At 52.3% G+C, this 102,827-nt stretch carries 101 protein-coding genes and 3 tRNA genes (1 of these 104 only partly in view); 56 read left to right on the forward strand and 48 right to left on the reverse strand.

All coding sequences use genetic code 11. The features are described 5' to 3' along the window. On the forward strand, positions 1–1,398 hold the 3' portion of the coding sequence (arcB, locus tag DW47_RS0109925; protein WP_029686284.1) for an aerobic respiration two-component sensor histidine kinase ArcB. It extends 948 nt beyond the left edge of the window; the window shows 1,398 of its 2,346 coding nt (coding positions 949–2,346); its start codon lies off the left edge, out of view; it ends in the stop codon at positions 1,396–1,398. A gap of 825 nt (positions 1,399–2,223) precedes the next feature. Next, positions 2,224–2,946, forward strand: coding sequence for a monofunctional biosynthetic peptidoglycan transglycosylase (gene mtgA, locus DW47_RS0109930; RefSeq protein WP_029686285.1), 723 nt, complete (start codon positions 2,224–2,226; stop codon positions 2,944–2,946). 7 nt (positions 2,947–2,953) lie between these two features. Here the strand turns inward: mtgA and npr are convergent, their stop codons facing one another. From npr to DW47_RS0109985, 11 genes are all read right to left on the reverse strand, one after another. Then, positions 2,954–3,226, reverse strand: a complete 273-nt coding sequence (npr, locus tag DW47_RS0109935; RefSeq protein WP_029686286.1) for a PTS phosphocarrier protein NPr — start codon at positions 3,224–3,226, stop codon at positions 2,954–2,956. After that, positions 3,223–4,077, reverse strand: coding sequence for an RNase adapter RapZ (gene rapZ, locus DW47_RS0109940; RefSeq protein WP_029686287.1), 855 nt, complete (start codon positions 4,075–4,077; stop codon positions 3,223–3,225). The genes npr and rapZ overlap by 4 nt, the downstream gene beginning before the upstream one ends. A 48-nt stretch (positions 4,078–4,125) precedes the next feature. Further along, positions 4,126–4,611 (reverse strand): PTS IIA-like nitrogen regulatory protein PtsN, encoded by a 486-nt coding sequence (gene ptsN, locus DW47_RS0109945; protein WP_029686288.1) that lies wholly within the window; start codon positions 4,609–4,611, stop codon positions 4,126–4,128. 167 nt (positions 4,612–4,778) lie between these two features. Then, on the reverse strand, positions 4,779–5,066 hold the full coding sequence (gene hpf / locus DW47_RS0109950) for a ribosome hibernation promoting factor (protein ID WP_029686289.1): 288 nt from the start codon (positions 5,064–5,066) through the stop codon (positions 4,779–4,781). Between the two features lie 20 nt (positions 5,067–5,086). Then, positions 5,087–6,520, reverse strand: coding sequence for an RNA polymerase factor sigma-54 (gene rpoN, locus DW47_RS0109955; RefSeq protein WP_029686290.1), 1,434 nt, complete (start codon positions 6,518–6,520; stop codon positions 5,087–5,089). A gap of 50 nt (positions 6,521–6,570) precedes the next feature. After that, a complete protein-coding gene (gene lptB, locus DW47_RS0109960; RefSeq protein WP_029686291.1) occupies positions 6,571–7,296 on the reverse strand; it encodes an LPS export ABC transporter ATP-binding protein in 726 nt (241 codons plus the stop codon). Positions 7,297–7,301: 5 nt separating this feature from the next. Further along, a complete protein-coding gene (gene lptA / locus DW47_RS0109965; RefSeq protein WP_029686292.1) occupies positions 7,302–7,850 on the reverse strand; it encodes a lipopolysaccharide ABC transporter substrate-binding protein LptA in 549 nt (182 codons plus the stop codon). Beyond that, on the reverse strand, positions 7,828–8,397 hold the full coding sequence (gene lptC, locus DW47_RS0109970) for an LPS export ABC transporter periplasmic protein LptC (RefSeq protein WP_029686293.1): 570 nt from the start codon (positions 8,395–8,397) through the stop codon (positions 7,828–7,830). The genes lptA and lptC overlap by 23 nt, the downstream gene beginning before the upstream one ends. Beyond that, positions 8,394–8,957 (reverse strand): 3-deoxy-manno-octulosonate-8-phosphatase KdsC, encoded by a 564-nt coding sequence (kdsC, locus tag DW47_RS0109975; protein WP_029686294.1) that lies wholly within the window; start codon positions 8,955–8,957, stop codon positions 8,394–8,396. The genes lptC and kdsC overlap by 4 nt, the downstream gene beginning before the upstream one ends. Positions 8,958–8,971: 14 nt before the next feature. Beyond that, positions 8,972–9,958, reverse strand: coding sequence for an arabinose-5-phosphate isomerase KdsD (kdsD, locus tag DW47_RS0109980; RefSeq protein WP_029686295.1), 987 nt, complete (start codon positions 9,956–9,958; stop codon positions 8,972–8,974). A gap of 13 nt (positions 9,959–9,971) precedes the next feature. Next, positions 9,972–10,952 carry a calcium/sodium antiporter gene (locus tag DW47_RS0109985; RefSeq protein WP_029686296.1) on the reverse strand — a complete coding sequence of 327 codons (981 nt, stop codon included), beginning with the start codon at positions 10,950–10,952 and terminating at the stop codon, positions 9,972–9,974. Between the two features lie 225 nt (positions 10,953–11,177). Here DW47_RS0109985 and mlaF point away from each other — a divergent pair, with 225 nt between their 5' ends. The 7 genes from mlaF to murA all read left to right on the forward strand — a co-directional run bounded on the left by mlaF (position 11,178) and on the right by murA (position 16,031). Then, complete coding sequence (gene mlaF / locus DW47_RS0109990) at positions 11,178–11,993, forward strand: phospholipid ABC transporter ATP-binding protein MlaF (protein WP_029686297.1); 816 nt, start codon at positions 11,178–11,180, stop codon at positions 11,991–11,993. A gap of 4 nt (positions 11,994–11,997) precedes the next feature. Next, positions 11,998–12,780, forward strand: coding sequence for a lipid asymmetry maintenance ABC transporter permease subunit MlaE (mlaE, locus tag DW47_RS0109995; protein WP_029686298.1), 783 nt, complete (start codon positions 11,998–12,000; stop codon positions 12,778–12,780). A gap of 4 nt (positions 12,781–12,784) precedes the next feature. Next, positions 12,785–13,324 carry an outer membrane lipid asymmetry maintenance protein MlaD gene (mlaD, locus tag DW47_RS0110000; protein WP_029686299.1) on the forward strand — a complete coding sequence of 180 codons (540 nt, stop codon included), beginning with the start codon at positions 12,785–12,787 and terminating at the stop codon, positions 13,322–13,324. Positions 13,325–13,336: 12 nt separating this feature from the next. Beyond that, entirely contained in the window at positions 13,337–14,017 is a 681-nt protein-coding gene (gene mlaC, locus DW47_RS0110005) for a phospholipid-binding protein MlaC (protein WP_029686300.1), read from the forward strand. Further along, positions 14,014–14,319, forward strand: coding sequence for a lipid asymmetry maintenance protein MlaB (gene mlaB, locus DW47_RS0110010; RefSeq protein ID WP_029686301.1), 306 nt, complete (start codon positions 14,014–14,016; stop codon positions 14,317–14,319). The genes mlaC and mlaB overlap by 4 nt, the downstream gene beginning before the upstream one ends. A gap of 114 nt (positions 14,320–14,433) precedes the next feature. Further along, on the forward strand, positions 14,434–14,688 hold the full coding sequence (ibaG, locus tag DW47_RS0110015; RefSeq protein ID WP_029686302.1) for a BolA family iron metabolism protein IbaG: 255 nt from the start codon (positions 14,434–14,436) through the stop codon (positions 14,686–14,688). Between the two features lie 65 nt (positions 14,689–14,753). Then, on the forward strand, positions 14,754–16,031 hold the full coding sequence (gene murA / locus DW47_RS0110020; RefSeq protein ID WP_029686303.1) for a UDP-N-acetylglucosamine 1-carboxyvinyltransferase: 1,278 nt from the start codon (positions 14,754–14,756) through the stop codon (positions 16,029–16,031). A 93-nt stretch (positions 16,032–16,124) separates the two neighbouring features. Here murA and DW47_RS0110025 read toward each other — a convergent pair whose 3' ends face one another. Together DW47_RS0110025 and ispB are read right to left on the reverse strand one after the other, a co-directional pair. Beyond that, positions 16,125–16,424, reverse strand: coding sequence for a helix-turn-helix domain-containing protein (locus tag DW47_RS0110025; RefSeq protein ID WP_029686304.1), 300 nt, complete (start codon positions 16,422–16,424; stop codon positions 16,125–16,127). Between the two features lie 293 nt (positions 16,425–16,717). Further along, positions 16,718–17,689 (reverse strand): octaprenyl diphosphate synthase, encoded by a 972-nt coding sequence (gene ispB / locus DW47_RS0110030; protein ID WP_029686305.1) that lies wholly within the window; start codon positions 17,687–17,689, stop codon positions 16,718–16,720. A gap of 328 nt (positions 17,690–18,017) precedes the next feature. Here ispB and rplU point away from each other — a divergent pair, with 328 nt between their 5' ends. From rplU to cgtA, 3 genes are all read left to right on the forward strand, one after another. Further along, positions 18,018–18,329 (forward strand): 50S ribosomal protein L21, encoded by a 312-nt coding sequence (rplU, locus tag DW47_RS0110035; RefSeq protein ID WP_029686306.1) that lies wholly within the window; start codon positions 18,018–18,020, stop codon positions 18,327–18,329. Between the two features lie 15 nt (positions 18,330–18,344). Beyond that, entirely contained in the window at positions 18,345–18,602 is a 258-nt protein-coding gene (rpmA, locus tag DW47_RS0110040; protein ID WP_029686307.1) for a 50S ribosomal protein L27, read from the forward strand. 263 nt (positions 18,603–18,865) lie between these two features. Continuing rightward, a complete protein-coding gene (gene cgtA, locus DW47_RS0110045) occupies positions 18,866–20,044 on the forward strand; it encodes an Obg family GTPase CgtA (RefSeq protein ID WP_029686308.1) in 1,179 nt (392 codons plus the stop codon). A gap of 71 nt (positions 20,045–20,115) precedes the next feature. Here the strand turns inward: cgtA and DW47_RS0110050 are convergent, their stop codons facing one another. Genes DW47_RS0110050 through DW47_RS0110070 form a run of 5 tightly spaced genes read right to left on the reverse strand, consistent with a single transcriptional unit; the run spans position 20,116 to position 24,977 of the window. Then, the gene (locus DW47_RS0110050) at positions 20,116–20,535 is read right to left on the reverse strand and encodes a hotdog fold thioesterase (protein ID WP_029686309.1); all 420 of its coding nucleotides are present in this window, start codon (positions 20,533–20,535) and stop codon (positions 20,116–20,118) included. 2 nt (positions 20,536–20,537) lie between these two features. Next, positions 20,538–21,296 (reverse strand): 2,3-dihydro-2,3-dihydroxybenzoate dehydrogenase, encoded by a 759-nt coding sequence (gene dhbA / locus DW47_RS0110055; protein WP_038027506.1) that lies wholly within the window; start codon positions 21,294–21,296, stop codon positions 20,538–20,540. Further along, a complete protein-coding gene (locus DW47_RS0110060; RefSeq protein ID WP_029686311.1) occupies positions 21,293–22,147 on the reverse strand; it encodes an isochorismatase family protein in 855 nt (284 codons plus the stop codon). The genes dhbA and DW47_RS0110060 overlap by 4 nt, the downstream gene beginning before the upstream one ends. An 11-nt stretch (positions 22,148–22,158) precedes the next feature. Beyond that, entirely contained in the window at positions 22,159–23,787 is a 1,629-nt protein-coding gene (locus tag DW47_RS0110065; protein WP_029686312.1) for a (2,3-dihydroxybenzoyl)adenylate synthase, read from the reverse strand. Continuing rightward, positions 23,784–24,977: an isochorismate synthase gene (locus DW47_RS0110070; protein ID WP_029686313.1), complete on the reverse strand. Its 1,194-nt coding sequence runs from the start codon at positions 24,975–24,977 to the stop codon at positions 23,784–23,786. Before DW47_RS0110070 ends, DW47_RS0110065 begins: the two co-directional genes overlap by 4 nt. 153 nt (positions 24,978–25,130) lie before the next feature. On the opposite strand from DW47_RS0110070, the gene fepB reads away from it, so the two are divergent. The 4 genes from fepB to DW47_RS0110090 are packed head-to-tail and all read left to right on the forward strand — an operon-like array spanning position 25,131 to position 28,874. Continuing rightward, positions 25,131–26,093: a Fe2+-enterobactin ABC transporter substrate-binding protein gene (gene fepB, locus DW47_RS0110075; protein WP_029686314.1), complete on the forward strand. Its 963-nt coding sequence runs from the start codon at positions 25,131–25,133 to the stop codon at positions 26,091–26,093. Between the two features lie 32 nt (positions 26,094–26,125). Next, positions 26,126–27,118, forward strand: a complete 993-nt coding sequence (locus DW47_RS0110080) for a Fe(3+)-siderophore ABC transporter permease (RefSeq protein WP_029686315.1) — start codon at positions 26,126–26,128, stop codon at positions 27,116–27,118. After that, the gene (gene fepG, locus DW47_RS0110085; RefSeq protein ID WP_029686316.1) at positions 27,115–28,086 is read left to right on the forward strand and encodes an iron-enterobactin ABC transporter permease; all 972 of its coding nucleotides are present in this window, start codon (positions 27,115–27,117) and stop codon (positions 28,084–28,086) included. The genes DW47_RS0110080 and fepG overlap by 4 nt, the downstream gene beginning before the upstream one ends. Beyond that, entirely contained in the window at positions 28,083–28,874 is a 792-nt protein-coding gene (locus DW47_RS0110090) for an ABC transporter ATP-binding protein (RefSeq protein WP_029686317.1), read from the forward strand. The genes fepG and DW47_RS0110090 overlap by 4 nt, the downstream gene beginning before the upstream one ends. 42 nt (positions 28,875–28,916) lie before the next feature. Here the strand turns inward: DW47_RS0110090 and DW47_RS0110095 are convergent, their stop codons facing one another. From DW47_RS0110095 to fes, 3 genes are read right to left on the reverse strand one after another with little or no spacing between them, the layout of a single operon-like run. Further along, complete coding sequence (locus DW47_RS0110095) at positions 28,917–32,831, reverse strand: non-ribosomal peptide synthetase (protein WP_029686318.1); 3,915 nt, start codon at positions 32,829–32,831, stop codon at positions 28,917–28,919. Between the two features lie 16 nt (positions 32,832–32,847). Beyond that, positions 32,848–33,045, reverse strand: a complete 198-nt coding sequence (locus DW47_RS0110100) for an MbtH family protein (RefSeq protein WP_029686319.1) — start codon at positions 33,043–33,045, stop codon at positions 32,848–32,850. 1 nt (position 33,046) lies between these two features. Further along, positions 33,047–34,303: an enterochelin esterase gene (gene fes / locus DW47_RS0110105; protein ID WP_029686320.1), complete on the reverse strand. Its 1,257-nt coding sequence runs from the start codon at positions 34,301–34,303 to the stop codon at positions 33,047–33,049. Positions 34,304–34,548: 245 nt separating this feature from the next. On the opposite strand from fes, the gene DW47_RS0110110 reads away from it, so the two are divergent. Continuing rightward, complete coding sequence (locus DW47_RS0110110) at positions 34,549–36,858, forward strand: TonB-dependent siderophore receptor (RefSeq protein WP_071846637.1); 2,310 nt, start codon at positions 34,549–34,551, stop codon at positions 36,856–36,858. A 71-nt stretch (positions 36,859–36,929) separates the two neighbouring features. Here the strand turns inward: DW47_RS0110110 and dacB are convergent, their stop codons facing one another. Beyond that, complete coding sequence (gene dacB / locus DW47_RS0110115; RefSeq protein ID WP_029686322.1) at positions 36,930–38,366, reverse strand: serine-type D-Ala-D-Ala carboxypeptidase; 1,437 nt, start codon at positions 38,364–38,366, stop codon at positions 36,930–36,932. A 242-nt stretch (positions 38,367–38,608) separates the two neighbouring features. Here dacB and greA point away from each other — a divergent pair, with 242 nt between their 5' ends. Next, positions 38,609–39,085, forward strand: coding sequence for a transcription elongation factor GreA (gene greA / locus DW47_RS0110120; protein ID WP_029686323.1), 477 nt, complete (start codon positions 38,609–38,611; stop codon positions 39,083–39,085). A 203-nt stretch (positions 39,086–39,288) separates the two neighbouring features. Here the strand turns inward: greA and yhbY are convergent, their stop codons facing one another. Further along, positions 39,289–39,582: a ribosome assembly RNA-binding protein YhbY gene (yhbY, locus tag DW47_RS0110125; RefSeq protein ID WP_029686324.1), complete on the reverse strand. Its 294-nt coding sequence runs from the start codon at positions 39,580–39,582 to the stop codon at positions 39,289–39,291. Positions 39,583–39,707: 125 nt separating this feature from the next. On the opposite strand from yhbY, the gene rlmE reads away from it, so the two are divergent. From rlmE to DW47_RS17690, 19 genes are all read left to right on the forward strand, one after another. Further along, the gene (gene rlmE, locus DW47_RS0110130) at positions 39,708–40,337 is read left to right on the forward strand and encodes a 23S rRNA (uridine(2552)-2'-O)-methyltransferase RlmE (RefSeq protein ID WP_029686325.1); all 630 of its coding nucleotides are present in this window, start codon (positions 39,708–39,710) and stop codon (positions 40,335–40,337) included. 55 nt (positions 40,338–40,392) lie between these two features. After that, entirely contained in the window at positions 40,393–42,315 is a 1,923-nt protein-coding gene (ftsH, locus tag DW47_RS0110135) for an ATP-dependent zinc metalloprotease FtsH (RefSeq protein WP_029686326.1), read from the forward strand. A 103-nt stretch (positions 42,316–42,418) separates the two neighbouring features. After that, positions 42,419–43,252 carry a dihydropteroate synthase gene (gene folP, locus DW47_RS0110140; protein ID WP_029686327.1) on the forward strand — a complete coding sequence of 278 codons (834 nt, stop codon included), beginning with the start codon at positions 42,419–42,421 and terminating at the stop codon, positions 43,250–43,252. A 4-nt stretch (positions 43,253–43,256) separates the two neighbouring features. Further along, positions 43,257–44,591 carry a phosphoglucosamine mutase gene (gene glmM, locus DW47_RS0110145; protein ID WP_029686328.1) on the forward strand — a complete coding sequence of 445 codons (1,335 nt, stop codon included), beginning with the start codon at positions 43,257–43,259 and terminating at the stop codon, positions 44,589–44,591. Positions 44,592–44,828: 237 nt separating this feature from the next. Further along, positions 44,829–45,164, forward strand: a complete 336-nt coding sequence (secG, locus tag DW47_RS0110150; RefSeq protein WP_029686329.1) for a preprotein translocase subunit SecG — start codon at positions 44,829–44,831, stop codon at positions 45,162–45,164. Between the two features lie 59 nt (positions 45,165–45,223). Then, positions 45,224–45,310 (forward strand) — tRNA-Leu (locus DW47_RS0110155). Between the two features lie 57 nt (positions 45,311–45,367). Next, positions 45,368–45,444, forward strand: a tRNA-Met gene (locus DW47_RS0110160). Between the two features lie 200 nt (positions 45,445–45,644). After that, a complete protein-coding gene (gene rimP / locus DW47_RS0110165; protein ID WP_029686330.1) occupies positions 45,645–46,097 on the forward strand; it encodes a ribosome maturation factor RimP in 453 nt (150 codons plus the stop codon). Between the two features lie 24 nt (positions 46,098–46,121). Next, a complete protein-coding gene (nusA, locus tag DW47_RS0110170; protein ID WP_029686331.1) occupies positions 46,122–47,627 on the forward strand; it encodes a transcription termination factor NusA in 1,506 nt (501 codons plus the stop codon). Between the two features lie 18 nt (positions 47,628–47,645). Further along, a complete protein-coding gene (infB, locus tag DW47_RS0110175; RefSeq protein ID WP_029686332.1) occupies positions 47,646–50,342 on the forward strand; it encodes a translation initiation factor IF-2 in 2,697 nt (898 codons plus the stop codon). Positions 50,343–50,407: 65 nt separating this feature from the next. After that, entirely contained in the window at positions 50,408–50,812 is a 405-nt protein-coding gene (gene rbfA, locus DW47_RS0110180) for a 30S ribosome-binding factor RbfA (RefSeq protein WP_029686333.1), read from the forward strand. Then, complete coding sequence (gene truB / locus DW47_RS0110185; protein WP_029686334.1) at positions 50,812–51,753, forward strand: tRNA pseudouridine(55) synthase TruB; 942 nt, start codon at positions 50,812–50,814, stop codon at positions 51,751–51,753. The genes rbfA and truB overlap by 1 nt, the downstream gene beginning before the upstream one ends. A gap of 105 nt (positions 51,754–51,858) precedes the next feature. Further along, the gene (gene rpsO / locus DW47_RS0110190) at positions 51,859–52,128 is read left to right on the forward strand and encodes a 30S ribosomal protein S15 (RefSeq protein ID WP_029686335.1); all 270 of its coding nucleotides are present in this window, start codon (positions 51,859–51,861) and stop codon (positions 52,126–52,128) included. Positions 52,129–52,441: 313 nt separating this feature from the next. Further along, positions 52,442–54,574 (forward strand): polyribonucleotide nucleotidyltransferase, encoded by a 2,133-nt coding sequence (gene pnp / locus DW47_RS0110200; protein WP_029686336.1) that lies wholly within the window; start codon positions 52,442–52,444, stop codon positions 54,572–54,574. Positions 54,575–54,691: 117 nt separating this feature from the next. Then, the gene (gene nlpI, locus DW47_RS0110205; protein WP_029686337.1) at positions 54,692–55,579 is read left to right on the forward strand and encodes a lipoprotein NlpI; all 888 of its coding nucleotides are present in this window, start codon (positions 54,692–54,694) and stop codon (positions 55,577–55,579) included. A gap of 102 nt (positions 55,580–55,681) precedes the next feature. After that, complete coding sequence (gene yrbN / locus DW47_RS17885) at positions 55,682–55,738, forward strand: protein YrbN (RefSeq protein ID WP_111678723.1); 57 nt, start codon at positions 55,682–55,684, stop codon at positions 55,736–55,738. Positions 55,739–55,754: 16 nt separating this feature from the next. Further along, a complete protein-coding gene (locus tag DW47_RS0110210) occupies positions 55,755–57,602 on the forward strand; it encodes a DEAD/DEAH family ATP-dependent RNA helicase (protein ID WP_029686338.1) in 1,848 nt (615 codons plus the stop codon). A gap of 579 nt (positions 57,603–58,181) precedes the next feature. After that, positions 58,182–58,382: a hypothetical protein gene (locus DW47_RS17685; protein ID WP_051150899.1), complete on the forward strand. Its 201-nt coding sequence runs from the start codon at positions 58,182–58,184 to the stop codon at positions 58,380–58,382. Continuing rightward, the gene (locus tag DW47_RS17690; protein WP_241430724.1) at positions 58,367–58,501 is read left to right on the forward strand and encodes a hypothetical protein; all 135 of its coding nucleotides are present in this window, start codon (positions 58,367–58,369) and stop codon (positions 58,499–58,501) included. Before DW47_RS17685 ends, DW47_RS17690 begins: the two co-directional genes overlap by 16 nt. Positions 58,502–58,514: 13 nt before the next feature. Here the strand turns inward: DW47_RS17690 and DW47_RS0110220 are convergent, their stop codons facing one another. Continuing rightward, complete coding sequence (locus DW47_RS0110220) at positions 58,515–59,549, reverse strand: luciferase-like monooxygenase (protein ID WP_029686339.1); 1,035 nt, start codon at positions 59,547–59,549, stop codon at positions 58,515–58,517. A gap of 244 nt (positions 59,550–59,793) precedes the next feature. On the opposite strand from DW47_RS0110220, the gene ubiT reads away from it, so the two are divergent. Both ubiT and DW47_RS0110230 read left to right on the forward strand, forming a co-directional pair. After that, positions 59,794–60,186 (forward strand): ubiquinone anaerobic biosynthesis accessory factor UbiT, encoded by a 393-nt coding sequence (gene ubiT, locus DW47_RS17890; RefSeq protein ID WP_152473162.1) that lies wholly within the window; start codon positions 59,794–59,796, stop codon positions 60,184–60,186. Then, a complete protein-coding gene (locus DW47_RS0110230; protein WP_029686341.1) occupies positions 60,180–60,680 on the forward strand; it encodes a GNAT family N-acetyltransferase in 501 nt (166 codons plus the stop codon). The genes ubiT and DW47_RS0110230 overlap by 7 nt, the downstream gene beginning before the upstream one ends. Here the strand turns inward: DW47_RS0110230 and DW47_RS0110235 are convergent. After that, positions 60,671–60,958, reverse strand: coding sequence for a GIY-YIG nuclease family protein (locus DW47_RS0110235; protein WP_029686342.1), 288 nt, complete (start codon positions 60,956–60,958; stop codon positions 60,671–60,673). The genes DW47_RS0110230 and DW47_RS0110235 overlap by 10 nt on opposite strands. Before the next feature lie 85 nt (positions 60,959–61,043). Between DW47_RS0110235 and DW47_RS0110240 the strand changes: the two genes are divergently transcribed. Continuing rightward, positions 61,044–61,475, forward strand: coding sequence for a YhbP family protein (locus DW47_RS0110240; RefSeq protein WP_029686343.1), 432 nt, complete (start codon positions 61,044–61,046; stop codon positions 61,473–61,475). 366 nt (positions 61,476–61,841) lie between these two features. Further along, a complete protein-coding gene (locus DW47_RS0110245; RefSeq protein ID WP_051150900.1) occupies positions 61,842–63,044 on the forward strand; it encodes an acyltransferase family protein in 1,203 nt (400 codons plus the stop codon). Positions 63,045–63,088: 44 nt separating this feature from the next. Here the strand turns inward: DW47_RS0110245 and nrdG are convergent, their stop codons facing one another. The 6 genes from nrdG to argF all read right to left on the reverse strand — a co-directional run bounded on the left by nrdG (position 63,089) and on the right by argF (position 69,055). After that, positions 63,089–63,553 carry an anaerobic ribonucleoside-triphosphate reductase-activating protein gene (nrdG, locus tag DW47_RS0110250; protein WP_029686345.1) on the reverse strand — a complete coding sequence of 155 codons (465 nt, stop codon included), beginning with the start codon at positions 63,551–63,553 and terminating at the stop codon, positions 63,089–63,091. Next, positions 63,550–65,700, reverse strand: coding sequence for an anaerobic ribonucleoside-triphosphate reductase (nrdD, locus tag DW47_RS0110255; protein WP_420911401.1), 2,151 nt, complete (start codon positions 65,698–65,700; stop codon positions 63,550–63,552). The genes nrdG and nrdD overlap by 4 nt, the downstream gene beginning before the upstream one ends. Before the next feature lie 151 nt (positions 65,701–65,851). Continuing rightward, positions 65,852–66,238, reverse strand: a complete 387-nt coding sequence (ridA, locus tag DW47_RS0110260) for a 2-iminobutanoate/2-iminopropanoate deaminase (RefSeq protein ID WP_029686347.1) — start codon at positions 66,236–66,238, stop codon at positions 65,852–65,854. A 79-nt stretch (positions 66,239–66,317) separates the two neighbouring features. After that, positions 66,318–66,782, reverse strand: a complete 465-nt coding sequence (gene pyrI / locus DW47_RS0110265; protein WP_029686348.1) for an aspartate carbamoyltransferase regulatory subunit — start codon at positions 66,780–66,782, stop codon at positions 66,318–66,320. Positions 66,783–66,796: 14 nt separating this feature from the next. Continuing rightward, a complete protein-coding gene (pyrB, locus tag DW47_RS0110270) occupies positions 66,797–67,732 on the reverse strand; it encodes an aspartate carbamoyltransferase (protein ID WP_029686349.1) in 936 nt (311 codons plus the stop codon). Positions 67,733–68,047: 315 nt separating this feature from the next. Beyond that, a complete protein-coding gene (gene argF, locus DW47_RS0110280) occupies positions 68,048–69,055 on the reverse strand; it encodes an ornithine carbamoyltransferase (RefSeq protein ID WP_029686351.1) in 1,008 nt (335 codons plus the stop codon). 177 nt (positions 69,056–69,232) lie between these two features. Here argF and rraB point away from each other — a divergent pair, with 177 nt between their 5' ends. The 3 genes from rraB (at position 69,233) to DW47_RS0110300 (ending at position 70,999) form a co-directional block, all read left to right on the forward strand. After that, positions 69,233–69,658 carry a ribonuclease E inhibitor RraB gene (rraB, locus tag DW47_RS0110285; protein ID WP_029686352.1) on the forward strand — a complete coding sequence of 142 codons (426 nt, stop codon included), beginning with the start codon at positions 69,233–69,235 and terminating at the stop codon, positions 69,656–69,658. Positions 69,659–69,742: 84 nt separating this feature from the next. Next, on the forward strand, positions 69,743–70,516 hold the full coding sequence (gene miaE, locus DW47_RS0110290; RefSeq protein ID WP_029686353.1) for a tRNA isopentenyl-2-thiomethyl-A-37 hydroxylase MiaE: 774 nt from the start codon (positions 69,743–69,745) through the stop codon (positions 70,514–70,516). Positions 70,517–70,789: 273 nt separating this feature from the next. Further along, positions 70,790–70,999: a YdgH/BhsA/McbA family protein gene (locus DW47_RS0110300; protein WP_029686354.1), complete on the forward strand. Its 210-nt coding sequence runs from the start codon at positions 70,790–70,792 to the stop codon at positions 70,997–70,999. Between the two features lie 96 nt (positions 71,000–71,095). Here DW47_RS0110300 and DW47_RS0110305 read toward each other — a convergent pair whose 3' ends face one another. The 7 genes from DW47_RS0110305 to DW47_RS0110335 all read right to left on the reverse strand — a co-directional run bounded on the left by DW47_RS0110305 (position 71,096) and on the right by DW47_RS0110335 (position 77,488). Beyond that, positions 71,096–72,130, reverse strand: coding sequence for an acyl-CoA--6-aminopenicillanic acid acyl-transferase (locus tag DW47_RS0110305; protein ID WP_029686355.1), 1,035 nt, complete (start codon positions 72,128–72,130; stop codon positions 71,096–71,098). A 23-nt stretch (positions 72,131–72,153) separates the two neighbouring features. Continuing rightward, complete coding sequence (gene glnQ / locus DW47_RS0110310; RefSeq protein ID WP_029686356.1) at positions 72,154–72,879, reverse strand: glutamine ABC transporter ATP-binding protein GlnQ; 726 nt, start codon at positions 72,877–72,879, stop codon at positions 72,154–72,156. Positions 72,880–72,881: 2 nt separating this feature from the next. Further along, positions 72,882–73,538 (reverse strand): glutamine ABC transporter permease GlnP, encoded by a 657-nt coding sequence (gene glnP / locus DW47_RS0110315; RefSeq protein WP_029686357.1) that lies wholly within the window; start codon positions 73,536–73,538, stop codon positions 72,882–72,884. A 53-nt stretch (positions 73,539–73,591) separates the two neighbouring features. Continuing rightward, a complete protein-coding gene (glnH, locus tag DW47_RS0110320) occupies positions 73,592–74,344 on the reverse strand; it encodes a glutamine ABC transporter substrate-binding protein GlnH (RefSeq protein ID WP_029686358.1) in 753 nt (250 codons plus the stop codon). Between the two features lie 279 nt (positions 74,345–74,623). Then, positions 74,624–75,172 (reverse strand): carboxymuconolactone decarboxylase family protein, encoded by a 549-nt coding sequence (locus DW47_RS0110325; protein WP_029686359.1) that lies wholly within the window; start codon positions 75,170–75,172, stop codon positions 74,624–74,626. After that, positions 75,169–76,512, reverse strand: a complete 1,344-nt coding sequence (locus tag DW47_RS0110330; protein WP_029686360.1) for an aspartate aminotransferase family protein — start codon at positions 76,510–76,512, stop codon at positions 75,169–75,171. The genes DW47_RS0110325 and DW47_RS0110330 overlap by 4 nt, the downstream gene beginning before the upstream one ends. Before the next feature lie 121 nt (positions 76,513–76,633). After that, a complete protein-coding gene (locus tag DW47_RS0110335; protein WP_029686361.1) occupies positions 76,634–77,488 on the reverse strand; it encodes a MurR/RpiR family transcriptional regulator in 855 nt (284 codons plus the stop codon). A gap of 267 nt (positions 77,489–77,755) precedes the next feature. Between DW47_RS0110335 and DW47_RS0110345 the strand changes: the two genes are divergently transcribed. After that, complete coding sequence (locus DW47_RS0110345) at positions 77,756–78,310, forward strand: cytochrome b (RefSeq protein ID WP_029686362.1); 555 nt, start codon at positions 77,756–77,758, stop codon at positions 78,308–78,310. A gap of 61 nt (positions 78,311–78,371) precedes the next feature. On the opposite strand, the gene DW47_RS0110350 is transcribed toward DW47_RS0110345, so the two are convergent. The 3 genes from DW47_RS0110350 to pepA form a co-directional block, all read right to left on the reverse strand. Next, positions 78,372–81,227, reverse strand: a complete 2,856-nt coding sequence (locus DW47_RS0110350; protein WP_029686363.1) for a valine--tRNA ligase — start codon at positions 81,225–81,227, stop codon at positions 78,372–78,374. 5 nt (positions 81,228–81,232) lie between these two features. Beyond that, positions 81,233–81,691 (reverse strand): DNA polymerase III subunit chi, encoded by a 459-nt coding sequence (locus DW47_RS0110355; protein WP_029686364.1) that lies wholly within the window; start codon positions 81,689–81,691, stop codon positions 81,233–81,235. Between the two features lie 119 nt (positions 81,692–81,810). Next, positions 81,811–83,322: a leucyl aminopeptidase gene (gene pepA, locus DW47_RS0110360; RefSeq protein WP_029686365.1), complete on the reverse strand. Its 1,512-nt coding sequence runs from the start codon at positions 83,320–83,322 to the stop codon at positions 81,811–81,813. Positions 83,323–83,586: 264 nt separating this feature from the next. Here pepA and lptF point away from each other — a divergent pair, with 264 nt between their 5' ends. Both lptF and lptG read left to right on the forward strand, forming a co-directional pair. After that, positions 83,587–84,687 (forward strand): LPS export ABC transporter permease LptF, encoded by a 1,101-nt coding sequence (gene lptF, locus DW47_RS0110365; protein WP_029686366.1) that lies wholly within the window; start codon positions 83,587–83,589, stop codon positions 84,685–84,687. Beyond that, entirely contained in the window at positions 84,687–85,763 is a 1,077-nt protein-coding gene (lptG, locus tag DW47_RS0110370) for an LPS export ABC transporter permease LptG (protein WP_029686367.1), read from the forward strand. The genes lptF and lptG overlap by 1 nt, the downstream gene beginning before the upstream one ends. 61 nt (positions 85,764–85,824) lie before the next feature. Here lptG and DW47_RS0110375 read toward each other — a convergent pair whose 3' ends face one another. Then, positions 85,825–87,099 carry a DUF445 domain-containing protein gene (locus DW47_RS0110375; RefSeq protein ID WP_029686368.1) on the reverse strand — a complete coding sequence of 425 codons (1,275 nt, stop codon included), beginning with the start codon at positions 87,097–87,099 and terminating at the stop codon, positions 85,825–85,827. Between the two features lie 98 nt (positions 87,100–87,197). Next, the gene (locus DW47_RS0110380) at positions 87,198–88,121 is read right to left on the reverse strand and encodes a LysR family transcriptional regulator (protein ID WP_029686369.1); all 924 of its coding nucleotides are present in this window, start codon (positions 88,119–88,121) and stop codon (positions 87,198–87,200) included. Positions 88,122–88,278: 157 nt separating this feature from the next. Between DW47_RS0110380 and DW47_RS0110385 the strand changes: the two genes are divergently transcribed. Both DW47_RS0110385 and DW47_RS0110390 read left to right on the forward strand, forming a co-directional pair. Further along, positions 88,279–89,703, forward strand: coding sequence for a M20 family metallopeptidase (locus DW47_RS0110385; RefSeq protein WP_029686370.1), 1,425 nt, complete (start codon positions 88,279–88,281; stop codon positions 89,701–89,703). Beyond that, entirely contained in the window at positions 89,703–90,965 is a 1,263-nt protein-coding gene (locus tag DW47_RS0110390; RefSeq protein ID WP_029686371.1) for an MFS transporter, read from the forward strand. Before DW47_RS0110385 ends, DW47_RS0110390 begins: the two co-directional genes overlap by 1 nt. Before the next feature lie 52 nt (positions 90,966–91,017). On the opposite strand, the gene DW47_RS0110395 is transcribed toward DW47_RS0110390, so the two are convergent. Continuing rightward, entirely contained in the window at positions 91,018–92,520 is a 1,503-nt protein-coding gene (locus DW47_RS0110395; RefSeq protein WP_029686372.1) for a helicase HerA-like C-terminal domain-containing protein, read from the reverse strand. A 409-nt stretch (positions 92,521–92,929) separates the two neighbouring features. Between DW47_RS0110395 and DW47_RS0110400 the strand changes: the two genes are divergently transcribed. Genes DW47_RS0110400 through DW47_RS0110410 form a run of 3 tightly spaced genes read left to right on the forward strand, consistent with a single transcriptional unit; the run spans position 92,930 to position 96,740 of the window. Continuing rightward, a complete protein-coding gene (locus DW47_RS0110400; protein WP_029686373.1) occupies positions 92,930–93,658 on the forward strand; it encodes a gluconate 2-dehydrogenase subunit 3 family protein in 729 nt (242 codons plus the stop codon). A 30-nt stretch (positions 93,659–93,688) separates the two neighbouring features. Beyond that, positions 93,689–95,458, forward strand: coding sequence for a GMC family oxidoreductase (locus DW47_RS0110405; RefSeq protein WP_029686374.1), 1,770 nt, complete (start codon positions 93,689–93,691; stop codon positions 95,456–95,458). 13 nt (positions 95,459–95,471) lie between these two features. Next, complete coding sequence (locus tag DW47_RS0110410; protein ID WP_152473164.1) at positions 95,472–96,740, forward strand: c-type cytochrome; 1,269 nt, start codon at positions 95,472–95,474, stop codon at positions 96,738–96,740. Positions 96,741–96,806: 66 nt separating this feature from the next. Here the strand turns inward: DW47_RS0110410 and DW47_RS0110415 are convergent, their stop codons facing one another. Continuing rightward, entirely contained in the window at positions 96,807–97,481 is a 675-nt protein-coding gene (locus DW47_RS0110415; protein WP_029686376.1) for a MarC family NAAT transporter, read from the reverse strand. A 415-nt stretch (positions 97,482–97,896) separates the two neighbouring features. Then, positions 97,897–98,535, reverse strand: a complete 639-nt coding sequence (locus DW47_RS0110420) for a TetR/AcrR family transcriptional regulator (protein WP_206537848.1) — start codon at positions 98,533–98,535, stop codon at positions 97,897–97,899. 54 nt (positions 98,536–98,589) lie between these two features. On the opposite strand from DW47_RS0110420, the gene DW47_RS0110425 reads away from it, so the two are divergent. Then, a complete protein-coding gene (locus tag DW47_RS0110425; protein WP_029686378.1) occupies positions 98,590–99,387 on the forward strand; it encodes an SDR family NAD(P)-dependent oxidoreductase in 798 nt (265 codons plus the stop codon). Between the two features lie 334 nt (positions 99,388–99,721). On the opposite strand, the gene DW47_RS0110430 is transcribed toward DW47_RS0110425, so the two are convergent. Continuing rightward, positions 99,722–100,249 (reverse strand): DUF2501 domain-containing protein, encoded by a 528-nt coding sequence (locus DW47_RS0110430; RefSeq protein ID WP_029686379.1) that lies wholly within the window; start codon positions 100,247–100,249, stop codon positions 99,722–99,724. A 266-nt stretch (positions 100,250–100,515) separates the two neighbouring features. On the opposite strand from DW47_RS0110430, the gene DW47_RS0110435 reads away from it, so the two are divergent. The 3 genes from DW47_RS0110435 to DW47_RS0110445 all read left to right on the forward strand — a co-directional run bounded on the left by DW47_RS0110435 (position 100,516) and on the right by DW47_RS0110445 (position 101,675). Beyond that, positions 100,516–100,600: transfer RNA gene (locus DW47_RS0110435), tRNA-Leu, on the forward strand. A 408-nt stretch (positions 100,601–101,008) separates the two neighbouring features. Further along, a complete protein-coding gene (locus DW47_RS0110440) occupies positions 101,009–101,368 on the forward strand; it encodes a type II toxin-antitoxin system RelE/ParE family toxin (RefSeq protein WP_029686380.1) in 360 nt (119 codons plus the stop codon). Beyond that, positions 101,352–101,675 carry a helix-turn-helix domain-containing protein gene (locus tag DW47_RS0110445; protein ID WP_029686381.1) on the forward strand — a complete coding sequence of 108 codons (324 nt, stop codon included), beginning with the start codon at positions 101,352–101,354 and terminating at the stop codon, positions 101,673–101,675. Before DW47_RS0110440 ends, DW47_RS0110445 begins: the two co-directional genes overlap by 17 nt. Positions 101,676–101,952: 277 nt before the next feature. Here DW47_RS0110445 and DW47_RS0110450 read toward each other — a convergent pair. After that, positions 101,953–102,827: hypothetical protein (locus DW47_RS0110450; RefSeq protein WP_206537849.1), on the reverse strand; the 875-nt coding region annotated here is incomplete at its 5' end.

Genomic DNA, 102,827 nt, shown 5'->3' on the forward strand with positions numbered 1-102,827 from the left:
CAGCAGAATTACCTGAAAACCATCCATGTCTCAGCGATCACCCTCGGTAATATTTTTAACGATGTTATTGAAATGGATAAAATCGAGCGACGTAAAGTTCGTCTTGATAACCAGCCGATAGATTTTACTGGGTTCTTGGCCGATCTTGAAAACCTCTCCGGACTGCTGGTCCAGCCAAAAGGGCTAAAATTTGTGATGTCGGCACAGCTGCCGTTGCCGCAGAGTATTATTGCTGACGGTACCCGGCTGCGTCAGATCCTCTGGAATCTGATTGGTAATGCTGTGAAATTCACCCGTGAGGGTGAAATTGTCGTCACGGTGCGTTATGAGCAAAGCAGCGAAACCTTAAGCTTTGAGGTACAGGACTCCGGTATCGGTATTCCACAAAGCGAACAGGACAAGATTTTCGCCATGTATTATCAAGTAAAGGATCAGCATGGTGGTAAACCGGCCACTGGCACCGGCATCGGGCTGGCTATTTCTCATCGACTGGCCCAAGCAATGGGGGGAGGTATCCGCGTCCACAGTGTTCCAGGGGAGGGAGCCTGTTTTACCCTACAGGTCCATGCTCCAGAGCGGGTGATCGGTGCACCGCAGCCGGAGCAGGAAGAGGATTTACCCCTGCCAGCTCTGCATATCTTGTTGGTAGAGGATATCGAACTCAATGTTATCGTCGCTCGATCGGTTCTGGATAAGCTCGGCTGTACCACCGAAGTCGCCATGACTGGCGCCGAAGCGCTGGAACTGTTTGATCCGGAAGAGTTTGATATGGTGCTGCTCGATATTCAGCTACCAGACATGACCGGCCTGGATGTGGCGAGAAGTCTGCATCAACGTTTTTCCGGTCAGCAATTACCGCCTCTTGTCGCGTTAACGGCCAATGTGCTCAAGGATAAGAAAGAGTATCTAGATGCTGGAATGGATGATGTGCTGAGTAAGCCACTGGCGGTACCCGCCCTGACGGCAGTTATCAGTAAATACTGGAATCCACATAAGGAGGAGGTTGAACCGCTGTCCACATTACCCGTTCCCGAAGTCTGTAAACACTTCGATGTAGAAATGCTAGAGCAGTACCTTGAACTGGTCGGCCCACAGCTGATTTATGACAGCTTAACGATGTTCGAAAAAATGATGCCGGGTTATTTAGATGTGTTGGATTCCAACATGATGGCCAGAGACCAGAAAGGGATCGCTGAGGAAGGGCATAAAATTAAAGGGGCTGCAGGGTCGGTGGGGCTGAAGTACCTGCAGGAGATTGCTCGTCAGATCCAGGCACCCGAGCTGCCTGCTTGGTGGGATAACGTGCAAGAGTGGATCGACGAACTGCGGCATGAATGGCGTCAGGAAGCTGACTCTCTGAGACGCTGGGTCAAGGCTCGTGAAAAAGAAAAACGCTAACAGGGACGGGAGCAAAAAATGACCCCGGTCAAACCGGGGTGCGCGAAGAATTGCGCCAACACCAGGGAAAAGGATTTTCTGCAGCATTAGAAGGAACGTTCTACGGGATGAGCCGTGCTGCAGAGAGTATCGGTTACCGGCGGAATTACCTTAACAAAATTCGCAGTTACTTTGCCATAACTCATTAAGTTTTGTGAAGTTGAAATGCCAAGGGGATCTCATTATTAATTCTGTTTATCCATCCAATTGTTGGGGTTCTATGCCTTTCCACTCAGATGGACATACACCCTGTATAAAAAGTAAATCGCCTTATTTTTCCTCAGCTTAAAAAATAGTAACCGGATTTTAATAGTCTCTTTATTTATATAATTCATAAACAAAACAACAGTTAACAAGCTTACATTTAGTAACACTCTGAGGGGGTAAGCCGAAACCATAAAATGGAACCGATACCTCCCTAAGCCGCATTCTCTGGGATATTGAATAGTTTTGATTACCTTTTCGTTTTGCAGATCCAGCAATATGCTTACTGACGGAGAGCAAGTCGGCTTACGGATCGCCGAGCAGATCCCAATGGCAGTGGCCGGTGATGTGTTTCGGCAAAAGTATGCGAATTAATGATTAGCAAATATTATTATTAACCTATAGGTATTTTTTGTTACCTGAGGATTTTGTGACGCGATAGCAGCATCTGAAGAGTAAGTGGCGCTGTGATACTCCAGCAGAGCGTTACCGCTTAGGGTAGACAGCCCTGAAGAAAATAGCCTGTGGGTAGTGAATCTGTCATTATTCTTCGTAGACGAACAGCAAAGCAGGGACCGGCTGATGGCAAAGAAAACGAATAGCTTTTGGGCAACACTGAAAAAGCGCCTGTTAATCATTACAGGAGGAATAGTGTTGTGGTTCTTTGCATTGATTTTACTGTTTTCGCTGCTGCCAGTTCCCTTTTCAGCGGTGATGGCTGAGCGACAGGCCAGCGCCTTTTTTAGAGGTGACTGGCACTACCGTGCTCATTCTCGCTGGGTGAGTATGTCAGACATTTCTCCTTGGATGCCGCTGGCTGTCATGGCCGGCGAAGATCAAAAATTTCCCCAGCATCATGGCTTTGATATACAGGCAATTCAGTCGGTATTGGACAGTCAGAATGCTAGCATGATGCGAGGAGCTTCCACGCTGTCTCAACAGACTGCTAAGAATATGTTTCTGTGGGATGGCCGCAGTTGGGCAAGGAAAGGTCTAGAGGCAGTGTTGACCGTAGGTTTGGAGACGGTATGGGGTAAAAAGCGCATCCTTACTGTCTATCTAAATATTGCTGAGTTTGGCCCAGGAATTTTTGGGGTTGAAACGGCGTCGCAGACCTACTTCCATAAGCCAGCTCGCCAGCTCACCCGTCAAGAAGCGGCTTTACTGGCAGCAGTACTGCCTAACCCCATCATTTATCATGCTAACCGGCCATCAGCGTATACCCGAGAGCGTCAGCAATGGATCCTACAGCAGATGGGGCAATTAGGCGGCACTGACTTCTTGCGTAAATACCGGCTTTACTAACCACTATTTAGTCTTCGTCAAAGCCGGCATTAAACAGACTGATAACCGCCTGTAGCGCGGCCTGTTCTTCAGGACCATTGGCTTCGACCTCGATACGACCACCTTGGGCTGAATCTAGCATTAGTAGTGCTATCACACTGCTGGCATCCGCTTCGGTGCCCGCTTCATTACGCAGTGTCACTTCAGCATCAAAACTCTGCACCAGTTCGAACAGCTTCATGGCCGGACGGGCGTGCATCCCCAGCTTGTTTCTGATTTCAACGGACTGTTTAACGGTCATGATTTTTTCTTTTCCAGTGTACGATGGCGTGACTGAACATTTTTACCGCGGGAGCGGAAATAGTCAGCAAGTTGCTCGGCAATATAGACGGAACGGTGTTTTCCACCGGTACATCCGATAGCCACCGTCAAATAACTGCGGTTATTGGTCTCTAGCATCGGTAGCCAGAGCTCCAGATAGGTGCGGGTCTGATAAATGAAATTATGCACTTCAGTGTGCCGATCAAGAAATGCGGCAACCGGACGGTCAAGCCCGGTGAGCGGCCGGAGCTTTGGGTCCCAGTGCGGATTAGGCAAAAATCGCACATCAAACACATAGTCAGCATCGATAGGGATACCGTATTTAAAACCAAAGGATTCTATCACAATGGTCAGCTCGCGCTCACGTTTACCCAGCAACCGTGCGCGCAGCATTTCTGCCAGCTCATGGACGGACATTTCCGAGGTATCGATAATCAGGTCAGCCCGTGAGCGCAATGGCTCCAATAAATCGCTCTCTTCATCAATCGCGCTCTCTAGCGACAGATTGCGGGCAGAGAGCGGATGCAGACGGCGGGTATCACTATAGCGGCGGATCAGAGTATTACGGTCGGCATCGAGAAACAGTAACTGTGGGGAAAATTTTTCCGATAACCGCTCGAAGGTAGTTTCAAAGAGCTCCGGAGACTCCGGCATATTCCGAACATCGACACTGACAGCCGCCGAGATATTACGCTTTTCCAGTGACTGGGCCAGCTCAGGTAACAGATCGACAGGTAAATTATCGACACAGTAGAAGCCCATATCTTCCAACGCACGCAGAGCCACAGACTTCCCTGATCCTGAACGACCACTGACGATCATTAATACCATGATCTTTCTCCCGTAATGACTGCCAATCGTCTGAAAGACTCTCTGGCCTTATTCTTCGGTGGTTCGCGGAACATCCATAATAATTTCATAGAGTTCCTGATCACTCCGCGCCGCCCGCAGCCGGCGGCATATGGTTTTATCTGCCAAACGTTTGGCAACCTGCGATAAGGTATGCAGGTGCGTTTTGCATTGATCCGCCGGCACCAACAGAGCAAACAGCAGATCTACCGGCTGATTATCGACGGCATCAAATGCGATAGGGTGCTCCAAACGGATAAATACCCCGATAGTACGCAGAGTATCTTCCTCTAGCTTACCGTGGGGGATGGCGATCCCGCCACCGATACCGGTACTCCCCATCCGCTCCCGGTTCAGGATAGTTTCAAAAATCACTTGATGAGGCAGGTTGAGCTGAGTAGCAGCCAGTTCGCTGATAATCTCTAGTGCCCGCTTCTTACTCTGACAAGGTACATTGTTGCGTGTACAGTCGGCACTTAGGACATGGCTCAGTTCGAGTGTCAGTTCACTATTCATAAGTTTTCACTTGCAGATTCATCTGACCCCTTACTGGCGGTCTGTGGTTGTGATTCATACCGCGGCATCAGCAGACTGAGACCTGCTAAAGGCGGGAACAGAATACAAAACAGCCCCGACAGTAGCCGGTGGCTGTTTTTTCTCTGCCGGAACAGGCAGCGCTGCGACTAATGCTGTTTCAGCTTCTCTTTATGGCGGGTCAGCTGCCGTGAAAGTTTATCTACCAACCCGTCAATGGCGGAATACATATCTTCCGTCACCGCGGTGGCATGGATCTCTCCGCCGTTGATATGCAAGGTTGCCTCTGCAATTTGTTGAACCTTTTCAACCTTCAGGATGATGTATACCTGATTGATATGTTCGAAAAACTGGACCAGCTTAGCAAATTTTTCTTCGGTAAACTGACGCAGGCCTGCAGTTATTTCAACATGCTGTCCGGTAATATTCAGTTGCATAGGCTTTCCTCATGGTAATGTCACAGCAGCTGTTTACGCTGATTTGACGGCGGAATAGATAGCGATTCGCGATATTTAGCTACAGTGCGTCTGGCAACCATAATGCCCTGTTCAGATAACATAGTGGTCAGTTTGCTATCACTCAAGGGTTTTACCGGGTTTTCAGTAGAGATTAATTTTTTAACCAAAGCACGGATCGCTGTCGAAGAAGCTTCACCTCCGCCTTCGGTATTTACATGGCTTGAGAAGAAATATTTCAGCTCAAAAATGCCACGTGGGCTGTGCAGGTACTTCTGTGTGGTGACACGAGAAATCGTCGATTCGTGCATATCTACCGCCTGGGCGATATCTGCCAAGACCATTGGGCGCATATGTTCTTCACCATGCTCAAAGAACGCCTGCTGTTGCTCAACGATACAGCGGGACACTTTTAATAGCGTATCATTACGGCTTTCTAGGCTCTTAATGAGCCAGCGGGCTTCTTGGAGGTTATTACGGATAAACTGGTTATCGCTGTCATTACGCGCACCACCACTCATTGCCGCATACTGCTGATTAATACGTAGCCGGGGCAGGCTGTCAGTGTTCAGTTCAACTGTCCAAGTTGTTCCGGCTTTACGTACGAGTACGTCAGGGATCACATACTCTGACTCACCGGTGTTGATCGATTGGCCTGGACGCGGGTCGAGGGACTGGATCAACAGCATGGCCCCTTTCAGTACCTCTTCTTTCAGCCGAGTCACTCGCATCAGGCTACGGAAATCGTGGTTTGCCAGTAAATCGAGATGTTCACGCACAATCAGGCGTGCTTCTTCCAGCATCGGCATCTCTGCGGCAAACTGTGATAATTGGATCAGCAGACACTCTTTTAAATCCCGAGCGCCTACGCCAATCGGATCAAAATGCTGGACCCGTTTTAAGACTGCTTCCACCTCGTCCAGCGTCAGTTCGTCATCGCCGATACTCTCGAGAATATCTTCCAGTGGTACTGTCAGATACCCAGTGGTATCAATGGCATCGACGATGGACGTCGCAATCGCCCGGTCAGTATCACTGAACGGTGTCAGTTCCATCTGCCAGATCAAATAATCCTGCAAGGACTGAGTGGTTTCTCCCTGATACAGGGGTAATTCATCATCCTGATAATCAGTACCGGTACCGGATGGCGTGCCTGCGGTATAAATCTCATCCCAAGTGGCATCCAGTGGTAGCTCTTCTGGCATATCCTTTTGCTCAAGCGCCTCCCGCGTATCGAGAGAGGCGGTTTCACCTGACTCTTCAGCATCCACTTCATTTAGGATGTCGGTCTGTTCCAGCAGCGGGTTACTTTCCAGAGCTAACTGCAGTTCCTGTTGTAACTCGAGCGTAGAGAGTTGCAACAGTCGTATCGCCTGCTGCAACTGGGGAGTCATCGCCAGTTGTTGGCTGAGTCTGAATTGCAAGCTTTGCTTCATAGTGTGGAACGGATTTCCTGAGAAGATTCAATAAGCACAGGTTAACAGAATCACAGACGGAACTCTTCACCGAGATACACGCGTTTCACGTGCTCATCAGCGAGGATCTCATCAGGGGTTCCGTGGGCGATCAGTTTTCCTTGACTAACAATATAGGCGCGTTCACAGACCGCTAATGTCTCACGGACATTGTGGTCGGTGATCAATACACCCAGACCACTGTCGCGCAAGTGTTCGATGATCCTTTTGATATCGATAACCGAAATCGGATCGACCCCGGCAAACGGCTCATCCAGTAGGATGAACTTTGGATTAGCGGCCAAGGCACGGGCGATCTCTACGCGACGACGTTCGCCACCGGACAGAGCCTGACCCAGGCTATCGCGCAAATGTTCAATATGAAACTCTTCCATCAGTTCATTGGCGCGATCGGCGCGTTGCTCTGCAGTCAGGTCTTTACGTACCTGCAGGACCGCCATCAGGTTATCGTACACGCTCAGGCGACGGAAGATGGAGGCTTCCTGCGGCAGATAGCCTATTCCGCGACGAGCACGAGCATGTAATGGCAACAGGCTGATATCTTCGCTATCAATCACGATACGTCCGGCATCACGGGGAACAATGCCGACCACCATATAAAAGGTGGTGGTTTTCCCGGCGCCGTTGGGCCCAAGTAGGCCGACGATTTCACCGGAGTTTACTTTCAGACTGACATCCTCAACTACGCGCCGGCCTTTATAAGCTTTTGCCAGATTTTCTGCTAGTAGTGTTGCCATAACGATTATTGACTCTGTTTATGTGATTTTGAGGGGGTATTCTGCAACTGAGACGGTACCAGCGTTGTGGTGACTCGCTGTTTCTGCCCTTGGCTATACGCCTGCATTTTTTGTTGTTTCACCAGATAGGTGATGCGATCTCCACTGATATTACTGTTCAGCTGCTCAATATAAGCCTTACCGGTCAATTCCACCGAATCATTGGCCAGATCGTAATGCAGTTTGGAGGCGTGGCCCTGAACCGGTTTACCACTGTCTTGCATCTGGTAGAAAGTGGCCGGATTACCGTAAGCATCCACCAAGGTCTTTTTACTGTCACCCCCTGGGCGGGTGACAACCACTTTATCGGCGGTGATCTTGATGGTGCCCTGAGTGATCACGACATTACCGGTAAAAGTCGCCACGTTGCCCTGCATGTCCATAGACTGGTTTTCAGAGGTCACGTTCACCGGCTTATCGGAATCTCCGGTCACCGCTAGGGCGGGCAGGCTGCAACTCAGCAGGGTACCGATCAGCAATAACTGGAAACCCTTAATGTTGGTTTTGAATTTCATAGTAGGTTTTGACCTTTTCAAGTAATTCGGCATTTTTAGCCCGTAAGTTGCCGCGCATTTTCATCCCTGTCGAGCTGAAGCCCTGGCCATAGAGAGTGACCTGGTCATCGGAGGAAACATCCTGGGTAACAAGATTGACCTGCGCATTATCGGTGGTCATCCGTTCAATTCTGGCATCCTGACTGAGCGCTCGGACTTCGACATGACCGTAAAGATACAGCATGCGGTCTTTTGTCAGTTTTGCTTTATCTGCTTTTACCGACCAAGCCGGTGCTTTTTGCTGATCGTAGGTGATCATCACGGGATTATCGAACCAAGTAACTTGGGTATTATCAAAGTAATTCACTTTTTGTGAATCAAGTTTATAAGCAAGCCCCCCTTCGGGGTTGTAGACCACGCTGTGGGTCGTGGCGGAAGTATAGGTCGGACTCTGATCATCCTGTATCACCACCGGGGCTGGACTATCCTGATTTTTCAGGTTCCAGCCGATCAGCACTAGGGCAATCACTGCCAATAACAGGGTTATCCAGCGTCTGCTTTTACTCATATCGAAAGCCCTTTGGCATCCTCAAACTTATGTTGTGCCATCAAAATGACATCACAGATTTCACGGACCGCACCGCGACCTCCGGCAATACGGGTGACATACTCCGCACGTTCGATCAATAACGGATGGGCATCGGCCACGGAGACGCTCAGCCCGACTTCGGCCATTACTGGCCAGTCAATCAGATCATCACCGATATAGGCGATCTGATCCGCTGTCAGCGATAGTTTATCCAGAAGATCGCCAAAGGCCAAAAGCTTATCCGATTGTCCCTGATAAAGATGGCGGATCCCTAGTGTCCGGCAACGGTCTTCCAACAGAGGCGCATTGCGACCAGTAATGATTGCTACCTCAATATCGTTGGTTAGCAGGCAACGGATGCCATAACCATCCCGCACATTGAACGCTTTCAGCTCTTCGCCGTTATTACCCATATAAATCAGGCCATCGGACATCACGCCATCGACATCACAGATCAGCAGTTTGATTTTCTCAGCGCGGGTCATCACGCTCTGGCTGACCGGACCGTAACAGGTAGACACGGGTAATTCAGTTTTCATTTCTCTATCCTGACTCAGACTACACCAGCACGTAGCATATCGTGCATATGTACCACACCCACCAGACGATTGTTATCGGCAACCAGCAGCGAGGTGATATTTTTACTTTGCATAATATTCAGGGCATCTACCGCGAGAATATTTGGCGCGACGCGAATACCCCCGGGGGTCATCACCTGTTGGATTGAGGTTTTCCGGAAATTAACGTCCATATCAATCACCCGCCGTAAATCCCCGTCGGTAAACAGGCCAGCAATCTGCATATCGTCACCGACCACTACCGTCATCCCCATTTTCTTGCGGGTAATTTCCAGTAAGGCATCTTTTAGTGAGGCCTGAGGAGAGACACAAGGCATCTCACTGCCGGCATGCATCACATCGCTGACGTGTAGCAGCAACTTTCTGCCGAGGGCCCCGCCAGGATGAGACAGGGCAAAATCCTGGGCAGTAAAACCTCGAGCTTCCAGTAGGGCCACAGCCAGGGCATCGCCCATCACCAAGGTGGCGGTGGTACTACTGGTGGGAGCCAGCCCAAGTGGGCAGGCTTCCTGTGGAACTTTTACGGTTAGATGCAGATCTGCCGCATGTGCCATCGCACTATCCGGACGGCTACTCAGGCAGATAAGCGTAATATTCAGCCGTTTTATTACCGGGATCAGGGCCAGGATCTCGTGAGATTCACCACTGTTGGAAATGGCGAGCACCACATCGTCACGGCCTACCATGCCTAAATCACCATGGCTGGCTTCCGCCGGATGGACAAAAAAGGAAGGGGTACCGGTGCTGGCAAAGGTCGCGGCCATTTTACGTGCAATATGACCAGACTTGCCCATGCCCATGACTACCACTTTCCCACGACAGTGATAGAGTATTTCACAGGTACGGGAAAAGTCTGCATTAATATACTGATCCAGTTGTTCAAGACCTTCACGTTCGATGCGCAGGACGTTTTTACCCGCTTTCCTGAAATCAAAACCTGGGTATAAAGGTTGTTCAGACATTCAGAGAGTCCTTTTATTGATCACTTATCATCGGATAACCCCAAAGGATGGCTACCCAGGCCAAAAATCCACACAGCAGTAAGGCACCGGTAATGCGGCCAATCCGCCGGTTTCTCTTCAGGCAAATGACGGTAAACAGGGTACTGATCCCCAGCATGACCCAGTAATCGCGATTGAACGCATTACTGTCGATCTCTCCGGGGCTGACCAAGGCCGGAAGTCCGAGAACAATCGAGGTGTTGTAGATGTTAGCACCTAACAGGTTGCCAACGGCAATATCCCCTTCACCTTTCAGAGTACCGGCAATCACCGTTGCCAGTTCCGGCAGACTGGTACCGATGGATAAAAACAGCAGTGACATCATTAAATCACTGATACCAAAATAATCCGCGACCACGGTGGCATTATCCAATATCATGCCGGTGGCTACCGGTAAAAGGATCAGCGCAACGCCTAGCCATAGGCAGGCCACGGTATTTCCGGCATCTTCTCCTGGTAACTCTGCCAACTGCTCCCGAGTCAGTGTATCGACAGTGGCCTCCCGATTTGTTTTTGCCATCCAGATAATCCCGCACAGATAGAGCGCAGCGATCGCCAGTAGACAGCCGCCGCCGACCCGAGAGAGATGATTGTCCATCAGCAACGGACCGCACAGTAGGGCGACCAGTAGCATCAGTGGCAGCTCACGTCGCAGCAAGGCGGAATTAATCTTCAGTGGATGAAGCAGGGCAGCACCGCCTAGGATCAGCAGAATATTGGTGATATTCGATCCTAGGGCAATCCCCACCGAAAAATCCCGTTGTCCGTGTTGGGCGGCGGACAGAGACAAAATAATCTCCGGTAATGAGGTACCGATACCGACCACTGTCATACCGATAATCAGCGGGGGTATGCCGAGGGTTCGACATAAAATGGACGCACTGAATACCAGGCGATCCGCGCCATAGGCCAGTAATATCAGGCCGAGTATCAGCAGGACAACAGCGACGAGCATGGGAATTCCTTTGCCAAAGTCACGACGATATCCGCTGTGGATACCCTCGTATCAATCAGAGATGAACTACACTGGCGCTGATTTTGACTGTCAGAACGGCAAAAGTAAATTTTATGACGGAATTACACAAAACTGGCGGGTAATTTTCTGTAAAAATGACAAGGTACTTTCTTCAGAACTGGCATCATATTACATTGGCGACCCGAAGACCTTTGAGGGATAAGTATGCTTAAGCAGCAAAAAGGTTTAGTAGAAGTCCATGGCGTCAGCTTCTCCCGTGGCAGCCGCAAAATCTTTGACGATATATCACTGACCGTACCTGAAGGTAAAATTACGGCCATTATGGGGCCTTCGGGGATCGGCAAGACCACCTTACTGCGTCTTATCGGCGGACAACTTGCACCGGATCAAGGCGATATCTTTTTCCGCGGTGACAACATCCCGAAATTGTCGCGCGGCAAACTCTATGACGTGCGTAAGAAGATGGGCATGTTGTTTCAGTCAGGAGCGTTATTCACCGACCTGACCGTGTATGAAAATGTTGCTTGGCCGCTGCGCGAACATACTCAGTTGCCGGCAGAATTACTGCATACCACAGTGATGATGAAGTTAGAGGCGGTGGGTCTGCGCGGGGCAGAAGACCTCACCCCGGCGGAACTGTCCGGCGGGATGGCGCGGCGTGTGGCATTGGCGCGGGCGATTGCCTTAGATCCTGAACTGATCATGTTCGATGAACCCTTTGTCGGGCAGGATCCTATTACTATGGGGGTGCTGGTCAAGCTGATTGATGAGCTAAACCATGCACTGGGATTGACCTGTATTGTGGTCTCCCACGATGTACCTGAAGTCCTCAGCATCGCCGACTATGCTTATATTGTGGCGGGTCAGCAGATCATTGCACAGGGCAGCGCAGCAACCTTAAGGGAAACCCCGGATCCCCGCGTCCGGCAGTTTATAGATGGCCATGCAGATGGCCCGGTACCTTTCCGGTATCCGGCCGGTGACTACCGCACCGATCTGCTTAGCCCCGGGAGGCATTAATTTTATGTTGTTACAGGCAGTTGCGTCCTTAGGACGTTGGGGCATTGGGCGTTGTAGTGCCTTTGGCCGTGCAGGACTGATGCTGTTTCATGCGCTAGTGGGTAAACCGGCTCCGCTGAAACATGGTCGCCTGGTGTGGCGCCAAATGTACAGTGTTGGGGTGTTATCGCTGCTGATTATTCTGGTCTCCGGGTTGTTTATCGGCATGGTGCTGGGCCTACAGGGATATCTGGTCCTGAAAACCTATGGGGCGGAAACCAGCCTCGGCATGCTGGTGGCGCTTTCACTGTTACGAGAACTGGGGCCGGTGGTCACCGCACTCTTGTTCGCCGGACGTGCAGGTTCAGCACTGACCGCTGAAGTCGGGCTAATGAAGGCGACCGAGCAGCTTTCAAGTATGGAGATGATGGCGGTAGACCCGTTACGACGGGTGGTCGCACCACGTTTCTGGGCCGGGGTGATCAGTATGCCATTGCTGGCCATCATGTTTACGGCGGTAGGTATCGCGGGTGGCGCGCTGGTCGGAGTGGAATGGAAAGGGATCGATGCCGGCTTCTACTGGTCAGCGATGCAGAGTGCAGTGGATTTCCGCACCGACGTGGTGAATTGCGTGGTGAAAAGCCTAGTGTTCGCGGTGGCGGTCACTTGGATTGCGCTGTTTAACGGCTATGACGCCGTGCCGACTTCAGAAGGTATCAGCCGCGCCACTACCCGCACGGTAGTTCATTCGTCTCTGGCCATTCTTGGCTTGGATTTTGTGCTGACTGCACTGATGTTTGGGAATTAACGTAATGCAAAGTAAAAAAAGTGAAATTTGGGTAGGGATTTTCTTGTTATTGGCACTGATTGCTGCGCTGTTTCTCTGTCTGCGGGTGGCGAATCTGAAATCTTTTGGTACAGAACCGACCTGGAAACTCTACGCAACCTTCGACAATATCGGCGGTCTGAAAGTCAATTCACCGGTGGAGATCGGCGGGGTCGTCATTGGCCGCGTGACGGATATTTCACTGGATGACAGTACCTTATCGCCGAAAGTCACTATGGCTATTGATGACAGCTATGCCGGTAAAATCCCGGATACCAGCTCTCTGGCAGTACGCACCCAAGGATTACTCGGCGAACAGTTCTTAGCATTGAACCTGGGGTTCAATGACCCAGATTTAGGTTCTGCTATCCTTAAGAATGGCGATACGTTGCGCGATACTAAATCCGCCATCGTACTGGAAGACCTGATTGGTCAGTTCCTGTATAAAAACGGTGACAGTAACAAAGGCCAGAATGCATCCTCTGATGCCAATGAGCCGGCAGCTGCTCCTGCGCCAACACACTAATGAGGAAAGTTTATGCTGTTTAAACGTTTAGCGCTGGCTACTCTGCTGGCTACGGCATTACCGGTCGTCGCTCAAGCGGCTGAAGCACCTGCTACGACTTCGGTCGATCAGAGTAACCCTTATACTTTGATGAATGAAGCGGCCCAGAAAACCTTCAGCCGTCTAAAAAACGATCAGGCGAAGATTAAGCAGAACCCAGACTACCTGCGTCAGGTGGTGCATGAAGAGTTGATGCCTTACGTACAGGTCAAATATGCCGGTGCGCTGGTATTGGGACGTTTCTATAACCAAGCCACGCCAGCACAACGTGATGCCTATTATAAAGCTTTCGGCGATTACCTGGAGCAGGCTTATGGTCAGGCTTTGGCGTTATATCACGGGCAGACCTACCAGATTGAACCAGCACGTCCATTAGGCAACGCGGACCTAGTAGCCATCCGTGTCACTATTATCGACCCAAATGGGCGTCCGCCAGTGCGTCTTGATTTCCAATGGCGTAAAAACAGCCGTACCGGTGCTTGGCAGGCTTATGACATGGTGGCAGAAGGCATCAGTATGATCACCACCAAGCAGAGCCAATGGGGTGATCTGCTGCGGACTCAGGGTATCGATGCATTGACGGCCCAGTTGAAACAGTATGCGGCGCAGCCGATCTCCCTGGATCAGCAGCAGCCACAACAGTCCGGCTCATGAGTGACGCACTGCACTGGCAGAGCCGTGATGCGGTACTGCACCTGAACGGTAAGCTGGATCATGAGACCCTACAGCCACTCTGGACAGCGCGCGACAGCGCCGCACAGGGGATCAGTATCATCGATGTCAGCGGGCTGAGCCGTGTCGATTCTGCCGGGCTGGCCCTGCTGGTCCATCTGCAGGATGCGGCTACCCGACAAGGTAGCAGTGTAAGCTTTGTCGGCATCTCTGATAAATTACAGTCGTTGATCACCCTGTATAATCTGCAACAGATAATTGTTTCTTCAGTAGAAAGCTGCTGAATTAAGCCCCTGTCAGGTTAAGCCCCCGCTTCCGGCAGGGGCTTTTGTGTATTTAAGATAACGCCGGTTTCTACTAAGATATTGGCTGATTATGATAAGCGGAAGCTGAAAGCAATGGAAAATAACGAGATTCAGGCAGTATTGATGCAGGCGTTATCGCTGGAAGAAGTCCATGTGAGCGGTGACGGAAGCCATTTCCAGGTGATTGCCGTAGGTGACATTTTTGAACCCATGAGTCGGGTTAAAAAACAACAGACTGTCTATGCACCGCTGATGGAATACATTGCGGATAACCGTATCCACGCATTGTCTATCAAAACTTATACGCCGGCTGAATGGGCCCGTGATCGTAAACTGAATGGTTTCTGAATCTGACGGCATGATTTTGCCGGCAGGCTGTAGCCTTTGATGAATGTTAATTGAGAGCCGTGTTAATGGATAAATTTCGAGTGCAGGGTCCGACCCGCTTAAGTGGTGAAGTTACCATTTCCGGGGCAAAAAATGCCGCACTACCTATTCTGTTCGCTGCATTATTGGCAGAAGAACCGGTAGTCATCAAAAATGTTCCTGCCTTGCGCGACATTGATACCACGATGAAGCTGCTGAGCCAGCTGGGGGCTAAGGTTGAGCGTCGTGGTGACATTCACCTTGATGCCAGCGGTGTGAATATCTTCTGTGCGCCCTACGACTTGGTGAAAACCATGCGTGCGTCAATTTGGGCGTTAGGTCCTCTGGTTGCCCGCTTTGGTCAAGGCCAAGTATCGCTGCCAGGGGGGTGTGCGATTGGTGCCCGTCCGGTTGACCTGCACATTACGGGTCTGGAGCAACTGGGGGCCAGTATCACCCTTGAAGAAGGTTATGTAAAAGCCTCCGTTGAGGGGCGTCTGAAAGGAGCCCATATTGTGATGGACAAAGTCAGCGTAGGGGCGACAGTCACCATCATGAGTGCAGCCACTTTGGCGGAAGGGACCACGGTCATTGAGAATGCTGCCCGTGAACCCGAAATTACCGACACAGCTGAGTTTTTGAATACGCTGGGTGCCCGTATCAGCGGTGCAGGGACCGACAGAATTACTATCGAGGGTGTTGCCCGTCTTGGTGGGGGGACCTACGAGGTCGTTCCTGATCGTATCGAAACGGGGACGTTCTTGGTCGCAGCTGCCATTTCTGGCGGCAAAGTGGTATGCCGGAAAACCCGCCCTGACACCATGGATGCGGTATTGGCGAAATTGCGTGAGGCCGGTGCACAGGTTGAAACTGGGGAAGACTGGATCAGCTTGGATATGCAGGAGCGTCGTCCGAAAGCCGTCAATATCCGCACTGCGCCACATCCGGGCTTCCCGACGGATATGCAGGCACAGTTCACATTGCTGAACTTGGTCGCGGAAGGGACCGGTGTGATCACTGAAACTATTTTCGAAAACCGTTTTATGCACATCCCGGAGCTGATCCGTATGGGCGCACACGCAGAAATCGAAAGTAATACTGCTATCTGCCACGGTGTAGAGAAGCTGTCCGGTGCTCAGGTCATGGCGACCGACCTACGCGCGTCTGCTAGCTTAGTACTGGCCGGATGTATCGCCAATGGTGAGACCTTGGTAGACCGTATTTACCACATTGACCGTGGTTATGAGCGTATCGAAGATAAACTGCGTGGGTTAGGTGCGCATATCGAACGTATCCATGGTGAAGAGGAACATCCCCACGACTAATAGTGGCGGAGCGACCGAATCATCACCCAGCCCGAGCACCTGCTCGGGTTTTTTATTGCCTACGAATTGTCTCTACCGTTAACCGGGTCAGCATTACTTTTGAGGGGGCTTTCCGAGAGCTGTATCACGTGGCAGGTGGCGCATCAGTTTTTCGCGATCCATTAACTCGTCGGTGAGCGGATCGTAGTAGCGGCTTGGCCAGATTTCTGCGGGATGAATATTGATAGCGCGGGCGATTAGCCACTCGCCCTTCGGCCATGGGCGGGAAAGTGCATTAGCCAGCGTTGATGAGCTCAAGCCTGCATTGCGTGAGACTTCCGCAAGTGAAGTGCCTTTTTTCCTAAGTGCTGCAATGATATCTGCCGTATGCCAGTCCGTGTGTGGTCGGGTCATCTTATTCTCCTTTTCAGATGGCGGGATCCTTTCCCGAAATATCACTTCGTTTTATAGGTTAAAATTACACCTTTTTAAACGGCAGGTATATTAAAAAGAGACCAAATATTTCCTAAAAACACCTAAAGATTACAGATATCCGCGGTCTGTCCCAGTTTTATTGGAAAATGAATTGGAACATCAGACGTTATTAAGAAGGCTGTCACACACCGACCACAGGCACGGGGTCGGTGAGTCTTCCGGATGGAGCCTGGGATCTTTATTGATCCTGCTCAGGGCGAGCAGGATCCTGATTAATGATCGCGCTGAACTGACATATGGGCCAGGGATTCCAGCGCGTCACGCCACGGAGACTCCGGTAGGCACTGCAGTGCAGCAATCGCCTTATCCGCTTCCTCTTCGGCACGCTGACGGGTCCATTCCAATGAGCCGCATTGGCTCATGGTTTCCTGAACCTGCTCCAGCAGATGACGTCCGTTACCTTGTTCAATGGCCTGACGGATCATTGCTGACTGCTCAGGTGTTCCGTGACGCATCGCGTGCAGCAGGGGCAGGGTCGGTTTACCTTCACTCAGGTCATCACCGGTATTTTTACCCAAAGAATCGCTGCCAGCGCTGTAGTCCAGCAGATCATCGATCAACTGGAAAGCAGTCCCGATATAACGTCCGTAATCACGTAACGCCTGCTCCTGAGCCTCATCGGCCTGTGAGAGGATGGCTGACGTCTGAGCTGCGGCTTCAAATAGACGGGCGGTTTTGCTGTAGATCACCCGCATATAGCTCTCTTCGGTAATATCCGGGTCATTACAGTTCATCAACTGTAATACTTCCCCTTCGGAAATCACGTTTACCGCTTCTGACATCAGCGCGAGGATCTTTAAGGATCCTAGGGCAGTCATCATCTGGAAAGCACGGGTGTAGATAAAGTCACCGACCAGCACGCTGGCCGCATTACCGAATGCCGCATTGGCTGTCGCTTTACCACGACGCATATCGGACTCATCGACCACATCATCATGCAGCAGTGTCGCGGTATGGATAAATTCGATCAGGGCAGCGTTGAGAACATGCTGATCACCTTGGTAGCCGAGTGCTCTCGCAGACAGTACCGCAATCATCGGACGAATACGTTTACCACCACCGCTGACAATGTAATGTCCCAGTTGACTGATCAGTGCCACATCGGAATCGAGTTGGTCGAGGATCGTCTGGTTGACGGCCGCCATATCGGCAGAGGTGAGTTCTGTGATTTGTTCTAAGTTCATACGTCTGTTCAGTTTTGACCCGGTTTTAGCCATCATAGGGCGTTTTAAACAAGAGTGCTCAGATATTCTGTATCGGGCTGTATCTGAATAAATTTCACTGTAGGCCGTCATGGCAGCTGCGGGCAGGATGCACAATACGCCAGTGCTCCATTGTACTTGAAAAACCTTAGCAGGAAACACCCAGCTGTGCCCTGTGTTTTTTTTCTGCAATACAGCGCAAAGTGGGCTTGTCTTCTGTCGGATATTTGCGTAGAATTCGCGCCCTATTGTGAATATTTATAGCGCCGCCTGATTTTATCTTAAGGGCTAGCGCAGAAGCGGAGTTTATATGTACGCGGTTTTCCAAAGTGGTGGTAAACAACACCGAGTAAGCGAAGGTCAGACCGTTCGCCTGGAAAAGCTTGACATCGCAACCGGTGAAACTGTTGAGTTTGACCAGGTTCTGATGATTGCAAACGGCGAAGAAGTTACCATTGGTGCGCCACTGGTTTCTGGTGGTGTTATCAAAGCTGAAGTCGTTGCTCACGGTCGTGGCGAGAAAATTAAGATTGTTAAGTTTCGTCGTCGTAAACACCACCGTAAGCAGCAGGGTCACCGTCAGTGGTTCACTGATGTGAAGATCACTGGCATCAGCGCTTAATAGGAGATTTGACAAATGGCTCATAAAAAGGCTGGCGGCTCCACACGTAACGGTCGCGATTCCAACGCAAAACGTCTGGGCGTAAAACGCTTTGGCGGCGAAACTGTACTGGCGGGTAGCATCATCGTTCGTCAGCGCGGAACTAAGTTCCACGCTGGTGCTAACGTAGGTTGTGGTCGTGACCACACCCTGTTTGCCACTGCAGACGGTCAGATCAAATTCGAAGTTAAAGGTCCTGATAACCGTAAATACGTCAGCATCGTTGCTGAGTAATTAGGGCAAGACCCGGGCCGTCTTCTGGCAGCCTGACTTACCGAATTAAAGCCCCGCAGCTTGTGCGGGGCTTTTTACATTCTGCGGTATGCACCAGAAACCCCGCATCCCTGGGCAGAATGCTGTAAACTGAGAAATACCCAAGAATTCAAAATGACCGACGATATTGCCGGTCTTATCCGCCGCAGGTCAGCAGAGCCGACCCTGGCGGGCCCGTTTGCAGAGCGATAACGCTGCAGGCGCAAGAGTGACGGAGAAGAAAGATGAAGTTTGTTGATGAAGCGACAATCCTGGTGGTAGCCGGCGACGGCGGTAATGGTTGCGTCAGCTTCCGTCGGGAAAAATATATCCCTAAAGGTGGCCCGGATGGTGGCGACGGCGGTGATGGTGGTGACGTTTGGCTGGTGGCCGACGAGAACCTGAATACCCTGATTGACTATCGCTTTGAAAAAGCCTTCCGTGCAGAGCGTGGCCAGAACGGCCAGAGTCGTGACTGCACCGGTAAGCGCGGTAAAGATGTGGTCGTCAAAGTACCGGTCGGTACCCGTATCATCGATCAAGATACCGGTGAAACCATGGGCGATATGACTCGTCACGAACAACGTCTGATGGTGGCGAAAGGTGGCTGGCACGGTTTGGGGAATACCCGCTTTAAATCCTCTGTGAACCGTACTCCACGCCAGAAAACCATGGGCACCCCAGGTGAGAAACGTGACCTGCAGCTGGAGCTGATGCTGCTGGCAGACGTTGGTATGCTGGGCCTACCGAATGCCGGTAAATCAACCTTTATCCGTTCTGTCTCCGCCGCAAAACCGAAAGTGGCCGATTATCCATTTACCACTCTGGTACCGAGCCTAGGCGTAGTCCGTATGGACCATGAGCAGAGCTTTGTGGTGGCAGATATCCCAGGGCTTATCGAAGGCGCTGCTGACGGTGCCGGTTTAGGGATCCGCTTCCTGAAACACCTGGAGCGTTGCCGCGTTCTGTTACACTTGATCGACATTGCGCCTATCGATGAGTCTGACCCAGTAGAGAACGCACGGATTATTCTCGGTGAGCTGGAAAAATACAGCGATAAGCTGTACCAGAAGCCGCGCTGGTTGGTATTCAATAAAACTGACCTGCTGGATAAAGAAGAAGCCGAAAGCCGTGCCAAAGCGATTGCAGAAGCGCTGGGCTGGGAAGATAAGTACTACTTGATCTCTGCTGCCAGCCGTGACGGTGTAAATGCCCTGTGCTGGGACGTGATGAGCTTTATTAATGCGAATCCGAAGGAAGCAGAGCTCGAAGAGAAACAGCCTGAAAAAGTCGAATTCATGTGGGACGACTACCATCGTGAGACGCTGGAGAACAGCGCGGCAGTGGAAGAAGAAGATGATGAAGACTGGGATGACTGGGACGAAGACGATGATGAAGGTGTGGAAATCATCTATCAGCGTTGATCGTCAAGGATCCTTCGTGTGATAGCGAAACCAGAACCGGGCTTATTGCCCGGTTTTTTTATGGCTAACGATCATCCCTGTATCGATAGGGTCAGGCGAGCGGTACAGCATAACTTACCACGCGGGTTACGGATCTCCGTCTGCCAGACCTGGAGCTGGGACCCGAGATGTAACGGATAGCACCTACCTGTCACTTCCCCGCCGGTGACTGCCCGGTGATGACTGGCACTGACCTCGATCCCCACAACCGCATAGCCTTCCTCACAGGTCAGCCAACCGGCCAAGGATCCCATCGATTCCGCTAGCACCACTGAGGCTCCGCCATGTAATAGGCCAAAGGGCTGTCGGGTACGTTCATCCACCGGCATCATTGCCAACAGGTGCTGATCGCCCACCTCGGTAAAGCGGATCCCTAAATGACTGACCAAGCACTGTTGCCCTAAGGCGTTGAGGGCATCTAGGCTGATAGGGCGTTTCCATAACACCGTCATGATCAGGCTCCCAAGGTCGCACCGCCATCGACCACGATATCTTGCAAGACAATGTGGCTCGCTTGGTCAGAGGCGAGGAACAGGATGGTATTGGCAATCTCCTGCGGCTGCGCAATCTTCTTTAGTGGTATGCCGAGCTTAAATTGTTCTGGAAAACCCTCAATCGTCTGCTGCTCCGCCTGCGGTGTGTGCCACAGACTCCGCTGCATATCGGTATCCGTGGAGCCAGGCGAGACGATATTACAGCGTACCCCGTGCGGTGCCATTTCCAACCCCACCGTTAAACAGAGGCTGCGTAATGCGGCTTTCGAGGCCCCGTAGGCTGACATCCCCAGACGTGGCGCATGGGCGGCATTTGAGGCGACGGTCACAATTGCCCCCTGTTGCTGCGCCCGGAATTGGGGCAGGGTTTGCTGAAACAGGTTAAAGGCACCGCCAGCATTGACGTTCAGGCAGGCCTGCCAGTCGGCAAAACTGAGCTGATCGGTATCACCGATCCGCAGGATCCCGGCGGCATTCACCAGCACGTCGAGACGCGGGATCTCCGCCAACACCTTCTGGCAGCAAGTCCGCACCTGCTGCGGCTCGGCGACATCCAAGATTTCACAGCGAAACGGCATCTTCGGTTGCGGAAAACGCAGATCAAACCCGATGACCTCAGCGCCAGCATTATGGAAGGCCAGCGCCGTATGATAGCCAATTCCTTGGCCGGCGCCGGTCACCCAGACAATCTTGCCGCTAAAATCCTGACCTGGGATCATCGCTGGTCTCCCTGTGACAGTAGCGCCCACCAGCCATCAATTGAAGGCTGTTTTGCTAACGTCATAAAATCCATCGTCGGGATTGCCTGACGCCAGCGTGCGGCCAATGCCATCACCCGTACTGAATCTAGGCCATAATCGATTAGGTTATCATCGTCTTGGGGATGATCATCATCTTCCAGTAATGGCAGTACTAATTCCCTGAGGGCCGATTTACTGCTTGGTAACAGCAGTAATTCCTCGCAAAACACCACCTTACCACAGCGGCCAGCGGTGTATTTTAGCGCCATCAGATGATCGTCCCGGCTAAAATCCGCCAGTGCATCCGCTACCATAAAGGGCTTAATGTCGCGCATAAAGGCATCGGTGGCCGTCGTCAAGCAGCCGATATGCGCATACACGCCGGTGATCAATAACTGGTCGCGGCCCAACTCTTTTAGTTGCTGTTCCAGCGAAGAGCGCTGAAAAGCACTGTAGCGCCATTTGGTCAGTACCTTGTCCTCTGGTCGTGGCATTAGTTCGGCCACTACCTGCTGCTCCTGCGGGTGACGATTCAAACCCGGTCCCCACATATCGTTGAGCAGTGCGCGGTCTTCTGCACTCTGTTGGGCTGGCTGGGCGGTATAAAATACAGGGATACCCAGTGCATCACATTGCTGGCGCAGGCGAGCGATATTAGCGACAACCTGACTCACCAACGAGCTATCGGAACCCCAAAATTTCAGGAAATAGTTCTGCATATCGTGGATCAATAAAGCTGCCCGTCCAGGCTCGAAAGGCCAATTGACTTTATTCGCTATCAGTTCGTCTGCCTGTGGCAGTGGGTAAGATTCAGCGTTCGGGATACTCATAAAAACTCCGTTTACCGGGCCTGTTCCGGTTGCGTTTGTTGTTGTGCCAGCCAGTGGCGTAGGGCTTTCTTATCGACTTTACCTACCGGTGTCAGAGGCAGGGATTGCTGCTGAACCACCCGATCAGGAAGTTTGAATTCCGCGACTCCTTGTTCGCGTAAATAGCGGCGCAACTGAGCCGGTTTAAGTGGCATCGTGGCGACGATAAAGGCGCAACTCTTTTCACCCATCAGTTCATCGCTCATGGAGACCAGCGCGGTATGGATGATCTGCGGATGGCGTTGCAGCAGATTTTCTATCTCCTCGGCGGCAATTTTTTCACCGCCGCGGTTAATCTGATCTTTCTCACGCCCCTGTACGCAAATATTGCCGTCAGGAGTCAAGGACACCAGATCGCCGGAGCAGTAAAAGCCGTGCTCATCAAAACAGCGATTGTTGTATTCCGGCTGACAGTAATATCCGCGGAAGGTATAGGGACCACGGGTCATGAGTCGTCCGGTTTCGCCTAGCGGCACCGGCATACCCTGTTCATCGACGATACAGATCTCATCATCCTGTGAAATTGGTCGTCCTTGGGTGGTGAGGATCACCGACAGCGGATCATCAAGGCGGGTATAGTTCACCAGACCTTCTGCCATGCCGAACACCTGCTGTAACTGACAGCCGATATCGTTCACCACCCGAGTGGCCAGAGCTTCGCTGAGGCGCTGGCCTCCGACCTGTAGGAGTTTTAGCGATGCCAAGGGGCGCGCGTGACCGAGTTCGGCCACCGATTGTAGCCAAAGGCTAACTGCCGGGGGGACTAACGCCGTGACTGTAATCGCATGCTGTTCAATCAGTGGGAAACAGATCGTAGCGCTTGGGTCATTGGCCATCACTGCTAGCCCTCCGGCATAAAATACCCCTAAGCAGCCGGGGGAACTCATCGGATAGTTATGGGCAACAGGCAAGGCACAGAGGTAACGGGTATCACGGTCAAAGCCACAGATCTCAACGCTACCACGGATGCTGTAGTAATAATCGTTATGGGTGCGTGGGATCAGTTTTGGTGTGCCGGTACTGCCGCCGGACAACTGGAAAAACGCGACCTCATCCGCGGCTGACGGGTCAGCCCTGAAATTTTCAGCCGGACACTGGCTGGCATCAGCCAGACTTTGGTCGCCAGGAAGGGCGTGGTGCATAAAAACCTGACGTAGAGAGGGCACCTGTTGTGTAAACTGCGTCAGAAATTGTTCATCCTGAAATAGCGGATGCTGTCGGTCGGCAATCAGTAATACTGGGTCTATCTGTTGCGCATAAGCGAGCAGTTCGCTGCGCTGATGGCTGAACAGGGCATTCACCGGGGCTACCCCTAGTTTCAGTAGCGCGAAAAACACCACATAAAATTCACACTGATTGGCTAATTGTACTAAGGCAGTATCCCCTTTTTTCAGGCCGGCACGTTGCAGGCAGGCAGCCAGCTGATCACTGTTCGTCGCCAACTGCTGATAAGTCAATACCGTCTGCTGATCGCGGATGGCTACAGCCGGATTATTACGCTGCCGGTCGCTGATATCGGTCAGTGGCAGATCGAGCCAGTAACCCTTACGGCGATAGCAGGTGGCCAGATCGTCGGGCCAACGGGTATAAGGAACAATCATTGGGTTATCTCCTGGTTACAGCCTACAGCCCGTAGCATGGTGCTGAGTTTAATACCGGTTTCGTGCCATTCAGATAAAGGGTCAGAGGCCGGAATGATGCCTGCGCCGGCAAATAGAGTCAGACGCTGTGCCTGCACCGTGGCGCAACGGATAGTGACGACCCATTCCCCATTCCCTTGGTCATCACACCAGCCGACAATGCCACCAAACATCCCACGGTTGAAAGGTTCTAGCGAGTGGATCAATGCTAGGGCTTGCTGATGCGGGAAACCGCTCAGGGCCGGGGTGGGATGCAGTAACAGTGCCAGTGATAGCGCCGTCTGTTGGGGGGATTTCAGGGTTCCTTCGATGTCGGTGGCCAGATGCCAAAGACTGGCGGTACTCGCCAAGCGTGGTGTTGAGGGAACGCTCAGGCTGTCGCTGATCGGTTGCAATGTCTGGCGCATAGCATCAGTGACCAACTGATGTTCACGGCGATCTTTTTCTGAGTGCAGCAGTTGCTGGCCGGTCTCTTTATCCTGTAGTGGGTTAGGGTGACGTCCCGCAGACCCCGCCAGCGGACAGGAGCTAAACTGTCTACCATGCTTGCTGATTAACAATTCCGGGCTAGCCCCAGCCAGTACAGCGCCACTGCTCAGCGGTACATGAAAATGGTAATTGTGTGGATTCTGACGTACCAACTGTGACATCAATACGTCACTGTCCACAGTCTCTGTACAGTCGATTTCCCGCAGTCGCGACAGCACCACTTTTTCTGCCTCGCCCCGTTCCATCGCGGCGACAGCCTCACTGACCATCGCCATAAACTCGGGTTGTGCGGGGATCAGACGTGAGGCCGCAGCCGTTGGTCCCTTGGCGGTATTGCTATTCTCTGCCACGGCCACCAGCTGTGTGCGTTCAATATAGCGGGTATGTTGAGGAATAAATAACTCCGCAGGTTGCTGCGGGTCAAAGGGGATCGCCCCAACCACTACTGGATGGCCGATCCCCGATGCCCGTGCCTGGTGTAACGCATCAGCTATCTCTGGAGGAAAGCCATCAGACGCCTGATAGCCGGCCAGTGGTTGCGGCAATCTTCGGAAACACCCGTCGGTTAACAAGCTTCTGTGTGGCGAGGTAAACAGAAAACGCCCACCGAGGGAGGGAAATTCATGAAAACAGGGATTTTCAATCCGATCCTTTTCTACCATAATAAAATCCTGAATGATAAGGTGATTAAGAATGATTATCATTTGTATTATTGGGTAAACTAACCGGAACGCAGCAAACTGTCAATCGGAGAGTCTGCCACCTTTTTCCGGTTGTAGAGAAAACCGAAGGCGCAAAGAAACGGAGAAATCATCATGTTGTCAGGACAGAAAGCGCGGTGGATAGGGCTGCTATGGCTATTATTTAGCGTAATGGGACAGGCCAGCGCAGCACAAGGCTGGCCCAGGGCAGTCAGTAATGACGGTGAAACCCTCACCCTGAACCAGCCCCCGCAGCGAATTGTCTCGACCAGTGTCACCCTGACCGGGAGCTTACTGGCTATCGATGCCCCGGTGGTGGCCAGTGGGGCCACCGCTCCGGATAGCCGCTTTGCCGATAATCAGGGTTTTTTGCGTCAGTGGGGGGATATTGCACGCCAGCGTGATGTCCAGCGTCTATACATTGGTGAAGTCAGTGCCGAGAGTGTGGCCGCCGCGGCTCCAGATTTAATCATTGTCAGCAGCAGCGGCTATGACAGCGCGATACGGCAGCTCAGTCAGCTGCAGGCGATTGCGCCGGTGCTGGTAGTTAACTACGCGGATAAAAGCTGGCAGCAGATCATCACTTTGCTTGGGCAGGCAACCGGCCATGAACAGCAGGCGACTGAGAGAATTTCCGGTTTTGAACAGCGTGTCAGTTCGCTTAAGCCACGGTTAGCCCTGCCACCACAGCCGGTCTCGGCAATGGTGTGGAACGGTGAGGGCCGTGAGGTCAATCTCTGGACGGCGGCGTCAGCCCAAGGAAAATTGCTACAGGAACTGGGGTTCAGCCTAGCGGTGCCGCCGGAGACGGTGCGCGGTAACACCAGTATGGGCCAGCGCGAGGATATTATTCAGCTGAGTGGTGAGCAGGTCGCTGAAGGGCTGAACGGAAAAAGTTGGTTGTTGTTTGCCAGCGGGGAACAAGCCGTGCAGCAAGTACAGAATAACCGCTTTCTGATGCAGGCGGCAGCCGTGCGGGATAAACAGGTCTATTCGTTGGGTAATGATAACTTCCGTATGGATTATTACAGTGCCAGTCACCTGCTGGACACCTTACAGCGTCTATTCAGCCACTGACCTGCAGAGACTGTCTTGAGGCCTGTTACGTTATGCGTCTATCTCTTTTAATCGGTGTACTCACACTTCTACTCGCCGGACTGATGGTGATCAGCCTGCTGGTGGGGGCAAAATCTATTCCCTTTGGCGATAGCTGGCAGGCGCTGTTCGGCGGAGCTGACTGTCTATCACAAAATTGTACCTTAATACGTTATTCCCGTTTGCCCCGCACCTTGGCGGGCCTGGTCGCTGGGGTTGCCCTAGGGCTTTCCGGCAGCTTACTGCAAACCCTCACCCGTAACCCCCTAGCAGATAGCGGAATTTTAGGGATCAACGCCGGGGCCTCTTTCGCCATTGTTCTCGGACTGCTCTTGACCGGCGCCGCCTCACCGTTGGTCTGGTTGGGCTTTGCTTTCAGCGGAGCACTGATAGCTCTGCTTATTATCAGCGTAACTGGTGCGGCGGCGGGCAGCCATGCTTCACCCCTTAGACTCACTCTGGCCGGTGTAGCACTAGCGGCAGTACTGGAAGGACTGACCAATGGACTGTCCCTGATGAACCCTGATATTTATGATCATCTCCGTTTCTGGCTAAGTGGCTCATTGGATATTCGTGGCTTTAGCACCTTACAGATACTGACCCCCGCGGTGGTTGCTGGCAGTCTGATCACCTTATCCATGGGCACGGCCCTCAATAATTTGAGTATGGGGGATGAACTGGCGACCAGCCTCGGAACCCGGGTGACCCGTACCCGGATGTTGGGGCTAGGGGCCGTCGCACTGCTGTCTGGTGCGGCAACCGCCCTAACTGGCCCTATCACGTTTATTGGTCTGATGGCGCCGCATCTGGCCCGCTTTCTTATCGGTGCTGACCATCGGCGGATGCTGCCGGTCACCCTACTGGTGACCCCCTGTCTGCTACTGACCGCGGATATTCTCGGCCGCTTTTTGGTGGTGGGGGAGTTACGGGTATCGGTAGTGGCTGGGCTTATCGGCGCACCAGTATTGATATTACTGGCCCGACGTCTGTCACGGGAGACAGTATGACCCGCAACCTTGTGATGCTGCTAGTGGTGATAGGGGCAATCTGTTTTCTGACCCTCACCCGGGGCACGCTCTCTCTGAGCGCAGCACAATTATGGCAGGTAGTCACTGGTGAAGCGCCGAAAGGCATTATGCTGGTGGTCAGTGAGTGGCGTCTGCCACGCTTGTTAGCAGCCCTGATGACCGGGGCGGCACTGGCTGTGAGCGGTGCCTTGTTTCAGTCGTTATTACGAAATCCGCTGGGAAGCCCAGATATCCTCGGTTTTAACACCGGCGCATTCTCCGCGGTGTTACTGGTGATGGTATGGCTACCGGGCCAACCGTCACTGTTAGCCCTGGCGGCTCTGGTCGGGGGGCTGATGACCGCTGTTGTGGTCTTTCTATTTTCTTGGCGGCAGGGGATCACCACCTTCCGCTTGATCCTGATTGGTATCGGTATCCGTGCGTTGTTGATGTCCTTAAACAGCTGGCTGATGACCAATACCAGCTTGGAAACTGCGCTATCGGCAGGATTGTGGAGTGCCGGTTCACTGAACGGTATCAGTTGGAAGATGCTGCCTGCGGTGGCTATGATTATCCTGCTGACGCTACTGGTGACCGCCAGCCTGGTCAGACGTTTACGATTACTGGAGATGGGGGACGATATGGCCGTCGCGCTAGGGGTCCCTGCCCATCGTAGCCGACTGACGTTAATGGCCTGCGGGGTCATACTCACCGCAGTGTCTACCGCGCTGATCGGGCCGGTCTCTTTTGTGGCGCTGATCGCGCCACGGATTGCCGAACGGTTGGGCGGCGGGCGACCCCATTCACTCCTCCTTAGCGCTCTGTGCGGCGCAGTGCTGCTAAGCGCCGCGGATTATCTGGCCAGCCATCTGTTTATCCCCTACCAACTGCCAGTAGGGGTGGTTACCGTCAGTGTAGGAGGAGTGTATTTAATGGGATTACTGTTCAAGGAGGCGCGTCGAAAATGACCGACAGCTTATCGCCACTGGCAACAGAACATCTGACGCTGGGATACGATCAAAAAATTATTATTGACGACCTATCGGTACAGATCCCGGCCGGTGAAATCACCGTGATTATCGGTCCTAATGCCTGTGGTAAATCAACACTGTTACGCACTCTGAGCCGTCTTATAACGCCACAGTCCGGACGGGTACTGCTGAATGACCGAGATATAAAGGAATACGCGACCAAAGCCATTGCTCGACAACTGGGATTACTGCCACAGTCCCCGACGACGCCGGCTGGCATTACTGTCCGCGAGCTGGTGTCTCGCGGGCGCTATCCGTGGCAGAGCCTGTTCAGCCGTCCTTCTATCGCTGACCAGCAGGCGGTCGAGCAGGCCATGAAAGCGACCCGTATTGAGTCTTTGGCGGATCAAAGCGTAGAGACCTTATCTGGCGGCCAGCGGCAGCGGGCATGGATTGCCATGGTGTTGGCGCAGCAGACGCCGTTACTGTTACTGGATGAACCTACTACCTGGTTGGATATCAGTCATCAGATAGAACTGATGGAATTGATGCGCGATCTCAACCGACAGCATGGCCGTACACTGGTGGTGGTGCTACACGAACTGAATCATGCCTGCCGTTATGCCGGTCATCTGATCGCCATGCGTGACGGGAAAATTGTAGCGCAGGGGAAACCGCAGGAGATTGTGACGGCGGAACTGATAGAGCAGGTCTACGGTCTTAAGTCGGTGATTATCAGCGACCCCGTCGCGGGCACGCCGCTGGTGATCCCGGTCGGTCGCTGATAATTCCCCCCGCGGCATCGTACCGCTGGGGGAAATTACGGCTTAGGGCAGCAGTACTGACAAGCGACGGGCCAGTTGCGGGCCAATCTCATCGAAGACGGCTGGCGCAAAGATCTCCGCGTGACAACAATTCACCGGAATCACCTCAGTGTCAGGTAGGAAAGGAGCCCAGCTTATTGCAGCGTTCATTTCTGGCTGGCGGGTTTTTTCTGCCACAAACAGCGTTGCCTTGCCATGAAACACGGCGCTGCGTGCTGTGGCCAATAAGCGCACCGCATTGGCGTAATTGGCACTGATGGTGTCGAACATTTCCGCCATCTCTTCTCCCGCTTGGGTACGCTGGCTGGCCATAAAGGCCTGCCGTTCCCGCTCCACCTCTTCTAACACCTGTGGATCGGTCTGAGCCTCTCCCTGACGCTCCTGCCAGCGCTGAGATTCCGGTGGCCAGGTATCCAGTAACCCGAGGAAAGCCACCGTTTCACCGGCTGCTTCCAGACGTGCGGCGATCCCCTGAGCCAGGGTGCCTCCCAAGGAATACCCGATAAAATAATAAGGGCCGTGGGGTTGCTGCGCCCGGACCTGTTGCAGATGGGCATCACAGAGTTGCTCAATATTCTGACTGCGACCCAGGGCACCTTGAGCAGTGGGAGATTGAATGCCGGTTATTGACCAACGGCGATCAAGATAGCGATTAAGGATGCTGAACTGCCAAGCAAAGCCCGAGGCTGGGTGGAAGCAGAACAGCGTCGGTCCTTCTCCCTGACGCAGGGGTAGCAATTCACCCCGTCCGCTGTGCCGACTATCCATACTGTCCGGTGCGGTCAGTACCGCTGCCAGTTTCTCTACCGTTGAGGCCACCATAATCTGTCCGACAGTCACCGGCTGTGCGACCTGTTGACGCAACTGTGCTGCCAGGCGCATGGCAAGCAATGAGTGACCGCCGAGGGCAAAGAAGTCACTGTCTGCGGAAATATCGTCACGCTGTAGCAGTGCGGCGAAGGCTTGGGCAATCTGAGTCTCGAGGCCAGGTGCCGGTGCCCGCTGCGGGGTGTCACTGCTAAGGGTGGGCAGTGGCAAGGCATTGCGATCCAACTTACCGTTGGGGCTCAGCGGGAATGTCTCCATTTCAACGATAGCGACCGGTACCATCGGCGGCGGTAAGATTTTTTCTAACGTGGCGCGTAACTGTTGGCTATCTGGCAGATTATCACCGATCACATAGGCCACTAACTGACGAGCGTCTTCAAATGTCTGAGTTGTTTTACCCAATGTACGAGCCAGAGTCACTGCCTGGGTTACCCCAGGCAGTGCCAGTAGCTGGTGATCGATCTCGGTCAACTCAATACGCTGTCCACGGATCTTTAGCTGATCATCATTACGTCCCAGATATTCAATGGCACCATTCTCGAGACGACGGACAATATCGCCGGTACGGTACATCCGTTCGCCATTGCCGCCGGGGAGGGCGACGAACCGCGAGGCCGTCAGCGAGGGGCGGCCGAGATAGCCGATGGCCAGCTGAACTCCGCTCAGCCACAGCTCTCCAGCGACACCGATCGGCAGGGGCTGTAAGCGATTATCGAGAATATGCAAAGCGGTATTCCACACCGGATAGCCAATCGGTACGGTATTACCGGTCACTGCCGTCAAGGCTGGACCATAAGCTGGATAACTACTGACATCCACCGCCGCTTCTGTCGGTCCGTACAGATTGTGGAGCGGTACCGAGCAGAGAGCCTGCCAGTGACGGGCCAGGGAAGTAGGCAGGGCTTCACCGCTGCAGAACACCTGTTTCAACTGATGCTGCAGTCGCTCGGCACTGTCTGTGCAAAGGGCACTGACGAAAGCCGATAGCATTGAAGGGACAAAATGCAGGGTACTGATGCGGTAATCCAGGATCAGTTGTAGCAGGATTTCTGGGTCACGGTGTGCCTCCGGCGGTGCCATCATCAGTTGTGCACCGGTGATCAGCGGCCAGAAAAATTCCCACACCGACACATCAAAACCCGATGGTGTTTTTTGTAGCACCACATCATGGGCGTTGAGTGGATAGCTGTCTTGCATCCATAACAGCCGGTTAACGATGGCTTGATGACTGACTAGCACGCCCTTTGGACGGCCAGTAGAGCCGGAGGTGTAGATCAAGTAGGCACCGTCTTCGGGGCGCGGTGATGTAAACGTCTGCGGGGCCGTACAGGCTGGCAGCAGCCCAGCATAGTGCAGACACGGCACGGCACTCAGTTGCGCAAAACGTTCCTCCAGTTCGGGTTCGGTGACCACTAGCACTGGGGCCGCATCCTCCAGCATCATTTGCAGGCGCTGGTCGGGATAACCGGTATCCAACGGTAGCCAGATTGCACCAATGGCGACGATAGCTTGTAAGGTCAGTGATAACCGCACCGAACGCGGTAGAGCCACTGCAATAATATCGCCACGACCGGCTCCGGCGTCTGACAGGTGTTGCGCCAAGGTTAATACTTGCTGATGCATCTGTTGGTAGGTCAGGCGACAGTCCCTATCATAGAGTGCGAGGGCCAGTGGGGTTGCCTGCGCCTGCTGCTGTAACAGACTGAATAAGGTTGCCGGTGGCAGGGGATGAATAGTCTGATTGAGAGCGCTTATCTGTTGCCGCTCTGATTCGGTAACAATCTCAACTTCTCCGCATTTTTGTGCCGGCTGTCGGCCAAATTGCGTGATCAGTGGCGGCAACCGCTGCAGATGCGCATCCAGTTGCACAGCAGTATAACGCTGCGGATTTGCCAGCAGTTCAAGGGTCAGAGCGCCATTCTGCTCAGGGAACAGTGCGATTTCCAGATCGCGTACCGGTCCTGAGGCCAGGTGCTCGGTTTCAGCACAGATCCCAGCAAACGTGGCCTGATAATCAAACATTTTGACGTTTATCACTGGCCCATACAGCGGTGCGCTGTCGCCGTGGCGGCCAGCCTCGCGCATTAACTGCTCGGAATTAAAACGCTGATGGCGGCGGTTGGTTTTAATCTCCCGCGCCAGCCGAGTGGCCAATTCTGCCAGAGTAATGTCCGGGTGGTAGTCCACCGCCATGGGTAACACATTGATCACCGGACCGCTGGCAGTGAGGGCAGCGGAGCCGAGACGGCGCATAAAAATAAATCCGGCGCAGTAGGGTAAGCCACCGCTCAGACGTGCCAGCCACAGCGCGACCAGTGCCACGGCAGTTTCGGTCTCTGTCAGTTGCTGTGCTGCCGTCGCGTGGTATAACGGTGCCAGCTCAGCTGCAGACAGTGTCAGCGTGCAGCGAAGCGGTCCGCTGGCAGGGGCCTGCCCGGCCAGCGGCAGTTCTGACAGACTGTTCGCCGCCGGTAAGGTTGCGACTTTCTCTTGCCAGTATTGGCTGTCCCGCTGATAAGCCGCTGACTGCTGGTAGTCCAGATATTCAGTGACCACAGCGCTGAATGGCGTAAAAGGCGAAGGGCCGGGATCACTGCCTTGGACGTTTGCACTGTAAATATCGGCAATTCGCCGAGTCAGAGCGGCAAAGCTGAAACCATCGATATCGATATGGTGATAACGCTGATACCACAGCCACTGGTTGTCGGCGGTACGCATCAGCATCTGGCGATAGCGGGGTTTACCCTTTTTCAGCCGTAAATCATTGTTTAAATCTTCTTCAATCAGCGCAGTAGCTGCCTGCTGGGGAAAGCTGGCGAGACGTAAATCTAAGACTTCAGTCTCTGGCACGGCTGCGCCGCCCAGCGACTGGGTCACCTCGCCGTCGGTTTCGGCATACTGCATATGCAAGGTATCGGCTTCTGCCAGACCTGCGGTGATAGCGTTCAGCATTTCCGGCAGTTGCAACGCCCCTGGGATCTTAATCAGATGGGCCACCGCGTAGGCATTAGCATGGGGAGAAAGCTGATCGGCCAGCCAGATACCCGGCTGGGCGGCGACCAATGGCAGCGGAGAGAGATGTTCAGTCATGATGTGTTCCCAAGGATTATGTAGCAGCGGGTCGGATATCCGGCCAGTGTCTTTCCAGCCACTCCAGACAGTCAGTATTGGATTGCGGCCCGAAAACCGGTTGCCAACCCATAGGCAGGGCAACGTTTTCCGGCCATAGGCTGTAATGGCCCTGTGGATTTTGCAGCACGTAACCGGTCATCTGTGGTTGATCGAAAGGATGGAGCAGCTCCATATCAGTCTCCGTCACCTGTAGCGGATAGCAAAGAGGAAGAAATCGGCGTGGTCAGTAGATCACGCAGTCCGTTGAGTAAACCGCCGCGCCAGCACAGCGCATCGTGACCGCCTTCTGTCAAAGTCAGACAGCTGTTGATCTGATGTTGTTGCAGGGCCTGATACAGCATTTGATTGGCCTGACAGACCGCCGGCTCCCGTTTACCCGCCTCCAGCCACAGGCGTCGTGGTGCGGCGGGGAACCTCTGTCGTATTACTTGGGAGATCAGTTGTCCGTGCGTTTCTCCCCGTGATGGCCACCAGAAAGATCCAGACAGGCTAACGGCCTGACCAAAGCATTGTGGCCAGTTCAGGGTGGCGTACACCGCCGACAGCCCGCCAAAGCTTTGGCCAACGACTAGGGTGCGTTCAGCCGCCGCCAGCCAGCCAGTATGTGCGCTGACCAAGGGCAGTAATTCATCCTGTACCGCTTCCCAGAAAGCCGGATAACAGGGCAGTTCCAGACTACGATGGGTGCGGTCAATGGCGTCGATAAACAGATAAATGGCGGACGGCAGTTGCTGTTGCGTGGTCAGTGTCTGCAGCGGTGCTGCCAGCGGCATTGAGGTCAGCCAAAACTCGCCATCGAGTAATAGCACCAGTGGCCGTTGCGCAGATCGGCACTCTCCGGTTTCCAGTAGGCTTACGGTGCGGCGGTTGGCCAGTCGTGAACTCTCCCATAATAGGGATCTCGTCCTGACGGGCGGTTGCTGATGCTGATCGGTCGCTTGCCACTCCGGTTGTGGAGGAGCATCTGGCAGATGCAATGCTGATACCTCCATACCCCGTCCTCCCCGCCAGGAACGTAGCGGATTCAGTGGATCGGCAATGGCATGATGGAATTGTTCCCGCCACCACATCCGACGCTGTTCGCCAGGGCTAGCGGCATCCGGCCCCTGCGGTGACGTGGACGGGATCAGGCAGTAACTGCCACGCCAGTCGGACGGGAGAAGGGTCTGCCAGAACCATAGATCGCTGCCGGGCAGACGCTCCAATGAACAGGGAGGGGCAGGCTGGTGGTGGTCGGTGACACCGGTAATATTGATCCACACCCGCTGGCAGTCAGAAGTCTTTTCGGTCCCGGCCGGATCACGCCACAGAAAAGTGATACGGCACTGGTGGTTTTCCAACGGCTCGATGCGCGGGAGGGAATATTTTTGCTGTTCAGACCACCACCCGGGGCTGCCGGCGGAGGGACCAAACCATTCAGGCAGAGTCATCAGACAGATCATCAATTAACCAAAGAAATTGTAATTAATAATACTATTGATAATCATTTCCATTTGCAATAGTCTATTTCCTGTCTGTGGTGACCGATTTTCTAGTTGCCCTCAGCCCACGAACATACCGTGCTGTGACCGGCGCAGCGTTGACTCTCCGGCAATCCACAGACCCTGAACCTCTGGTGGCTTAACAAACGACCCCTCTTTCCGGGCATCCAATGAGAGAGGGCAGGATCATGATAATGAAAAAACTTTCCCGTCTTTCTGCAGCGATTTGTCTTGAATTATTCTTCCTCTCCGCGCAGGCAGGTGCCGCCGGCACCACCTCCACGGACAATACTGCCAGTGATCAGCCGCAGGTCAGTGGTGAGCAAAAAGCCAGTGCCGCCGACACTGACAGTGGGACTCTGGTGGTGACCGCTCGTCAGCAAAACTTGCAGGCACCCGGTGTCTCGACCATTACCGCTGATGAGATCCGTAAAAATCCCCCCGCCCGTGATGTCTCTGAGGTGATCCGTAAGATGCCTGGCGTCAACCTAACCGGTAACTCGACCAGTGGTCAGCGCGGCAATAACCGTCAGGTGGATATCCGAGGAATGGGGCCGGAAAATACCCTGATCCTTATCGACGGCAAACCGGTCTCCAGCCGTAACTCGGTTCGTTTTGGCTGGCGTGGTGAGCGGGATACCCGTGGCGACACCAACTGGGTGCCACCGGAGATGATTGAGCGTATTGAAGTGATCCGCGGCCCGGCGGCGGTCCGTTATGGTAACGGTGCGATGGGCGGAGTGGTAAATATTGTCACTAAACAGGCGACCAATCAGTGGCACGGTTCTTGGAACACCTATTTGAATGCGCCGCAGCATAAATCTGAAGGTTCAACCAAGCGAACCAACTTTAGCCTGATGGGACCGGTCGCCGATAACCTGACCCTCAGCCTGTGGGGGAATTTGGATAAAACCCAAGCCGATGCGTGGGACATTAACAAAGACCATGCCGCGGATCGTACTGGCAGTTATGCTGGCAGTTTTCCCGCCGGTCGGGAAGGGGTGATCAATAAGGATCTACACGGCAAACTGAACTGGGAATTTGCACACAACCAGCATTTGGAGTTTGAGGCGGGCACGAGTCGTCAGGGCAACCTCTATGCCGGTGACACGCAAAATACCAATACCTCTTCCTATGTCAAAGAGATGTACGGCAAGGAGACCAATCGCATCTATCGTCAGGATTATGCGCTGACCTGGACCGGGGTCTGGGATAACGGCATCAGCACTAACACCTATGCGCAGTATGAGCGTACCCGTAACTCACGGATCACCGAAGGACTGGCCGGTGGAACCGAGGGGATCTTTAATACCAATGCAGGTTTCTCGGATATCGATCTCAGTGATGTACTGCTGCACAGTGAAGTCAGTATTCCGTTTACCCTTGGAGTGGAGCAGAACCTGACGCTGGGCACGGAATGGAATCAGCAGAAGATGAAAGACGGGGTCTCTATCGGTCAGTCCCTGACTGGCAGCAATACTGGTGGAGCGATCGACGGTACCAGCAGCAGCGGGCGCGACCCTTATAGCAGTGCGGAGATTTTCTCACTGTTTGCCGAAGATAATATCGACTTGACTGACAGTACTGTGCTGACCCCGGCGCTACGTTTTGATCATCACTCCATTGCCGGTAATAACTGGAGCCCATCACTGAATCTGTCACAGCACCTGACCGATACGCTAACCTTAAAGATGGGGATTGGCCGAGCCTACAAAGCGCCGAATCTTTATCAGACCAACCCGAACTATATCCTCTATAGCAAGGGACAAGGCTGCTACGGTTCGACCTCAACTGGGTGTTATTTAATGGGGAATGATAACCTCAGTGCCGAAACGAGCGTCAATAAAGAGATCGGTCTTGAGTATAAAAATGATAGTGGATTGCAAGCCGGTGTGACCTGGTTCCGTAATGACTATCGTAATAAAATTGAGGCCGGTTACACCGCGCTAAGCACTAATGCTTCGGGTACCCGCATCTACCAATGGGAGAACGTGCCGAAAGCCGTAGTCGAAGGGCTGGAAGGCACACTGAATATTCCAATTACTGACACGGTGAACTGGAATAACAACATGACTTGGATGTTGCAGAGTAAAAACAAAACCACCGGTGATCGTCTGTCGATTATTCCGCAGTTCACCCTCAACTCCGGCGTCAGCTGGCAGGCCCGTGAGGACCTCTCTCTGCAAACGACCTTAACCTGGTATGGCCGCCAGAAACCAAAGCGTCTTGACTACCAGGGCAATGTAGTCAGTTATCCGGACACCCGCGAAGTCAGTCCGTACAGTATTATCGGTGCTAGCGCCACCTGGGATGCGACCAAAAATGTCAGTATCACTGCCGGCATCGATAACCTGTTTGATAAGCGCCACTTCCGTGAAGGTAACTCGCAGACCACTGGGACAATTAACGGTGCTGGTGTCAGTAGCTATCTGTATGGTGCTGGGGCAAATACCTACAATGAGTCGGGTCGCACCTTCTATATGAGCCTCAATACTCGCTTCTAATTCACGTATTGTGGGTATAAAAAAAGCCGCCCGCGGAGAATGACCGGGGGCGGCTGTATCACGCTCAGTATTTAGTACTGCTGATAGAGATCGCGGTAGACGCGGCTCTCATAACGAACCAGCGGTACACGGCGGGTACGCATATCCTGCGGCGGTACTGCGTAACCGGACAGGTACTGCACAAAGGCGACTCGGCTGCCACTGGCGGTAGTCAGGAAACCGGCTAGGTTATACACGCCTTGCAGAGACCCGGTTTTGGCCGACAGCTTGCCGTCTACGCCAGCTTCATGCAGACCGCCACGGTATTGCAGGGTGCCGTCATGGCCGGACAGCGGTAACATACTGATAAAATCCAAGGTACTGTCGTTTTTACCGATGTACTGTAGGGCCTGCATCATGGTCGCTGGAGAGACCAGGTCATGACGTGACAGACCGGAGCCGTCCATCTGCACGCTATTGCCGAGGTCGATACCGGCTTTCTCTTTCAGGATCCGACGTACCGCATCGGAGCCCGCACGATAGGTACCTGGTACGTTAAAATAGTGGTGGCCAATGGTGCGGAAAATAGTATCTGCATACATGTTGTCAGACACTTTCAGCATATGGTGCAGCAGATCGTGAAGCACCGCCGAATCATGGCTGGCCAGTACCGTCCCGGCAGGAGTAGGCTGGGTCTGGCGCAACAGATGTCCACTGTAATCAATGTCTGCCTGTTTTAGCTCATCACGTAGGATCTCTCCGGCCCATGCAGCACCGTTCTGCACGGCAAATGCCAGTGGCAGTGGATCTTTACGCTGACGCAGACAACCGGTCAGGGTATAGCGGTTCAGTTCACCAGGCACGACGTCCAGCTCACAGTACTGTCCTTCGCCGGAATTCGGCGCAATAGTTTTGACTTCGCTGAACATATGCGCCGGATAATACGAGGCGATACGGATATAGGCATTCTTGCCTGGGGTATCGGCACTGTACAGGGCGATCGAGAAACAGTTCTTATCGATAATTGCGGCCCCTGGCGGGGCATCAAAACATTCGGTCAGATCATTCCACGGCCATCCCGGGGCGGCATCATGGCTGGCAAATACCGAGGTATCGATCACCAAGTTACCGTCGATGTGAGTGATCCCCTGACGCTTCAGGCTGGCGACCATAGTCCGCAAGTCCTGGCGAGTGAAGCTTGGATCACCGGCAAAGCGGGCGATCAAATCCCCCTGTAACACACCGTTACTGATCTTGCCGTTGGTTTCAAGGGTGGTATGAAAACGGAAATCTTTGCCCAGCTCGAGCAGGGCGGCCAGTGAGGTGAAAATTTTCATGGTACTGGCTGGCAGCGCCATCTGGTCACCGTGATAATCTACCAAAGGTTGCTGCGAGCCGACTTTTTGTGCCAGAAATGCCACACTGGCCCCGGTTGGCAGATATTGTGTATATTGCTCGATGGGAATGGCAGCTTGGGCTTGTAAAGCAACAGCGAAAGTCAATCCTGATATAAGTCGTAAAAATCGCATAATCTCGGGCTAAGTGACGGAGGAAGTCGCAATACTACGTCCCCTTATAGGTCAAAGTAAACGATGACCCATAGGGAACTCCGGGGTAAAATACGTATCAAAATGAAAAATTAAGCCATGCCTGTGGCCATTTGTGCCCCGGGCAGGGTTGTTTTATTCTGAAAATAACCTGTTGCAGACGTTATCCTCTGCAGAGAGTCGTCAGGATGACACTTCCACACCTAACAGAATGAGGAGTTAAAATGAGCCAGGTTCCTATGACGCTGCGTGGCGCTGAAAAACTGCGCGTTGAGCTGGAAGAACTGAAAACCGTGAAACGCCCGCGCATCATTGCCTCAATCGCGGAAGCCCGTGAACACGGGGATTTAAAAGAAAATGCTGAGTACCATGCGGCCCGCGAAGAGCAAGGTTTCTGTGAAGGCCGTATTCAGGAAATTGAAGCCAAATTGTCCAATGCACAGATCATTGATGTCACTAAAATGCCGGCCACTGGGCGGGTGATTTTTGGCTCCACAGTGACGGTCTACAACACGGCGACTGATGAAGAATCGACTTACCGTATCGTCGGTGATGATGAGGCCGATTTTAAGCAAAATCTGATTTCTGTAAATTCACCGATGGCACGCGGATTAATCGCAAAACAGGCCGATGATGTTGCGATCATTAAAACCCCAGGTGGGGACGTAGAATATGAGATCCTTAAGGTGGAATACCTGTAATCTCTTGCTACGCTTAAATTACTTTCTGTAATCCTGATGGGAAATGTGCGGCAGGGCGAGGCGTAAAAACCGCCTGTCGCCGCGACATCCGTCTGCCGGACATGCTAACATAAGAACAAATGCAGGATTGCTAGGCACAAAAAAGGCCGCAACGCGGCCTTTTCACCCACACCGGAGCATGGCAACTTGACTGACGCTGACAGTTAGCGTGGCAGTGAAATTTTGTTCTCTTTAGAGCGACGATACAGCACTAGGACTTTGCCGATCACCTGCACTTCGCAGGCCTTGGTTTCACGAACAATAGCGTTAACGATCAGCGCTTTAGTTTCGCGATCTTCACCGGCAATTTTCACCTTGATCAGTTCATGGTGTTCCAATGCGTTTTCGATTTCCGCCAGAACACCTTCAGTCAGGCCGTTGTTGCCCAGCATGACAACCGGTTTCAGGGGATGGGCCAGACCTTTTAGGTGCTGTTTTTGTTTGGTACTCAGATTCATCGTATTATTTACTTCGTCAGGGATTGAAAACGGGTCATTCTACCGCCATCTCTGGTATATCGCCAAATCAACACGACACTTTCGTGATGATTTCTCGCGACGTTGTGGAATTCATTGGAAAAATTATGACCGGTAAAAAGCGTTCGGCCAGTTCAAGTCGCTGGCTTCAGGAACACTTTAGCGATAAGTATGTGCAACAGGCACAAAAAAAAGGGCTGCGTTCCCGCGCCTGGTTTAAGCTGGATGAAATTCAGCAGGGCGACAGACTTTTCAAGCCCGGTATGACCGTGGTGGATCTCGGGGCAGCTCCCGGAGGCTGGTCACAGTATGCGGTACAGCAAATCGGGGCGAAAGGGCGCATTATTGCTTGCGACCTGCTACCGATGGACCCTATTGTAGGCGTGGACTTCCTCCAAGGCGACTTCCGTGATGAGGCAGTACTGGCTGCGTTAATGGAACGGGTTGGTGATAATAAAGTTCAGGTCGTCATGTCTGATATGGCACCGAATATGAGCGGTACTCCGGCAGTGGACATTCCACGTTCGATGTATCTGGTAGAACTGGCGTTAGATATGTGTCGGGATATCCTTGCGCCGGGCGGTAGTTTTGTAGTGAAAGTGTTTCAGGGAGATGGCTTCGAGGAATACCTGCGGGAAATTCGCTCCCTGTTTACGAAAGTGAAAATCAGGAAGCCTGACGCTTCACGTTCACGTTCACGTGAAGTGTACATTGTAGCGACTGGGCGCAAACTATAGTACCCTACGCTGTCTGTTAACATCGTTGTAATATGAGGTTAATCCCTTGAGTGACATGGCGAAAAACCTGATCCTCTGGCTAGTCATCGCAGTTGTGCTGATGTCAGTATTCCAGAGCTTTGGGCCCAGCGAGTCGAATGGCAAGAGGGTTGATTATTCAACTTTCCTGTCGGAAGTGAACCAGGATCAGGTCCGCGAGGCACGTATTAACGGGCGTGAAATTGACGTAATCAAAAAAGACAGTGGTAAATATACGACTTATATCCCTGTCAACGATCCCAAGTTGCTCGACAACCTGCTGACCAAAAACGTGAAAGTTGTGGGTGAACCACCTGAAGAGCCAAGTCTGCTGACTTCAATCTTCATCTCTTGGTTCCCGATGCTATTACTGATTGGTGTGTGGATCTTCTTTATGCGCCAGATGCAAGGCGGTGGCGGTAAAGGCGCAATGTCGTTCGGTAAGAGCAAAGCACGTATGCTCACCGAAGACCAGATCAAAACGACCTTTGCTGACGTTGCTGGCTGTGACGAAGCGAAGGAAGAAGTCAGTGAACTGGTTGAATACCTGCGTGAGCCGAGCCGTTTCCAGAAACTGGGCGGTAAAATTCCAAAAGGCGTACTGATGGTAGGCCCTCCGGGGACCGGTAAAACTCTACTGGCAAAAGCGATTGCCGGTGAAGCCAAAGTACCGTTCTTTACCATTTCCGGTTCTGACTTCGTTGAAATGTTTGTCGGTGTGGGGGCTTCCCGTGTCCGTGACATGTTTGAACAGGCGAAGAAATCGGCACCGTGCATCATCTTTATTGATGAGATCGATGCGGTCGGCCGTCAGCGTGGTGCGGGTCTGGGCGGTGGTCACGATGAACGTGAACAGACGCTGAACCAGATGTTGGTTGAGATGGATGGTTTTGAAGGTAACGAAGGTATTATCGTTATCGCTGCGACAAACCGTCCGGATGTCCTGGACCCTGCATTACTGCGTCCGGGCCGTTTCGACCGTCAAGTGGTGGTTGGTTTGCCGGATGTTCGTGGTCGTGAGCAGATCCTCAAAGTCCATATGCGTCGTGTGCCATTAGCGACCGATATTAATGCAGCCATCATCGCCCGTGGGACGCCTGGCTTCTCCGGTGCAGATTTAGCTAACCTGGTCAACGAAGCAGCCCTGTTTGCTGCGCGTAGCAACAAGCGTGTGGTGTCGATGGTTGAGTTCGAGAAAGCCAAAGACAAGATCATGATGGGTGCTGAGCGCCGTTCTATGGTGATGACCGAAGCTCAGAAAGAGTCAACGGCTTACCACGAAGCAGGCCATGCCATCATTGGTCGCCTGGTTCCGGAACATGATCCGGTGCATAAAGTCACCATCATTCCACGTGGACGTGCGCTGGGTGTGACCTTCTTCCTGCCGGAAGGAGACGCGATCAGTGCCAGCCGTCAGAAACTGGAAAGTCAAATTTCCACCCTGTACGGTGGCCGTTTGGCGGAAGAGATCATCTACGGTGTAGAACATGTTTCAACGGGGGCTTCTAACGACATTAAAGTCGCGACTAACCTGGCACGTAACATGGTCACCCAGTGGGGCTTCTCGGAGAAATTAGGTCCACTGCTGTATGCAGAGGAAGAAGGCGAAGTGTTCCTGGGTCGTTCTGTGGCCAAAGCGAAACACATGTCAGATGAAACGGCACGCATTATCGACCAGGAAATCAAACACCTGATCGACAGCAACTATCAACGGGCTCGTACACTGCTGAATGAAAACATGGATATTCTCCATGCGATGAAAGATGCACTGATGAAGTACGAAACTATTGATGCGCCGCAGATTGATGACCTGATGGCTCGCCGCGAAGTGCGTGCACCGGCAGGCTGGGAAGAGCCAAAAAATACCGGTTCTTCTGACAGCAGCAACGGTACGCCACCTCCTGAAGCGCCGCGTCCTGTTGATGATCCGCGCTCTGAGGAGCCAGGCAGCACAATGTAATGTGTGAATCATTCGATAAATAAGATGATTTCGCGTTAAAATGAAACCCCGGCCTGTCCGGGGTTTTTTTTATTGTTTTTTTGCCGCAGGGAGACGCTGTCTGATGAAGCTGTACGCCAGGGAAACCGAACTGGATCTTTCCTTCCCGCACGTAATGGGTATCCTTAATGTGACGCCGGACTCGTTCTCCGATGGCGGCAGCCACACTTCACTCACCGAGGCGATCACTCATACCAATGAGATGGTGATGGCCGGTGCGACCATTATTGATGTTGGGGGCGAATCGACCCGGCCAGGTGCTGCCGAGGTCAGCGTCGAAGAAGAACTGTCACGGGTGATCCCGGTGGTACGCGAAATTGCTCGCCGCTTCGAGGTCTGGATTTCCGTGGATACTTCCCGTCCAGAAGTGATGCGCGAAGCGGCCGCGGCGGGAGCACACTTGATCAATGATGTTCGTGCACTGCAACTACCCGGTGCTGTGGAGGCTGCCGCAGAGACAAGGTTACCGGTGTGTCTGATGCATATGCAGGGTGAACCGGAAACCATGCAGAATGCCCCGGGGTATCAAGACCTGATTGCGGACATTGACCAGTTTTTTACCCAGCATATTGAGCGCTGCCTGGCTGCGGGCATTAAAAGAGAAAATCTATTACTCGACCCCGGCTTCGGATTCGGTAAAGCCCTTGCGCACAACTATCAGTTACTGGCCCATCTGGCCCATTTCCACCATTTCGACCTGCCGTTGCTGGTCGGGATGTCCCGTAAATCGATGATTGGACAACTGCTTAATGTCGGGCCTTCACAGCGTCTGAGTGGTAGCCTGGCCTGTGCGGTAATCGCCGCCATGCAGGGTGCGCAGATCGTCCGTGTCCACGATGTTAAAGAAACCGTTGAGGCGATGCGGATTGCAGAAGCCACTTTAAGAGCGAAAGGATAAGATTATGAGTGAGCGTAAATATTTCGGCACCGATGGTATTCGCGGCAAAGTCGGTGAAGCGCCGATTACGCCGGACTTTGTATTACGCCTTGGCTGGGCGGCCGGTAAGGTGTTGGCCCGCCACGGTTCCAAGCAGATCATTATCGGTAAAGATACTCGTATTTCCGGTTATATGCTGGAGTCAGCCTTAGAAGCCGGACTGGCTGCCGCAGGATTGTCGGCTGCCTTCACTGGCCCGATGCCGACCCCTGCGATTGCGTACCTGACCCGAGCTTTCCGCGCCGAGGCCGGAATTGTCATCTCAGCCTCCCACAACCCGTTTGATGATAACGGCATCAAGTTTTTCTCCACCGAAGGCACTAAACTGCCGGATGACGTTGAAGCGGCTATCGAACAGGAGATGGATAAAACCATCACCTGTGTCCCTTCTGCGGAATTAGGGCGTGCCAGTCGCATTGTTGATGCTGCTGGCCGCTATATTGAGTTCTGTAAAAGCACTTTCCCTAGTGAATTGAACCTGAATGGTCTGAAAATCGTGGTAGATTGTGCCAACGGTGCCACCTATCACATCGCTCCGAACGTACTGCGTGAACTTGGCGCCGAAGTGATCACCATCGCTGCTCAGCCAGACGGTATGAACATCAACAAAGAGTGTGGCGCGACCGACCTGCGTCTGTTGCAAAAGCGGGTGCTGGACGAAAAAGCACAGCTTGGGATTGCTTATGACGGTGATGGCGACCGTATCATGATGGTCGACCACGAAGGCAACAAGGTTGATGGTGATCAGATCCTCTATATCATCGCTCGTGAAAAACTGCGTCAGGGTAAACTGCGCGGCGGGGTAGTGGGCACCTTGATGAGCAATATCGGTTTGGAACTGGCTCTAAAGCAACTGAGTATCCCGTTTGCCCGTGCCAAAGTAGGTGACCGCTATGTACTGGAAAAACTGCAAGAAAAAGGTTGGCAATTGGGGGCCGAGAATTCTGGCCACATTATTTTGCTGGATAAAACCACCACCGGTGACGGCATCGTCGCGGGATTACAGGTATTGACCGCCATGGTGCGTAATCATATGTCACTGCATGATCTGTGTAGCGGCATGAAATTACTGCCACAAGTACTGGTCAATGTCCGCTTTAGCGGTGAGTCCGATCCGTTAGTATCAGATCAGGTCAAAGCGGTGACGGCGGAAGTCGAAGCTGAACTGGGCAGTCGTGGTCGTGTACTGCTGCGTAAATCGGGGACAGAGCCGTTAATCCGCGTGATGGTGGAAGGGGAAGATCATACTCAGGTTACCGCGTTGGCTAACCGTATTGCCGAGGTGGTGAAAGCCGTCTAAGCCAGCATTGAGAGCGGTGAAATGACGTCACGGCTCCCAATGTGCAGTTCGGGTGGTGGCGATAAAAACGGCGGAGTGCTGCTTTTATCGCCAAACGCAATGGGTGAAGAAAAATGCTCTTGCAGAGCGTGTCGCCTTTGGTTAGTATTCAGACCCGCTTCTGATGGGGAATGTTTTTCTCATTGGCGCAAGGTGAAGTTTTAACTGTACGGTCGCGTACAAGGAAACAGGTCTATTATGTACGATGCTCTCTTAGTTGTTTTCATTCTGATTGCGATTGCCCTTATTGCTATGGTTATGCTGCAGCAAGGCAAAGGCGCTGATATGGGAGCATCTTTCGGTGCAGGTGCGTCTGGTACACTGTTTGGTTCTACTGGGTCAGGTAACTTTATGACTCGGACAACCGGCATCCTGGCTGCATTATTTTTCGTCATGAGCCTGATCCTTGGCAACCTGAACACCAATAAAACCGCCAAAGGAAGCGAGTGGGAAAATCTGAGTGCCCCTGCACAGTCTCAACAGACTCAGCAGCCGGCCAAGCCAGCAGCACCAGGTAACGATATCCCGCAGTAAGGCAGTACCCAGCAGTAACCAAACTTTCGACAAAGGATCTCTCCGGCGTCTTAAGCAGTACCGAGGTGGTGGAATTGGTAGACACGCTACCTTGAGGTGGTAGTGCCCGATTGGGCTTACGGGTTCAAGTCCCGTCCTCGGTACCAGTTCATTATAACTTGCATTTTCTGCATGTTCGGCGTAAAATTCGCCACGTTTTCGGACGCGGGGTGGAGCAGCCTGGTAGCTCGTCGGGCTCATAACCCGAAGGTCGTCGGTTCAAATCCGGCCCCCGCAACCACTTTCCCTTAGAGTTCTTTTCAAAAGTTCAGCAGGTTCCTGTTTTCACCTGGTTTTGAAAAAAATTCTTTTGGTATGTGTTTGTCGCGTTGCGGCAACACAGGGTCCAGTGATAAAAAGCCCCGAATTTTCGGGGTTTTTTGTTATCAGGTAATCGTGATTTTGGGCTATAGGCCCTTTTTTTATGTCTTGGGGGTGGGCTTGTCCACATTAGAGCAAAAATTAACAGATTTAATCACCGCTCCGGTAGAAGCGCTGGGCTACGAACTGGTCGGTATCGAGTTCGTTCGGGGTCGTACATCCACCCTGCGTATCTACATCGACAGTGAAGATGGCATCAATGTTGATGATTGTGCTGATGTCAGCCGCCAGGTAAGCGCAGTGATGGATGTCGAAGATCCCATTACTGTGGCTTACAACCTTGAAGTTTCATCACCGGGTCTAGAAAGACCACTGTTTACTGTTGAGCATTATCAGCGTTTTATGGGTGATGAAGTCAGTCTGGTATTAAGGATTGCGGTTCAAAACCGCCGTAAATGGCAGGGCATCATTAAAGCCGTGGAAGGTGAAATGGTGACCGTTACCGTCGAAGGTCATGATGAAGTGTTCGCACTGAGTAATATTCAGAAAGCGAATCTGGTCCCCCATTTTTAAACGTCCGGATTGAGGCTAACCAGGATGAACAAAGAAATCTTAGCGGTTGTAGAGGCCGTTTCTAACGAGAAATCACTGCCGCGCGAAAAAATTTTTGAAGCGCTGGAAACTGCGCTGGCGACCGCCACCAAGAAAAAATACGAGCAAGAAATTGATGTTCGTGTCTGTATCGACCGTAAAAGCGGTGACTTCGATACCTTCCGTCGCTGGATGGTGGTTGAGGAAGTGACTCAGCCGACCCGCGAAATTACACTGGACGCGGCGAAGTTCGAAGATGAAAACCTCAATCTGGGCGATTTTGTTGAAGACCAGATTGAATCTGTTACCTTCGACCGTATCACTACCCAAACGGCAAAACAGGTTATCGTCCAGAAAGTTCGTGAAGCTGAACGCGCCATGGTGGTTGATCAGTTCCGCGAGCAGGAAGGCGAAATTATCACCGGTGTAGTCAAGAAAGTTAACCGTGATAACATTTCACTGGAAGTGCGTCCGACGGACGGTTCTGCCACCAGTGCAGAAGCGGTAATTATCCGTGAAGATATGCTGCCACGTGAAAACTTCCGTCCCGGTGACCGTATCCGCGGTATCCTGTACGCAGTGCGTCCAGAAGCCCGTGGTGCGCAGCTGTTTGTCAGCCGTTCCAAGCCTGAAATGCTGAAAGAACTGTTCCGCATTGAAGTGCCGGAAATTGGCGAAGAAGTGATTGAAATTAAAGGTGCGGCCCGTGATCCGGGTTCTCGTGCCAAAATTGCAGTAAAAACCAATGACAAACGTATCGACCCGGTAGGGGCCTGTGTAGGGATGCGCGGCGCTCGTGTGCAGGCCGTTTCCAGCGAGCTGGGCGGTGAGCGTATCGATATCGTGCTGTGGGATGATAATCCAGCACAGTTTGTGATTAATGCCATGGCCCCTGCTGATGTTGCGTCTATCGTCGTTGATGAAGACAATCACACCATGGATATCGCTGTTGAAGCCGGTAACTTGGCTCAGGCGATTGGCCGTAATGGCCAGAACGTACGTTTAGCCTCACAGTTGAGTGGCTGGGAACTAAACGTGATGACCGTTGATGATCTGCAGGCTAAGCATCAGGCAGAAGCGCATGCAGCCATCGATACGTTCACCAAACACCTCGATATTGACGAGGAGTTTGCAACGGTACTGGTAGAAGAAGGGTTCTCTACTCTGGAAGAACTGGCTTATGTGCCGGTCAACGAGCTGCTGGAAATTGACGGGCTCGACGAAGAAATGGTAGAGGCTCTGCGTGAACGAGCTAAAAATGCGTTGACCACCCTGGCGTTGGCGAAAGAAGAGAGCCTAGGTAACCAGAAACCTGCGGATGACCTACTGGCGCTGCAAGGTGTGGATAAAGACCTGGCCTATCGTCTGGCAGCCAAAGGCGTCTGCACTCTGGAAGATCTGGCTGAACAGGGTATCGACGACCTGGTAGATATTGAAGGGCTCTCTGCGGAGAAGGCCGGTGAGCTGATTATGGCTGCACGTAATATCTGCTGGTTTGGCGGCGACGCATAACTAACAGGAAGGAACAGCATGACTGATGTAACTGTAAAATCGTTAGCTGCAGAAATTGAGACTTCGGTTGATCGTCTGGTACAGCAACTGGCTGATGCAGGGATCACGAAATCTGAAAATGATTCTGTGACAGAAAAGGAAAAACAGGCCTTACTGTCTCACTTGAATCGTGGTCACGGTAACCAGGATTCAGGTAAACTGACCCTGCAACGTAAAACCCGTAGCACCTTGAATATTCCGAGTACCGGCGGTAAAAGTAAATCGGTGCAAATTGAAGTCCGCAAAAAGCGTACCTATGTGAAAGACGATGCCGAGGCTCAGCGCCAGGCAGAGGCGGAAGCGCAGGCACAGCGTGAAGCGGAAGAGGCGGCCCGTCGTGAGGCTGAAGAAGTAGCCAAGCGCGCGGCCGAAGAAAAAGCGAAGCGTGAAGCCGAAGAAAAAGCGAAGCGTGAGGCGGATGAGAAAGCCAAACGTGAAGCTGCGGAAACAAAAACAGTGACAAACCAACAAAAGAACGATATGACCCAGGCAGCGCCATCAGAGAAAGCCCGTCGCGAAGCAGAAGCCGCTGAGCTGAAGCGTAAGACGGAAGAAGAAGCGCGTCGTAAGCTGGAAGAAGACGCCAAGCGTGTCGCCGAAGAAGCCCGTCGTTTGGCGGAAGAGAAAGGCGAAGAGTGGCAGAAACCAGCCGAAAGCGAAGATTCTTCTGACTATCACGTGACCACCTCTCAGCATGCCCGTCAGGCTGAAGATGAGAATGACCGTGAAGTTGAAGGCGGCCGTGGTCGTACCCGTACCGCTACCAAGAGCCCGAGAGCCAAAAAAGGCAACAAGCACTCTGAAGCGAAAACTGACCGTGAAGAAGCCCGCGCGGCAATCCGCGGCGGTAAAGGCGGTAAACATCGTAGAGGTAGCACCCTGCAGCAAGGCTTTAACAAGCCAGCACAGGTGGTTAACCGTGATGTGGTGATCGGCGAAACCGTCACCGTCGCGGAACTGGCCAACAAAATGGCGGTTAAAGGTTCTCAGGTTATCAAAGCGATGATGAAGATGGGTGCCATGGCGACCATTAACCAAGTCATCGATCAGGAAACTGCACAGCTAGTTGCCGAAGAAATGGGCCACAAAGTCATTCTGCGTCGTGAGAACGAGCTAGAAGAAGCGGTAATGAGCGATCGTGATACCGGTGGCCATAACGAAGCGGAATCCCGTGCGCCGGTAGTGACCATTATGGGTCACGTTGACCACGGTAAAACCTCTCTGCTGGATTACATCCGTTCTGCGAAAATCGCTTCTGGCGAAGCAGGCGGCATTACTCAGCACATCGGTGCTTACCACGTCGAAACAGACACCGGTATGATCACCTTCCTGGATACCCCAGGCCACGCCGCGTTTACCGCTATGCGTGCCCGTGGTGCTCAGGCAACGGATATCGTTATCCTGGTGGTGGCAGCGGACGATGGTGTGATGCCTCAGACTATCGAAGCTATCCAGCACGCCAAAGCGGCGAATGTGCCAGTGGTTGTAGCGGTCAACAAAATCGATAAACCCGAAGCTGATCCAGATCGTGTTAAAAACGAACTCACTCAGTACGGCATCATTCCAGAAGAATGGGGTGGCGAAAACATGTTCGTCAATGTTTCTGCGAAAGCCGGTACCGGTGTTGACGATCTGCTGCAGGCTATCCTGCTGCAAGCGGAAGTCCTGGAGCTGTCTGCGGTACGTAGTGGCATGGCGAGTGGTGTGGTTATCGAATCTTTCCTCGACAAAGGCCGTGGTCCAGTTGCCACCATCTTGGTACGTGAAGGGACTCTGAACAAGGGCGATATCGTTCTCTGTGGCTTTGAGTATGGCCGTGTTCGTGCAATGCGTAACGAACTTGGTCAGGAAGTCACCGAAGCGGGTCCATCAATCCCTGTAGAAATCCTGGGGCTGTCAGGTGTTCCTGCCGCCGGTGATGAAGCTACAGTGGTCCGTGACGAGAAGAAAGCCCGTGAAGTGGCACTTTACCGTCAGGGTAAATTCCGCGAAGTGAAACTGGCGCGTCAGCAGAAATCGAAACTGGAGAACATGTTCGCGAACATGAGCGAAGGTGATGTTTCTGAACTGAACATCGTACTGAAAGCAGATGTTCAGGGTTCTGTGGAAGCGATCAGCGATTCATTACTGAAGCTGTCTACCGACGAAGTGAAAGTCAAAATTGTCGGTTCTGGCGTCGGTGGGATCACCGAGACCGATGCGACCCTGGCAGCAGCGTCTAATGCTATCGTTCTTGGTTTTAACGTCCGTGCGGATGCTTCTGCCCGTCGTGTTATCGACGCAGAAAGCCTGGACCTGCGTTACTACTCCGTCATCTATAACTTGATTGATGAAGTCAAAGCAGCGATGAGCGGTATGCTGGCACCTGAGTACAAACAGCAGATCATCGGTCTGGCTGAAGTGCGTGATGTGTTCAAATCACCGAAATTCGGCGCGATTGCAGGCTGTATGGTGACCGAAGGTGTAGTTAAACGTCACAACCCAATCCGTGTTCTGCGTGACAACGTGGTGATCTACGAAGGCGAGCTGGAATCCCTGCGTCGCTTTAAAGATGACGTTAACGAAGTCCGTAACGGCATGGAATGTGGTATCGGTGTGAAGAACTATAATGATGTTCGCACCGGCGATAATATCGAAGTGTTTGAAATCATTGAGATCAAACGGACTATCGATTAATCGGTACCAGGTGACAAAGTTTGGGAGGCCGTTGGCCTCCCGAATTATTTGAGAGGAGCAAAAAAATGGCTAAAGAATTCGGTCGTTCCCAGCGCGTTGCTCAGGAGCTGCAAAAAGAGATTGCCCTGATCATTCAGCGCGAAATCAAAGATCCACGCGTCGGAATGATGGTCACTGTTTCAAGCGTTGAGGTCTCCCGTGACTTGGCTTACGCCAAAGTGTTCGTGACCTTCCTCAATGACAAAGACGAAGATGCGGTAAAAGGCGGCGTAAAAGCCCTGCAGGATGCCTCAGGATTTATCCGTACTCTGCTGGGGAAAGCGATGCGTCTGCGTATCGTGCCGGAGCTGACCTTCTTCTACGACAACTCCCTGGTTGAAGGGATGCGCATGTCTAACTTGGTCTCCAGTGTCGTGAAACACGACAACGAACGTCGCGGTGAAGCGGCGGATGAGAGCAAGGAGGACTGATGGGACGTCCCCGTCGGCGTGGTCGTGATATTCATGGGGTGCTGTTGTTGGATAAACCCACCGGCATCTCCTCTAACGACCTGCTACAAAAAGTGAAGCGTCTGTATAACGCTAATAGGGCCGGACACACCGGTGCCCTTGATCCGTTGGCGACCGGCATGCTCCCAATCTGTTTGGGGGAGGCCACCAAGTTCTCCCGCTATCTGTTGGATTCTGATAAGCGTTATCGTGTGATTGCTCGTCTTGGACAACGTACTGATACCTCAGATTCAGATGGTAATGTGGTGGAAGAGCGTCCAGTCACTTTTTCTGATGACGTATTAGCCTCAGCACTGGATAGCTTTCGCGGTGATTTGTTGCAAGTCCCGTCGATGTTCTCGGCACTAAAACATCAGGGGCGGCCACTGTACGAATATGCCCGTCAGGGGATCACGGTAGAGCGCGAGCCTCGTCCGATTACCGTGTATGAACTCCAGTTTATCCGTCATCAGGGGGATGAGCTTGAGTTAGAGATCCACTGCTCGAAAGGGACCTATATCCGTACCATCATTGATGACCTTGGTGAGGTACTGGGCTGTGGCGCGCATGTGATTATGCTGCGCCGTGTCCAAGTGGCCCGTTACCCGGCGGAGAAGATGGTGACTCTTGAGCAGTTACAACAACTGGCTCGCCCGGATGACCAGGGACAGCCTGACAGCGCAGCGATGGACGCTTTACTGATGCCGATGGACAGTCCGGCAGCCGATTACCCGCTGGTGAATCTGCCAGAATCAGTCAGCCACTGGTTTAAGCTGGGTCAGCCAGTACAGATTGCCGGTGCACCGACTGAAGGCCTGGTGCGCGTCAGTGAAGGTGAGGCCGGAAAATTTATCGGCATGGCGGAAATCGACGATCAGGGCCGGGTCGCCCCGCGGCGTCTGGTGGTTGAATATTTCGACTGAGTTGTTTGCACTCATGACAGCCGCAGAGTAGAATGGCGCGGCTATAAAGTGGGAAGCTGAATTAGAGATCGGCGACCTGAAATCTTACAAATACTGGAGTTTATTATGTCTCTAAGCGTAGAAGCTAAAGCAGAGATCGTTGCTAAATACGGTCGTGGTACTAACGACAGTGGTTCAACTGAAGTTCAGGTTGCTCTGCTGACTGCACAGATCAGTCACCTGCAGGGTCACTTCTCTGAGCACAAGAAAGATCACCACAGCCGTCGCGGTCTGCTGCGCATGGTTTCCCAGCGTCGTAAGCTGCTGGATTACCTGAAGCGTAAAGACGTAGAGCGTTACACCAGCCTGATCGGAAGCCTGGGTCTGCGTCGCTAAGTCTGACGAGCTTTTTCCGGCGAAGAGCAATACCTCAGTATTCTGTTTCAGCTTGGAAAAAAGTTTCAGCGAGTTTCGCGAAAAGGGGGCCTTATGGCCCCTTTTTTCGGGTTAACGGCAGTATTTCTGTTGAAACTCATGTATTGTAATTGTGTGTGATCTTTATTTGCACGATTCGCGCGGCTAATGAGAAATCTTCCCCGCCGGTGGCGGTAATGAGTTTTGTCATTAGTCGCGAGGATGCACAAAAGATCAAAACCCTGAAACAGGTGCCTGATGAAAGGGCGTCTGAAAAAATCAAAGGATCTTAATTTTGCTGAATCCGATTGTACGTAAATTCCAGTATGGTCAGCATACCGTCACTCTGGAAACCGGAATGATGGCACGCCAGGCTACTGCTGCGGTAATGGCGAGCATCGACGATACCTGTGTATTCGTGACTGTTGTCGGCCAGAAAAAAACCAAACCAGGTCAGGACTTCTTCCCATTAACCGTGAACTACCAGGAGCGTACTTACGCTGCCGGTCGTATCCCGGGTAGCTTCTTCCGTCGTGAAGGCCGTCCAAGCGAAGGTGAAACCCTGATCGCTCGCCTGATTGACCGTCCGGTACGTCCACTGTTCCCGGAAGGGTTCATCAATGAAGTACAGGTAATTGCGACTGTGGTCTCTGTTAACCCACAAGTTAACCCAGATATCGTGGCGATGATCGGTGCTTCTGCGGCGCTGTCGCTGTCAGGACTGCCTTTCAACGGTCCTATCGGTGCTGCCCGTGTCGGTTATATCAACGACCAGTACGTGCTGAACCCGACCACAGACGAAATGGCCGAAAGCCGTCTGGACCTGGTGGTTGCCGGTACTGACAATGCAGTACTGATGGTTGAATCTGAAGCCGAAGTCCTGAGCGAAGAACAGATGCTGGGTGCAGTGGTATTTGGCCACGACCAACAGCAGGTTGTTATCGAAAACATTAAGTCTCTGGTCGCTGAAGCCGGCAAACCGCGTTGGGACTGGCAGCCGGAAGCCGCTAACGAAGCCCTGAACGCGCGTATTTCTGCGCTGGCAGAAAGCCGTCTGAGCGATGCTTACCGTATCACCGAAAAACAGCAACGCTACGAGCAGGTTAACCTGATCAAAAGCGAAACCATCACTGCGCTGAAAGCAGAAGATGAGAGCTTAGACGAAGGCGAAATCAGCGATCTGCTGCACGCTATTGAGAAAAACGTAGTCCGTGCCCGTATCTTGAACGGTGAACCGCGTATCGATGGCCGTGAAAAAGACATGGTTCGTGGTTTGGACGTGCGTACCGGTGTTCTGCCGCGTACCCACGGTTCTGCACTGTTTACCCGTGGTGAAACTCAGGCGCTGGTAACCGCTACCCTGGGAACTGCTCGTGATGCGCAGAACCTGGATGAGCTGATGGGCGAGAAAACCGACAGCTTCTTGTTCCACTACAACTTCCCTCCGTACTCTGTCGGTGAAACCGGCATGGTGGGTTCACCTAAGCGTCGTGAGATTGGTCACGGTCGTCTGGCGAAACGTGGTGTGCTGGCAGTCATGCCTAAACATGATGTGTTCCCATACACCGTGCGTGTGGTGTCAGAAATCACCGAATCTAACGGTTCTTCTTCGATGGCTTCTGTCTGTGGTGCTTCTCTGGCACTGATGGACGCGGGTGTACCGATCAAAGCGGCAGTTGCCGGTATTGCGATGGGTCTGGTGAAGGACGGTGAGCGTTACGTGGTTCTGTCTGACATTCTGGGTGATGAAGACCACCTGGGTGATATGGACTTTAAAGTCGCCGGTAGCCGTGACGGTGTGACTGCGCTGCAGATGGACATCAAAATCGAAGGTATCACCCGCGAAATTATGCAGGTTGCCCTGAACCAGGCTAAGGGTGCGCGTCTGCACATTCTGGGCACCATGGAACAGGCTATCAGCACACCGCGTGTTGAGATCTCTGAATTCGCTCCGCGTATTCACACCATCCGCATCAACCCGGATAAGATCAAAGACGTTATCGGTAAAGGTGGTTCAGTGATCCGTGCCCTGACCGAAGAAACCGGCACCACTATCGAAATCGAAGACGACGGCACAGTGAAAATCGCTGCAACCGACGGTGACAAAGCGAAAGAAGCTATCCGCCGTATTGAAGAAATCACTGCTGATATCGAAGTTGGTCGTATCTACAACGGTAAAGTGACTCGTATCGTTGATTTCGGTGCATTTGTGGCTATCGGTGGTGGCAAAGAAGGTCTGGTGCACATTTCTCAGATCGCGGATAAGCGTGTGGAGAAAGTCACTGACTATCTGCAGATGGGTCAGGAAGTGCCGGTTAAGGTACTGGAAGTTGACCGTCAGGGTCGCGTCCGTCTGAGCATCAAAGAAGCTGCTGAGAAACCTCAGGCTGAAGAAACAACTGCAACGAACCCAGCTGACGCTGAGTAAGCGTTGATGATTATCCCTCCCTCTGCGTCGCGGGGGGAGGGATTCATGTTATCGCGAGGGCAGGATTCCTTTGCACGGCAGGCGGATAACAGGAAGTTTGTATTCGGGAGTGGGATAATGAAGCCTTATTTGCGTGGGGGTGTCGTCGCCGCAGCATTGGTGCTGGCAGGATGCAGCAGCAACTCTGATTGGCGCCAGAACGAAGTTCTCGCCGTCCCTTTGCAACCCACCTTGCAACAGGAAGTTATCCTGGCGAGGATGGAACAAATTCTTGCCAGTCGTGCCCTGACCGATGATGAACGCGCACAGCTTTTATATGAGCGCGGAGTGTTGTATGATAGTTTAGGTTTGCGGGCACTCGCACGGAACGATTTTTCCCGAGCGTTGTCTATAAGACCAGATATGCCAGAAGTGTTTAACTATCTTGGTATATACTTTACGCAGGCAGGGAACTTTGATTCTGCCTATGAAGCGTTTGATTCTGTACTTGAGCTTGATCCAACTTACAATTATGCGCATCTGAATCGAGGTATCGCCCTCTACTACGGTGGACGATACAAGTTAGCGCAAGATGATCTGCTGGCGTTTTATCAGGACGATCCCAATGATCCGTTTCGCACGCTGTGGCTCTATCTCGACGAACGTCAGATAGACGCTAAAAAGGCGAAAGTCGCGCTGAAACAGCGTTATGACACTGCGAATAAAGATCAATGGGGATGGAATATTGTCGAGTTCTACCTGGGCGATATCAGTGAAAAAACACTGATGCAGCGCTTACAGGCAGATGCAACGGATAACACCTCGCTCGCTGAACATCTCAGTGAAACCAACTTCTATTTAGGTAAATACTACCTAAGTCTGGGGGAGAAGGATAACGCAGAAGCGTTATTCAAACTGGCGGTAGCCAACAATGTGAATAACTTTGTTGAACACCGATATGCATTGTTGGAACTGGCGGAACTTGGCCAGGCACAAGACGACCTATCAGAATCTGACCAGCAATAGCTGACGACATTTGACACCCTTTTTTCATTTCCTGTCATCCTTCGGGGTGAGGGGTGTTTTATTCGTCAAAAACTTCTAATTTGAGCCGGTTCACACTTTTCAATGAAAATAACTGAAAGTTTTCATGACGAGTTATGTAGACTGGCCGCCGTAATCTAAGAGGCACGTGTACTACATGACTGATATTCAAACCACTTTTTCCGATCTGGGCCTTAACGAATCCATCCTGTCTGCATTGAATGACATGGGATACGTTAAACCATCGCCTATCCAGGCGGCCTGTATTCCTCATCTGCTGGAAGGCCGTGATGTTCTGGGTATGGCTCAGACCGGTAGTGGTAAAACAGCGGCATTCTCTCTGCCATTGCTGAACAACATTGATCCTACCCTGAAAGCACCACAGATCCTGGTGCTGGCACCGACCCGTGAGCTGGCGGTTCAGGTGGGCGAAGCCTGTAACGAATTTTCTAAACACATGCGTGGCGTTAACGTTCTGGCCCTGTATGGCGGCCAGCGTTATGACGTACAGCTGCGCGCCCTGCGTCAAGGACCACAGATCGTGGTCGGTACTCCGGGCCGTCTGTTGGACCACCTGAAGCGCGGTACCTTGGACCTGTCTAACCTGCGTGGTCTGGTACTGGACGAAGCCGATGAAATGCTGCGCATGGGCTTTATCGAAGACGTTGAAACCATCATGGCTCAGATCCCAGAAGGTCATCAGACCGCTCTGTTCTCTGCAACCATGCCAGAAGCGATCCGCCGCATTACCCGTCGCTTTATGAAAGAGCCACAGGAAGTGCGTATCCAGTCAAGCATCACTACCCGTCCGGACATCAGCCAGTCTTACTGGACTGCTTACGGCCGTAAGAGTGATGCTCTGGTTCGTTTCTTGGAAGCGGAAGATTTTGATGCAGCGATCATCTTCGTTCGTACCAAAAATGCGACCCTCGAAGTTGCGGAAACGCTGGAGCGTAATGGCTACAGCAGTGCTGCACTGAACGGTGACATGAACCAGTCTCTGCGTGAGCAGACCCTGGAGCGTCTGAAGGATGGTCGTCTGGATATCCTGATCGCGACCGACGTTGCAGCCCGTGGCCTGGACGTTGAGCGTATCAGCCTGGTCGTTAACTACGACATCCCACTGGATGCTGAGTCTTACGTACACCGTATCGGCCGTACCGGTCGTGCAGGTCGTGCAGGTCGCGCACTGCTGTTCGTTGAGAACCGTGAGCGTCGTCTGCTGCGCAACATCGAACGCACCATGAAGCTGACCATTCCAGAAGTTGAGCTGCCAAATGCGGAACTGCTGAGCACCCGTCGTCAGGCGAAATTCGCCGAGCGCGTACAGCAGCAGCTGGAAAGCAGCGATCTGGATCAGTACCGTGCACTGCTGACCAAACTGTCTCCGCAAGAAGATCTGGATATGGAAACGCTGGCCGCAGCACTGCTGAAAATGGCACAGGGTGAACGTCCATTAATCGTGCCTGCTGATGCACCACGTCCTCCTCGTCGCGAGTTCCGTGACCGTGATGATCGTGGCGGCCGTGACCGTGATGATCGTCGTGGTAACCGTGATCGTGACGGTGATCGTCCACGTCGTGAGCGTCGTGATGTTGGCGATATGCAGATGTACCGTATCGAAGTGGGCCGTGATGACGGTGTTGAAGTTCGTCACATCGTGGGTGCTATCGCCAACGAAGGCGATATCAGCAGCCGTTACATTGGTAACATCAAGCTGTTTGGTACTCACTCAACTATCGAATTACCAAAAGGCATGCCGGGCGAGATCCTGCAGCACTTCACCAAGACGCGTATTCTGAACAAGCCGATGAATATGCAGTTGATTGGTGATGCACAGCCACAGTCCCGTGAACCACGTCGTGGTGGTGGTCGTGATGGTAACCGTGAAGGTGGACGTCGTTTCTCTGACCGCCGTGAAGGCGGTCGTGGCTTCGGTGGTAACCGTGAGCGCGGTCCACGTCGTGAAGACGGTGCTGCACCGGCACGTCGTCGCGAGTACTAATCTGTTAACCATGAGGTCGGTGTCAGCCGGCCTCAGTGGAACAGCCTGAAATAGCGAGGGATATCTCCCTCGCTTTTTTTATATCTGCGGTTTAGCGGGAGACAGCTGAATCAGCGATGCCTCCGCACCCCTTACCCATACACTCCCTGATAACCTATCTACTCGGATATTTCAGTCAATACCGTTATTGATACCGCAGTGATCGCGTACCCGTTCCTTTTAGAGCCAATTCATTGCTTATCCAATTATGGATACCTGTAATCGGGATAATAGTCGTGACCGGTTTATCAATACGTTTTCATCCGCTAACCCCTAATTAAAATAGGGCATTGTATGTAAAACAGTCACCTAGCGTTGGCAACTGATACATCAAAAAACGAACAAATCATCACCGTTTAATGAGCGGGTAATACGCTTACAGCCCAATGATAGATTTGATTACCTATGTTTAATAATAAAGTAGATTCAATGAATATATGGTGTTGATCATATTTCGGAAGTTATTGGAATACCTGATCCCCTGTTGCTATCGGGTCTCGGTGTGATAACGGTGCTTTATTATTGCTCAAGAGGTTAACCATGAAAGGGGCTGTGGATTGCTTCAATCTGGTCTCGCGTATTCTAGCCGCCGGATTATTTTTTGCTTCCGGGATCGGTAAAATGACCGCCTACGGGACTGACCTTGATCTGATGGCTCAGAACTCTATGTCGGCGCTGTTCCTACCACTGGTTATTCTGTTGGCAGTGGGGGCAGTATCGCCATTGTGTTCGGTTTCCTGACCCGCTTTGCCTCGGCGTTTATGGCGGTGTTCTCAATTGCAGCCGGCATTCTGTTCTATCCTGCGCCCGTCAGTATCAGCCTTTCTGTTCTACCCTCTCAGGGTGCACTTTCAGGCTGATCCTTATCCTTATTTATATCTCTTCGTCCGAGCCGCTCAACACTGTCTTTGCGGCCGCCATGGCCTGCGAGAAGGAATAAATCCGCGCATCAATATCGTAAATTTGGCCATTGACCATGATTTCATCTGCCTGATAGTGCTGCTGTAGGGAGGCCATACCACGGGTAATGGTTTTCTGGTCCCCAACCAGTGACATCCCTAAGGCCCGGTCGACACCAAACTTCTCGGCGGGGGACCAGATATGATCCATATTTTCTACCGGCTCAGGCAAAGGTCCCGGCATTCCGCGGCGTAGATTAATAAACTGCTGCTGCTGGGAGGTAAATAGATAGCGGGCGCGGGCGTTACTTTCTGCGGCGATAACATTAATGCCTATTACTACATAAGGTTCTGCCAGCCGTGCTGAAGGGTGGAATTGCTCACGGTATAGGCTGATAGCCTGTGACAACATCTCCGGCGCAAAGTGTGAGGCAAAGGCAAAGGGTAGACCGAGTCTTGCGGCTAGCTGAGCGCTATACAGGCTGGAACCGAGTAACCACACCGGGATCTGTGTAGCGACTCCTGGCACCGGTTGAACATCAAAATGCGTCCCAACTGGTGCATCAAACCAACGGATCAGCTGTTCGATATCCTGCGGAAAACTGTCTTCATGGCTGCCGGACATATGGCGTCTGAGGGCCATCATGGTCCGCTGGTCTGAGCCAGGGGCACGGCCAATTCCCAAGTCAATACGATCAGGGTAGAGTGTCGCCAAGGTGGCAAACTGCTCGGCAATCACCAGCGGAGAGTGGTTCGGCAACATTACCCCGCCGGAACCGAGGCGCAGATGTTGGGTATTGGCGGCCAGATAGCCAATCAGCACCGAGGTTGCAGCACTGGCAATGCCGGTCATATTGTGGTGTTCTGCCAGCCAGTAGCGGTGAAACCCCGCTGACTCTGCAAAACGGGCCAATGCCAGTGAATTCCTGAAGGCTGCGGCAGGCGTCGCCTGTGCCGGCACCGGCGAAAGGTCCAGTACTGACAGCTTGAAAGGTTTCGGTTCAGACATAAGGACACCTTATTCATAGCGAAAAGCTCCGGCGATCGCCGCCGGAGGTATCTTTGACATTGTCCTGACTGTAGCCGTTTTTTGGCGGTTACCCTACGCGGATTGTGCCGCTTGTAGATGGCGCGCCATTCCGTTACGGTCATACTCGTCGCGGTTGCAGTGCTACCAGCCTGATATCGCAAAGGCGGCAGACTAAAGGTAAGATTCATACGTCGGTCCGGCCTAGTCCGTTAATATTCGAAAAATGCTCACAGAGGTTACTGAGCACCTCCTCGGTGATAGCCGTAACGGTTTAAAGGCGAGACACTGTTGCCCCGAACGAGCAGCACTCCTGCGCGGACAGAGGAGGTTTCCAGTCAGAAAACCACGGGGCCTCAGTGTCCAGGCAGCAGTCTGGTATTCAACAGAGGCACGGGCAGGCCGTAAAGATCCGGATATGTTATTCTTTCAGCGTCGTCTGGTGGTGGAAGGGGATACTGAGCTTGGTCTGGCGGTGAAAAATCTGCTGGGGGCTATTGAACCCGACGCCGTTCCAGCGATACTACGTAAAGGGTTGCAGCCTCTGGCTGCAGTGACAGAATCTGGAATGACACAGGACGCCAGCCTAAAGCTGGTGCGCGAAGAGAACTCATGCTAATTCGGACAGAGATCGGTATTGATGCCGCTGGCATCGAACGCTTATTAAAACGGTGTATTGACCCTGCACAGGAAGCGGAACGAGTCAGTCAGTTACGCGAACAGGGACTACTGACCTTGGGCGTGGTGGCGACCGATGATGAAGGTCAGGTTCTGGGTTATGCTGCGTTCAGCCCAGTAACTTTAGACGGAGAAGACAAGGGCTGGGTACTGCTGTCGTCGCTGGCAGTAGACCGTGAGCAGGCACAACAGCTTTCAGAAAGTGCATTGGTGCGCGAGGCGCTTGATACCCTCAATGAATTTGGTTATAGCGCGGTAGTGGCCTATCAGCCTTATGCTTGCCTATCAGAGCTTGGTTTTGGTGATGCGCAGTCTCTGACGTACCGCGCACCGCAGGGGCAGGGCGAACAGCAATTGCAGGTCTGTCCGCTGGCTAATGGCCCTGTTGAAGGTGTCAGCGGTGAATTACTGTTTTCTGCTCCTTTTTATGGCTGACGGGTAAACCACAACTGAAGATCTGCCGGTTGCTGTGCCACCAGCCGTAATTTCTGTGAGCGGGTCTGTTGCTTTATCCGGTATTCCAGCCGTGAAGCTTCAGATCGGTCGCCACCCGGACACTGGTAGACCAGCAACAACGGCCCCTTCCCGCGTAACGCTTTTGCACCACTACCGTTTTGATGCTGACGAAAGCGGCGCTCAACATCGGTGGTGATCCCAGTATAGAGTGCGCCAGTGGCGGTACGTACCATATAGACAAACCACTGATTTTCCATAGCCTGAGTGCTCCCTGAAAGCTGTCGTCGTCACTGTGACGTCCTGCACAGAGAGTAACATGATGTCCCGGAGAAAAAATCTAGCATGTCCGATCTCGACCACTGCTTACGTTATCTGCAACAGCAGCATGTCCTGACTTTGTGCACCGGTCAGGGTGATACACTCTGGGCGGCTAACTGTTTTTACGTGCTGGATCCTCAGCAGGTGGCCCTATGGCTGATGACACAGCCTGACACCCGTCATGGAGAGCTGATGCTGCGTAATCCTCGCGTCGCTGGCACCGTCACCACGGCTACCCGATCGGTGATGAAAATCCAAGGGATCCAGTTCAGTGGTGAAATTCTACAGCCACAAGGAGAACGGCTCCAACAGGGGCTAGTGGCCTATCAGCAACAGTTCCCGGTGGCCCGTGCCATGAGCGCACCGTTGTGGGAAATCCGTCTTGAGACCTTAAAGATGACGGATAACACCCTTGGATTTGGCAAAAAAATTCACTGGTCACGAGACATCGAGTGATCCTCGCCACTATTCTCTCTTCCGGGCAGCCGGCTTTCGGCTCCCGGAGCGCTCTGCCCACGTTTTTTCAGCCGGATCCCAGCTAAAAATTCGCGTGTAATCATAATAATTATTAATTATTCTGAAACCCATAATTCACATAAATTATAATGTTTATTAATATATAAACATTGCAATTATAAGCGATATTAGCTATTAGTTAGGGCCGATACACTTCAAAGAAAGTGTACGGCCTGGTATTTACGGTCTGTTCAACAGGATCCCAGGCAATTCACCTGCAACTGATAAAACGAAAAAGTCTCCTCATTATTTTAATCTTTTAATTAATGAGATATTCACGTCTATCTGTAATAAGTAGGGGGATCTATGTCAGGCAGTACCTCATCCGAACCCACGACCTGGTCACCGACAGCGCATCATATTGTTCAGCGTAATGAGAAGGGAATGCTTCCTGCGCTGACATCGCTGAACGGTATTCGCTTTATCGCCGCTTTTAGTGTCTTTCTGTTTCACTCATCACTGGCACCTATCTTGGCACCCTTTTCCAACCCACAAACCAGTCACTGGTACTATGTCATTTTCAGTAAAACCGGTTGGGTCAGTGTCTCGATGTTTTTTATCCTCAGTGGCTTTGTGATGGGCTGGTCATCCCGACCCGTGGACCACCCATTGCGTTTTTATAAGCGGCGCTTTGCTAAGATTTACCCCGTCAATGTGGTTGTCATGGTGGTGATCGTGGCCAGTGGCGTGATCAGTATCCATCGTCCGGATATTTGGCTACCCAACCTGTTACTAGTACAAACCTGGATCCCTAGGGCCGAGAACTATATCGGAGGCAATACACCAAGCTGGTTTTTGTGTGCCATCATTCTTTTCTATGTGATCTTCCCAGTTATTTTCCGTTGGGTGAAAGCGATACCGGCCAGCCAACTCTGGACCACGATTTTTATCTGTTATCTCGGCATGATCCTCAGTCAGGTGGTCATTTTCGCCGTCACCCATAATGAGACACCGTTGCCCGGTTGGCCGTTTAAAGTAGGTGAAATCCAGTGGTGGATTTCCTACACCTTTCCCCTGACCCGCGTATTTGAATTTGTGATTGGACTGGTGCTGTCGAGGATCATTCTGGAAGGCTATTTTATTCGCATTAGTACCTTCACTAGCACACTATTACTGATCGTGAGCTATGTTATTGATGTTAATCTGCCTTTTCAGTTTAGCTATAACCTGATCACCCTGTATCCTTTGGTATGGTTACTGGGCTCACTTACGGTCGGGGATATCAAAGGGAAAACATCGTTTCTGAATTCAGCACTGATGCAGTGGCTCGGTAATATCTCATTCGGATTTTATATGATCCATTTTACCGTGCTGATGCTGTTAAAACGCTGGAGTGGGGGGAAAACCTATAATTTGCCGGACGGGATTATGCTGTTAGTGCTGGCAGCGGTGGTGAGCGTGATATTGGGCTGGATACTGTATCAGTTTGTCGAAATCCCCTGTGGGAATTACCTGAACGGGCGTCGGAAAGCCAAACCACAGGCCACCGAAAACCGGCAGGCGGGTTAACCCGCCTCGGAAGCTTATCCCTCTTTTCCCACCGAGGGATAAGCTTAGCGCAAGGTATAAATACGCTGATTGGTACTGCCGCGCCAGGCCAACGAGAGATCTTTCAAAGGTTCGATAAAAGGCCCATCCACCAGCACATTAATAAGGTCTATCACCTGACGTTGTGCCGGTGTCAGGTTGGCAAAGCAGTAACCGGTCCACAGCCAGATATCTTTCTGCGAACACTCCGTCCGCACACGTCGCGCCAACTGCAGTACGGCGCTGAGATTCGCTGGGTGTAACGGGTCCCCGCCAGATAATGACAGACCCTGACGGGGAATTCGGTGGTCATTAAGATCGTGGATAATCAGATCTTCCAGTTGTGGGGTAAACAGGTGGCCGGAATCCAGTCGCCAGGTGGATTGGTTGTAACAGCCGCGGCAGCGGTGTTCACAGCCGGCGACAAACAGTGTGCAACGAGTACCGGGGCCGTTGACCATATCCAGCGGATAGTAGCGATGGTAGTTCATCGGCGTGCAACGCCTTGGTTATCGTTGAGATGCTTGACCCGCCGCCGGACTTCTTCCTGTTTCCCCTGATTAAAAGGTCTGGCATCGGGACTGCCAAGATAGCCGCACACTCTGCGGGTCACTGATACCCGCGCCGGGTCGTGATTACCACACTGTGGGCAACAAAATCCCTTACTGGTACACAGAAACTCCCCCTGAAAGCCACACTCATAACACTCATCCGTCGGCATATTAGCGCCATAATAAGGCACTCGGGAATAACTGTAATCCCAGACATCCTCCAACGCTTTTAGATTATGGCGTAGGTTCGGGTATTCACCGTAGCAGATAAATCCACCGCTACTAATCGCCGGATAAGGGGCTTCAAAATCAATTTTATCGTAGGGACTGACCGCTTTTTCCACATCTAGGTGGAAGCTGTTGGTGTAGTAGCCTTTATCGGTAACACCGGGTACTAGGCCGAACTCTGCACGGTCCAGCCGGCAGAAGCGGTCACACAGGTTTTCGCTGGGCGTACTGTAGAGACTGAATCCATAGCCGGTTTCTGCTTTCCAGCGATCGGTGGCCGCCCGAAGCTGTTGGACAATCGCCAGGGCTTTCTGCTGTAACTGCGGGCTATCAAAAAGGTGTCGTTGGGGACCGTACAGGGCATTGATACACTCATGCAGCCCGATATAACCAAGGGAAATCGAGGCTCGCCCGTTTTGGAAAATGGCGGCGATAGGATCTTTCGCTTTCAACCTAACGCCGCAAGCCCCCTCCATATAAAGAATAGGAGCGACCTGGGCACAGGTATTTTCTAAATGTTGAATACGGGTCATCAGTGCCTGCCGAGCGATAGTGAGCCGCTGGTCGAGCAGTGCCATAAAACGAGCATCATCACCGTTAGCCTGTAGCGCAATCCGTGGCAGATTGAGACTGACTACCCCGAGGTTATTACGGCCTTCATGCTGACATTCCCCGTGTTCCTCATAGGCTCCGAGAAAGCTGCGACAACCCATTGGCGTTTTAAAAGAGCCGGTCACCTTCACCACTTGATCATAGTTGAGAATATCTGGGTAGATACGCAGGCTGGCGCATTTCAGCGCCAGTTGTTTGATATCGTAATTCTGGTCTGAAGGGAGGCGATTAATACCGTCACGCAGGCTGAACACCAGTTTCGGAAATACGGCCGTTTTATGATGGCTCCCCAGTCCGGTGATCCGGTTTTCCAATATTGCGGTCTGAATCATCCTAGCAGCCGGTGAGGTGCCGAGACCAAAACCAAAGGTTACAAATGGGGTCTGGCCATTGGCGGTATGTAGCGTGTTGACTTCATACTCTAGTGCCTGGAAGGCGTCATAGCACTCTTTACGGGTACGCGCTTCGGCATAGGCTTCGACCTCCGGCACCTGCCAGTGACGAGCGACTTCTCGGTGTCGCTGTAAGCTGGCTTCGACATAGGGTGCCAGTACTTCATCAATGCGGTTAATGGTGGTGCCACCATAGATGTGGCTGGCAACTTGCGCGATGATCTGTGCGGTGACCGCGGTGGCGGTGGCGATGGATTTCGGCGCGGTAATGGAGGCATTTCCCATCTTAAAGCCGCGGCTCAGCATTCCTTCGAGGTCGATGAGCATACAGTTAAACATCGGGAAGAAGGGTGCGTAATCGAGATCATGGTAGTGGATCTCACCGCGATCGTGAGCGGCGACGACCGTCTCTGGCAGTAGATAGTTACGGGCATAGTGACGGGCGACAATCCCGGCCAGCAGGTCGCGTTGGGTAGGGATCACTCGGCTGTCTTTATTGGCGTTTTCGTGCAGCAGTCTAGTATCGCTCTGTGCCCTAAGCCCTTCAATGTCTTGATGGAGCGGCGAGGTCCGCTCACGAGCGTGATCGCGCTGCTTACGATAGGCGTTGAAACAGGCCGCTACCTGCGGTCGAGAACTGCCGAGCAGGGCAGTCATCACCCAGTGATGGATCTGCACCGCCGACATGCAGTCACGGTCACTAAATTGTTGACAGACCTGCTGGATGATAGCGTCGTGGTACATTGGATCACAAACACCACAAGCTTGCGCCGCTGCGGCTATCGATTTACGTAATAGTATGACAGAGAAAGTGACTTTCCTGCCATCACGTTTTACCACCTCAATACCCATCATAAACCCCTTATATTGTGCCTGGGTTTATTTTAAACACTATATATGGTGTTTTCTGTGAAATAGTCGACAAAGATTTGATGCAGGATAAAGAATCAGTGGGGGGATGTAGGTGGGCAGCGGCAGCGGCCCCCAACGGGAGCCGCGATAAACCTTAGCGACGCACAGCGATCGCTTCGATTTCGATTTTAACGTCTTTTGGCAGACGGGCCACTTCCACGCAAGAACGAGCAGGGAAACCGGCGTTATTTTCGGTAAAAAAGGCTTCATAAGCAGCATTCACGGTAGTGAAGTCGTTAAGATCTTTCACGAATACCGTGGTTTTAACGATATCGCCGGCGGTCAGGCCAGCCTGCTCGATGATCGCTTTAACGTTTGCCAGAGACTGACGGGTCTGTGCCGTCACATCATCAGGCACATTGCCGGTTTTCGGATCCACAGGGATCTGGCCGGAAGTAATGATCATATTGCCGAGGTCGACAGCCTGTACATAAGGCCCGATAGCGGCCGGCGCATTGTCGGTACTGATGACGCGGGACATAACTTCTCCTTAATAGTAACGCCAGAAGCATACCGCTTCCGGACGGGGGTGCCCCCCATTATAAGAGGCCGGAAACGGATTACCAGTGGCCGATCACGATGTGATGGGCAAACTCTTTTTCACAATATTTGCACTTCAGCATAATGTCTTGTGCCTTACGGCGCACCGTAAAACTGGAGTGTACCGGCTCGTTATGGCTGATGCAGTTACTGTTCGGGCAACTGAGTACTCGATCAATACGTTCAGGCAGCGCTGGCACACTTTTGGCGACCACATCGTAATTATCAATACGGTTTACCGTGGCATGGGGAGCATAGATCGCCAACTGGTTAATCTGCTCTTCGGTCAGGAAGGTGTTCTCAATTTTGATCAAATCTTTCTGCTGCATTTCACCGGAAGGCAGATTCAGACCGATAGTGATCCGCTGATCGGTTTCGGTCAGGCGGAACAATGACAGTAAACGGAATCCGACACGGGCCGGAATATGGTCGATCACCGTTCCGCATCGGATAGCTTCTACCTGTAATTTATTATCCTGAGTCATCTGTCTCTCTCCCGTTATGCCGTCAGTTGTTCGTTTAATACCAGTGCTAGCAGTGCTTGCCGCGCATAGATCCCATTACCCGCCTGTTGGAAATACCAAGCATGGGGAGTGCTGTCGACATCGGTATCGATCTCATCGATGCGTGGCAGCGGATGCAGGACTTTCATTGTTTCACGGGCTTGGTCGAGATCCGCCGCGCGCAGTACAAACTGGGCTTTCACATTGGCGTATTCCGAGGGATCAAGGCGCTCCTTTTGCACTCGGGTCATATACAGAATATCGGCCTGCGGTATCACCTCTTCAATGGACTGATGGCGTGACCATGGGATCCCTTTTTCATCCAGCAGGTCAGTAATATAGGCGGGCATCGCCAGCGCATCGGGGGCGATGAAAAAGAAACGGTTATTCTCAAATTTTGACAATGCCTGAGTCAGAGAATGTACCGTACGGCCATATTTCAGATCACCGACCATGGCGATATTCAGGTTATCCAAGCGTTGTTGGGTTTCGCTGATAGTGAACAGATCCAACAAGGTCTGAGTCGGGTGCTGGTTAGCACCGTCTCCGGCATTCAGTACCGGAATGTGGCCTGAGAACTCCGTGGCTAGACGTGCGGCCCCTTCCTGCGGATGACGCATCACGATGGCATCGACATAGGTGCTGATCACCGAAATCGTGTCTGCCAAGGTTTCGCCTTTTTTACCGAGCGAGGTATTACCGCCGTCAGAAAAACCGACCACTGAGGCACCAAGGCGCTGGATCGCGCTCTCAAACGAGAGACGAGTACGGGTAGAGGCTTCAAAGAAGCAACTGGCAATCACCTTGTGTTTCAGCAGTTCCGGCTGCGGAGCGGCTTTCAGGCGGGCTGCAGTGGCTAACACCAGTTCCAGCTCATCGCGGCTGAGGTCATTAACAGAAATGATATTTTTCCGGTAGAGCGGATTAGCCATAAATAAACTCCTCGGCACAGGCAGATAACAGACAAAAAAAAGCCCCTAAAACAGGGGCTTTTTTAATGAAATAGTGATCGGTACGGGAAACAAACGGGCTGCCGCCTGCCAGGGAGCAGGTACGGGTGTCATGATGTGTCATGAGCTTTGGCATGTGATCCCCCGAAAAATTTTCGCGCATTATACCGGCCACAGCCTTCGTGACAAGGGGCAGGGAACGAAAAGCTGCAGACACCTGATTATCGAGATAATCGCAGTGAAGTCGGGGCCGTCACAGCATAAATTAGTCGTTACCGCCCCCGATACCATTGCCGCTTACGACTGGCCCAGCGTCGCCACCATCACCGCTTTGATGGTATGCATCCGGTTTTCGGCTTGGTCAAAGACAATGCTGTTTTCCGACTCAAACACGTCGTTGGTTACTTCAATGCCATTAGTGAAACCATACTGTTCCGCCATCTGACGGCCCATACTGGTTTGGTCATCATGGAAGGCTGGCAGACAGTGGAGGAATTTGGTATTTGGCTTACCGGTCAGTGCCATCATCAGTGCGTTGACCTGATAGGGGCGCAGCAGGGCGATACGTTCAGCCCAGGTCTCTTTGGCTTCCCCCATCGAAACCCACACATCGGTATAAATAAAGTCGGCATCTTTAACGCCTTCCTCAATGGACTCTGTCAGCGTAATTCTCGCCCCGGTCTGTTGGCCCGCCTCGCGACACTCTGCCACCAGTGCTTCTTCAGGCCAGCAGGCCTTCGGTGCTACCAGACGCAGGTCTAGGCCGGTCAGAGCGGCTGCTTCAAGCATACTGTTGCCCATATTGTTGCGTGCATCGCCAACATACACCAGTGTCATGTCATGCCACGCTTTCCCTGGCAGATGTTCTTGCATCGTCAGTAAATCCGCCAGCAACTGGGTCGGATGAAATTCGGTGGTCAGGCCATTCCATACCGGCACACCTGAATAGTCCGCCAAGGTTTCCACAATGCTCTGCTCATAGCCACGATACTGGATGCCGTCATACATCCGTCCTAACACCCGCGCGGTATCTTTGATCGACTCTTTATGGCCAATCTGATTACCACTGGCGCCCAGCCACGTCACGCGGGCACCCTGGTCGTAAGCGGCAACTTCGAAAGAGCAACGAGTACGGGTCGAATCTTTTTCGAAGATGAGCGCAATATTTTTGCCCTGCAGATGCTGTTTTTCGTTACCCTGTTTTTTCTCTTGCTTCAGGCGGGCGGCCAGCGAGATAAAGTGGTCCAGCTCGGCTGGGGTAAAATCCAGCAATCTGAGAAAATTACGCTTATAAAGCTTACTCATAACATCACTCCGGATAGATTTTTTCATTTGAATTAATATTCAATCTATATGTATGAATATTCATTTTCAACCTTATTTTCACGGATCATCGCCTTTAATCTAGTGCCACGCCAACGGCTGTGGGAAAATACCCCTATCCGGGGAATCGTATCCCTGAACCAATTGAGGAGTTTCCCTATGACATTTGAAGCCTTTATGGAAGAGCAGCGCGAAGAGACCCGCGAAATTATCGAAGAGTTACTGGATGACGGCAGTGATCCGGATGCGCTCTACACCATTGAACATCACCTCTCCTGCGACAGTTTTGATGCGTTAGAAAAAGCTGCTGTGGATGCCTTCAAACTGGGCTATGAAGTCACTGACCCGGAAGAGCTGGAACTGGAGGATGGTACCACAGTGATGTGTGTCGATATCATCAGTGAAATTGCCCTCAACGAAGATCTGATCAATGCGCAGATTGAACAATTGGCAAAAGTCGCCGGTAAGCACAACGTCGATTACGATGGCTGGGGTACTTACTTTGAAGACCCAGATGCCGAAGACGAAGAGGACGATGAAGAAGGTGACGAGGAGCAGGGCGAAAGCAGCGAAACCCGCCACTGATCTACCGTTATTGTTGAGCCCCGTACCGTCCTGTGACGGGCCGGGGCAGTTATTGCTGACCGTATGACCTGAAAACCACCCATCATGAACTACGCCACCCTGGTTGAGCCACTGATACACTTTCTGCACTGCCGTACCCCGCAAGCCTGGCTTGATGAAGCGGCCAAACCGGAAAATCTGCCACTTCTGTTAACCGACCACCTGACCTGTGAATTAAAAGCGGCCCAGACCGCCGCCTGGCTGATCCGGAAATACGTAGCGGATACGCCGGGAGCGGAGACACTGATGAGCTGGCTGCTGCCCTACGAAAACTTTATCTATCGCGAACATCCGGACAGCGATTTTATTCAGGCCCATCGCCACCTTGGCAAAAATATTTCCCGCCATGACCGCTTTCCTTGGGCAGACAGCCTGATTGATAAAATGGTGTTACTGATTAAAGAGGAGTTACATCACTTCTATCAGGTATGGGCGATTATGCAGCGACGGGGAATTGATTATCGGAAGATCACCGCCAGCCGCTATGCCAAAGGGTTATTACGTGAAGTCACTACCCACGAGCCGGATACGCTGGTGGATAAGCTGATCTGTGGGGCTTACATTGAGGCCCGTTCCTGTGAGCGTTTCTATGCTTTGGCCCCTTATCTTGACCCAGAATTAGCGAGTTTCTACCGGTCGCTATTACGGTCAGAAGCCCGCCATTATCAGGACTATTTGGCACTGGCCCAGGAAATTTCTCCGGTGGATATCACTGCCCGGGTGAGGCAAATCGGTCAGAGAGAAGCAGAGTTGATCGCCGGTTACGATAGTGAGCTGCGTTTTCATAGCGGTTCACCACGATCCTCAGGAACTCACTGATTTTCGTTGAGTTATCACACCTGCCTCCTTATTGTGCGGGATTATTCTCTATCAATAATAGATTTTTGTTAATCCCTTCCTAGTTATTGGCATTAAAACTAGATGAATATGCTAGTAATAAATGGCTTCCTTAGCAGCCCGTGCTAGATATTCATTTATTTTGAACAACAATAGCAAATTGTTCAGCTTTTATGCACCTCACGTTGAGGTCTATGATTCACCACATCAAGGCAATATGGCCTTATTACTGATTAAAAACTAAAGGTGAATCTTATGAACGCTATCAAAACTTTCGTTGCTGTTGCCGCTCTGACCCTCGTTTCATTCGGTAGCTTTGCGCAGAGCATCACCGCTTGTGCAGGCACTCTGGATGATGCTGAAGCGCAAATTGCCGCTCAGGCCCATAGAGACGGAGCTTCTTACAAAATTACTGAAGCGACCACCAAAAACGGTGTTCATATGACTGCCGAGCTGCAGAAATAACTCGCTTAGCTCATAAGCAGTAAATGGCAAAGGCCGCCCTCGGGCGGCCTAGTTGTTTTTAATGGGTAAGGACTTTAGGCAGGGTAGGGGCAGGCGTTAAGAGAGGCTATCTGCCACCCTATTGCCGCTGAGTTCCGGCTGCTGGCGATTATCTCGGTAAAGGCTCCAGCGAACACTCTGGTTATCGATCACAAACACGACGCTGGCCAAGGTATTTTCTTGGTCAGGATCATCGGCATCCTGGCGGTATACCGGCAGCGACCGCTCACTGGTATCGGAGAGCACCTGTACACATAACTTTTCAGACAACACGGGTTTGCCTGCCAGCTGTGCGTCGATTACCTGCTGACGGGCGGCAGAGCTATCCGTAATAACCTGCGCCGCCTGGCTCTGTGACGGATGAACCAGATGGTTGGCATGCCCGTAGGGTTGCGTGATTTCTGACACAGAGCATTGGTGACCGGTAGCTTCGACCGTGAATAGCCGCGGATCCCCGACACATCCCAGCGTATGGTGAAAAGCACCCGCACGGGGGGGGACAGTCAGTCGCGCCACCGCATCATCCAAATCACTGGCATTCAGTGCATCACGTGCCAGCACCTGGCGCGGTATGCCCGCCGGGCGTTCCGCAGCGCGGATATTATTGACGGTATTTACCACGCCATACTGGTTGACCGCCAAGGTATGGCCACATAATGATCCCGGATAGGCAAAACTGAGGTAGGCCGCACCCTGCTCGGGAAAGATCTGTGCGATAAAACAATCGTCTTTCAGTTGTGGAAATCCGTCTTCATTGTGGGCGATCAGCCGGCGACCCTGTTCATCACGACCGGATAAGGTGGTACAACCGTCTGAGGTGGAACGCACTAAATCGCCGCGACAGTTCCAAGCAAACACCTCGTCAAAAGGTGCCTGTAATCCGCTGGCTAATCCAGTCAGTTCCTGCCAGATCAACGGATAGTGCTGCTCAACGGCTGCTGCCATCGTCCTAGCTTCCGGGCTGTCTTTCAGAGCAATCACCGTTCGCCACAGTGAAGTCGCGGTGAGTGTTTGATGCCAGGCAGAGTGCCCTGCCTGGCCCAGCTGCTCCCCGATAGCAAAAGCATCACCGTGAAGTGTCAGTGTTTTCATTCGCTGCTCAGTATCCTGCCGACTTAAGAAACGTGCTGCAGGAATTCCTGCAAACGCGCACAACCATTACCACCCTCGATAAGCTTAGCGGGGGCACCGTCTTCGGCGATGGTACCGCCGTCGATAAAGATCAGACGGGAAGCCACATCACGGGCAAAGCCAATCTCATGGGTGACGATGACCATGGTCATACCTTCTTCCGCCAAGGAACGCATCACCTGCAGAACCTCATGGCGTAGTTCCGGATCCAGCGCAGAAGTTGGTTCATCAAATAGCATCATCTGTGGCTTAACCGCCAGCGCGCGGGCGATAGCAACACGTTGCTGCTGTCCCCCGGACAGTTCCGACGGGTAATGGTCGGCACGGGCCGCCAGTCCGACACGGGTTAACAGTGCCATAGCCTGCTCACGGGCTTCCGCTTTGGTAGCATGACGGACCCGCAGGGGGCCAAACATCACGTTTTCCAGCGCTGTCAGATGCGGGAATAAATGGAACTGCTGGAACACCATACCGGCTTCGCGGCGAATATCGCTCTCTTTCACATTCGGGTCGGTCATATGCATGCCCGCGACGATCAGTGCCCCGGAGGAGATCTCTTCTAACTTATTGATGCAACGTAATAACGTCGATTTACCGGAACCGGAAGGACCAATGATCACTACCACTTCCCCAGCATCAATCTTCAGATTGATATCATGTAGCACCTGTGTTGAGCCAAAATTTTTCGAGACATTTTGAAATTCAACCATACTCATAAGATATGCATCCTTTTTTCCAGTCTTTTAAGCAGGAAGCTCAGACACAGAGTCACAATCAGATAGAGTGCTGCTACCGCTGTCCATACTTCAAGTGCGCGGAAGTTTCCGGCAATAATTTCCTGTCCCTGACGGGTAAGCTCCGCAACGCCAATCACGATAAACAGGGACGTATCTTTAATACTGATGATCCACTGGTTCCCCAGTGCTGGGATCATGCGACGCAGCGCTAGCGGCATAATGATATGCCACAGTGTGGCGCGGGATGATAAGCCCATAGCCAGCCCAGCTTCGCGAAAACCTTTATTGATCGATAACAGCGCGCCACGGGTGATTTCGGCAATATAGGCGCCAGAGTTAATCATAATCGTGATAATGGCCGCAGTTAGAGGCTCGATATGCACCGGCAGGGCCAGTGGCAAGGCGAAATAGATAAACATCACCTGCACCATGATCGGGGTGCCGCGGATCAGTTCAACAAAAATCAGTGATACTGTTTTTGACACCCGGCCGCCAAGTGCGCGGCAGACACCCGCTACTAGACCGATGATAAAACCGCCAATTAGCCCGACGATTGAAATAAACAGGGTCAGCTTTAACCCCTGTAATAAGATTGGCACGGCTTGCCAGACATAACTGATGTCAAAATTCATAATATTACCCGTACAGTCTTAAAAATGGGGCCGACAGCCGCCGGCCCAATGACTTACTTAGGCTCTTTATCGAACCATTTCAGATAGATTTTGTTATAGGTTCCGTCAGCACGTAATGCTTTCAGGGCTGCATCAACGCGGGCGGTATATTTGCTGTTTTTCTGCAGAGCAAAGCCGTATTGCTGTGGTAGTACGCTGTCATCCTGACCGGTGGCTTTAATTTTACCGTTACCGGCAGTCTTCACGTAGTAGAGTACGTTCGGAGAATCGTGAACTACGGCATCGATATTACCGGCCTGCAGATCCAGGTAAGCGTTATCGATGTTCGGGAATTCAACGTAATCCGCTTTGACGTGGGCCTTCATATAGGTAGCGGCTGCCGTACCCTGCTTCAGGCCGACTTTTTTACCAGCCAGATCACTGAACTTAGTGATCCCGGTGGCGGAGCTTTTCACGGCCATTAACAGGTCAGCATTGTAATAAGGCGAGCTGAAATCAACGACTTGGGCGCGGACCGGCGTAATGGTGATCCCTGCCATCGCAACGTCGATATTACGAGACTGCAGGCCTGGGATCAGACCACTGAAATCCATCGGTTGCAGGGTGTAATCGACATCCATTTTTTTAGCAATGGCATTCCATAAATCAATGTCGAAACCGACGTATTTATCGCCTTGTTTAAACTCAAAAGGTACGAATGCGGTATCAACGCCAACAGTTAGTTTATCTTTTGCCATCGCATTAAAGCTCAGTGCGCCGGCCAGTAAGGCTAATGAGATACCAACTGTATTTATTGTTTTTAACATAGCGGATCCTTTGTGAAAGATAGGATGATGTGTGTGTGCCATATTTTGTAAAGCAAAATATATGCCAGTTTTTATTTTTCGGCGATAAAACCTAAAATTAATTATAAGGCCATGATTTAATTTGTTTTATTAAAATCGCTGCCAGATAACTATTTTTACAGTGGATGCTTTTTGGCCAATAACTTTTTCTTATGACAGGCATGGGCAATAGTGCACCATATTGGTGCCCTGTTTTGGAAGTTGATGGTATTATTTGGTGCTTTCCCTTAACGGGCTGCGTCAGTCTTTGGTGCTAACCGGTGTCTGAGCACAATTCATGACCATGGCCAGCAGGCTGTAATAACCATTGACACCAATCAAATCCATCACCGCTTGCTCACCGAATTCGGCAATCACCTGCGCCCATAAAGGATCACTGATGGTTTTCTGTTGGTGCAGTTGCTGACAGAATTCATACACCAACCATTCCTCAGACGTGAGATCAGCGTCTTTCGGGCGGCGCTGTTGATGGATAGCGCTAATTGCGGCGGGAGAGATCCCTTGTTGTTCCGCAATCGGCGCGTGAATTGCCCATTCTACCGGCTGTGACCAGTGCTGAGCCGTCATTAGGATGGCCAGTTCTGACAGACGTTGGCCGATAGTGCTGTGATAGCGCAGATATTCTCCTAGCCTCTGAGCATGGGCCATGAGCTCAGGGCTGCGGATCAGTGCCTGAAAAGGGGGCAACAATGCCCCGCGGGGACCGCGGATAACTTCTTCGGCCAACTGCCGCTGTTGCTCACTCCATTGATCGGGAGAGAGTTCCGGTAACCGGTTAGCCGCACTCATCGTGCTGCACCTGCTGCCTGTTGGGTTTCGCGAATGATCACCTTTTTAAGGGTCTCCACCACAACATCGAGCTGTGACTGTTCGATAATAAACGGCGGTGCGATCAGAATATGATCGCCCTGTTGCCCATCAATAGTGCCGCCCATCGGATAAACCATCAGCCCCTGTTCAAGACAGCTACGTTTTATGGCGGCATGTAATTTCAGTGCCGGATCAAAGGCCGCTTTTGTTTCTTTATCTCTGACCAGTTCAATACCGGCAAATAATCCGCGGCCGCGGGTATTGCCGACAAAGTCCAGTCCGGCTATTTCAGCCTGTAATTGTTGTAATAAGTAATTTCCCTGGTATTGCACATGACTGAGTAAATTATCTCGCTCAATGATCTGCTGCACGGCCAGTGCCGCTGCTGCTGCGGTCGGGTGACAAATATAGGTATGGCCATGCTGGAACATACCGCTGCCGTTACGGAGGGGTTCCATGACTTTATCGCTGACCAGCACCGCGCCTATCGGTTGATAACCGCCGCCGAGCCCTTTGGCAATGGTGACAATATCCGGCACCACATCATCCTGCTCAAACGCATGCAGGGTACCGGTACGGCCCATACCGCACATTACTTCATCAGCGATATATAACAAGCCGTAGCGATCACAGAGTTTACGCACGCCCGCAAAATAGCCGTGGGTCGGTGGCACAGCGCCGGTGGTGGCACCGCTGACGGTTTCGGCACAGAATCCGATAATCTTTTCCGGACCGACCGTTAGGATAGTCTGCTCAATCTCTGCCAGTAAGCGTTCGGTGTACTGTTGTTCACTCTCATCTGCTCGCTGATCACGGTAAGCATTACAGGCCGATACACGGGCCACATCCATCAGTAACGGCGCAAACTGACGACGTCGCCATTCGTTCCCGCCCACAGCCAAGGCACCGAGGGTATTGCCGTGATAGCTCTGACGTCGCCCGATAAAGGTAGTTTTTTCCGGTTGACCACTTTCGACACAGTATTGCCGCGCCAGTTTAAGAGCGGTTTCCACCGCTTCTGATCCCCCAGAAACAAAGTACACCGAATTCAGATCGCCAGGTGCCGTGCGCACCAACTGATCGGCCAATTGCTCCGCCGCTTCACTGGTAAAGAAGCCGGTGTGGGCATAGGCGAGGGTGTCTATTTGTCGGTGGATCGCAGCCAGAACATCAGGATGACCATGACCCAGACAGGAAACTGCTGCGCCGCCACTGGCATCCAGATAGCGTTTTCCCGAGGCGTCAGTGATATAAATACCCTGCGCGGACGTGGCAACAGGGGGAGTAACGTTCAAGCTGCGATGAATGATATGGCTCATGGTGATCCTATGACAGGCAGAAACGGAAAAGTAACCGATACCTGATAGTGTCAGATCCACGTGAATCATTCAATGTTAACATGATCCAATTGTATCATTTTGAGTGTGAGGAGAATTGCTGTTAACGGCTAGGCAAAATATAAGCACCGGAATCAATCAGATAGCGTTCAGCATTTTCGATGCGCTGGATCGCCTTTTCTCCATGCTTGGCGACTAGCGCGGCCATCAGACACTCCGAGACGCCCATCGCTGACACGATCGAGGGGAAAAAAGAGGGGCTGCTGGTGGGGAACAACAGGCTACAACTGGCAGCCTGGGCCAACGGTGATACCGCTGAATCCGTGACGGCAATCAGGGTTGCGCCGGCAGCCTGTGCATACTCAATAATCTGCACAATCTCCCGTGAATAGGGTGCGAAGCCGGTCACCACCACCACATCCTGTGCCGTAATTTCCCGAGTATATATCTCTTGGTTATTAGCCAGACCGTCTATCAGCGAAACGTGACGCTGAAACAACCGATAAATGTAGTGCAGTGACCACGCCACCGGAAAACTGGCACGGAAACCACAGATATAGACGTGGGCCGCCTGATCCATCAGGCTGACAGCCTGTTCCAGTGACTGCTGATTGCTATCCTGGGTCTGTCGCAGGTTAGCTGCCATTGCCGCAAACATCTCATCATAGAGTGCCGGATGTTGGTGTTTATCCTGCAGCCCACTGGCACGTGAGGCATAGCTATCACGTGCCAGTCCCAGTGCATCAATCACCGCGGATTTCAATTCTCCCCAGCCGGCATAGCCGAGACGCTTAGCCAGCCGTAATAGGGTGGCCGGTTTAACCTCTGCCAAGTTGGCAAAGGCACGCATCGAGAGAACCGCTAGTTCATTATTGTGTTCCAGGACAAACCCAGCGGCTTTCTGCAATTCCGGGGTGAGTGTCGGGTAGTGTTCAACAATAATTTTCTTCGGATCCATCGGTGGCTCTCGGGACAGTGGGGGTAAGGGGATAATACCCCGCCAGCAGGCATTGTATAAAGGGGAATAGGATGACCGGCGTGCTAGAAGACCAAACGGCCAATCTGAGGAAATTCGTTGCTAAGGCAAGTAGAGGCTATGTAAGTGAGAATGATTCTATTTTATTTATAATAATCATTTAGTTATGGAAGATAAGTTTGAGAAGTTTAAGGTTTCCTTAAGTATCGGTCCTCTATACTTTAGCTTTCGTAAAAAGAGGAGCCGAATGTGAACAGAGACTATGCCAACCGGCAAATTATTCTCCACTGGCTGGTAGTACTGGCGATAGTGATCGCCTACGCCTTGGTGGAACTGAAAGGCTTCACTCCACACAACAGTACGCTATATCGGCTGATGGTCTTTACCCATTACAGCGCAGGATTCAGTGTGTTGATACTGATGCTGTTCAGGATTTATTTGCGCATCATTCACCGTGCTCGCGAAATACAGCCCTCGACACCTCATTGGCCGGTGTATGTGGCTAAGACCGCCCACGGACTGCTCTATCTGCTGTATATCGCTGTGCCGCTATTGGGGATGTGGTCACTGTATATCGGTCAGGTTCCTTGGTCGTTATTCGGCATCAACATGCCCCATGCGAGCCACCCGGATCCGCTGTTACGCCACAGCCTGCGCCACTGGCACTCGTTATTGGCTAATGCTGGCTATGCCCTGATCGGTCTGCATGCTGGTGCAGCACTGCTCCATCATTATTTGTTGCACGATGATACCCTGAGGAAAATGCTGCCGCAGCGGCGTCACACGCCGCCGGCTAAGCGGTGACAAAAAAAATGCCGGCCACCTGTGGAGGTGACCGGCACTCTGAGTGCTTCAGTCAGAACACTTACAGCTCGGCAATCACCGTCTGCTGCTGGTTAATCTTCACTTTAGCCTGTTCCAGGTCTGTCAGACGTTCGCGCTCTTTAGCGACTACCGCCGCCGGAGCACGGGCCACAAAGCCTTCGTTGGCAAGTTTGGTGGTGATTTTTTCAATCTCCACGTCAACTTTCGCCAGCTCTTTAGCCAGACGTTCCAGTTCCGCGTTTTTATCCACCAGACCGGCCATTGGGATCAGCAGTTCTGCACCGTCTACCAGTTTGGTGACCGATACCGGACCTTTATCCGCGGCATCCAACAGGGTCAGGCTTTCCAGACGGGCCAGACGTTGCAGGAAGTTACGGTTTTCAGTAACACGACGCACAACCTCAGGGTTAGCACCACGCAGTAACAGATCCAGCGGCTTACTCAGGGCAATGTTCATCTCAGCACGAATATTTCGGACCGCAATGATGGCCTGTTTGATCCACTCGATATCCGACTGTGCCGCTGCATCTTCTTTGGCCGCATCCCAAGCCGGGAACGGTTGCAGCATAATGGTATCGTCGCTGTTACCGGTCAGCACTTTGACACGCTGCCAGATGGTTTCGGTAATAAATGGAATGATCGGATGCGCCAGACGCAGCAGAGCTTCCAATACCGTGACCAGCGTATGACGGGTACCACGCAGTTCAGCGTCGCTGCCGTTGTTCATAACCGGTTTGGTCAGTTCCAGATACCAGTCACAGAACTGATTCCAGGTGAAGTCGTACAGCAGGCTGGCGGCGATATCGAAACGATAGCTGTCCAGTGCTTCACGGTAAGCCTTCACGGTGCGGTTGAATTCACTGAGGATCCAGCGGTCGGCCAGTGACAGCACTTTCTCGCCACCGTTAAAGCCACAATCCTGATCTTCGGTGTTCATCAGCACAAAGCGGCTGGCGTTCCACAGCTTGTTACAGAAGTTGCGATACCCTTCCAGACGTTTCATATCCCAGTTAATATCACGGCCGGTTGACGCCAGGGCTGCCAGGGTGAAACGCAGGGCATCGGTACCTGAAGGCTCGATCCCGTCCGGGAACTGCTTCTCGGTGCGCTTACGGATCTTCTCTGCCAACTGCGGCTGCATCATATTGCCGGTACGTTTTTCGATCAGGTCGGGCAGGCTGATACCATCAACCATATCCAGCGGATCGATCACGTTCCCTTTGGACTTGGACATCTTCTGCCCTTCGTCATCACGGATCAGACCGGTCATATAGACGGTTTTAAACGGAACCTGCGGCTTGCCGTCTTCATCTTTCATAAAGTGCATGGTCAGCATGATCATGCGCGCAATCCAGAAGAAGATAATGTCGAAGCCACTCACCACCACGCTGGTCGGGTGGAAGGTACGCAGAGCCTCGGTATTTTCTGGCCAACCTAAGGTCGAGAACGTCCATAGACCGGAGGAGAACCAGGTATCCAGCACGTCGTCGTCCTGACGCAGCTCGACATCGGCGGCCAGGTTGTTTTCGCTGCGTACTTCTTCTTCGCTGCGGCCGACATAGACATTGCCGTCGTTGTCATACCAAGCTGGAATACGGTGGCCCCACCACAGTTGACGGGAAATACACCAGTCCTGGATATCACGCATCCAAGAGAAGTACATGTTCTCATACTGCTTAGGCACAAATTCGATATCGCCGTTCTCAACCGCTTCGACGGCCACTTTTGCCAGCGGGGCAGTGCGTACATACCACTGATCCGTCAGCATCGGTTCGATCACCACGCCACCACGGTCACCGTAGGGCACCGTCAGGTCGTGAGGTTTGATCTCTTCCAGCAGGCCTGCGGCCTCAATGGCAGCGACGATCGCTTTACGGGCAGCAAAGCGCTCCAGACCGGCAAACTCCGCAGGCATCGCGCTATCGTAGACATCGCTCTCTTCGCCATTGGTGGTGTACACCTGAGCGGTCTGACGGATATCACCGTCAAAGGTCAGGATGTTGATCATCGGTAACTGATGACGACGGCCGACGTCATAGTCGTTAAAGTCATGGGCTGGGGTGATTTTCACACAGCCGGTGCCTTTTTCCATATCCGCGTGTTCATCACCGACAATCGGAATACGGCGGTTGATCAGAGGCAGGATCAGGTGTTTACCGATCAGATCTTTATAGCGCGGATCTTCTGGGTTAACCGCAACACCGGTATCTCCGAGCAGGGTTTCTGGACGTGTGGTCGCCACCACCAGATAATCTTTACCTTCGGCTGTTTTCGCGCCATCGGCCAGCGGGTAGCGGATATGCCACATTGAGCCTTTTGACTCACGGTTTTCCACTTCCAGGTCAGAAATCGCGGTACGCAGTTTCGGGTCCCAGTTGACCAGACGCTTACCACGGTAAATCAGGTTTTCTTTGTACAGACGGACAAACACTTCTTTGACCGCGTTCGAAAGACCGTCATCCATGGTGAAACGTTCACGGTCCCAATCGACAGAGTTACCGAGACGACGCATCTGACGGGTAATGGTGCCACCGGATTCGCCTTTCCACTCCCAAATCTTATTGATAAAGGCATCGCGTCCATAATCTTGGCGAGTTTTGCCTTCTTCTGCCGCGATCTTACGCTCAACCACCATCTGGGTAGCGATACCGGCGTGGTCGGTTCCGACCTGCCACAGGGTATTTTTACCCTGCATACGCTGGTAACGGACCATGGTATCCATAATAGTCTGCTGGAATGCATGACCCATGTGCAGGCTGCCGGTGACATTCGGCGGCGGGATCATAATGCAATAGCTTTCCTGGCTCTCGTCACCGTGTGGCTTGAAGTAGCCCTGCTGTTCCCAGTGCTCGTAGAGCGGCTGTTCGATCTCTTGGGGGTTATATGTTTTTTCCATTTCTGCTATGTCGTTTGGGGCGCCGGTAGCGTTGCCGTATTCAATTGGAAACCGACGCTGCGATACGCTTTATAGCGGTCACGCGCCAGTTGCTTCAGGGATTCGTCATCAGGGACAAAGTCTATCACTTCATGGAAAGCGGTAGCAAAATCTGCAAACCAGGGCAGCAGGGTGATCAACAGGTCGCGGGACGCGTTGCCTCGTTTCTCTGGCCAAGCCAATTCCACCGGTGCGCCATAACGCGGGCCTTCTCCGGCCAGATTATGGGGCACAAAACTCTCCGCCGGGCGTTGCCACAGGGCTTCATCGAGACGGATCGCTTGCTGTTCATTTTCACAGGCAATCAGAATACGTTTACCTTCGCGCCAGCGGGCCGCGGCCAGCTCGCAGGCCATCGCTTCCACCGCCGATAAAGACTGCTGTGGGATATCGGGGCCGGGAAGATAAAACGTGGCATTTTTCATGTGATTGCCTGTATTCCATGAAGTAAAAGAGTGACCAAAGTCACTCTGTGTAAAAAGAGATGGCCGCGTAACACCGTATCAGGCAACTTGTGGACAAGATGCCTGATACCGGCTGCGGTTTATTCGTCAGTGCCCAGGCCAGCACGGTTCAGCAGGAACTGTGACAGTAATGGCACCGGACGTCCGGTCGCGCCTTTAGCTTTACCGGAGCGCCATGCAGTACCGGCGATATCCAAGTGCGCCCAGTTATACCTACGGGTAAAGCGGGCCAGGTAGCAGCCAGCGGTGATGGCACCCCCTGGACGGCCACCGATATTCGCCATGTCCGCGAAGTTCGATTCCAGCTGTTCTTGGTACTCATCGGTCATCGGCAGACGCCATGCGCGGTCACCGGCCTGCTCGGAAGCACTGATTAACTCGTGCGCCAGCGGGTTATGGTTAGATAACAGTCCGCTGATATGGTGGCCCAGAGCGATCACGCAGGCACCGGTCAGGGTTGCGACATCGACTACCAGTTCTGGGTCGAAACGCTCGACATAGGTCAGAGTATCACAGAGCACCAGGCGGCCTTCGGCATCGGTGTTCAGCACTTCAACCGTCTGACCTGACATGGTGGTCAGGATATCACCTGGACGCATCGCACGGCCATCAGCCATGTTTTCACAGCCTGCCAGTACACCGACCACGTTAAGGGGCAGTTTCAGCTCAGCGACCATGCGCATTACACCGTAAACCGTCGCGGCACCGCACATATCATACTTCATTTCGTCCATGCCTTCTGCAGGCTTGATCGAGATCCCGCCAGCATCAAAGGTCAACCCTTTACCGACTAGCACGATAGGGCGCGCATCCGCATCCGGATGACCTTTATATTCAATCACTGACATCAGCGATTCATTCTGTGAACCGGCACCGACCGCCAAGTAGGCATTCATGCCCAGCTCTTTCATCTGCTGCTCGCCGATCACTCGGGTGGTGATGTTCTGGCTGTAGGCATCCGCCAACTGACGGGCCTGTGACGCCAGATAGGCAGGGTTACAGATGTTGGGTGGCATATTGCCAAGATCTTTCGCCGCTTTCACCCCAGCAGACACGGCCAGGCCGTGCTGAATGGCGCGTTCACCGCTGGTCAGTTCACGGCGAGTTGGCACGTTAAATACCATTTTGCGCAGCGGACGACGCGGTTCGGCTTTATTGCTTTTCAGCTGGTCGAAGCTGTACAGCGATTCTTTGGCTGTCTCAACAGCCTGACGCACTTTCCAGTAATTATTACGACCTTTAACATGCAGTTCGGTCAGGAAGCAAACCGCTTCCATGGAGCCGGTGTCATTCAGCGTATTGATAGTTTTCTGAATGATCTGTTTGTACTGGCGTTCGTCCAGTTCACGTTCTTTACCACAACCGATCAGTAGGATACGTTCAGACAGGATGTTCGGCACATGGTGCAATAACAGGGTCTGGCCGACTTTTCCTTCCAGCTCGCCACGGCGCAGCAGGGCGCTGATATAACCATCGCTGATCTTGTCCAACTGCTCGGCAATTGGCGACAAACGACGTGGTTCAAACACCCCGACCACAATGCAGGCACTGCGCTGTTTTTCCGGGCTACCGCTTTTTACACTGAACTCCATGTATTCTCCTGAATCTTAAAGACAACAGCCTTTGCTGTCGCTAGAATGTATAACTCTTAGTCTTATTATGAAACAGTTAAGCCAAGACAAACAGTCTGTTAACGTCATAATAAGCTAAGATCCCGGGGTTGAACCCCGGTATCCTGAGAAGGTGGTCATACAATTTTAGCCACGATGGCAGCCATTGATGAAGTAAAATGGCTAATAAGCGTTGAAGCTATCGACTTTCCTGCAAAAAGACAAGTTTTCACAGGCGTAATTAGCGTGATAATCATTAGATATCTGGTTCGGGAGACGCTCAAAAGTCAATTCGCCATTCTGTTTATCCTACTGCTTATTTTCTTTTGTCAGAAGCTGGTCAGGATCCTCGGTGCGGCGGTAGATGGCGATGTCCCCACAAATTTAGTTCTGACCCTTTTGGGGTTAGGCGTGCCTGATATGGCACAACTTATCTTACCTTTAAGTCTGTTTCTAGCGATCCTGATGACGCTAGGAAGACTGTATACCGAAAGTGAAATCACTGTCATGCATGCCTGCGGTCTTGGCAAAAGCGTGCTGGTGAAGGCTGCATTGATCTTGATGTTACTGACCTCTGCCATGGCAGCGGTCAATGTGGTATGGCTGGGCCCCTGGTCCTCCCGCTACCAGGACCAGGTGACACAGAATGCCCGTGCCAATCCGGGCTCCGCGGCACTGGCCGCTGGTCAGTTCCGCTCGTCCAGTGACGGTAACCAAGTTCTGTTTATCGAGAATGTGAAAGGTAACCAGTTCGGTAATGTCTTCCTGGCGCAGTTGCGACCGAAAGGTAATGCACGTCCATCAGTGGTACTGGCGGATCACGGGCATATGGTACAGCATGCGGACGGTTCGCAGACGGTAGTACTGGATAAAGGTACCCGCTATGAGGGGACCGCGATGCTGCGCGATTTCCGCATCACCGATTTTACCCAGTATCAAGCTTATATGGGCTACCGCCAAGCGACCTTGGATCCTAATGATTCCGACCAAGCCAGCATGAGCACCCTATGGCATAACCATACCCCAGCCTTCCGCGCCGAGCTGAACTGGCGTCTGACGCTGGTGTTCTCGGTACTGATCATGGCACTGATGGTGGTGCCGCTGAGCGTGGTCAACCCGCGCCAGGGACGGGTACTGTCGATGTTGCCGGCGATGTTGCTGTACCTGATTTTCTTCCTGTTACAGAGTTCGTTCCGGTCTAATGCGTCCAAAGGCAAGCTGGATCCGGCCGTTTGGATGTGGACGGTGAATATTGCTTACCTGCTGTTAGCCATTGCGCTGAATGTGTGGGATACGCTGCCGATGCGCCGTTTCAGAGCGAGTTTTAGCCGAAAAGGGGTTGCCTGATGTTTGGAGTTCTCGACCGCTATATCGGTAAAACCATCTTTAACACCATTATGATGACGTTATTTATGCTGGTGTCGTTATCCGGCATTATCAAATTCGTCGAACAGTTGCGTAAAACCGGCCAGGGTGCCTACACCGCCCTGGATGCCGGTTACTTTACCCTGCTGACAGTGCCCGCTGATTTAGAACTGTTTTTTCCGATGGCGGCCCTGTTAGGCGCGCTACTCGGACTGGGTAATCTGGCGCAGCGCAGTGAGCTGGTGGTAATGCAGGCTGCAGGCTTTACTCGTTTGCAGATCGCACTGTCAGTGATGAAAACCGCGATCCCGTTGGTGCTACTGTCGATGGCGATTGGCGAGTATGTTGCCCCTGCCGGTGATCAGATGGCCCATAACTATCGCGCCCAACAAATGCTAGGCGGGTCATTACTCTCTACCCAGGGCGGTTTATGGGCGAAAGACGGTAATAACTTTATCTTTATCGAGCATATCCGCAATGAAAATCAGCTGGATGGCGTCAGCATCTACCACTTTAACGGCCAGCGCCGCCTACAGAGCGTGCAGTATTCTGCTAATGCTCGTTGGGACAATGCGCAGCATCAATGGGATTTAACCCAGGTAGATCAATCAGACCTGACCAATCCGCAACAAATTACCGGTTCACAGTCGGTAAGCGGTGCGTGGAAAACCTCATTGACCCCGGAGAAACTGGGTGTGGTCGCGCTGGATCCGGATTCATTATCTATCCGTGGCCTGACCGACTATATCAAGTACCTGAAGCAGAGCGGCCAGAAAGCCGAACGTTATCAGCTTAACCTGTGGAGTAAAGTCATTCAGCCGCTGTCAGTGGCAGTGATGATGCTGATGGCGCTCTCCTTTATCTTTGGGCCGTTGCGCAGTGTGTCGATGGGGATGCGAGTGGTGACGGGGATCAGTTTTGGCTTTGTATTCTACGTGCTGGATAAAATCTTTGGGCCGCTGAGTCTGGTGTATGGCTTACCACCGTTCCTTGGGGCGATTCTGCCAAGTGCGGCCTTCTTCTCCGTCAGCCTCTATCTGCTGATTAAACGCCGTTAACCGGCGGTTGAAATGACAAAGGGACACTGCGGTGTCCCTTTTTTATGCCACGGCCTCTGAGTTAAAAATGGGGTAGGGCAATCAGCGCTGGGATTTCCGATAACAGAAATAACACCAGCCCAAGAGTCCCGCCGATCACCGTGCCGTTGATGCGGATCCGTTGCAGGTCATCACCAATATTCTGCTCAATCTGTGCCGACAGTTGCGCATCATCCCAACTTTTCACCGTATCGCTGATATGCCGTGTCAGAAAACGGGTGAACTCTGGCCCGGCCTGCACCACTGCCTGTTCAATATGGGTATTAAACGCCGCCCGCAGTTGCGGGTCTTGGCTAAGGGAATTGCCCAACCACAGGGTAGCGCGGGTGATCTGCTGGCCGGTTTGTGAGTCAGGGCGGATCATATCGGATTTCAGCCATTGGCTCAGGTCATCCCACAGTTCGCCGGTGTAGCGATTAAAGGTATCATCCTCTTTTAGCCACTGCTTTAAACGCGCCGTGCGGACCTGCATCTGCGGATCATGTTTCAGTGACTCGATAAAGCGGCTGACTGCCCGGTTAACGCTGTTGCGTAACTGATGCTGCTCATCTTCAGCGATATCCAGCAACAGGCTGTCGATCATCGCAGTCACTTTATCGGCACCTTTGACGCCCAGCCACTCTACCGACACGAGACGACTGATGGTCGGATACTCTTTGATAAACCACTGACTGATTTGCGAGGCGATAAACTCGCGGGACTGGGGAACCTGCAGTACTTTGGTCAGCTGACGGATCAGTGTATCCAGCAGCTCTTGATGGCGGTTTTCACGGGTCAGGCTCTCCAGCAGTAATACCGCCGCGTGGTTGAAATCTACGTTATCGATAGCACGGTTGATCCCCTGATGTAGAAAACGGCGGATATGTTCATCGCTGCCCGCTTTTAAAAAACCGCTCACCAGCTGGCGCACTAATTGGCTCAGTCGCTCGGCACTGTGCGGATCACTCAGCCAGTTAGCCAGTTTCTGTGACGGGTCATGGCGGCGGATCAGGGTCAGCAGGCTGTCGGTACTGAGGAATTTCTCTTCAACAAAACGGCCCAGGTTATCGGCAATTCGCTGTTTATTACGCGGAATAATGGCAGTCTTGCGGCGGGCAAAGGGGATCTCACGAAACAGTGCTGTCACCGCAAACCAGTCCGCCAGTCCGCCGACCATCGCCGCCTCGGCGATGGATTTCAGGCCACGTACCCACAGGATCTGCGGCAGAAACAGTGTCACCACAAACAGCAGGGTGGCGGCGGCCAGCAGTAGCCCTGCAACACCTTTAACAGTTTTAAAACCGGTTTTTTTATCCATATTGGCGCCTGATAATTCCTGAAAAAGCGAAGCGTACAGTGATCGCTGATAGCCTTAGCATAGCAACGGAAAGGCAACGACTGCCAAAAATCAGACAGTTATCCGTGTAGCGGTTCTTGGAACTGATCACTGCGTTTCTGTAGCTGCTCGGTCATAAACTCCAGAAACAGGCTCATGGCGGCGGAGTGCTGTCGTCCCGGCATCAGATGAATTTGCAGAGTACGCTGAGTAAGCTGATTAATATCCAAGCTGCGTAACACCAGCGGGTTATCTTCATTATTGAACGGAACAGTAAAACGGCTGCACAGTGTGACTGCCTGTGGCGTCTGGCGCAGGAAGTTATACAGGGTGGCAAAATTATTGCAGGTCAGGGTCGGTTCGATAAAGACCCCGTTCATCTGGCAGGAAAGATCGAACAACTGCCGCACGGTGGTGGTCTGATCGGTGAGGGCCACCGGATAACTGCTCAGATCCTGCAAACGGAAGGTATGGCTGGCTAACGGATGCTGTGCCGACATCACCACCAGGACCGGTGCCGGCCAGCTACCGGCGATTTGCACGCTGCGCTCAGGGTGCAAGCAAAACTGTAATCCCAGATCACACTCGCCACGGTTCAGGCTTTCTGACACCTGACGAACATTGCCAGCCTGAATATGAAAACTGACTGACGGATATTGCCGACGGAACAGCGAACACAACGCTGGCAGCAGATCATAGGCCAGCCCTTCAGTACAGGCGATACGGATGGCGGTGCGGCGTACCGCGGTCAGTCCTTTAATTTCCGATAAGGTCGCATCCATGTCTCGTTGGCTCTGGCGTAAACGGTGTTCAAAGATCTTGCCCGCATCGTTCAGCACCATCCCCCGAGCGTGGCGATCAAACAGTGGTACGCCTACTTCTTCTTCCAAACGTTGGATCTGCCGGCTGATGGCAGAAGTGGCGACAAACAATTGGCGGCTGGCGGCACTGAGTGAGCCACTGTCGGCCACCGCCAGAAAATAACGGAATTCGGTACTGAGCATCGATCTGCCTCACTGTGGTGCATGCTGTGTCATTGTGCAGTTTTCCATTGCTTTGAAAGCAACGCTTATTTGATATTTTTATAATTGCAGCAAAGGTCCAGAGTAGCTTAGATTGTTTGAACAATAAAATAATTCTGATAATAAACTGGACAGACTAATGACAGCTGAAAAAGCGATTGCCAACGCCAGGGCCTGGTTCGACAGCGGGGAATTTAAACAGACACTGGCCCGCCGTATTGCCATCCGTTCCGAAAGCCAGCGTGATGACCGTGATGAAGACATTCAGGTCTATCTGCAACAAGAAATCACGCCGGCTATGGAAGCGATGGGATTCACCCTGACGTCCCTGGAAAACCCCAAAGCTCCAAAACGGCCAATGGTACTGGCGACCCGTATCGAAGATCCGGCACTGCCGACCCTGCTGTGCTACGGCCACGGTGATGTGGTGTTTGGGGACGACGAAAACTGGCGTGAAGGCCTAGACCCGTGGCAGCTGATCGAAGAAGGCGATCGCTGGTACGGACGCGGCAGTGCTGACAACAAAGGTCAGCATTCCGTGAATATCGCGGCCCTAGAGCAGATTTTTGCGTTACGCGGTGGCCGTCTCGGCTTTAACTGCAAGTTCTTGTTTGAGATGGGCGAAGAAATCAGCTCCCCGGGCCTGGCGGAGATCTGCCAGCAGCACGGCGAGTTACTCAGTGCGGATGTGTTTATCGCCTCCGATGGTCCACGTCTGGATGCCACCAGCCCGACCCTATTCCTTGGTTCACGCGGGGCCGTCAATGTCCGTCTGACCATCCACGCCCGTGATCGCGATTACCACTCCGGCAACTGGGGCGGTCTGCTGACCAACCCGGCGACCCGCTTGTGTAACGCGATCAGTAGTCTGGTCAACCAGCATGGTCAATTACAGGTCAGTGCCCTGAAGCCACCGGCCATTAGCGACAGTGTCCGTAAAATTCTCAGCGAGATTAACTTGCAACCGGGGAGTGATAGCCCAGAAATCGACCCGAACTGGGGCGAAGCTGGTCTGACGCCGGTTGAGCGTCTTTACGGCTGGAACACCCTAGAAGTGCTGGCAATGACTGGCGGTAACCCACAGCGTCCGATGAACGCAATCCCGGGCAATGCAACTGCGGTCTGTCAGTTACGTTTCGTGGTGGGTACCGACTGGGAAAATATTGGTCGTCATCTACAAGACCATCTGGCGTCACAGGGCTTTGCCGATGTGCAGGTTGACGTGCTGCGCGGCACACCGGCCACTCGTCTTGATCCGCAAGACCCGTTGGTGGGCTGGGCGCTAACCTCTATGCAGACCAGCAGCGGTAAAAAACCGACCTTACTGCCAAATCTCGGCGGATCACTGCCGAATGATGTCTTTGCCGATATCCTCAATCTTCCGACCCTGTGGGTACCTCATTCCTATCCGGCTTGTGGTCAGCATGCGGCTGATGAACATATGCTGAAATCCATCGCTCGTGAAGGTCTGATCATGATGACGCATCTGCTGTGGGAGTTCGGTGAGAAAGGTGAGCAGTTAGTGGCAAGCCATCAGGCGTATCAGCAGCAGGGGCAGGCGTAATGAGCAACACGACTGCCCGTCCGGCACCCAACCTGTATAAAACCCTGTTTTCGACCTGTGTCGGAAATGCCTTAGAATGGTTTGATATCGCGGTCTATGCCTTTTTTGCCCGTTATATTGCCCATGAATTTTTCCCGACTCAGGATCCGTCGGTCTCCATGCTGCTGACCTTTGGTAGTTTCGGCGTCTCCTTCCTGATCCGTCCATTAGGGGCGATTGTGCTGGGCAACTACGCCGACCGCCATGGACGAAAAAATGCCCTGATGTTATCCATTATTCTGATGACATTAGGCTGTGCGATGATCGTCTTTATGCCGGGCTATGCCACTATTGGTCTGGCGGCTCCGGTCTTGATCTTACTGGCACGTCTGATCCAGGGGTTTTCTGCCGGCGGAGAATTTGGCAGTTCAACTGCTTTCCTGGTCGAGCACTTTCCGCAGCGTAAAGCCTTCATTGCCAGTTGGCAGTTTGCCACCCAGGGAGCCAGTACCTTATTGGCCTCTGCGTTTGGTCTGGGATTAACCCAGTACCTAACGGATGCTGAAATTCAACAGTGGGGCTGGCGTATCCCGTTTGTTTTCGGCCTGCTGATTGGCCCAGTCGGTCTGTATATTCGTCGTCATGTTCATGAGCCGGAACAGTCTGTCAAACAGCGCGCCGTAGAATCTCCGCTGAAAAAGCTGGTCACCGGTCAACGCCATCTGTTAGTGCTGGCCGTCGGTTTGATGGTGATCTCTACCGGTATCAACTACATGCTGAACTATGTACCGACCTATGCCACTAAAAACCTGCATCTGCCAGGCAAAGCAGCCTTTACTGCGACTCTGTTAGGCGGGATTATTCTGACGGTGATCACACCGCTAGCGGGCTTACTGGCGGAGAAAATTGGCCGCCGTCCGCTGATGTGGACCTCGCTGGTGTTACTGTTGATCACCATCTACCCAGCCTTTAGCATGGTGGTCAGCCATCCGGATGCGACGATGTTGATCCTGCTGGTGGGGTGGTTGGCGCTGCTGAAATCGATCTACTTCGCGACAGTCCCGTCGATGATGGCGGATCTGTTCCCCGTCAGTACCCGTGCCAGTGGCATGGCGATCAGCTACAACATCGCGGTCACCGTATTCGGTGGTTTTGCACCGCTGATTTGTAGCCTGTTGATCACCGCTACCGGCACCTCACTGGCCCCAGGCTATTATCTGATGGCGCTGGCGGTACTGAGTAGCTTAGCAATGATCAGTGCTAAACGGCATCAGCCAGCTTGATCGCGTTAAGTGCAAAAAAGGGGCCTTGCGGCCCCTTTTTTACGTTTAGCGTTTACTTTCGGCCGCCGAACAGACTGCCTAATACTCCGCGTAAGATCTGGTTAGTCACTTGGCGGGTAGCACTTTTAGCCATAGTCTGTACTACGCCATCATGTTTGCCACCCCGCGGACCGGTGTAGCCGAACAGGATCTTCTTCAGTCCATCCATAATAGGGCTTTCTTCACTACTGTCTTGGCCTTTCGCCTGCGGGGCATTGCTCTGTTCACCGGCGGCTTGGACGCCTTTCTGTAGTAATTCATAGGCGGACTCTCGGTCCACCACTTCGTCATATTTGCCGTACAGCGGCGAGTGATTAATCAGCGCATTACGCTCATCTGCGGTCAAAGGCCCCATCCGCGAACCCGGAGCGATCACCATCGCCCGTTCGGTCACTGAGGGACTGCCTTTTTCATCGAGGAAAGAGATCAGTGCTTCACCGGTTCCCAACTGTTGAATAGCTTCTGCCATATCAAAGCCGGGATTCGCCCGCATGGTGGTAGCGGCGGCTTTCACCGCTTTTTGATCACGCGGCGTAAAGGCACGCAGGGCATGTTGCACCCGGTTCCCTAACTGACCTAATACGATGTCGGGAATATCTGCCGGATTCTGACTAACAAAATAGACGCCGACTCCTTTGGAGCGGATCAGGCGCATAACCTGCTGAATTTTTTCCAGTAACACATCCGGCACATCGTCAAACAGCAGGTGAGCCTCATCAAAGAAAAACACCAGTTTCGGTTTCTCCAGATCCCCAGCTTCTGGTAACTGTTCGTACAGTTCAGACAGCATCCACAGCAGGCTGGTGGCGTACAGTTTCGGCATCTGATAGAGCTTCTCAGCACTAAGAATATTGATGATGCCGCGGCCCTGATCATCAGTCCGCATCCAGTCGCGGATATCTAGCATCGGTTCACCGAAGAAATGTTCCGCTCCCTGTTGTTCCAGCGCCAGTAGACCGCGCTGGATAGCACCGACCGAGGCAGTGCTGATATTGCCGTATTCGGTGGTAAAGGCTTTGGCATTTTCGCCGATAAACTGCACCATGGCGCGCAGATCTTTAAAGTCCAACAGTAACATGCCGCGATCATCGGCAATACGGAACACGATCTGTAACACTCCAGACTGCACTTCATTAAGGTTCAGTAACCGTGCCAACAGCAGCGGGCCAAGATCCGATACCGTGGCCCGTACTGGGTGACCTTTCTCACCAAAAATATCCCACAGCACCACTGGGTTAGCCTGTGGCTGCCAGTCATCTGCCGCACCGATTTTTTCCAGTCGTGCTTGCAGCTTTTCACTGCTTTCACCGGGTTTAGCAATGCCGCTGAGGTCACCTTTGACATCAGCCATAAACACCGGCACACCAATGGCGGAGAAAGATTCGGCCATTTTCTGCAGGGTAACGGTTTTTCCTGTGCCGGTGGCCCCGGTGATCAGTCCATGACGGTTAGCCAGCGCAGGCAGCAGATTAAGGGTCAGTTCCCGAGTTCGGGCGATCAGTAATGGATCAGTCATACGGTTTAGTCTCTGGTGTTAACGTCTGTGATGGTCGGTTACCCGCATCCTGCGGGCATCAGCTTCTATCTGTTGTCCGCGATCCATTCAGCAGGATACCGCACAGATTTACAATTAAGGGGTAGATAACAGTGAATAAAACTATAGCGACAGTCGGCTAAAAAATATACCCATGAATTTATCGGGGATATGGCATTTTTTACCCTCAGAGACCACGCTTAATTTAGCCAGTGGACAACAAGATTATGAAGTGATTATCTGAGGTCAATTATGTTATTAACATATTAAAATAATGTGCTGCATGGTGTAATGTAATCGTTTTCATTGTTAGTGAAATATTGGTTTTCGTCGTGCCTGGGTCACATAGGCAGAAAATAATGACACTATGAGCAAATGAGAGTCGTCGCTTATGCTTTTGCAAAAAAACACCACTCGCCGTAAATTTCTGCTCGGTTCACTGATGGCATTGCCACTGACAGAGCTGGTCCTTAAGGGCTTAACCGCCGCGCAGGCTGCAGAAATGGCCGCCCCGGATCTGGATCACTACCAGCCGGTCTTTTTTAACCCCGAAGAATGGCAGTTTATCCTCGCCGCCACCGACCGCATTATCCCCGCCGGCGGACAGGGCAAAGCCCCTGGAGCACTGGAAACCAATGTGCCGATCTTTATCGATCAGCAATTGCATGACCAGCACTTTGGTAAAGAGATCTATATGCAGGGGCCGTTTAACCCCCATGCACCGGCCACCATGGGCTATCAGATCCCGTTCTACCCGCAACAGATTTATCAGACCGGTATTCGTCTGACTAATCAGTGGAGCCAACAAAACCTGCAGAAACCTTTCCATGAGCTCTCAGAGCAGGATAAAAACAAGGTGCTGACGGCGTTACAGAAAAACACCCTCGATTTTTCTGCCCTTGGAGAAAATACCCTTAAGGCCTCGCAGTTCTTCACCCAACTGCTCGGGGAGACCAAACACGGTTATCTGGCCGACCCGATGTATGGCGGAAATAAAGGGATGAAAGCCTGGATTGCGATTGGCTTCCCGGGGGCGCGGGCCAGTTATCTCGAATGGGTCAAACAACATAACGTCAAGTACCCATTAGGTCCGGTCAGTCTGTTGGGCGAAACCGCCTGATCAGCGTTTTTCTGAATAACAAGGTTTGCTATGGCTCAGATAACTAAAAAAGAAGTGGATGTCGTCGTCTGTGGATTCGGCTGGGCAGGTTCATTAATGAGTATTGAGCTTGCGATGGCGGGACTGCGTGTACATGCCCTGGAAAAGGGTCCAGAGCGTGACTACGAAGCCTTTGCGTACCCGAAACCGGCGGATGAATATGCCTATGCGGTGCGTAACAAAGTCATGACCACCCCGGCGGATTCCGCCGTCACCGTGCGTTACACCATGCAGGACACCGCACTGCCAACCCGTAAGTGGGGGGCTTTTGTGCCTGGCGGCGGTGTCGGCGGGGCCGGAATGCACTGGACCGGTGTCCTGCTGCGTCCGACCCCAACGGATATAAAATTAAAGACCTATGCCGATCAGGCTTACAAGCCAGGTGTGTTGCAGGAAGATATGCGGGTCATGGACTTCCCGTTCAGTTGGGATGAAATTGAACCCTGGTTTGAAAAGTTTGAGCGTATCTGTGGTCTGTCCGGTGATACCGGCAACTTGCGTGGCGAGATCCAAGCAAAAGGTGACCGCTTTGAAGGGCCGCGAGCCAATCCGATGCCACTGCCCGCGCTGGAAAATACCCTGAACTGCGACATGTTCAGTGAAGTCACCCAAAAAATGGGGTATCACCCATTCACTATCCCATCCGCTGCAGCCTCCCGTGCCTGGACCAACCCTTACGGCAACACGATAGCCCCTTGTAACTATTGTGGCTACTGCTCGAAATATCCGTGCCTTAATTACTCAAAAGCTTCACCGCAAACTGCTGTCCTCGACTCGCTGAAACGCATGGAGAACTTCTCCTATGAGGTCAATGCGGAAGTGCTGCGGGTGGTGTTGCATGATGATAAGAAAACCGCCAAAGGGGTGATCTACATCGATGAGCAGGGCAATGAGTGTTTCCAACCGGCGAAGATCGTGGTGCTCAGTAGCTTCCAATATTACAACGTGCGTCTGATGCTGTTATCCGGTATCGGCCAGCCCTACAACCCGATTACCGAAGAAGGGGTTGTGGGCCGTAACTACGCTTTCCTGAGTAATGGTGCCGCCACCCTGTTCTTTAAAGACAAGAACTTTAACCCGTTTGTCAGCTCCGGCCCGACCGGTACCCAGTTTAATGATATTTCACCGGGTAACTTCGACGGTCCGGGCTTGGGCTTTATCGGTGGGGCCAAAGTACAGAGTGCTCAATCCACCGGTACGCCGATCAGTACTGCACTCCCACCGGGGACCCCTGCTTGGGGAGCTGGCTGGAAACAAGGACTGGAAGAGTGGTACGGCCATTCGATGAAAGTCGGCATTACCACTTCCTGCATGTCCTACCGTGATGTGTATCTGGACCTTGACCCAACCTATAAAGATCACCACGGCCAGCCATTACTGCGCATGACCTTTAACTGGAAGCGTAACGAACTGCTGCTGCAACAGCATCTGAAAGGGGTGGTGGGGGACATTGTGAAAGAACTGAACCCAGATAGCTACAGCATGAGCTTCTTGCCAATGGGTGCGGACTTTGACCTGACTAAATATGTCTCTACCCATAACGTCGGCGGTGCGGTGATGGGAGACAACCCGAAAACCTCGGCCTTGAACCGTTATCTGCAAAGCTGGGATGTTCATAACGTCTTTGTGCCCGGAGGTAATGCGTTCCCGCAGAATTTCCAGTCGAACCCGACCAATACCATCGGTGCGATCACACTGATGGCTGCCAATGCGATCAAAGAACAGTATCTGAAAAATCCCGGCCCACTGGTACAGGTGTAAGTGAATGATAAAAATGACCTTTAAACGCCTTCTGTTGGCGAACGGTATTTTTCTGGCCCTCGGGCTGGCCTCTCAGGCGCAGGCGGCGGACAACAATCAGGATCAACTGATCAAACAGGGTGCCTATCTGGCGCGGATGGGCGATTGTACCGCCTGTCATACCTCGCAAGGTCACCCTGACTTTGCTGGCGGGCTGGCGATTAAGTCCGACCTGGGCACCATCTATTCCACCAATATCACCCCCGACAAACAGAAGGGTATCGGTAATTATACCGAGCAGCAGTTTGCCGATGCGGTGCGCAAAGGGGTCAAGCCAGATGGCAGTTACCTCTATCCGGCCATGCCCTATCCGGACTACGCGCAGATCAGTGATGCGGACATCCATGCCCTGTATACCTACTTTATGCAGGGTGTCCCGGCCAGTCAGTATCAGCCACCGGCCACTGACCTGAGCTTCCCGTTCAGCCAACGCTGGGGCATGCGCTTCTGGAATATGGTGTTTACCTCGGATAAACCTTTCCAGCCGATCGGTGGGGCCTCTGAGCAGGTCAATCGCGGTGCCTATATTGTGGAGTCCCTTGGCCATTGTAGCAGTTGTCATACGCCGCGTGGTTTTGCCATGAATGAGAAAGCCCTCAACAGTAGCAGCAGCGATTTCTTGGCTGGGGGGGCGCTAAATGGTTGGGATGTACCATCGTTACGAGGTATTGCCCGCTGGAGCCCGCAGGAGATTGTCGATTATCTGCAGACCGGCCGTAACGATAAAGCCGGGGTTGCGGGTGAGATGACCTCGGTGGTCGAACACAGTACCTCCTATATGACCGACAGTGATCTGCAGGCGGTAGCGGCCTATCTGAAGTTCCTCGGGGGCAATCCGCCACTGCAGGCCTATGATCAGCAGAAAAACCAAGCCACCACCGATAAACTGACAGCGGCGACCAACCTCACTCAGGGCGAAACCCTCTACCTAAATAACTGTGATGCGTGTCACTTTGCAAACGGATTGGGCGCGCCACGGGCGTTCCCGCAGCTTGATCAGGCATCGATTGTGAATGCCAAAGATCCTCAAGGGCTGATCCATATCATCCTGCAGGGGGCGCAGTTACCGTCAACGGCCAAAGCACCATCAAAATTGGCTATGCCGGGTTTTGCCCACCGTCTGTCCGACGATGAAGTAGCCAAACTGGCGACCTTCGTCCGTCAGGGCTGGAGTAATAATGCCTCGGCGGTCACCGCCGATCAGGTGAAAAAAGTGCGCGACAGTCTGCCAAAACAGCAGTAAGTCTGCGGCTATCTGTCAAAAAACCGGGGGAGTCCCCGGTTTTTTTAGGCCTTGCGGCAGGGAGAATTACTTTAGATGGGTGACCACATCCACCACACCATTAATCACAAACTGCACGCCCATACACACCAGCAAAAAGCCCATCAGCCGGGAAATCGCTTCGATGCCGCCTTTGCCCACCAAACGCATAATGGCCCCTGAACTGCGCAGACAAATCCACAGCAGCAGTGACACTAGGATAAAGGTCGCCACCGGCGCGATATGGATCACCCAGGCCGGGAAATCGCCGTTTTTAATGGTCGAGGCACTGCTGATAATCATCGCGATAGTCCCCGGCCCAGCGGTACCGGGCATGGCCAGCGGCACAAAGGCAATATTGACCTTGGTTTCGGGGGAGGGCGCATGATCGATTTCGTCCTTTTTATGCTGCACCTCCGGCGTGTTGTGCATCTTCTGCGCCGGAAACAGCATACTAAAGCCGATAAAGGTCACGATCAGCCCGCCGGCGATCCGCAGCCCGGGGATCGAGATACCGAAGGTATTCAGCACCGCGTTACCGGCATACCAGGCGACCGCCATAATCAGGAACACATAGACCGATGCCTGAAATGCCTGACGATTACGCTCGGCGAAATTCATTTCCCCAGACAAACCCAAAAACAGCGCCACGCTGGTCAGGGGGTTTGCCAGCGGCAGTAACACCACCAGACCTAGGCCGATTGCTTTGATTAATTCCTGCATAATGTCCTCTGTTGTTTGATTACCCCGTTGAGCGATCACAACGGCGGAAATCAATGAGTTACTGCCTGTAGAGACATAATGCAGCCAGTGACCGCCAATGTCACCTAATCGTACTACTGTGATTGATTAAATCGCGTGCGGTATAGCGTTCAGGACAGAGCGCGACGAACGCCTACTTCCCCTATTGAGAGGGGGAAGTAGGGAACTGCTGTGACTGTTGGACGACAGGTCGAAAAAGGGAAGCAAAGTATGTTGCCGTTATCTCGACCAACAGCACCGTCAGGGTATCGTGGACCAAGCAAGCGCCACTGCTATTGTTGGCTGAGGTCTCCCCGTCGGGCGGAAAAGCTCTTTGTTGCAGGTTAACTCACAGAACAAAATCAACGAGATACGGAATACACCTGCGAACGGTTGTCTACTGGGGGGACGGGAGAGTTGTAGACGGTATGGCGTCGAGTGCCACTGCGACGGTCTCTTGCAACTCCTTCAGGCTGTACCCGTCACGTGCCTGGATAGCCATCCCTTGCATCACCGCGGTAATAAAACGAGACAGACGCTCAGCCTGCGGTTCTGTGACCCAATTCATCAGTTTCTTCGCGAGTAAGATGCGGAAAGCGGTACGACGCTGGGCTAATTCTTGTACCAAATCAGCATGATCGGGATGACTGCCGATCATGCCAGTATTGAGCATGCAACCCATCTCACCTTTCGGGTCCAGCAGCCCTTGCGCTGTGCCGTCGAGTAGGAGAAATACCCCTTGATGAAGCGATGTTGCGGCATCCATGAAGGACAGATCCGAAGCCCCCCTGATTTCCGCATAATGGTTCAGCGCCTCGCGATAAAGCTCTGCCTTATTGCCAAACGCAGCGTACAGACTAGGGGCGGCGACACCAATCGCGGTAGTGAGGTGCTGGAAGGATACACCGTCATAACCGTGCCGCCAGAATAAGCGCATAGCAGTGTCCAGCGCGGCATCTCTATCGAAGCCACGTGGTCTGCCGCTTTGTTTTTTTGGGAAGGTTTTCATAACGGCTATTAAACAATAGTTTGACAATCTCAATCAACCTCCACATTATTTAATGACTATTAAATAATGTGGAGGTGTTTTATGTCATCCGTCAATTCCGTTGCCGTCATTACCGGTGCATCATCTGGCATCGGTGCCGTGTACGCCGACAGACTCGCGGCGCGAGGCTATGACCTTATCCTGGTCGCCCGACGGGGTGATCGCCTGAGTAATCTTGCAGACACCTTATCGGGTCAGTATCGGATCACGGCTCAAGTCGTCGCAGCCGATTTGACGACTGAGCCTGGTCTGGCGCAGGTCGAGAAAATTCTACGTTCAGACGAACGTATAGCGCTGCTGGTGAACAATGCCGGTAACGGTAAGCTGAGCAGTACTGCTGACATGTCCGATACCGATACGACGTCGACAATTGCCCTCAATATAGTGGCACCTACGCGACTGGCACGCGCTGTTCTACCGGCCTTTTTGCATCGAAATACTGGGGCTATTATTAATATTTCTTCGGTAATGGCGTTCAGTGCCCTGCCTATCACGACGCTCTACAGTGCCACCAAGAGTTATTTGCTGATGTTCAGCCGTGGGCTACAGAGTGAGTTGGCCGGAACCGGTATCCGAGTACAGGCGGTGTTACCTGCAGGTACAGCCACCGAGTTTTACGACCAGGCTGGCATTCCACTTTCGGCATTTGATCCTGCCGCGGTCATGACGACCGAAAACCTTGTCGATGCTGCTCTGTCCGGTTTCGATGCAGGCGAAACAGTCACGCTTCCATCCGTTCACGATGTTGCTCTCTGGTCTGCTTATGATGAAGCGCAAAATGCATTGTTCGGTGCAACCCAAGTAGGTGTTCCGGCCCCGCGCTACGTCAAGGACCAATAACAGGCAGGTCCATGAGGCATGGGGCGGGTCATGACCTCTTGGTACCGTATCTGAGAACGTCTTAAGCGATGTATGGAGAGTTTGTCGGGGTAGGGAAGGGATCAATACCTTCCCTTACTCCATGGGCATCAGCATGATTTTCTAGCCAAGATGGGGATGAATTGTGAACGGACTTTACGGCACTCAATATGCGTGAAGGTCGAAAAATAGCGATAAAGGCAGGAATAAAAACACATCGCCCTACGACGAACCGTCGGCTATTTATCATCAGCATTCAGCACTTCTTTTACCGTCATAGAGCAAGATGTGCAGGCGAATGCCTGCACTAAGGGAATTACATACCGAGGTATTTTTTACCCTGTTCCAGCACCACATTACAGGCTTTGGTTTTCAGCTTGGCGCCGAGAGGGGTCTCACCCAGGGCCTTCAGGTTGATTTTCTGGTCACTGCCGGTATTCAGCAGTCCTTCAACCCCTTCCAGATAACCACTCTGGCTCTGTTGCTCGCTGCTGCTGGTCAGACCCAGCTTGCTTTTCAGCTGATCCGTCACAGACGACACATTGTTTTTAACCAGGTTATTTTCAGCACAGTACTGCAGGACCCCAGTGGCATTGCTCATGCTGTTGGAGCTCACTGCTTTATTACCACCGTTCAGCAGACCGGTAATAGAAGACAGTGACAAGCCACTGCCGGTACTGGTGCCGGTGCCGGTGCTCTGGCTGCTGGTGGCTGACGAAGAATTCATTAAGTCAGATGCTGTGCTGCTCAGCTTATCCTGCCAACTTGCGGCACTGGCGGATGCGCTGACCATGGCGGCAACCAATCCGATTGCCAGTAAAGGTTTACGTGTCATTTTAGTCATTAAAAACTGCCTCTTTTAGCTCATCTTTTACCACTGACAGAGTTTAGTCCCTAATTGGCAGAGATCAGTTCCTTTTTTCACAAAATCGCTACCTTGACGCAGAATTTAAGATTCCTCCGCCGCTCAGCAGTGAGTTGCCGATTTATCCGTCAACCAATCGGCAAGGATGGGTGTTTTTTCGACAGTCAGTGCATTGTGTTACGGATTCACCTTGCACCTCGCGGCACTCAAGGTATAATCCCATTGTTTTCCGCATACCCTTCAGTGCCGAAGTGGCGAAATCGGTAGACGCAGTTGATTCAAAATCAACCATCGAAAGATGTGCCGGTTCGAGTCCGGCCTTCGGCACCAAGTATGCAATCTAAGTCGCTCAAAAGCGGCTTTTTTTGTGCCTGAGATTTAGTCTCCTCATTAAATAAAGTGACGCGATGTAATGCAGTTCACTCTGCCCATACAAAAGTCTACACATAAGAACTTCACGTTATTTCGAGCTCTATTCACAACTATTGCAATCACTCCTTTCAGGAGAGTAATCGAGGGCATCTCACATCGATTGGAAATTCAGCCCCCAACTGAAACTCAATTTCCGCCAAATCGTAAACATTCCCGCAACAAGAACCACGCACCGTTCCCTAATCGTACCAATACACAGTTAACACTACTGCCGAATCCTATTTTTTCCGATACGCTTTGCATCAGTAAGAGAAACGGCGTAGTCTGACACTTAGTGCTATAGTAAAGCTAACAGGATGTCAGCCTATGCGCGTATTCAAAACGAAATGGTTCAGCAAAGCGGCCAAATCTCACGCGATTAAAGACGGTGAGCTATGTTTGGCTATTCAGGCGGTGATACTAGGGAAAGCGGATGACCTCGGTGGAGGTGTCTATAAGAGACGCCTGAGTCAGAATCGTGACCGAGCCATCGTCTTGGCGAAGGGTGGCAAGCATTGGTTCTATACCTTCCTCTATGCCAAGCAGGATAGGGCAAACATCAATCATAGCGAACTGGCCGGGTTTCGTGAACTGGCTAAACACTATGCAGCCCTAACTAATGAAATGATGATGGCATTGATTAAAAATCGTGAGTTGGTGGAGATTTGTCATGACGGCAAAGAGTAAATATAACAGTCCAGCACTGGAGGCCATCCACAGCGCGGCTTCTGGATTATTCAGCGTTGATGCCATTTCCCAAGAAACGATGCGCAATTTTGATGAGGCCTGCTTGAGCCCTGTAGACGATCTGCAACCCGTTGAGATTAAGGCACTACGCGAGAAATTGCACGTTAGTCAGCCGGTTTTTGCCCGCTATCTGAATACCAGCGTCTCAACTGTACAGAAATGGGAAAGTGGTGCAAAACGTCCAAGCGGATTATCACTGAAATTGCTTACTGTGGTGCAAAAGTATGGTCTTAAGGTGTTGGTGTGATTTAGTGCAGTGGCTTAGCTATTTTATACGATAATTTTCGACCTAATTTGATGAGACACTGAGTACCAAAAGCGGAAATGTTTTCTGATGGCTAGCTTCTGACATATTTAGATAGTGACCAAATGCATATCATTTCTCAGACATGCCAACTCATAGTTTAACAAGGCGAGATATATACTGGATGAAGGAACGGATCAATGGCCAGGGGGTTATTGGTAAAAAAAGAGCATTTCTTTTTAGAAATGCTCTGCAGGTATGGCTATACGGGAGTTACTGATTATAAAGGCTGATTCAATGCTGGGGTACCGAAAGCGGCGAGTTTCGCATTGGACAGTGCAAACCATTGCTGCCAGAAACTTTGCAGACTATCCAAAGTCTTACCACCGATATAATGGCTATCAGTACTTGTCATTAAGCCGGCCCCTAATACATAAACTTTGGCACCGTCCAGGTCTGCGAAGAGGCCTTGGTTTCGCACATTTGAGAGTACTAAGGGGACATTTAAACGACGGATCTGGTTATGCTGATAAAAGGAAGCAGCATCACTGTTTTCCAACATATCACTCACCAGAAAAATAATACGCTGATGGGCCGGAGTAGCTTTAAGATCCTCTCCAATACTCTTCAGAGAGTGCATAATCTCACTTTTTGGGATGTCACTCTTTGAATCCTGCATTGCTTTTACCAGAGATCTTCCCCATGTCTCGATAAATTGAGATTTTTGCTGGCTGAGGCAATCATCTAAATCTGACAGGTCATCCATAGGAATATCACCCCGGGAGGAGGCTGTAGGCAGTGGATCCAGAGTATTATCAGCAACTAGTTGCATATATTGGCCCGGAACCAGAGCAGAAAAAGTATAGAGTTTTACCTCATCCCCCGGTGCGATAAATGAAGCAACTTTGTTCCATACATCATGCTGCAAGGCATCAGGTAATACGACAGTTTGATCTATTACCACGGTAAGTTGCCTTCCGCTACCGGAAGGTTGCCATTGCTGAGTATGCGTTCTTGAATAACAACTGCCAGAATTAAAGCTCTGTGCAGCAGCGGCCCCGAGTGAAATACAGAGGCTGGCTGTTAAACTTATCGCTAAGACTATTTTCTTCAAATCCATTATTATTACTCTTGTACTGAAGGTGTCCGATATTT

This window comes from Tatumella saanichensis, from assembly GCF_000439375.1.
In the GTDB taxonomy this organism is placed as follows: domain Bacteria; phylum Pseudomonadota; class Gammaproteobacteria; order Enterobacterales; family Enterobacteriaceae; genus Tatumella; species Tatumella saanichensis.

Bases quoted from the DNA above. Each gene is read 5' to 3' on its own strand.
- rraB (WP_029686352.1), top strand. From the start codon at position 69,233: ATGACATTTGAAGCCTTTATGGAAGAGCAGCGCGAAGAGACCCGCGAA.
- dacB (WP_029686322.1), bottom strand. From the start codon at position 38,366: ATGCGATTTTTACGACTTATATCAGGATTGACTTTCGCTGTTGCTTTA.
- fepB (WP_029686314.1), top strand. From the start codon at position 25,131: ATGTTGTCAGGACAGAAAGCGCGGTGGATAGGGCTGCTATGGCTATTA.
- pyrI (WP_029686348.1), bottom strand. From the start codon at position 66,782: ATGACTCAGGATAATAAATTACAGGTAGAAGCTATCCGATGCGGAACG.
- mlaB (WP_029686301.1), top strand. From the start codon at position 14,014: ATGAGTGACGCACTGCACTGGCAGAGCCGTGATGCGGTACTGCACCTG.
- DW47_RS0110080 (WP_029686315.1), top strand. From the start codon at position 26,126: ATGCGTCTATCTCTTTTAATCGGTGTACTCACACTTCTACTCGCCGGA.
- DW47_RS0110305 (WP_029686355.1), bottom strand. From the start codon at position 72,130: ATGAAAACACTGACACTTCACGGTGATGCTTTTGCTATCGGGGAGCAG.
- pepA (WP_029686365.1), bottom strand. From the start codon at position 83,322: ATGGAGTTCAGTGTAAAAAGCGGTAGCCCGGAAAAACAGCGCAGTGCC.
- DW47_RS0110060 (WP_029686311.1), bottom strand. From the start codon at position 22,147: ATGAGTATCCCGAACGCTGAATCTTACCCACTGCCACAGGCAGACGAA.
- ispB (WP_029686305.1), bottom strand. From the start codon at position 17,689: ATGAACTTAGAACAAATCACAGAACTCACCTCTGCCGATATGGCGGCC.
- DW47_RS0110385 (WP_029686370.1), top strand. From the start codon at position 88,279: ATGACAGCTGAAAAAGCGATTGCCAACGCCAGGGCCTGGTTCGACAGC.
- DW47_RS0110050 (WP_029686309.1), bottom strand. From the start codon at position 20,535: ATGACGGTGTTATGGAAACGCCCTATCAGCCTAGATGCCCTCAACGCC.
- DW47_RS0110110 (WP_071846637.1), top strand. From the start codon at position 34,549: ATGAAAAAACTTTCCCGTCTTTCTGCAGCGATTTGTCTTGAATTATTC.
- hpf (WP_029686289.1), bottom strand. From the start codon at position 5,066: ATGCAACTGAATATTACCGGACAGCATGTTGAAATAACTGCAGGCCTG.
- ibaG (WP_029686302.1), top strand. From the start codon at position 14,434: ATGGAAAATAACGAGATTCAGGCAGTATTGATGCAGGCGTTATCGCTG.
- DW47_RS0110325 (WP_029686359.1), bottom strand. From the start codon at position 75,172: ATGAGTGCGGCTAACCGGTTACCGGAACTCTCTCCCGATCAATGGAGT.
- lptC (WP_029686293.1), bottom strand. From the start codon at position 8,397: ATGAGTAAAAGCAGACGCTGGATAACCCTGTTATTGGCAGTGATTGCC.
- pyrB (WP_029686349.1), bottom strand. From the start codon at position 67,732: ATGGCTAATCCGCTCTACCGGAAAAATATCATTTCTGTTAATGACCTC.
- DW47_RS0110355 (WP_029686364.1), bottom strand. From the start codon at position 81,691: ATGAAAAATGCCACGTTTTATCTTCCCGGCCCCGATATCCCACAGCAG.
- lptG (WP_029686367.1), top strand. From the start codon at position 84,687: ATGTTTGGAGTTCTCGACCGCTATATCGGTAAAACCATCTTTAACACC.
- DW47_RS0110395 (WP_029686372.1), bottom strand. From the start codon at position 92,520: ATGACTGATCCATTACTGATCGCCCGAACTCGGGAACTGACCCTTAAT.
- truB (WP_029686334.1), top strand. From the start codon at position 50,812: ATGGGACGTCCCCGTCGGCGTGGTCGTGATATTCATGGGGTGCTGTTG.
- nrdG (WP_029686345.1), bottom strand. From the start codon at position 63,553: ATGAACTACCATCGCTACTATCCGCTGGATATGGTCAACGGCCCCGGT.
- ridA (WP_029686347.1), bottom strand. From the start codon at position 66,238: ATGTCCCGCGTCATCAGTACCGACAATGCGCCGGCCGCTATCGGGCCT.
- dhbA (WP_038027506.1), bottom strand. From the start codon at position 21,296: ATGATCCCAGGTCAGGATTTTAGCGGCAAGATTGTCTGGGTGACCGGC.
- mlaC (WP_029686300.1), top strand. From the start codon at position 13,337: ATGCTGTTTAAACGTTTAGCGCTGGCTACTCTGCTGGCTACGGCATTA.
- rplU (WP_029686306.1), top strand. From the start codon at position 18,018: ATGTACGCGGTTTTCCAAAGTGGTGGTAAACAACACCGAGTAAGCGAA.
- DW47_RS0110405 (WP_029686374.1), top strand. From the start codon at position 93,689: ATGGCTCAGATAACTAAAAAAGAAGTGGATGTCGTCGTCTGTGGATTC.
- secG (WP_029686329.1), top strand. From the start codon at position 44,829: ATGTACGATGCTCTCTTAGTTGTTTTCATTCTGATTGCGATTGCCCTT.
- rbfA (WP_029686333.1), top strand. From the start codon at position 50,408: ATGGCTAAAGAATTCGGTCGTTCCCAGCGCGTTGCTCAGGAGCTGCAA.
- DW47_RS0110245 (WP_051150900.1), top strand. From the start codon at position 61,842: ATGTCAGGCAGTACCTCATCCGAACCCACGACCTGGTCACCGACAGCG.
- DW47_RS0110400 (WP_029686373.1), top strand. From the start codon at position 92,930: ATGCTTTTGCAAAAAAACACCACTCGCCGTAAATTTCTGCTCGGTTCA.
- rapZ (WP_029686287.1), bottom strand. From the start codon at position 4,077: ATGGTATTAATGATCGTCAGTGGTCGTTCAGGATCAGGGAAGTCTGTG.
- kdsC (WP_029686294.1), bottom strand. From the start codon at position 8,957: ATGAAAACTGAATTACCCGTGTCTACCTGTTACGGTCCGGTCAGCCAG.
- DW47_RS0110375 (WP_029686368.1), bottom strand. From the start codon at position 87,099: ATGGATAAAAAAACCGGTTTTAAAACTGTTAAAGGTGTTGCAGGGCTA.
- DW47_RS0110100 (WP_029686319.1), bottom strand. From the start codon at position 33,045: ATGGAGCTGCTCCATCCTTTCGATCAACCACAGATGACCGGTTACGTG.
- kdsD (WP_029686295.1), bottom strand. From the start codon at position 9,958: ATGTCTGAACAACCTTTATACCCAGGTTTTGATTTCAGGAAAGCGGGT.
- infB (WP_029686332.1), top strand. From the start codon at position 47,646: ATGACTGATGTAACTGTAAAATCGTTAGCTGCAGAAATTGAGACTTCG.
- DW47_RS0110090 (WP_029686317.1), top strand. From the start codon at position 28,083: ATGACCGACAGCTTATCGCCACTGGCAACAGAACATCTGACGCTGGGA.
- mlaE (WP_029686298.1), top strand. From the start codon at position 11,998: ATGTTGTTACAGGCAGTTGCGTCCTTAGGACGTTGGGGCATTGGGCGT.
- DW47_RS0110220 (WP_029686339.1), bottom strand. From the start codon at position 59,549: ATGTCTGAACCGAAACCTTTCAAGCTGTCAGTACTGGACCTTTCGCCG.
- DW47_RS0110430 (WP_029686379.1), bottom strand. From the start codon at position 100,249: ATGACTAAAATGACACGTAAACCTTTACTGGCAATCGGATTGGTTGCC.
- DW47_RS0110240 (WP_029686343.1), top strand. From the start codon at position 61,044: ATGTCCGATCTCGACCACTGCTTACGTTATCTGCAACAGCAGCATGTC.
- DW47_RS0109985 (WP_029686296.1), bottom strand. From the start codon at position 10,952: ATGCTCGTCGCTGTTGTCCTGCTGATACTCGGCCTGATATTACTGGCC.
- folP (WP_029686327.1), top strand. From the start codon at position 42,419: ATGAAGCTGTACGCCAGGGAAACCGAACTGGATCTTTCCTTCCCGCAC.
- DW47_RS0110445 (WP_029686381.1), top strand. From the start codon at position 101,352: ATGACGGCAAAGAGTAAATATAACAGTCCAGCACTGGAGGCCATCCAC.
- npr (WP_029686286.1), bottom strand. From the start codon at position 3,226: ATGACCGTTAAACAGTCCGTTGAAATCAGAAACAAGCTGGGGATGCAC.
- DW47_RS0110230 (WP_029686341.1), top strand. From the start codon at position 60,180: ATGCTAATTCGGACAGAGATCGGTATTGATGCCGCTGGCATCGAACGC.
- murA (WP_029686303.1), top strand. From the start codon at position 14,754: ATGGATAAATTTCGAGTGCAGGGTCCGACCCGCTTAAGTGGTGAAGTT.
- rpoN (WP_029686290.1), bottom strand. From the start codon at position 6,520: ATGAAGCAAAGCTTGCAATTCAGACTCAGCCAACAACTGGCGATGACT.
- greA (WP_029686323.1), top strand. From the start codon at position 38,609: ATGAGCCAGGTTCCTATGACGCTGCGTGGCGCTGAAAAACTGCGCGTT.
- argF (WP_029686351.1), bottom strand. From the start codon at position 69,055: ATGAGTAAGCTTTATAAGCGTAATTTTCTCAGATTGCTGGATTTTACC.
- fes (WP_029686320.1), bottom strand. From the start codon at position 34,303: ATGACTCTGCCTGAATGGTTTGGTCCCTCCGCCGGCAGCCCCGGGTGG.
- DW47_RS0110425 (WP_029686378.1), top strand. From the start codon at position 98,590: ATGTCATCCGTCAATTCCGTTGCCGTCATTACCGGTGCATCATCTGGC.
- yhbY (WP_029686324.1), bottom strand. From the start codon at position 39,582: ATGAATCTGAGTACCAAACAAAAACAGCACCTAAAAGGTCTGGCCCAT.
- glnH (WP_029686358.1), bottom strand. From the start codon at position 74,344: ATGTTAAAAACAATAAATACAGTTGGTATCTCATTAGCCTTACTGGCC.
- DW47_RS0110440 (WP_029686380.1), top strand. From the start codon at position 101,009: ATGCGCGTATTCAAAACGAAATGGTTCAGCAAAGCGGCCAAATCTCAC.
- ftsH (WP_029686326.1), top strand. From the start codon at position 40,393: ATGGCGAAAAACCTGATCCTCTGGCTAGTCATCGCAGTTGTGCTGATG.
- DW47_RS0110210 (WP_029686338.1), top strand. From the start codon at position 55,755: ATGACTGATATTCAAACCACTTTTTCCGATCTGGGCCTTAACGAATCC.
- nusA (WP_029686331.1), top strand. From the start codon at position 46,122: ATGAACAAAGAAATCTTAGCGGTTGTAGAGGCCGTTTCTAACGAGAAA.
- nlpI (WP_029686337.1), top strand. From the start codon at position 54,692: ATGAAGCCTTATTTGCGTGGGGGTGTCGTCGCCGCAGCATTGGTGCTG.
- cgtA (WP_029686308.1), top strand. From the start codon at position 18,866: ATGAAGTTTGTTGATGAAGCGACAATCCTGGTGGTAGCCGGCGACGGC.
- lptA (WP_029686292.1), bottom strand. From the start codon at position 7,850: ATGAAATTCAAAACCAACATTAAGGGTTTCCAGTTATTGCTGATCGGT.
- DW47_RS0110390 (WP_029686371.1), top strand. From the start codon at position 89,703: ATGAGCAACACGACTGCCCGTCCGGCACCCAACCTGTATAAAACCCTG.
- DW47_RS0110380 (WP_029686369.1), bottom strand. From the start codon at position 88,121: ATGCTCAGTACCGAATTCCGTTATTTTCTGGCGGTGGCCGACAGTGGC.
- fepG (WP_029686316.1), top strand. From the start codon at position 27,115: ATGACCCGCAACCTTGTGATGCTGCTAGTGGTGATAGGGGCAATCTGT.
- miaE (WP_029686353.1), top strand. From the start codon at position 69,743: ATGAACTACGCCACCCTGGTTGAGCCACTGATACACTTTCTGCACTGC.
- DW47_RS0110300 (WP_029686354.1), top strand. From the start codon at position 70,790: ATGAACGCTATCAAAACTTTCGTTGCTGTTGCCGCTCTGACCCTCGTT.
- glnP (WP_029686357.1), bottom strand. From the start codon at position 73,538: ATGAATTTTGACATCAGTTATGTCTGGCAAGCCGTGCCAATCTTATTA.
- lptB (WP_029686291.1), bottom strand. From the start codon at position 7,296: ATGGCAACACTACTAGCAGAAAATCTGGCAAAAGCTTATAAAGGCCGG.
- DW47_RS0110335 (WP_029686361.1), bottom strand. From the start codon at position 77,488: ATGGATCCGAAGAAAATTATTGTTGAACACTACCCGACACTCACCCCG.
- rlmE (WP_029686325.1), top strand. From the start codon at position 39,708: ATGACCGGTAAAAAGCGTTCGGCCAGTTCAAGTCGCTGGCTTCAGGAA.
- DW47_RS0110070 (WP_029686313.1), bottom strand. From the start codon at position 24,977: ATGGTAGAAAAGGATCGGATTGAAAATCCCTGTTTTCATGAATTTCCC.
- DW47_RS17685 (WP_051150899.1), top strand. From the start codon at position 58,182: ATGAAAGGGGCTGTGGATTGCTTCAATCTGGTCTCGCGTATTCTAGCC.
- mlaD (WP_029686299.1), top strand. From the start codon at position 12,785: ATGCAAAGTAAAAAAAGTGAAATTTGGGTAGGGATTTTCTTGTTATTG.
- glnQ (WP_029686356.1), bottom strand. From the start codon at position 72,879: ATGGTTGAATTTCAAAATGTCTCGAAAAATTTTGGCTCAACACAGGTG.
- ubiT (WP_152473162.1), top strand. From the start codon at position 59,794: ATGCTCACAGAGGTTACTGAGCACCTCCTCGGTGATAGCCGTAACGGT.
- nrdD (WP_420911401.1), bottom strand. From the start codon at position 65,700: ATGATGGGTATTGAGGTGGTAAAACGTGATGGCAGGAAAGTCACTTTC.
- ptsN (WP_029686288.1), bottom strand. From the start codon at position 4,611: ATGAATAGTGAACTGACACTCGAACTGAGCCATGTCCTAAGTGCCGAC.
- DW47_RS0110330 (WP_029686360.1), bottom strand. From the start codon at position 76,512: ATGAGCCATATCATTCATCGCAGCTTGAACGTTACTCCCCCTGTTGCC.
- DW47_RS0110025 (WP_029686304.1), bottom strand. From the start codon at position 16,424: ATGACCCGACCACACACGGACTGGCATACGGCAGATATCATTGCAGCA.
- DW47_RS0110350 (WP_029686363.1), bottom strand. From the start codon at position 81,227: ATGGAAAAAACATATAACCCCCAAGAGATCGAACAGCCGCTCTACGAG.
- DW47_RS0110410 (WP_152473164.1), top strand. From the start codon at position 95,472: ATGACCTTTAAACGCCTTCTGTTGGCGAACGGTATTTTTCTGGCCCTC.
- DW47_RS0110235 (WP_029686342.1), bottom strand. From the start codon at position 60,958: ATGGAAAATCAGTGGTTTGTCTATATGGTACGTACCGCCACTGGCGCA.
- DW47_RS0110065 (WP_029686312.1), bottom strand. From the start codon at position 23,787: ATGATTGTTCCTTATACCCGTTGGCCCGACGATCTGGCCACCTGCTAT.
- rpmA (WP_029686307.1), top strand. From the start codon at position 18,345: ATGGCTCATAAAAAGGCTGGCGGCTCCACACGTAACGGTCGCGATTCC.
- DW47_RS0110415 (WP_029686376.1), bottom strand. From the start codon at position 97,481: ATGCAGGAATTAATCAAAGCAATCGGCCTAGGTCTGGTGGTGTTACTG.
- glmM (WP_029686328.1), top strand. From the start codon at position 43,257: ATGAGTGAGCGTAAATATTTCGGCACCGATGGTATTCGCGGCAAAGTC.
- mlaF (WP_029686297.1), top strand. From the start codon at position 11,178: ATGCTTAAGCAGCAAAAAGGTTTAGTAGAAGTCCATGGCGTCAGCTTC.
- mtgA (WP_029686285.1), top strand. From the start codon at position 2,224: ATGGCAAAGAAAACGAATAGCTTTTGGGCAACACTGAAAAAGCGCCTG.
- DW47_RS0110095 (WP_029686318.1), bottom strand. From the start codon at position 32,831: ATGACTGAACATCTCTCTCCGCTGCCATTGGTCGCCGCCCAGCCGGGT.
- rpsO (WP_029686335.1), top strand. From the start codon at position 51,859: ATGTCTCTAAGCGTAGAAGCTAAAGCAGAGATCGTTGCTAAATACGGT.